This is a genomic window from Micromonospora sp. Llam0 (assembly GCF_003751085.1).
In the GTDB taxonomy this organism is placed as follows: Bacteria; Actinomycetota; Actinomycetes; order Mycobacteriales; family Micromonosporaceae; genus Micromonospora_E.
The window spans coordinates 4,832,792-4,948,134 of record NZ_RJJY01000001.1; the positions used below are offsets into that span (position 1 = coordinate 4,832,792).

101 protein-coding genes (2 of these 101 running past the window's edge) are annotated in these 115,343 nt (G+C 70.8%); 46 read left to right on the forward strand and 55 right to left on the reverse strand.

The genetic code is table 11. The annotated features are described in order from the left end of the window. The 8 genes from EDC02_RS21030 to EDC02_RS21065 form a co-directional block, all read right to left on the reverse strand. Positions 1-84: the 5' portion of a choice-of-anchor M domain-containing protein gene (locus tag EDC02_RS21030; RefSeq protein WP_123603442.1), read on the reverse strand. It extends 1,386 nt beyond the left edge of the window; 84 of the gene's 1,470 nt are visible here — the first part of the coding sequence; the start codon lies at positions 82-84; its stop codon lies beyond the left edge, outside the window. Between the two features lie 95 nt (positions 85-179). Then, the gene (locus tag EDC02_RS21035; protein WP_123603443.1) at positions 180-1,097 is read right to left on the reverse strand and encodes an anchored repeat-type ABC transporter permease subunit; all 918 of its coding nucleotides are present in this window, start codon (positions 1,095-1,097) and stop codon (positions 180-182) included. After that, complete coding sequence (locus EDC02_RS21040; RefSeq protein WP_123603444.1) at positions 1,097-1,873, reverse strand: anchored repeat-type ABC transporter ATP-binding subunit; 777 nt, start codon at positions 1,871-1,873, stop codon at positions 1,097-1,099. Before EDC02_RS21040 ends, EDC02_RS21035 begins: the two co-directional genes overlap by 1 nt. Continuing rightward, complete coding sequence (locus EDC02_RS21045; protein ID WP_123605000.1) at positions 1,870-2,784, reverse strand: choice-of-anchor M domain-containing protein; 915 nt, start codon at positions 2,782-2,784, stop codon at positions 1,870-1,872. Before EDC02_RS21045 ends, EDC02_RS21040 begins: the two co-directional genes overlap by 4 nt. Before the next feature lie 55 nt (positions 2,785-2,839). Continuing rightward, complete coding sequence (locus EDC02_RS21050) at positions 2,840-4,423, reverse strand: anchored repeat ABC transporter, substrate-binding protein (protein ID WP_123603445.1); 1,584 nt, start codon at positions 4,421-4,423, stop codon at positions 2,840-2,842. Between the two features lie 185 nt (positions 4,424-4,608). Further along, a complete protein-coding gene (locus tag EDC02_RS21055) occupies positions 4,609-5,262 on the reverse strand; it encodes a choice-of-anchor M domain-containing protein (protein WP_123603446.1) in 654 nt (217 codons plus the stop codon). 31 nt (positions 5,263-5,293) lie between these two features. Next, on the reverse strand, positions 5,294-5,980 hold the full coding sequence (locus tag EDC02_RS21060; RefSeq protein WP_370461473.1) for a choice-of-anchor M domain-containing protein: 687 nt from the start codon (positions 5,978-5,980) through the stop codon (positions 5,294-5,296). Between the two features lie 297 nt (positions 5,981-6,277). Beyond that, positions 6,278-6,646 (reverse strand): metalloregulator ArsR/SmtB family transcription factor, encoded by a 369-nt coding sequence (locus EDC02_RS21065; protein WP_123603447.1) that lies wholly within the window; start codon positions 6,644-6,646, stop codon positions 6,278-6,280. A gap of 66 nt (positions 6,647-6,712) precedes the next feature. On the opposite strand from EDC02_RS21065, the gene EDC02_RS21070 reads away from it, so the two are divergent. Next, positions 6,713-8,668: a heavy metal translocating P-type ATPase gene (locus EDC02_RS21070; RefSeq protein WP_370461475.1), complete on the forward strand. Its 1,956-nt coding sequence runs from the start codon at positions 6,713-6,715 to the stop codon at positions 8,666-8,668. Positions 8,669-8,690: 22 nt separating this feature from the next. On the opposite strand, the gene EDC02_RS21075 is transcribed toward EDC02_RS21070, so the two are convergent. Next, positions 8,691-9,599 carry an AraC family transcriptional regulator gene (locus tag EDC02_RS21075; protein ID WP_123603448.1) on the reverse strand — a complete coding sequence of 303 codons (909 nt, stop codon included), beginning with the start codon at positions 9,597-9,599 and terminating at the stop codon, positions 8,691-8,693. An 89-nt stretch (positions 9,600-9,688) separates the two neighbouring features. On the opposite strand from EDC02_RS21075, the gene EDC02_RS21080 reads away from it, so the two are divergent. Beyond that, positions 9,689-10,705, forward strand: coding sequence for an aldo/keto reductase (locus EDC02_RS21080; RefSeq protein ID WP_123603449.1), 1,017 nt, complete (start codon positions 9,689-9,691; stop codon positions 10,703-10,705). 31 nt (positions 10,706-10,736) lie between these two features. On the opposite strand, the gene EDC02_RS21085 is transcribed toward EDC02_RS21080, so the two are convergent. Beyond that, positions 10,737-11,237, reverse strand: a complete 501-nt coding sequence (locus EDC02_RS21085; protein WP_123603450.1) for a DUF456 domain-containing protein — start codon at positions 11,235-11,237, stop codon at positions 10,737-10,739. A 106-nt stretch (positions 11,238-11,343) separates the two neighbouring features. Between EDC02_RS21085 and EDC02_RS21090 the strand changes: the two genes are divergently transcribed. Next, positions 11,344-13,410 carry an alpha-glucuronidase gene (locus EDC02_RS21090; RefSeq protein ID WP_123603451.1) on the forward strand — a complete coding sequence of 689 codons (2,067 nt, stop codon included), beginning with the start codon at positions 11,344-11,346 and terminating at the stop codon, positions 13,408-13,410. 133 nt (positions 13,411-13,543) lie between these two features. Next, positions 13,544-16,414, forward strand: a complete 2,871-nt coding sequence (locus EDC02_RS21095) for a hypothetical protein (protein ID WP_199757715.1) — start codon at positions 13,544-13,546, stop codon at positions 16,412-16,414. 42 nt (positions 16,415-16,456) lie between these two features. On the opposite strand, the gene EDC02_RS21100 is transcribed toward EDC02_RS21095, so the two are convergent. Genes EDC02_RS21100 through EDC02_RS21110 form a run of 3 tightly spaced genes read right to left on the reverse strand, consistent with a single transcriptional unit; the run spans position 16,457 to position 17,839 of the window. Beyond that, positions 16,457-17,020 carry a Uma2 family endonuclease gene (locus tag EDC02_RS21100; RefSeq protein ID WP_123605004.1) on the reverse strand — a complete coding sequence of 188 codons (564 nt, stop codon included), beginning with the start codon at positions 17,018-17,020 and terminating at the stop codon, positions 16,457-16,459. Further along, positions 17,001-17,234, reverse strand: coding sequence for a hypothetical protein (locus EDC02_RS21105; RefSeq protein ID WP_123603452.1), 234 nt, complete (start codon positions 17,232-17,234; stop codon positions 17,001-17,003). Before EDC02_RS21105 ends, EDC02_RS21100 begins: the two co-directional genes overlap by 20 nt. Next, entirely contained in the window at positions 17,231-17,839 is a 609-nt protein-coding gene (locus tag EDC02_RS21110) for a hypothetical protein (RefSeq protein WP_123605005.1), read from the reverse strand. Before EDC02_RS21110 ends, EDC02_RS21105 begins: the two co-directional genes overlap by 4 nt. A 159-nt stretch (positions 17,840-17,998) precedes the next feature. Here EDC02_RS21110 and EDC02_RS21115 point away from each other — a divergent pair, with 159 nt between their 5' ends. The 9 genes from EDC02_RS21115 (at position 17,999) to EDC02_RS21150 (ending at position 23,970) form a co-directional block, all read left to right on the forward strand. Beyond that, positions 17,999-18,847 (forward strand): helix-turn-helix transcriptional regulator, encoded by an 849-nt coding sequence (locus tag EDC02_RS21115; protein WP_123603453.1) that lies wholly within the window; start codon positions 17,999-18,001, stop codon positions 18,845-18,847. Further along, complete coding sequence (locus EDC02_RS21120) at positions 18,844-19,062, forward strand: DUF397 domain-containing protein (RefSeq protein WP_123603454.1); 219 nt, start codon at positions 18,844-18,846, stop codon at positions 19,060-19,062. The genes EDC02_RS21115 and EDC02_RS21120 overlap by 4 nt, the downstream gene beginning before the upstream one ends. A 258-nt stretch (positions 19,063-19,320) precedes the next feature. After that, positions 19,321-20,010 (forward strand): hypothetical protein, encoded by a 690-nt coding sequence (locus EDC02_RS39630; protein WP_148083535.1) that lies wholly within the window; start codon positions 19,321-19,323, stop codon positions 20,008-20,010. Then, a complete protein-coding gene (locus tag EDC02_RS21125) occupies positions 20,007-21,023 on the forward strand; it encodes a diguanylate cyclase domain-containing protein (RefSeq protein WP_158632256.1) in 1,017 nt (338 codons plus the stop codon). Before EDC02_RS39630 ends, EDC02_RS21125 begins: the two co-directional genes overlap by 4 nt. A gap of 176 nt (positions 21,024-21,199) precedes the next feature. Next, entirely contained in the window at positions 21,200-21,397 is a 198-nt protein-coding gene (locus EDC02_RS21130; protein WP_123603456.1) for a DUF397 domain-containing protein, read from the forward strand. Between the two features lie 29 nt (positions 21,398-21,426). Further along, positions 21,427-21,957, forward strand: coding sequence for an HAD domain-containing protein (locus EDC02_RS21135; RefSeq protein WP_123603457.1), 531 nt, complete (start codon positions 21,427-21,429; stop codon positions 21,955-21,957). Positions 21,958-22,314: 357 nt separating this feature from the next. Then, entirely contained in the window at positions 22,315-23,184 is an 870-nt protein-coding gene (locus EDC02_RS21140) for an ATP-grasp domain-containing protein (RefSeq protein ID WP_123603458.1), read from the forward strand. Further along, positions 23,181-23,393, forward strand: a complete 213-nt coding sequence (locus EDC02_RS21145; RefSeq protein ID WP_123603459.1) for a hypothetical protein — start codon at positions 23,181-23,183, stop codon at positions 23,391-23,393. Before EDC02_RS21140 ends, EDC02_RS21145 begins: the two co-directional genes overlap by 4 nt. 16 nt (positions 23,394-23,409) lie before the next feature. Continuing rightward, on the forward strand, positions 23,410-23,970 hold the full coding sequence (locus EDC02_RS21150) for a GNAT family N-acetyltransferase (RefSeq protein WP_158632257.1): 561 nt from the start codon (positions 23,410-23,412) through the stop codon (positions 23,968-23,970). Here EDC02_RS21150 and EDC02_RS21155 read toward each other — a convergent pair. Beyond that, positions 23,955-24,380, reverse strand: coding sequence for a hypothetical protein (locus EDC02_RS21155; RefSeq protein ID WP_123603461.1), 426 nt, complete (start codon positions 24,378-24,380; stop codon positions 23,955-23,957). The two genes, EDC02_RS21150 and EDC02_RS21155, sit on opposite strands and share 16 nt — an antisense overlap. A 72-nt stretch (positions 24,381-24,452) precedes the next feature. On the opposite strand from EDC02_RS21155, the gene EDC02_RS21160 reads away from it, so the two are divergent. Next, positions 24,453-25,127 carry a DNA polymerase beta superfamily protein gene (locus EDC02_RS21160; protein WP_123603462.1) on the forward strand — a complete coding sequence of 225 codons (675 nt, stop codon included), beginning with the start codon at positions 24,453-24,455 and terminating at the stop codon, positions 25,125-25,127. Between the two features lie 151 nt (positions 25,128-25,278). Here EDC02_RS21160 and EDC02_RS21165 read toward each other — a convergent pair whose 3' ends face one another. From EDC02_RS21165 to EDC02_RS21180, 4 genes are read right to left on the reverse strand one after another with little or no spacing between them, the layout of a single operon-like run. Then, positions 25,279-26,484 carry an ABC transporter permease gene (locus EDC02_RS21165; protein ID WP_370461476.1) on the reverse strand — a complete coding sequence of 402 codons (1,206 nt, stop codon included), beginning with the start codon at positions 26,482-26,484 and terminating at the stop codon, positions 25,279-25,281. Beyond that, positions 26,481-27,203 (reverse strand): ABC transporter ATP-binding protein, encoded by a 723-nt coding sequence (locus EDC02_RS21170; protein ID WP_233606140.1) that lies wholly within the window; start codon positions 27,201-27,203, stop codon positions 26,481-26,483. The genes EDC02_RS21165 and EDC02_RS21170 overlap by 4 nt, the downstream gene beginning before the upstream one ends. Then, positions 27,200-28,369: a peptidoglycan-binding protein gene (locus EDC02_RS21175; RefSeq protein WP_233606141.1), complete on the reverse strand. Its 1,170-nt coding sequence runs from the start codon at positions 28,367-28,369 to the stop codon at positions 27,200-27,202. The genes EDC02_RS21170 and EDC02_RS21175 overlap by 4 nt, the downstream gene beginning before the upstream one ends. Then, positions 28,366-28,932 (reverse strand): hypothetical protein, encoded by a 567-nt coding sequence (locus EDC02_RS21180; RefSeq protein ID WP_123603463.1) that lies wholly within the window; start codon positions 28,930-28,932, stop codon positions 28,366-28,368. Before EDC02_RS21180 ends, EDC02_RS21175 begins: the two co-directional genes overlap by 4 nt. A 131-nt stretch (positions 28,933-29,063) precedes the next feature. On the opposite strand from EDC02_RS21180, the gene EDC02_RS21185 reads away from it, so the two are divergent. The 5 genes from EDC02_RS21185 (at position 29,064) to EDC02_RS21205 (ending at position 33,705) form a co-directional block, all read left to right on the forward strand. Then, positions 29,064-29,717 carry a response regulator transcription factor gene (locus EDC02_RS21185; RefSeq protein ID WP_199757716.1) on the forward strand — a complete coding sequence of 218 codons (654 nt, stop codon included), beginning with the start codon at positions 29,064-29,066 and terminating at the stop codon, positions 29,715-29,717. After that, on the forward strand, positions 29,714-31,006 hold the full coding sequence (locus EDC02_RS21190; protein WP_233606143.1) for a HAMP domain-containing sensor histidine kinase: 1,293 nt from the start codon (positions 29,714-29,716) through the stop codon (positions 31,004-31,006). Before EDC02_RS21185 ends, EDC02_RS21190 begins: the two co-directional genes overlap by 4 nt. A 171-nt stretch (positions 31,007-31,177) precedes the next feature. Further along, the gene (locus tag EDC02_RS21195; protein WP_123605010.1) at positions 31,178-31,585 is read left to right on the forward strand and encodes a YciI family protein; all 408 of its coding nucleotides are present in this window, start codon (positions 31,178-31,180) and stop codon (positions 31,583-31,585) included. After that, positions 31,582-32,754 carry an RNA polymerase sigma factor gene (locus EDC02_RS21200; protein ID WP_123603465.1) on the forward strand — a complete coding sequence of 391 codons (1,173 nt, stop codon included), beginning with the start codon at positions 31,582-31,584 and terminating at the stop codon, positions 32,752-32,754. Before EDC02_RS21195 ends, EDC02_RS21200 begins: the two co-directional genes overlap by 4 nt. A gap of 48 nt (positions 32,755-32,802) precedes the next feature. Beyond that, the gene (locus tag EDC02_RS21205) at positions 32,803-33,705 is read left to right on the forward strand and encodes an ADP-ribosylglycohydrolase family protein (RefSeq protein ID WP_123603466.1); all 903 of its coding nucleotides are present in this window, start codon (positions 32,803-32,805) and stop codon (positions 33,703-33,705) included. Positions 33,706-33,762: 57 nt separating this feature from the next. Here EDC02_RS21205 and EDC02_RS21210 read toward each other — a convergent pair whose 3' ends face one another. Next, positions 33,763-34,626, reverse strand: a complete 864-nt coding sequence (locus EDC02_RS21210) for a bifunctional 5,10-methylenetetrahydrofolate dehydrogenase/5,10-methenyltetrahydrofolate cyclohydrolase (protein ID WP_123603467.1) — start codon at positions 34,624-34,626, stop codon at positions 33,763-33,765. Between the two features lie 594 nt (positions 34,627-35,220). Between EDC02_RS21210 and EDC02_RS42835 the strand changes: the two genes are divergently transcribed. The 3 genes from EDC02_RS42835 to katG all read left to right on the forward strand — a co-directional run bounded on the left by EDC02_RS42835 (position 35,221) and on the right by katG (position 40,395). After that, a complete protein-coding gene (locus tag EDC02_RS42835; RefSeq protein ID WP_370461478.1) occupies positions 35,221-37,443 on the forward strand; it encodes an endo-1,4-beta-xylanase in 2,223 nt (740 codons plus the stop codon). A gap of 223 nt (positions 37,444-37,666) precedes the next feature. Next, positions 37,667-38,119 (forward strand): Fur family transcriptional regulator, encoded by a 453-nt coding sequence (locus EDC02_RS21225; RefSeq protein WP_123603468.1) that lies wholly within the window; start codon positions 37,667-37,669, stop codon positions 38,117-38,119. Continuing rightward, positions 38,119-40,395: a catalase/peroxidase HPI gene (gene katG, locus EDC02_RS21230; RefSeq protein WP_123603469.1), complete on the forward strand. Its 2,277-nt coding sequence runs from the start codon at positions 38,119-38,121 to the stop codon at positions 40,393-40,395. Before EDC02_RS21225 ends, katG begins: the two co-directional genes overlap by 1 nt. Before the next feature lie 64 nt (positions 40,396-40,459). Here katG and EDC02_RS21235 read toward each other — a convergent pair whose 3' ends face one another. The 7 genes from EDC02_RS21235 to EDC02_RS21265 form a co-directional block, all read right to left on the reverse strand. After that, on the reverse strand, positions 40,460-42,172 hold the full coding sequence (locus EDC02_RS21235; RefSeq protein WP_123603470.1) for an FAD-binding oxidoreductase: 1,713 nt from the start codon (positions 42,170-42,172) through the stop codon (positions 40,460-40,462). A 343-nt stretch (positions 42,173-42,515) separates the two neighbouring features. Continuing rightward, positions 42,516-44,552, reverse strand: coding sequence for a beta-galactosidase (locus EDC02_RS21240; RefSeq protein WP_123603471.1), 2,037 nt, complete (start codon positions 44,550-44,552; stop codon positions 42,516-42,518). After that, positions 44,549-45,238, reverse strand: coding sequence for a YesL family protein (locus EDC02_RS21245; protein WP_123603472.1), 690 nt, complete (start codon positions 45,236-45,238; stop codon positions 44,549-44,551). The genes EDC02_RS21240 and EDC02_RS21245 overlap by 4 nt, the downstream gene beginning before the upstream one ends. Then, entirely contained in the window at positions 45,231-46,760 is a 1,530-nt protein-coding gene (locus EDC02_RS21250) for a xylan 1,4-beta-xylosidase (protein WP_233606151.1), read from the reverse strand. The genes EDC02_RS21245 and EDC02_RS21250 overlap by 8 nt, the downstream gene beginning before the upstream one ends. An 80-nt stretch (positions 46,761-46,840) precedes the next feature. Beyond that, on the reverse strand, positions 46,841-48,490 hold the full coding sequence (locus EDC02_RS21255) for an extracellular solute-binding protein (protein WP_123603474.1): 1,650 nt from the start codon (positions 48,488-48,490) through the stop codon (positions 46,841-46,843). A 59-nt stretch (positions 48,491-48,549) separates the two neighbouring features. Beyond that, a complete protein-coding gene (locus EDC02_RS21260; RefSeq protein WP_233606153.1) occupies positions 48,550-49,476 on the reverse strand; it encodes a carbohydrate ABC transporter permease in 927 nt (308 codons plus the stop codon). Further along, positions 49,473-50,471: a sugar ABC transporter permease gene (locus EDC02_RS21265; protein ID WP_123603475.1), complete on the reverse strand. Its 999-nt coding sequence runs from the start codon at positions 50,469-50,471 to the stop codon at positions 49,473-49,475. The genes EDC02_RS21260 and EDC02_RS21265 overlap by 4 nt, the downstream gene beginning before the upstream one ends. Positions 50,472-50,769: 298 nt before the next feature. Here EDC02_RS21265 and EDC02_RS21270 point away from each other — a divergent pair, with 298 nt between their 5' ends. The 4 genes from EDC02_RS21270 (at position 50,770) to EDC02_RS21285 (ending at position 56,094) form a co-directional block, all read left to right on the forward strand. Next, positions 50,770-51,855: a LacI family DNA-binding transcriptional regulator gene (locus EDC02_RS21270; RefSeq protein WP_123603476.1), complete on the forward strand. Its 1,086-nt coding sequence runs from the start codon at positions 50,770-50,772 to the stop codon at positions 51,853-51,855. Between the two features lie 38 nt (positions 51,856-51,893). Continuing rightward, positions 51,894-52,886: an acetylxylan esterase gene (locus tag EDC02_RS21275; RefSeq protein ID WP_123603477.1), complete on the forward strand. Its 993-nt coding sequence runs from the start codon at positions 51,894-51,896 to the stop codon at positions 52,884-52,886. A 192-nt stretch (positions 52,887-53,078) separates the two neighbouring features. Next, the gene (locus tag EDC02_RS21280) at positions 53,079-54,656 is read left to right on the forward strand and encodes a S8 family peptidase (RefSeq protein ID WP_123603478.1); all 1,578 of its coding nucleotides are present in this window, start codon (positions 53,079-53,081) and stop codon (positions 54,654-54,656) included. A 151-nt stretch (positions 54,657-54,807) separates the two neighbouring features. Next, positions 54,808-56,094, forward strand: a complete 1,287-nt coding sequence (locus EDC02_RS21285; protein WP_123603479.1) for a fibronectin type III domain-containing protein — start codon at positions 54,808-54,810, stop codon at positions 56,092-56,094. Positions 56,095-56,172: 78 nt separating this feature from the next. On the opposite strand, the gene EDC02_RS21290 is transcribed toward EDC02_RS21285, so the two are convergent. The 4 genes from EDC02_RS21290 to EDC02_RS21300 form a co-directional block, all read right to left on the reverse strand. Then, on the reverse strand, positions 56,173-57,237 hold the full coding sequence (locus EDC02_RS21290) for a GDSL-type esterase/lipase family protein (RefSeq protein ID WP_123603480.1): 1,065 nt from the start codon (positions 57,235-57,237) through the stop codon (positions 56,173-56,175). Positions 57,238-57,381: 144 nt separating this feature from the next. Further along, the gene (locus EDC02_RS21295) at positions 57,382-58,545 is read right to left on the reverse strand and encodes a DNA glycosylase AlkZ-like family protein (RefSeq protein WP_199757718.1); all 1,164 of its coding nucleotides are present in this window, start codon (positions 58,543-58,545) and stop codon (positions 57,382-57,384) included. A gap of 11 nt (positions 58,546-58,556) precedes the next feature. Next, positions 58,557-59,018: a helix-turn-helix domain-containing protein gene (locus EDC02_RS40925; protein WP_199757719.1), complete on the reverse strand. Its 462-nt coding sequence runs from the start codon at positions 59,016-59,018 to the stop codon at positions 58,557-58,559. Continuing rightward, the gene (locus tag EDC02_RS21300; RefSeq protein WP_123603481.1) at positions 59,015-59,707 is read right to left on the reverse strand and encodes a vancomycin high temperature exclusion protein; all 693 of its coding nucleotides are present in this window, start codon (positions 59,705-59,707) and stop codon (positions 59,015-59,017) included. Before EDC02_RS21300 ends, EDC02_RS40925 begins: the two co-directional genes overlap by 4 nt. 75 nt (positions 59,708-59,782) lie before the next feature. On the opposite strand from EDC02_RS21300, the gene EDC02_RS21305 reads away from it, so the two are divergent. Continuing rightward, positions 59,783-61,165 carry a PQQ-binding-like beta-propeller repeat protein gene (locus tag EDC02_RS21305; protein ID WP_123603482.1) on the forward strand — a complete coding sequence of 461 codons (1,383 nt, stop codon included), beginning with the start codon at positions 59,783-59,785 and terminating at the stop codon, positions 61,163-61,165. Positions 61,166-61,237: 72 nt separating this feature from the next. Here EDC02_RS21305 and EDC02_RS21310 read toward each other — a convergent pair whose 3' ends face one another. From EDC02_RS21310 to EDC02_RS21325, 4 genes are all read right to left on the reverse strand, one after another. Next, the gene (locus EDC02_RS21310) at positions 61,238-62,272 is read right to left on the reverse strand and encodes an iron-siderophore ABC transporter substrate-binding protein (protein WP_123603483.1); all 1,035 of its coding nucleotides are present in this window, start codon (positions 62,270-62,272) and stop codon (positions 61,238-61,240) included. 74 nt (positions 62,273-62,346) lie between these two features. Then, a complete protein-coding gene (locus EDC02_RS21315) occupies positions 62,347-63,426 on the reverse strand; it encodes an iron chelate uptake ABC transporter family permease subunit (RefSeq protein ID WP_233606155.1) in 1,080 nt (359 codons plus the stop codon). Beyond that, the gene (locus EDC02_RS21320) at positions 63,423-64,493 is read right to left on the reverse strand and encodes an iron ABC transporter permease (RefSeq protein WP_233606157.1); all 1,071 of its coding nucleotides are present in this window, start codon (positions 64,491-64,493) and stop codon (positions 63,423-63,425) included. Before EDC02_RS21320 ends, EDC02_RS21315 begins: the two co-directional genes overlap by 4 nt. Positions 64,494-64,496: 3 nt before the next feature. Then, complete coding sequence (locus tag EDC02_RS21325) at positions 64,497-66,716, reverse strand: glycoside hydrolase N-terminal domain-containing protein (RefSeq protein ID WP_123603485.1); 2,220 nt, start codon at positions 66,714-66,716, stop codon at positions 64,497-64,499. Positions 66,717-66,879: 163 nt separating this feature from the next. Here EDC02_RS21325 and EDC02_RS21330 point away from each other — a divergent pair, with 163 nt between their 5' ends. After that, the gene (locus EDC02_RS21330) at positions 66,880-67,767 is read left to right on the forward strand and encodes a DUF3152 domain-containing protein (protein ID WP_158632258.1); all 888 of its coding nucleotides are present in this window, start codon (positions 66,880-66,882) and stop codon (positions 67,765-67,767) included. Positions 67,768-67,805: 38 nt separating this feature from the next. Here the strand turns inward: EDC02_RS21330 and EDC02_RS21335 are convergent, their stop codons facing one another. The 3 genes from EDC02_RS21335 to EDC02_RS21345 form a co-directional block, all read right to left on the reverse strand. Next, positions 67,806-68,786, reverse strand: a complete 981-nt coding sequence (locus EDC02_RS21335) for a sulfite exporter TauE/SafE family protein (RefSeq protein WP_123605013.1) — start codon at positions 68,784-68,786, stop codon at positions 67,806-67,808. Positions 68,787-68,938: 152 nt separating this feature from the next. Then, positions 68,939-70,357 carry a GH1 family beta-glucosidase gene (locus tag EDC02_RS21340; protein ID WP_123603487.1) on the reverse strand — a complete coding sequence of 473 codons (1,419 nt, stop codon included), beginning with the start codon at positions 70,355-70,357 and terminating at the stop codon, positions 68,939-68,941. 13 nt (positions 70,358-70,370) lie between these two features. Beyond that, on the reverse strand, positions 70,371-71,210 hold the full coding sequence (locus EDC02_RS21345) for a LacI family DNA-binding transcriptional regulator (RefSeq protein ID WP_123603488.1): 840 nt from the start codon (positions 71,208-71,210) through the stop codon (positions 70,371-70,373). Between the two features lie 298 nt (positions 71,211-71,508). Between EDC02_RS21345 and EDC02_RS21350 the strand changes: the two genes are divergently transcribed. Beyond that, the gene (locus tag EDC02_RS21350) at positions 71,509-72,195 is read left to right on the forward strand and encodes a phosphodiesterase (RefSeq protein ID WP_233606158.1); all 687 of its coding nucleotides are present in this window, start codon (positions 71,509-71,511) and stop codon (positions 72,193-72,195) included. A 218-nt stretch (positions 72,196-72,413) separates the two neighbouring features. Beyond that, on the forward strand, positions 72,414-73,613 hold the full coding sequence (locus EDC02_RS21355; protein ID WP_123603490.1) for an RtcB family protein: 1,200 nt from the start codon (positions 72,414-72,416) through the stop codon (positions 73,611-73,613). 112 nt (positions 73,614-73,725) lie between these two features. Here EDC02_RS21355 and EDC02_RS21360 read toward each other — a convergent pair whose 3' ends face one another. Continuing rightward, the gene (locus EDC02_RS21360; protein WP_123603491.1) at positions 73,726-74,760 is read right to left on the reverse strand and encodes a glycoside hydrolase family 11 protein; all 1,035 of its coding nucleotides are present in this window, start codon (positions 74,758-74,760) and stop codon (positions 73,726-73,728) included. Positions 74,761-75,213: 453 nt separating this feature from the next. Here EDC02_RS21360 and EDC02_RS21365 point away from each other — a divergent pair, with 453 nt between their 5' ends. Continuing rightward, positions 75,214-76,053 carry a bifunctional 2-polyprenyl-6-hydroxyphenol methylase/3-demethylubiquinol 3-O-methyltransferase UbiG gene (locus EDC02_RS21365; protein ID WP_123603492.1) on the forward strand — a complete coding sequence of 280 codons (840 nt, stop codon included), beginning with the start codon at positions 75,214-75,216 and terminating at the stop codon, positions 76,051-76,053. Positions 76,054-76,086: 33 nt separating this feature from the next. Further along, on the forward strand, positions 76,087-77,109 hold the full coding sequence (locus tag EDC02_RS21370; RefSeq protein ID WP_123603493.1) for an ADP-ribosylglycohydrolase family protein: 1,023 nt from the start codon (positions 76,087-76,089) through the stop codon (positions 77,107-77,109). A gap of 36 nt (positions 77,110-77,145) precedes the next feature. On the opposite strand, the gene EDC02_RS21375 is transcribed toward EDC02_RS21370, so the two are convergent. Then, a complete protein-coding gene (locus tag EDC02_RS21375; protein ID WP_148083537.1) occupies positions 77,146-77,688 on the reverse strand; it encodes a hypothetical protein in 543 nt (180 codons plus the stop codon). Positions 77,689-77,948: 260 nt separating this feature from the next. Between EDC02_RS21375 and EDC02_RS21380 the strand changes: the two genes are divergently transcribed. Continuing rightward, entirely contained in the window at positions 77,949-78,836 is an 888-nt protein-coding gene (locus EDC02_RS21380; RefSeq protein ID WP_123603495.1) for a helix-turn-helix transcriptional regulator, read from the forward strand. A gap of 374 nt (positions 78,837-79,210) precedes the next feature. Here the strand turns inward: EDC02_RS21380 and EDC02_RS21385 are convergent, their stop codons facing one another. Beyond that, on the reverse strand, positions 79,211-79,519 hold the full coding sequence (locus tag EDC02_RS21385) for a hypothetical protein (RefSeq protein ID WP_148083538.1): 309 nt from the start codon (positions 79,517-79,519) through the stop codon (positions 79,211-79,213). 279 nt (positions 79,520-79,798) lie between these two features. On the opposite strand from EDC02_RS21385, the gene EDC02_RS21390 reads away from it, so the two are divergent. Continuing rightward, positions 79,799-79,972, forward strand: coding sequence for a DUF397 domain-containing protein (locus tag EDC02_RS21390; protein ID WP_123603497.1), 174 nt, complete (start codon positions 79,799-79,801; stop codon positions 79,970-79,972). 542 nt (positions 79,973-80,514) lie between these two features. After that, the gene (locus EDC02_RS21395; protein WP_123603498.1) at positions 80,515-82,311 is read left to right on the forward strand and encodes a family 43 glycosylhydrolase; all 1,797 of its coding nucleotides are present in this window, start codon (positions 80,515-80,517) and stop codon (positions 82,309-82,311) included. Positions 82,312-82,434: 123 nt separating this feature from the next. Here the strand turns inward: EDC02_RS21395 and EDC02_RS21400 are convergent, their stop codons facing one another. The 4 genes from EDC02_RS21400 to EDC02_RS42840 all read right to left on the reverse strand — a co-directional run bounded on the left by EDC02_RS21400 (position 82,435) and on the right by EDC02_RS42840 (position 92,588). Next, entirely contained in the window at positions 82,435-86,091 is a 3,657-nt protein-coding gene (locus EDC02_RS21400) for a hypothetical protein (RefSeq protein WP_123603499.1), read from the reverse strand. A 28-nt stretch (positions 86,092-86,119) separates the two neighbouring features. Next, the gene (locus tag EDC02_RS21405) at positions 86,120-90,781 is read right to left on the reverse strand and encodes a hypothetical protein (RefSeq protein WP_148083539.1); all 4,662 of its coding nucleotides are present in this window, start codon (positions 90,779-90,781) and stop codon (positions 86,120-86,122) included. A 146-nt stretch (positions 90,782-90,927) separates the two neighbouring features. Then, a complete protein-coding gene (locus tag EDC02_RS21410) occupies positions 90,928-91,773 on the reverse strand; it encodes a ThuA domain-containing protein (protein WP_370461479.1) in 846 nt (281 codons plus the stop codon). Continuing rightward, entirely contained in the window at positions 91,770-92,588 is an 819-nt protein-coding gene (locus EDC02_RS42840; RefSeq protein WP_370461480.1) for a helix-turn-helix domain-containing protein, read from the reverse strand. The genes EDC02_RS21410 and EDC02_RS42840 overlap by 4 nt, the downstream gene beginning before the upstream one ends. A 172-nt stretch (positions 92,589-92,760) precedes the next feature. On the opposite strand from EDC02_RS42840, the gene EDC02_RS21420 reads away from it, so the two are divergent. Beyond that, positions 92,761-93,681 carry an ABC transporter ATP-binding protein gene (locus tag EDC02_RS21420; RefSeq protein WP_123603501.1) on the forward strand — a complete coding sequence of 307 codons (921 nt, stop codon included), beginning with the start codon at positions 92,761-92,763 and terminating at the stop codon, positions 93,679-93,681. After that, positions 93,678-95,285 carry an ABC transporter permease gene (locus EDC02_RS21425; protein WP_123603502.1) on the forward strand — a complete coding sequence of 536 codons (1,608 nt, stop codon included), beginning with the start codon at positions 93,678-93,680 and terminating at the stop codon, positions 95,283-95,285. The genes EDC02_RS21420 and EDC02_RS21425 overlap by 4 nt, the downstream gene beginning before the upstream one ends. Positions 95,286-95,335: 50 nt before the next feature. Here EDC02_RS21425 and EDC02_RS21430 read toward each other — a convergent pair whose 3' ends face one another. The 4 genes from EDC02_RS21430 to EDC02_RS21445 form a co-directional block, all read right to left on the reverse strand. After that, entirely contained in the window at positions 95,336-96,442 is a 1,107-nt protein-coding gene (locus EDC02_RS21430) for a cell wall metabolism sensor histidine kinase WalK (RefSeq protein ID WP_123603503.1), read from the reverse strand. Next, positions 96,435-97,166: a response regulator transcription factor gene (locus tag EDC02_RS21435; protein ID WP_123603504.1), complete on the reverse strand. Its 732-nt coding sequence runs from the start codon at positions 97,164-97,166 to the stop codon at positions 96,435-96,437. Before EDC02_RS21435 ends, EDC02_RS21430 begins: the two co-directional genes overlap by 8 nt. Before the next feature lie 5 nt (positions 97,167-97,171). Next, positions 97,172-97,771 (reverse strand): DM13 domain-containing protein, encoded by a 600-nt coding sequence (locus tag EDC02_RS21440; protein WP_123603505.1) that lies wholly within the window; start codon positions 97,769-97,771, stop codon positions 97,172-97,174. A gap of 80 nt (positions 97,772-97,851) precedes the next feature. Further along, complete coding sequence (locus tag EDC02_RS21445; protein ID WP_123603506.1) at positions 97,852-98,250, reverse strand: hypothetical protein; 399 nt, start codon at positions 98,248-98,250, stop codon at positions 97,852-97,854. Between the two features lie 106 nt (positions 98,251-98,356). Here EDC02_RS21445 and EDC02_RS21450 point away from each other — a divergent pair, with 106 nt between their 5' ends. From EDC02_RS21450 to EDC02_RS21480, 7 genes are all read left to right on the forward strand, one after another. After that, positions 98,357-98,938: a TetR/AcrR family transcriptional regulator gene (locus tag EDC02_RS21450; RefSeq protein WP_123603507.1), complete on the forward strand. Its 582-nt coding sequence runs from the start codon at positions 98,357-98,359 to the stop codon at positions 98,936-98,938. A 60-nt stretch (positions 98,939-98,998) separates the two neighbouring features. Then, positions 98,999-99,943, forward strand: a complete 945-nt coding sequence (locus EDC02_RS21455; RefSeq protein ID WP_123603508.1) for an oxidoreductase — start codon at positions 98,999-99,001, stop codon at positions 99,941-99,943. Beyond that, positions 99,940-100,527 (forward strand): TetR/AcrR family transcriptional regulator, encoded by a 588-nt coding sequence (locus tag EDC02_RS21460; protein ID WP_158632260.1) that lies wholly within the window; start codon positions 99,940-99,942, stop codon positions 100,525-100,527. Before EDC02_RS21455 ends, EDC02_RS21460 begins: the two co-directional genes overlap by 4 nt. A 2-nt stretch (positions 100,528-100,529) precedes the next feature. Continuing rightward, positions 100,530-101,450, forward strand: a complete 921-nt coding sequence (locus EDC02_RS21465; protein ID WP_123605015.1) for an oxidoreductase — start codon at positions 100,530-100,532, stop codon at positions 101,448-101,450. 85 nt (positions 101,451-101,535) lie between these two features. After that, positions 101,536-104,235 carry a LuxR C-terminal-related transcriptional regulator gene (locus EDC02_RS21470; protein WP_123603510.1) on the forward strand — a complete coding sequence of 900 codons (2,700 nt, stop codon included), beginning with the start codon at positions 101,536-101,538 and terminating at the stop codon, positions 104,233-104,235. Positions 104,236-104,425: 190 nt separating this feature from the next. Next, a complete protein-coding gene (locus tag EDC02_RS21475) occupies positions 104,426-105,274 on the forward strand; it encodes an LPXTG cell wall anchor domain-containing protein (RefSeq protein ID WP_123603511.1) in 849 nt (282 codons plus the stop codon). Next, positions 105,271-105,873 (forward strand): hypothetical protein, encoded by a 603-nt coding sequence (locus EDC02_RS21480; RefSeq protein WP_148083540.1) that lies wholly within the window; start codon positions 105,271-105,273, stop codon positions 105,871-105,873. The genes EDC02_RS21475 and EDC02_RS21480 overlap by 4 nt, the downstream gene beginning before the upstream one ends. Here EDC02_RS21480 and EDC02_RS21485 read toward each other — a convergent pair. Next, the gene (locus tag EDC02_RS21485; protein WP_123603513.1) at positions 105,838-106,743 is read right to left on the reverse strand and encodes an SDR family NAD(P)-dependent oxidoreductase; all 906 of its coding nucleotides are present in this window, start codon (positions 106,741-106,743) and stop codon (positions 105,838-105,840) included. The genes EDC02_RS21480 and EDC02_RS21485 overlap by 36 nt on opposite strands. 62 nt (positions 106,744-106,805) lie before the next feature. On the opposite strand from EDC02_RS21485, the gene EDC02_RS40330 reads away from it, so the two are divergent. After that, complete coding sequence (locus tag EDC02_RS40330; RefSeq protein WP_158632261.1) at positions 106,806-107,435, forward strand: helix-turn-helix domain-containing protein; 630 nt, start codon at positions 106,806-106,808, stop codon at positions 107,433-107,435. A 158-nt stretch (positions 107,436-107,593) separates the two neighbouring features. Here EDC02_RS40330 and EDC02_RS21500 read toward each other — a convergent pair whose 3' ends face one another. From EDC02_RS21500 to EDC02_RS21510, 3 genes are all read right to left on the reverse strand, one after another. Next, on the reverse strand, positions 107,594-108,442 hold the full coding sequence (locus EDC02_RS21500; protein ID WP_123603515.1) for a carbohydrate ABC transporter permease: 849 nt from the start codon (positions 108,440-108,442) through the stop codon (positions 107,594-107,596). Further along, the gene (locus EDC02_RS21505) at positions 108,439-109,392 is read right to left on the reverse strand and encodes a carbohydrate ABC transporter permease (RefSeq protein WP_123605016.1); all 954 of its coding nucleotides are present in this window, start codon (positions 109,390-109,392) and stop codon (positions 108,439-108,441) included. Before EDC02_RS21505 ends, EDC02_RS21500 begins: the two co-directional genes overlap by 4 nt. 76 nt (positions 109,393-109,468) lie before the next feature. Further along, positions 109,469-110,743: an ABC transporter substrate-binding protein gene (locus tag EDC02_RS21510; protein ID WP_199757720.1), complete on the reverse strand. Its 1,275-nt coding sequence runs from the start codon at positions 110,741-110,743 to the stop codon at positions 109,469-109,471. A gap of 194 nt (positions 110,744-110,937) precedes the next feature. Here EDC02_RS21510 and EDC02_RS21515 point away from each other — a divergent pair, with 194 nt between their 5' ends. Then, positions 110,938-111,582: a LysE family transporter gene (locus tag EDC02_RS21515; protein WP_123603516.1), complete on the forward strand. Its 645-nt coding sequence runs from the start codon at positions 110,938-110,940 to the stop codon at positions 111,580-111,582. Between the two features lie 7 nt (positions 111,583-111,589). On the opposite strand, the gene EDC02_RS21520 is transcribed toward EDC02_RS21515, so the two are convergent. The 3 genes from EDC02_RS21520 to EDC02_RS21530 form a co-directional block, all read right to left on the reverse strand. Then, positions 111,590-112,771, reverse strand: coding sequence for a hypothetical protein (locus EDC02_RS21520; protein WP_123603517.1), 1,182 nt, complete (start codon positions 112,769-112,771; stop codon positions 111,590-111,592). Between the two features lie 231 nt (positions 112,772-113,002). Next, positions 113,003-115,213, reverse strand: coding sequence for a hypothetical protein (locus tag EDC02_RS21525; protein ID WP_123603518.1), 2,211 nt, complete (start codon positions 115,211-115,213; stop codon positions 113,003-113,005). Further along, positions 115,210-115,343 carry the 3' end of a DivIVA domain-containing protein gene (locus tag EDC02_RS21530; RefSeq protein ID WP_233606425.1) on the reverse strand. Its footprint extends 145 nt past the window's final position, so only the last 134 of its 279 coding nucleotides appear in the window; the start codon falls outside the window, past its right edge; the stop codon is at positions 115,210-115,212. The genes EDC02_RS21525 and EDC02_RS21530 overlap by 4 nt, the downstream gene beginning before the upstream one ends.

Consider the following 115,343-nt stretch of genomic DNA (forward strand, 5'->3'; position numbering starts at 1 on the left):
GGCGGTCGGCGCCAGCAGCACACCGCCGGCGATCACCGCCGCACCGGCCAGGGCCGCGAGCGTGCGGGCACCTGTCGTTCTCATCGTTGTTTCCTCCCCTCGCCCGCACCGCGGACCGGTGCGGGACGTGGTCGTGACGGGGCGGAAGCCCCACCGCAACGTAACGACAACCATTTTCATTAACCTATCGGCCGTTCGGCCACCTCTGTCAGCACCGGTGTGACCTGCGCCTCGTCCGACCCTGCCGGCTGCCGCCGCCAGCGGGCGACCAGACCGTGCCGAGGGGCGAAGACCCAGGCCAGCAGGAACACCGCCGTCGCGACCAGCACGATGGTGCCGCCCACCGGCAGGTCGTAGCTCCAGGACAGGTACAACCCCACCAGCGCCGAGCCGCCGCCGATCAGCGGGGCGAGCAGCATCATCACGGCGAGCCGGTCGGTGAGCAGCCGCGCCGCCGCCGCCGGCGTGATCAGCAACGCCAGGACCAGAATGTTGCCGATCGTCTGCAGCGAGATCACCACAGCCAGGGTGACCAGCACGTACAGCCCGATGTCCAACCAGAACACCGGCAACCCGACCGACCGGGCGGACTCCCGGTCCAGGCTGACCGCGACCAGCTCCTTGTGCAGCAGGAACAACGCGGTCAGGATGGCCAGCCCGGTGAAACCGACCGTGTAGAGGTCCCGGTCCGGGATGCCGGTGATCGAACCGAACAGGAACTGCTGCAGCGAACCGGCGTACCCCGGCGCCTGCGAGATGATCACGATGCCCAGCGCGAAGGCGGCCACGAAGAACACCCCGATCAGCGAGTCCTCCTTGACCCGGCGCCGCTGAGCGAACACCGCGATCAGCAGCGCGGTCACGATCCCGGCGACCGCACCGCCCAGCACCAGGCTGCCCTGCAGCACGAAGGCGACCGCCAGCCCCGGAAACACCGCGTGCGCCACCGCGTCACCGATGAACGCCATCCCCCGCAGCACCACGTGACAACCGACCACCCCGCAGACCACGCTGGACATGACGGCGATCAGCAGCGCCTTCGGCAGGAAGGCCAGATCCGGATTGAACAGGTCTGCGATGAACTCGGTGACCGGCATCAGCCGCTCCCCTCGGCGACCCCGACGGGCATGGTGTCGGCACCGACGATCCGCAGCAACGGCGACCGTTCGCTCACCCCGAACGTGCGCATCCACAGCTGCGGATCCCGTAGGTCAGCCGGTCTGCCCTCGGCGATCACCCGCTGGTTGAGCAGCACCAGCCGGGTGCAGGAGTCCACGGCACCGATCAGGTCATGGGTGGTCATCAGCAGCGGCGTGCCCTCGGCCGCCAGGCCGGTGAACAGCCCGCCGAGCAGTTCCTGAGTGGGCATGTCCAGCCCCGTGTACGGCTCGTCGAGCAGCAGCAACGCCGGCTGCAACGCCAACGCGCGGGCCACCAGCACCCGCTGGCGCTGGCCGCCGGACAACTCGGCGACCGGCCGACGGCGCAGGTCGCCCAGGCGTACCCGGTCGATCGCCTCGGCGGTGGCCCGCCAGTCGGCCCGCCCCGGCCGGCGCAGCAGCCCGATCCGGCCGGTCCGGCCGCTGAGCACCGCCTGCTCCACCGAGATCGGGAACTCCCAGGCGAACTCGTGCCGCTGCGGCACGTACCCGATCGCACACCGCCCCGGTCGACTCGGCACCCCGTCGACCAGGATCCGCCCGGACCGGGTCCGGACCAGCCCGAGTACCGACCGCAGCAGCGTGGTCTTGCCGGCCCCGTTCGGCCCGATCAGCCCGACCAGCTCCCCCGGATCGACGTGCAACCGCACACCGCGCAGCACCGGACGGCCGCCGAGGTCGACGTCGAGATCGTGTACGGCGAGCGCGGTCACGGGGCGGCACGCTCCTGCTCGACCCGTCGGCGTACCGCCCGACCGCGCAGCACCACGACGACCAGCGCGACCGCCAGCACGGCCGTGGCCAGCACGAGGCCGCCGACCAGCCAGGTGCCGGTGCCGTCTCCGTCGGACGCGGCCGCCTGGTCCTCGGCGCCGTCGGAGGCGACCGGCGCGGCCGCGACATCGTCGGGTTGCGCGGCGAGCGCGTCGTCGGTGCTGGTGGCGTCGCCGACCGCGAACCGCAGGTGCCGTACCGCGCTCACCTGCTCGCCGCCGACCAGGTCGGCGCTGACCCGGACGGCGACCAGGTACACGCCGGGGGCGGTGAACACCCAGTTGGCGTGGGTGTGGGTGTTGACCTCCACCCACATCGGCTGGCCGGGCGGCTCGGTGGAGCGCCACAGCACCTGCGGCTCGCTGAACGTGCCGGCCTGCAGGTACATCGTGACCTCGCCAGGTCCTTCGACCCCGGCGAGCTCCAGCGTCACGCCCCGGTCGATCGTCTGCATCACCCGGGGGTCCTGGGTGTTCCAACCGACCCACACCACGTCGGGGTGCTGCACCTGCGGCACCACGTGCACCTCGGTGCCGGCCGGCACGTCGAGGAAGCCGTACACCGAATCGTCCGGCACGGTCTGCAGCGCGGCGTCGGTGACCCGCAGTACGGTCCGGTCCGGATCCCGCCACACCGGCTGCGCCGCGTCGTCGTGGAGCAGCAGGGTCCACTCGTCGTCGACGTAGCGTGGTCCGATGTCGACATGGCCGGCCGCGAGCACGGCCGGGTCCGCGGCGACCGGCTGGTCCGGGGCGATCGACTGGTCCGGGGCGATCGACTGGTCCAACGCCGGATCGGGTGACTGGTCCAGTGCCGGGTCGGGCGATGCGGGCTGAGCGGCCAGCGTCATCGCCAGCAGCGCGGAGACGGCCGTCGACAGGCCGATCGACTTCACTGATGCCTCCTCATGGCGCCAGGCAGTCGAGCAGCGACTCGGCGTTGAACCGCATCAGCTCGACGTAGCTGGTCACCCGGTCGTCAAAGGTGTCGCCGTAGATCTCGCACACGCGTACGTCGAGGTCGTCGGCGAGCTCGGTCAGCGTCGAGGACCTCGACCGCAGGTTGGGCTCCAGGAAGACCGCCGGCACCTGCAGGTTGCGGATCGTCTCGGTGAGCCGACGCCGGTCAGCCAGGCTCGGTTCGGCCGCCGGGTGCGGGCTGACGAACCCGGAGATCTGCACGTCGTACGCGGCCCCGAGGTAGCCGAACGCGTCATGGGTGGTGATCAGGTGCCGCCGGGCCGGCGGAATCCGCGCGATCGTGTCGCGGACGTAGTCGTCCAGCGCGGTCAACTCGGCGATGTACGCCGCCGCGCGCCGCCGGTAGTCGGCGGCGCCGGCCGGGTCGACGCCGATCAGGGTGTCGCGGATCAGTTCGGTGTACGCGATGACGTTGCGGACGTTCTGCCACAGGTGCGGGTCGATCTCGCCGTGCACGTGCTTGCCGAGCACCGCCTGCGGCAGTTGGAAGATCTCGGTGCCCGGCCGGCCGAGGAAGCGGAAGTCCCGCCCGGCCGGCACCTGGGCGAGGGCCTTGTTCGGCACCTCGATGACGGTGTCGGCCGGATCGTGTACGTGCTGGTGGGCGTCGCCGGCGCCGTGCGGGTCGGCGAACAGGTAGAGCGACGACTCGCCGCGCGCCGCCGCGTCGAGGTCGACGGTGATGTCGGCGTGCCCGCCGCGCAGTACGTCGGCCCCGGCCATCCCGGGCACGCTGTGCGGGTCGACGCCGACGGCGAAGGTGAAGGTCTGTTCCCCGAGGGCGACGGGGCGGCTGTCGGCAGTGACCGCCAGCCGCGCCGACATGGTGAGCCGGTAGACGCCCGGCTCGGTGAACGCCCAGCTCATGTGGGTGTGCGCGTCGGGTGGCAGGGTGGCGGTGTCGTCCCGGAATCCGGAGGCGGCGTCGAACCCGTCGGCCGAGTCGAGGTAGACGGCCGGGTTGCCGAACGACTCGGTGAGGTAGGCGGCCATGGTGCCGGGGCCGGTCACGGTGGTGCTCTGCAGCAGGATGTCGGAGGCCCGGTCGGCGCCGTAGGTCCCGCCGGTGCCGCGTACCCGCATGCCGAGCCAGATGGTGTCGAGCGCGACGTCCTCGACCAGCGGGATGATCTCGGCGGCGTACTTGATGGCCCCCTCGGCGAGCGAGATGTTCGGTACGCCGTCCGGCAGGTTGGCGTCGAGCGCCTTGATGATGGCGTGCTCCTCCAGCAGCAGGTAGTTGCTGAAGGCGACGTCGGCGTAGACGACGTTGCGCACGTCGCGCAACGACGGCTCGTACGAATGGGGGTCGGCACCGTCGGGGACGAGGGAGGCGACCGCGACGCGGTCCCCGCCGACGTTGTCGACCAGGTCGCGCAGGATGCCGGTGGTGGTGACGACCTGCACCCGACCGTCGCCGGCGCTGAGCGTCTCGGGGACGACACAGGCCGCCAGGTTACCAAGACTGACGGCGAGCAGCGCCGGCCCGATGAGCCACCGTGCGCGCATGTTCCACCCACCTTCCGTACGCCCTGCGCCCGCGCACCGCACGCTAGCACGCAAACGATAACCGTTGTCATGCTCGGTCCGGCGTTCTGCCGGTGCCGAACGGGCGACGTTCGGCACCGGCAGGACTGATCGGCGGGCGGATCAACCGACCCGTCGACGGATCAGCCAGCTCGAGTCGGGCCTGGTCAGCCGACCTCGAAGGTGAACTCCTCAGTGGTGCTCACGGTCTGCCCGTTCGACGCACGCACGCCGCTGACCTCAAACGTCGCCACGTACGTGCCGGCCGCGTCGAAGCCCCAGTTGACGTGGGCGTGGGTGTTGCGGTTGACGTTGAGACTGTCCGGCAGGCCGTTGCCGCTGTCGAACAGCACCGTCGGGGTGCCGCCGGAGGCGGTGAAGATGCTGAACCCGCCCGGCCCCTGCACGTCGGTCAGCTTGACCACGACCCGGTTGAACTGCAACGCCCCGCTGGCCACCCCGGTGGTGTCCCAGCCGGCCCAGAGCAGCCCGGCGGTGTTGGTCTGCGGCAACACGTAGGCGTACCCGCCGCTGCCGAGGAACGACCAGGCGGAACCGGACGGCACCGCCGTGTGCGCGGCGGGCGGCACCACGAAGACCACGGTGGATGGATCACGCTCGACGAAGGTCGAGCCGGTGTCATCACCGACGGTGACCTCGATCGGCCCCCCGGCAACATGATCGACATCGATGACGTCGACGTGGCCGCTGGTCAGTTCGACGATCGTGGCCTGCGCCGAGGTGGGTACGGCGACCGCGAGCACTGCGGCTAACGCACTCGACGCGATACCGGCCAGCAGTCGGCGGCTAGGAGTCTTCATCACGCTGCTCCCTCCAGGTTCCCGACCCACATCAGGGCAGGACGACGAATCGCAGGTAGACCGAGTCGGACTCGACCACGGTCGTGGTGCCGGCCAGGGTGGCGCTGGCCTTGACCTTGAGCAGGTAGACGCCCGCCTTGCTGAACGCCCAGTTGACGTGCAGGTGCTCACCGACCGCCAGGTCGACGACGTCCGGCAGCCCGTCGCGGCTGTTGGCCAGCACGGTCGGCTGTCCGAACAGGTCCTCGGTGTAGATCGCCAGCTGGCCGGAGCTGGGTGCGCTGATCAGCTGCTGCACGGTCAGGTCGACCGAGTCGCCGGCGAAGACGCCCGCTTCGAGCTCCTCGGTGGCCAGGCCGGCGAAGAGCAGTTCCTCGTTCTCGATCTGCGGCAGGATCCACACCGGCGAGCCGGCCGTGCCGAGGAAGGCGAAGGCGGGATCGCCGGGGACGGTGGTCTTGGCCTGGGGCTTGACGACGAAGATCACGTCGTCGTGGTGGCGGTGCTCGCCCGGCTCGACGGTGTCGTCGTGCACGCCGAGCTCCAGCTCGCCGTCCTCGTACTCCACCTCGATGACGTCGACGTGTCCTTGATGCAGGACAACGGGCAGGCCGGCGCCGTGCGCCTGCGCCGGGGGCGCCGAAACGACTAGTGCGGCGATCAGCGCCGCACCGGTGACGAGCGCTCCGGCCGCCCGGCGGCGGGTTGCGGTCAACACAGGACAGACTCCCTCCCGGTGGTCCCTGGTGGACCACCGAGAGCTAACGGTAATCGTTTTCAACTAGAAGCGATAGGGGTCCGACCTGTCTGGCTCGACACATGTCCATGCCCGTCCAGCTCACCGAGGTCCCACTCGGGGAACGGATCCGGCAGCTCACGTCATGCCGCGAGCCCGGCAGCCAGCCCGGCGGTGTGGCCCGGGGTGGGCACGATCAGCCCCCGCTCGTTTCATCAAGTGGGTCGACCGACGCGGCAGAGTCCGGCTCGGCCCGGGTGACCGACCGGGCCGGGCGGGTCACCCGTGGTGGTCGGAGACCTGCTCCGCCGGCCCGTGGTCGGGCAGCTCGCGGTCGGCATGATCGGCGTGGAACAGCGCCTCGGCCAGCAACTGCCGGACGTGCACGTCGGCGGCCGAGTAGTAGACGAAAGTGCCCTCCCGGCGGCCCCGGACCAGCCCGGCCAGCCGGAGCTTGGCCAGATGCTGACTGACCGCCGTCGGGGCGGCGTTCACCAACTCGGCAAGGCAGGCGACCGACGACTCACCCTGCAGCAGCGCCCAAAGGATCTTGATCCGGGTGGGGTCGGCGAGCAGGCGGAACGTCTCCGCGGCCAGGTGCACCTGCTCCTCGACCGGCATCCGGAAATCCGGAATCGAGGTGTGCATGCCGGCAAGACTAGCCGAGGCCGCCTACTTGCGTACCTGCGTAGCTGCGCAGCTATTGTGCTCGTTGTGCTCACCGAGACCGCGCCGTACGCACCCCCGTCGCGAGCCGAACGCCTGGCCGACGCCGCCCGCCGTACCCCGATCTGGGCGCTGCCCGAGGTCCGCTGGGCGACCGCCGCGACCATGCTGTTCGCCCTCGGCGGCGCGCTGCACCTGGCCGGTGCACCGGCCTGGAGCTGGTGGGCCGCCTACCTGGCCTGCTACGTCGCCGGCGGGTGGGAACCGGGCTGGTCCGGGCTGCGCGCGCTGCGCGAACGCACCCTCGACGTCGACCTGCTGATGGTGGTCGCCGCGATCGGCGCCGCCGCCGTCGGCCAGGTCTTCGACGGCGCCCTGCTGATCGTCATCTTCGCCACCTCCGGCGCGCTGGAGGCGCTCGCCACCCGACGCACCGCCGACGCCGTCCACAGCCTGCTCGACCTGGCCCCGCCCCAGGCGACCCGGATCGTCGACGGCACCGAACAGCGGGTCGACACCGTCTCGCTGTGCGTCGGCGACGTCATCCTGGTCCGCCCCGGCGAGCGGATCGGCGCCGACGGACAGGTCGTCGACGGCGCCAGCGAGGTGGACCAGGCCACCGTCACCGGCGAGCCACTACCGGTGGACCGCGGCCCCGGCGACGACGTGTACGCCGGCACCCTCAACGGCACCGGCACCCTCCGCGTGCGGGTGACCACACCCGCCGAAGAGACCGTCGTCGCCCGCATCGCGGCCATGGTCGAAGAGGCCGCCGCCAGCAAGGCACCCACCCAGTTGTTCATCGAACGGATCGAGCAGCGCTACTCGGTGGGGGTCGTGGTGGCGACCCTGGCCCTGTTCGGCATCCCGCTCGCCGTCGGCGACAGCCTCACCGACGCCCTGCTGCGGGCGATGACCTTCATGATCGTGGCCTCGCCGTGCGCCGTGGTGCTGGCTACCATGCCACCGCTACTCGCCGCGATCGCCACCGCCGGCCGACACGGCGTACTGGTCAAATCCGCCGGGGTGATCGAACGCCTCGGCCGCGCCGATCTGGTCGCCTTCGACAAGACCGGCACCCTCACCGAAGGGCGGCCCCGAGTCACCGCCGTCCACCCCGTACCCGGAAATCCGACCACCGACGACGCCGACCAACTACTCGCCCTGGCCGCCGCCGCCGAACTACCCAGCGAGCACCCGATCGGCACCGCCGTGGTCGCCGCCGCCCGCGACCGCCAGCTCGCGATCGACGCCACCGAGGCGTTCGCCGCACTACCTGGTCGTGGCGTCACCGCCCGCGTCGGTGCCCGGCAGGTAGCCGTGGCCAGCCCGGCCCAACTGCTGACCGCCACCGACGACGAGGCCCACCGGCTGGTCGCCGACGTGGAGTCCGCCGGGCAGACCGCCGTCGTGGTCGCCGTCGACGGCACGCCGGCAGCCGTACTCGCGCTCACCGACCGGTTGCGCCCCGGCGCGGCCTCGGTCACCGCCGCGCTGCGCGCCCTGACCGGGCGGTCGCCGGTGCTGCTCACCGGCGACAACCCGCAGGCAGCCGGCAGACTCGCCGGTGATGTCGGCATCGACGAGGTACGGGCCGGCCTGCTACCGCAGGACAAGGTCGCGGCGGTACGGCAACTGCAGTCCGCCGGCCGGCGGGTGCTGGTGGTCGGCGACGGGGTCAACGACGCACCCGCACTGGCCACCGCGCACACCAGTGTCGCGATGGGTGGCGTCGGCGCCGACCTCGCTTTGGAGACCGCGGACACCGTCATCGTCCGCGACGACCTGACCACCATCCCGGCGGTCGTCGCCCTCGCCCGGCGGGCCCGGCGCTGCGTCGTCGCCAACCTGGCCATCGCCGGCACCGTCATCGTCGTCCTGGCGACCTGGGACGTCGTCGGCCACCTGCCGCTGCCGCTCGGCGTCGCCGGGCACGAGGGCTCCACCATCCTGGTCGCGCTCAACGGCATGCGGCTGCTGCGCCGCTCGGCCTGGCAGCAGTGACGGCCCCAGCGCGCGGCGACGCTCAGGCTGTCGGCGACGGCCCCGACGCCGCCGACACGAGGTCGCCGGCCCGCCGCCGGGCCGCGTCGCGACCCGGCGGTACGCCGTACGCCCGCCGGTACTCGCGGTTGAACTGTGTCGCGCTGACGTACCCGACGGTCCTGGCCACCGCGGCGGCGGTGTCCGCGCCGGCGAGCAGCAGTCGCCGGGCCTGCTGCAGCCGCAGAGACTTCTGGAAGCGCAGCGGGCTCATCCCGGTCACCGCCTTGAAGTGCCGGTGCAGGGTCGCCACGCTCAGGTGGGCCGCCGCCGCGATCTGCTCGACCGTCAACGGCTCGGCGTACCGGGTCCGGATCAACCCGGCCGCCGCCCGGACCTGCGACAACCGGGACTCGGCGACGGTGAGCTGACGCAGCGCCGGCCCGAGCGGGCTGCCCAGCAGCCGGTACAGGATCTCGCCTTCCATCCGGGCGGCGAGCGGCCGGATGTCGGCCGGGTCGTCGAGCAGTCGCACCCACCGGGTGACCGCCTCGACGATCCCCGGGGTCATCGCGGCGGTGGTCAACGCGACCGGCTCCGCCGACCTGGCTGGCGGCGACGGTGGCTCGTCCAGCTCCAGCAGCAGGTCGGCGAGCATCCGACTGTCCAGACGCAGCACCGCCGACCGGTACGGCACCTGCTCGAACACGGCGGTCACCGGCAGCTCCACCGAGCTGAGGAACATCGCCCCCCGGCCGACCAGCCAGCTGCGCTCACCGGCCGTGCTGCGTTTCGCGCCCCGGGCCACGAAGCAGATCATCGGCTCGTACAACAGATCGGTCGGCCCGGCCTGCGCGTCGTCGAAGCGGACCAGCCGCAGCCGGGGCACGGCGGTCTCGACCGCCTGCGCCGGGCAGTGCCGGGCGACGACCCGCGCCAGCTCGTCGATCATCGGCTGCTCCGTCGTCGGTGAGAGGATCAGGCAAGAGTACGCGGAGCACGCCCCATGCCGGCACGTCGGGCGCGGCATAGCGTCCAGGCATGACACAGACAGCGAACGGCGGCCGGCAGCTGCCCCGGCGCAAACTCGGCTCGCAGGGGCTCGAAGTCGGCGCGATCGGCCTCGGCACCATGGGCATGACCATGGCGTACGGTCCGGCCGACCCGACCGACGGCGTCGCGACCATCAGGCGCGCGTACGAACTCGGCGTCACCATGTTCGACACCGCCGAGGTGTACGGCATGGGCAGCGGCAGCAACGAACAACTGCTCGGCGAGGCGGTCCGCGGCTTCCGCGACGAGGTGGTGATCGCCACCAAGTTCGGCTACGACCTGACCGACCCGAGCCGGTTCGGCATGGCCTTCGACAGCCGGCCGGACCACATCCGCGAGGTCACCGACAACAGTCTGCGCCACCTCGGCACCGACCACATCGACCTGCTCTACCAGCACCGGGTCGACCCGAACGTACCGATCGAGGACGTCGCCGGCACCGTCGGTGAGCTGATCACCGAAGGCAAGGTGCGCTTCTTCGGGCTCAGTGAGGCCGGCCCGGACATCATCCGGCGGGCGCACGCCGTCCACCCGGTGTCGGTGCTGCAGACCGAATACTCGGTGTTCGAGCGGGCGGTGGAGCCGCAGGTGCTGCCGACGGTCCGTGAGCTGGGCATCGGGTTCGTGGCGTACTCGCCGCTCGGCCGCGGGTTCCTGACCGGCGCGGTCCGGCCCGCCGCCGAATACCCGGACGGTGACATGCGCACCTGGGACGAACGCTGGCAGCCGGGCAACTACGAACAGAACCTGGCGGCGGTACGCGAACTGACGGCGATGGCCGCCGCCAAGGGCATCGCCGTCACCCAGCTCGCCCTGGCCTGGCTGCTCGCCCAGGGCGACGGCATCGTGCCGATCCCGGGCACCCGCAACCCGCAACGGCTCGCCGAGAACGTGGCGGCGGCCGCCGTACCGCTCAGCGCGGCCGAGGTCGACCGGATCCGCCAGATCCTGCCGCACGGCGCGGCCGGATCCCGCTACCCGGCCGCCCGGATGCCGGTCTGGTAGCAGCCGGCGCGCCGGCCGGCCTGCTCGTGGTTCAGGCCACGAGCAGGCCGAGCAGCCACAGTCCGGCGATGGCGAGCGCGGCACCCAGCTCGATCAGTATCGCCAGACCGACCGCCAACACCGCCCGCTTCGTCGCCGGCCAGGCGGCGGCGAAGTCACCGAGCCGCTGCCGCTCGGCCAGCCAGACGCCGAGCACGAAGCCGATCACCAGGCCGAGCACCGGGATGACGAAGAAGCCGACCAGGCCCAGCACGCCGCCGACCAGCAGCGACCGGTTGGGTACCCCGGCCCGTTTCAGGTCCCGCCCCGGCCACAGGTATTTGATCACCGTGCCGCCGACGGCGATCAGGGTCGCCGCGGCGACGATCAGCCACCGGCCGCCACCGGCGTCGCTGAAGACCGCCCAGCCGAGCACCCCGGCCCAGCAGAGCAGCAGACCGGGCAGGATCGGCACGATCACGCCGATCAGCCCGATCAGGATGGCCAGGCCGCTGAGCAGGGTGACCAGCGTCTGTGTGTCGTCGAGATCCACACCGACAGGGTGACCGACGGCCGCCAGCAGGTCGAACCCGGCGTCATCCGAGGGCTGCGATTCGGGTACGGATCCGAAACAATGTCGGAAACCTCGGGAGGATCGCGTGGCCGTTGCTGCACGGGCAAACGACATTCATCCGGCCTGGCTACCGGCGCAGGCGTGGCGCGCCATCGGGTCGCGGCACACCCTGGTCTCCGGCGCCGAGGAGTCCGTCGCCACCGTGTACGCCGAGGTGCGGGCCGCCTGCGCCCGGTTCGGCGGATCGGTGACCCGGCTGTCGGTCGACGGCGAGGCCGACCTGATGCTGGCGCTCACCGGTACCGCCCATCCCGGTGCTACTGCGGGTGCTCCCGGCGGCCTCGGCGACGAGGGCTACACGATCGGCCGGGCCGGCGGCCTCACCACGGTCACCGCTGACGCCCCCGCCGGGCTGCTGTACGGGTTGTTCCACGTGGTCCGGCTCGGCGAGTCGGCGTTCGGCGGCGACCTGGCCACCCGGACGCACCGGCCGGCGATCCGGCGGCGGATGCTCGACCACTGGGACAACGTCGACGTGCACCCGGTGATGGGGCAGGTGGAGCGGGGCTACTCCGGCGGGTCGATCTTCTGGCGGGACGGCGCGATCACCGACGACCCCGACCGGGTCCGGGCGTACGCCAGGTTGCTCGCCGCCAGCGGCGTCAACGCGCTCACCATCAACAACGTCAACGTGGGGCGTACCGAGGCGCGGCTGCTCACCGACCGGCTCGACGACGTCGCCACGTTCGCCGGCATCTTCCGCCCGTACGGCATCCGGCTGCACCTGTCGGTGACGTTCGCCGCGCCGATGGTGCTCGGCGGGTTGGACACCGCCGACCCGCACGATCAGACGGTACGCGACTGGTGGGCGGCCACCACCGCCCAGGTCTACGCCAGGGTGCCCGACTTCGGCGGGTACGTGGTGAAGGCCGACTCGGAGGGCCAGCCCGGCCCGTTCGCGTACGGGCGCAGCCACGCCGACGGTGCCAACCTGCTCGCCGACGCCCTCGCCCCGCACGGCGGGGTGGTGCACTGGCGGGCGTTCGTCTACAACCACCGGCGGGACTGGCGGGACCGCTCCACCGACCGGGCGCGGGCCGCGTACGACCACTTCGCCCCGCTCGACGGCCAGTTCCGCGACAACGCGATCGTGCAGGTCAAGTACGGTCCCGTCGACTTCCAGCCCCGGGAGCCGGTGTCCCCGGTGATCGCCGCGATGCCGGCGACCCGGCTGGCCGTCGAGCTGCAGGTGACCCAGGAGTACACCGGGCAGCAGCGGCACGTCTGCTACCTGGCTCCGCTGTGGAGTGAGATGCTCGGCTTCCGGTTCGACGGCGACAGCCTGGAAGCCGACGGCGACGCCGACGGCGACCTGGGTGCGTCGGTCGCCGCGATCACCGCCCGCGGCGGCACCCTGGCGGCGGTGTCGAACGTCGGCGACGACCCGTTCTGGTGCGGTCATCCGCTCGCCCAGGCCAACCTGTACGCGTTCGGCCGGCTCGGCTGGGACCCGACCGCCGACCCGGCCGCACTGCTCGACGAGTGGATCGACCTGACCTTCCCGGCCGACGCGGTCGCCGATCCTGCGCAGTTGCGGCAGACGTTGCACGCGATGATGGACGACTCGTGGCGCACCTACGAGCGGTACACCGCACCACTCGGCGTCGGCTTCATGGTCAACCCGGCCGGCCACTACGGCCCGTCCGTCGACGGCTACGAGTACTCCCAGTGGGGCACGTACCACTTCGCCGACCGCGACGGCGTCGGCGTGGACCGGACCCGGGCCACCGGCACCGGCTACGCCGGCCAGTACCCGAAGCCCTGGTCGGACGTGTACGAGTCGCTCGCCGACTGCCCCGACGAGCTGCTGCTCTTCTTCCACCATGTGCCGTACGGCCACGTGCTGCACAGCGGGTCGACGGTGATCCAGCACATCTACGACACCCACTTCGCCGGGGCCGACGAGGCGATCGCCATGCGGGACCGGTGGCGCGACGTCGCCGACGCCGGCCTCGACCCCGCCCTGTACGCCCGGGTCGCCGACCGCCTCGACGAGCAGGTCCGCTCCGCGCGGGAATGGCGCGACCAGGTCAACACGTACTTCTTCCGTAAGTCCGGTGTCCCCGACGCGCGGGGCCGCCGCATCCACTGACCCGGACCCACCTGTCCGACCCGACCCGAGTCGAGTAACGGACAGCCGGAGCAGCCGTACGGGCGACCTCTGCAGTGGACATCGGTGCCTAGCATCGGTACCACTCGGAAGTGAGGAGACGGCGATTCCAGCGATGACGGCACCACCCCGATTCGCGGGCGTACACCGTCTGTTGTCGCTGATCCGCCAGCTCGCCACCCGGCCGCCGTTCACCCACCGCGCACCCGACCTGCAGGTACGCGGCGACGAGCCGCTGCCGCTGGTGTGTCTGGTCGGCGGCGAGGCCCCGGACCGGTTCCTCGCCGCTCTGGAATCGGCTCTGGGCGACGCCTCACCCCGGATCCCGCACGCCCTGGTCGACGCGGACACCGCAGGCGCCCGCAGCGCCGCACGGTGGGGACTGCCCGGCGAGGATCCGGCCGCTGCTGCCGCCGCCCGGGAACCGCCGCTGCTGCCGCTGCTCGACGAGCTCAGCTTCCGGCTGGCCGCGGACTCGTTCGGTGCCGGCCGACTGACCCGGTTCGACCACTACCGGCTGGCCGACTGGCTGTCCGGTCACCGGCTGCCGCCGGCCCGGGGCCGTGACGACCGGTCCGCGGTGCTGGCGTTGCTGCGCACGTGGAGCGGCCGCGCCCCCCAGCCGGTCGGCGCCTCCGGCACCGACCCGTCGGTGTCGGTGGCGGAGGTGGCATCCGGGGTGTGGACCCGCCTCGGGCTGTGGCTGCTGATGTGGGTCGGTCAGGGCGCGTTCCGGCGCTGGCTGAGCCAGCGGCCGGCCGGGCTGGGCCGCGAGGCGCGGTGGTTCATGCGCCGCCAGCCGTACATGGTGCCCCGGCACTCCACCGATTTCCTCGGCTTCGCCGAACGGCTGACCCTGGACCGGCGCAGCTTCGAAAACGCCGAGCAGGTCAAGAAGCTGCTGGTGCACGCGTTCCTGGAGGATCTACGCGCCGCGTACCGGCGGCGTCGGTGGCGGTGGTTCCCCCGCCGGTCCGGCTGGCGGCGCACCGGGTACGTGACCGTCCTGATCACCCACGCCACTGGCGACAACGGCGGCTGGGAACTGCTACGCCTGATCAACGCGGTCCGCAACGAGACCGGTGAACTCGATCCGCTGCTGGTCGTGGCCGCCTGCGACCGCCCACCGGACCGGTCGGGAGGCACCGACGGCCGGCCGATGTCGGCGCACGACGCCGACCGCGCGCTGCAGTTGTGGCGGCGCGGGCTGCCCCATCGCCGTCAGCTACTGGCGACCGACGCGCGTTACCTGGTGCTCGACCTGCCCGAGCCGGTCCCACCGGGCCGTGTCGGTGCACTCGCCGCCGACGACGCGGCTGCCTGGGATCCGTCCGAGACCGCTTGGCGGCTGCCGCCGCCGCCCCGGCTGGCCCGACGGGGGGCCGTGGAAGGGCTGCTCGCCGTCGTCCTGGTCGCGGTGCTCGCCGCCCCGCTGCTCACCGTCCGGCAGTACTGGCACGAACACTGCTCGGTGCTACGGTCCCAGGTGGACGCTGCGGTGAGTGTCGAGCTGCTGAGGTTCGGTCCCGACGACGCGCAGTGCGTCGGCCACAGCGACAGCGCGGCGCAGGTCTTCGGCACCAACGCCCGCCTGCAGGCGGCGCAGCTCCGGGTGTTCGCCGAGAACGGGACCGCGGCGCGCAAGCGGGCCGAGATCCCGGACCGGCCGATGATCAGCCTGGTGTACTTCGCCGGGCTGACCCACGCCGGCAGCGACCTCGACACCGATCACGCGGTCGCCGAGGAACTCGAAGGCATCGCACTGGCCCAGCAGCAACAGCACGCCGCGTCGTCGCTGTCCGAGCCGCTGGTACGGGTGGTGATCGCCAACGCCGGCCGGGGCATGCGGCAGGCCCACCATGTCGCGGAGCAGCACCTGATCCCGCTGATCGACGCCGACGACAGCATCAAGGGCGTGATCGGCATGGACCGCACCGTCCCGGAGACCGAAGAGGCGATCCGGATCCTCGGTGAAGCCGGCATCCCGGTCTTCGGTACCACCCTCACCGGCACCGGGCTGGCCGAACTGTCCCAGTTGTACTTCCAGCTGGTGCCGGACAACACTCGGCAGGCGGAGCTGGTGGCCCGCTACGCCGCACACATTGGACGGGACAAGGTGACGGTGTATCACCCGCCGATCGACCCGGACCACCCCGACGAGTACGTGAAGACACTGCGCGACGCCATCGCCGACCGGATGGGCGATGCCGTCGAGCTGGTCGACTGGCGCGACGACGTCAACGAGCTGCCGCCGCCGTGCCGCCGGCTGGACTGGGCGCAGGCGTACCAACGGGAGTTGTTCTTCTACGCCGGCCGGGAGAACCACTACCGGGACTTTCTGCGGACGATGAACGACGGCTGCGTCGATTCGGACCGTACGCCGCACATCGTCGCCGACGACGCGGTCACCCGGGCGGTCGCCCAGGCCAGCTTCCGGACCGACGACACGTTCGCCGGCTCCCGTGTGCGCTACGTCGGCCTGGGCAGCCTGGTGGTGCTCGGCGGCCGGGACTGCGTGACGTACGGCAGGCCCGCCCCCGCGTTGTCCGACATGCAGCCGATGCAGTCGTTCTGCTCCGGCTACCAGCGGCTGCGGGCGCGGCTCGCCGCCGACCTGCCGGCGACGGAGCTGCCCGCCACCTCGTACCCGGGTGAGCGGGTCGGCGTCGCCTACGACACCGTACGGATGCTGGTGGACCTGGTCCGGCTCGGCGGCCGGCACCGGTGGCACCGCGCCGCGCTGGTCCAGCTGCTCCGGGAGCCGGGGTACGAGTTCCTCGGCGCCAGCGGGGTGATCAGTTTCAGCGCCTCCCGGATCGGCGACTCGCGCAACATCGCGATCCTGGAGTTGGCGATCCCGCCATCGGGCGATCCACAGTCGCGCGAGCCCGAGCCTAGCTGTGTGTTCCTGATCGGCGACCTGTACCGGGTCGGCGAGCCGGGCAGCGACACCGGCAACGGCTGCCCCGTGGCACCGGACGACTGAACCGCCCTCGGTCCCCCACATCCGGGGTGCCCGTGGTTTGCGCTACCCGTCGAGCAGTGCGCCGGAGTCGATGCGGAACGGGAACGGCCGCTCGGCGGCCAACACCTCGCTTTTCGTCGCGGTCGCGTGCTCGACGTAGTGCTCACCGTCGAGCCGGAACAGCCGCAGGGTGACAGCGGAGAAGGCAGGCAGCTCCGGCTCCACCAGCAGGTACCACCCGATCCGCGCGGCGGCGTAGAACTGCATCTTGAGCAGCCGGTCGGTGGCGGCGTTGCTCGGCGAGGTGATCTCGCAGATCAGCACCACCTCAGCCGCGTCGGTCACCGATCCGTCCCGGCTGGTGTCCGCCACGACGAGGTCCGGAATGACGATCCGGTCGGGGCGCAACCGGACGTTGATCGCCTCGTACGCGGCCAGGCCGACCGCTCGGGCGGCCGGGTACAGCGTCGACATCAGCAGGAACGACAGTTGCTGATGCGGCTTGCTCGGGGCCGGATTGACCCACAGACCTCCGTCGATCAGCTCGATACGGTTGGGAGTCTCACCGAGGGCGAGGTACTCCTCCTCGCTCCACGGCCCCACGTGATCAAGGACGGCCACGCTCACCGGCAGACTCACCTCCAGGCTGATGTCCCCGCCACTCTGCCAGCTGCCCCTCCGGGGCGGCGGTGGTGGCGGTGATCCCGCCCCAACGGTCGCGGCAGGCGTACGCCAGGTCGGCGTGAATCCACCTGCCGTCGTTGTCGCGCAGCACCGGCCGTCCGCAGTGCCGGCACGGCGCGACCCTCGGGTACGGCGGCGTGGCGGGTGTGCCGGTCACGGCAGTGTGCCGTCGGCGTCGCCGATGCCGACGCTGTCTGCGTCGCCGTCACCGTCGCCCCAGCCCAGTCCGCCGAGCCCGGCCGCCCGGTGGAAACCCGGGTGGTGACGGACCTCCGCGCACACCTCGCCGTCCGGACCGCGTACCCCGCAGAACAGCGGCTCATTGAAGTTCCATGCCTCCGCCCGCGACAGCAACGGGGCATGCTCCCCAAGCTCCGGGCACAGGATGGTGAGCCCTTCGGCATACGCGACGGCCTGCTCGCGGGCGGTGTCGAAGTCGACGGCGGCGAAGGTCAGGTGCAGCGTGTACCGACCACGCCGGTCGTACCGCAACCAGTCCGGCAGGTTGCCGATCCCGCCCGGACCGTCGCCGCTGCCGTTGACCTGCGCCACCGGGCGGCGACGCTCACGCTCGTTGAGGTAGCGGTTGACCAGCGCTTCGGCGTGCCCGGCCGGGCCGACCCCGGGTCCGAGGGCGTGCGTCACGGCGGCCCGCGCCGGTTCGGACAGGTCAGCCCGATCGAGTACGGCGAACAGGTCCCGGTTGCGCTCGGTCGGATCGAGGGTTGGGTCGGTCCAGCGTGCTGAACGGTTGTCGGTCACGGACAACACCTCCCGGTCGTAGCGGCTAACGCCGACATCGATACGATGCCATCGCACTGACCAAACTGCAATGTGCAGTTTCGCAGTTGAAGATCCATCTGTGCTTGCCGAGACCGGCAGACCTCAGGTTGGATGACTCAGGACCCGCAGGGAGACCGCATGACGAAACGGTTCAGCCCGACCGTGCGACGACGCAGACTCGCCAGCGAGATGCGCCGCTACCGCGAAGCCGCCGGCCTCACCCTCGAACAGGCAGCACGACACCTCGACAGCTCACACTCCCGACTGTCGCGCATCGAGACCTCCCAGGTCGGCATCCGACCACCCGACCTACGCGTCCTGCTCGAACTCTACGAAGTACCACCAGACGCCCGCGAAGTCATGATCACGCTCTGCCGCGAGTCCCGACAACGCGGCTGGTGGCACGGGTACGGCAACGCCGTGCCCGAGTGGTTCCAGTTCTACGTCGGACTCGAGTCCGAAGCCGCCGGCCTCGCCATCTACGAGTCCCAGTTCATCCACGGGCTACTCCAGACAGAGCAGTACGCCCGAGCCGTACTCCACGCAGCCGTGAACCCACTCCCACCCAACGAGCTGGAACGCAAGGTACAGCTCCGCATGGACCGCCAGACCCTGCTCACCGAGAACGGGCTACGGATGCGCGTCGTGCTCGACGAAGCCGTCCTGCGACGCCCCATCGGCGGACCTGCCACCCTGCGCAACCAGCTACAGCATCTGCTGGAGGTCACCGACCTGCCGAACGTCTCACTCCAGGTGCTGCCGCTGGCAGCCGGCGCGTCGGTGCTCAACTCGTTCACGATCATCGACTTCCCGGACCCCGCCGACCAGGCTGTCATCTTCGTCGAGAGCCTGACCGGCGCCCTGTACCTGGAGAAGCCGGAGGAGATCCGGGACTATACGCTGAAGTTCGACTACCTACGGGCGGAAGCACGAGACCCGGCGCAGTCGACACAGACGATCGCCGAGCTGGTGAGGGAGCTGACATGAGCTACGCCGAGCACGCCACGGACCTGCCTCACGCCTGGTGGCGCAAGAGCAGCTACAGCGGCGACAACGGCGGCTCCTGCGTCGAGGTGGCTACGCTGGCCGGGGGCACGATCGGCGTACGCGACTCCAAGGACGCCACCGGTCCAGCATTGATCTTCCCCGTCTCCACCTGGACCGCCTTCCTCACCTTCCTGCCAAGCCATGGCGTGCGCTAGGCGATCGGCTAGTTCGGCAACTCGTGCCACTTGCAACTACGTGTCGATCTTGAAACCAGAACATCCCCTCGCCGCAACAACCCGCACCAACTCAGTACTTCCCGTTAATCAGCAACTACCCTAAGTCAAGAGAGCCATCGCAACCCCACCGCACCGCACATACGACGCCCTGCTTTCACCTCGCCGCTTGCGTCCGGGCACTAGACTAGCCCGCGTACCTCAAATTGAGGAATCGGATACGGCGCAACACGGAGTGGAATGTTCGATCAGTCAATAAGAGCAGCAGAACTTGCCAGCGGCGCAGGTCAATCCGCAATCGTCACCGTGGTCATTGCAGCTATCAGCTCCGGCATTGTAGCCACTCTGATCAACACGATAACAGGTAACCTCAAAGCGAGTGCCGACTATCGAAGGGATCGCTATGCGGAAGCCATTCGATACCTCGTGGCATGGAGCGAGTATCCGTACCGAATCCGTCGGCGCACTGACGACGAACCGGCAACCCTATCCGCGCTTGCAGAACGAGGACACGCTCTCCAAGAACAACGAGCAGCGATCGCCGCATGGATGGCAAGTGAAAGCCGGGTTGCGAAGTTGGTCTTCGACGACTGCACAAGGGAGATTTCCACCTTTGTGGGACCCGCTTGCGCGATGGCTTGGCGATCTGCACCCATAACCGCAGCGTCTGACATGGTTCTCGGAAAATCCGCCCAACCCGAAAGCCAGATCGCTATTCAGCGGATGGAACACATGATTAGACACCGCTTCGGACTCTATCGCCTCATGTGGAGAACATGGGTATTAAAACGGATAGAAAAGGGCATCAAAACAGAAGATGACGATCTGCATACTTCTGCCGAGAGTCTGTTCAGCCGGAGTGGACCAGCTTCCACAAAAAGGGATGGCAAGCGTCATCAGAAAGACGGCAGACAGGAAGTGCGCCCGTGATCCCCACTGGGCGTGACAGAATTCACGCTCTAGCCGAACTCTCTCAGCACGACGAGCCTTACCGAATTCTGGTGGCGGACCCAACCAACTCGCACCAAGTCCTCGAATCAACTTTGGATGAGTTCGAGATGTCGTCGAAACGATTCGTAGACGCAAAGGCAATTACACATCACCTGTCACGCAACCGAGTTGATGTTCTTGTATTTGCTGGACCAGCAAAATCTATTCAACCAGCTGCAATCGCTGCGCGCGACACCCTTGGATCAAAGAGAGTCGCGACCGTTGCGATAGGCGACGAGTGCTTGCCGGAGCTGATCGAGCAGTCCGGACTACCAGTCGACCTTCAAATAGAAACGCAAACAGAGATAGAAGAATGTGCCGCACGAGTGGCGGCTTTGGCTCGCAGATCGAGGCTCCTTTTTGAGATATCCCCGGATACAGGTCTCCCTGGCCACACTTGGATGATCAAGAGAATCGCATCGAACATAGAGTCATCCACGGATTTTGCGCTGATCTATATAGATATTGACCGACTCAAGTCGGTCGTTGACACGTATGGGTTTGCGCGCGGTGGAGAATTCATTAAGTGCCTTGCGTCTTCCCTCCAGGAATCGGCCGCAAGGATCGGATCTCCGACACCAATCGTTAGCCACATCGGAGGGGACGACTTCTTAGTACTCTGCACACCCAGCCAGGTCCGAACCCTACTCGAGACAGCAATTATCGCCTTCGAATTTGCCGCCGACGCACTCTATGACCCAGTCGCACAGAAACGCGGCTACGTTGAGGTAAACCATCGCCACCAAGGATGGCGAGACAACATTAGCAAGGCCGCCCTAGTAACTGTATCAGCAGGAGTTGCAGTATCGGACCAACGACGCAGATTTACCTCAGTTCGAGACGTCATAAAGAAGGCATCAGAGATGGAGCAGATAGCCAAATCTCAACCCGGGTCCTTCATCGCCGTATCGAGCACGATCACGGAAATCTCATCACCGGCACTTTCAGCTTAGTTTACCGAGCTCAACCAAGGGTACAATTTTGTTTGGGTTCAGATCGTCACGCTTTTGTTGTGCGAACACTCATCCTCTTCCCAGGATGCAGCTAGACAGCGCATCTATTGCTTGACTCACCAAACTCTCGTACCATTAAAAGTCTATCCGGTAACTACAGTCGACCAGAGGCACGGATGACCGCACCAGACCTCTCCCGTGCCCACTGGCGCAAGAGCAGCCGCAGCAGCGCCAGTGGGTCAGACTGCGTCGAGGTGGCCATGCTGCCTGCCGGCACGATCGGCGTACGTGATTCCAAGGAACCGCACGGCCCGGCGCTCCTCTTCCCGGCCGGAGCCTGGACGGCGTTCCTCACCGCGGTGTCCAGCCGCTGACGCGACCGGTCAACCGTCCGACGACGCCCGTGCCCGCCGACCGCCCGTACGTCTTCCTCGACGTCGACGGCGTACTGATTCCTTTCGCCGCCCGTGCCACTGGGAGCTCACCTTCGCCCCACGTCGCAGCTGACGGTGAGTCCATCGGTAATCCGCTACTGGATCGGCTCGATCCGGAGGACGGACGCCGGCTGCTGGCGCTCGATTGTCAGCTGGTCTGGGCGACCACGTGGCAGGCCGAGGCGAACGACGTCGTCGCGCCGCTGCTCGGCCTGCCGAAACTGCCGGTCGTCCCGTGGCCGGACTCCGACGACGAGCCCCCGCGCGGCGTGCACTGGAAGACGCCGTTCCTCACCAGCTGGGCAGCCGGACGCGCCTTCGTCTGGCTCGACGACGAGATCACCGACCGGGACCGGCAGTGGGTCTCTACGCACCACCCGGGCGAGGCCCTGCTGCACCGCGTCGACCCACGCCTCGGCCTCACCGACGCTGACTTCTCCGCCGTCGGCCAGTGGCTCGCAGTCGACGGCGGCAATGCCGCCTCTCCCCCAGTGCCATGATCAGTTGATGTCCTGCCAGTAGATTGCCGGCGTGTCGCCCAGCAGGACATCAACTGATCATGATGAGTCGCGGCCGGTAGCCACCCTGCCAGATCCCGCGAGTGCCGCGTCGAGGGCACCGCGTCGACCCACATCTCGGCCTCACCGACGCTGACTTCGCCACCATTCGCCAGTGGCTCACGGCCTGACGGCGGCAATGCCGCGTCGATGTGAGGCGGAGATACGCTACAACCGCGTTGTAAGGTATCTGAGCCTCACATCGATGAGCGCTCCAGCCGCCCGAGACGCTCATGCCGACGGCGCGCGGTGGCCGATAACCGCTGGAGGCGACGCAGTCGAGTCGGGCAGCATCGGCGCATGATGCTCCTCGTACCCGGCGACCCGCTGCGGCCGACCCGCCCAGACGAGCACTTCGCGCCGGAGGCCCGAGCCGCCCGGGAAGCCGGCTACGCCGTCGCGGTGGTCGACCACGACCGGCTGGCCAGGGGCGATGACGCGGTACGGGCAGTAGCGTCGGTCCCCAGTGGCGGCATGGCCATCTACCGGGGCTGGATGCTGGACGCTCACCGGTACGCACTGTTCGTTGACGCACTCGCCGTACGGGGCGTGACGCTACGTACCACCGCCGAGCAGTACCGGCGGGCCCACGAGTTCCCCGGTTGGTACCCCACGCTGGCGACGGTGACTCCGCGCTCGGCTTGGACCGTCGGCGCGGGCCGAGTGGACTTCGACCAGGCCCGACTCGCTCTCGGCAACGGCTCTGCCGTCATCCGCGACTACGTGAAGTCGATGAAGCACCACTGGAGCGAGGCAGCCCTCATCCCGAGCGTCGAGGACAGCGACGCCGCGTGGAGGGTAGCGAGCCGCTTGCGGCAGCTACGCGACGACGACTTCGCCGGTGGATTCGTGCTGCGCGAGTTCGAACAGTTCACCGCAGCGGAGGTACGTACCTGGTGGGTGCACGGTCGATGCGCCCTCGTCGGGCCGCACCCGGACACGCCAGGAGATCAACCGCCGGACGGAATCGACCTCGACTGGCTCGCCCCACTGATCGATGCGTTGGGCCTGCCGTTCGTGACCGCCGATCTTGCGCTGCGCGCCGACGGCCAATGGCGGGTCGTCGAAGTGGGCGACGGGCAGGTCAGTGACCGACCCGCCAGCGTCGATCCGGCCGTACTCATCGCGGCAGCAGTCGGCGAGGTCGGCCGGACTACGGTGGGCGAATGAGTACCCGCCATCTGCCCGCCCAGATCGGTGACCTGCCGCCGATCGGGCGGCCCGCGAACAGTGCCCTGCTCGCAGCCGGCGTCACCACCCTCGCCCAGGTCGCCACGTACCGTCGCGACGACCTGCTGGCCATGCACGGCGTCGGCCCGAAGGCCGTCGGCATCCTTGCCACCGCGCTGGCCGAACGCGGCCTCACCTTCGCCGACTGACCAGAGGGGACACCGGTTGACCTCGCCTGACGGTGTCCGCCTCCCGCGCCGCCAGCCCGCATCGGCCCTCGTACGCGAGGCCACGCTCGCCGATGTCGACCAGCTGACCGAGGTGCACACGCTGGCCCGCACCGCCTACTACACGGCGGCAGGTGGGCTCGACCCGGCCGACCCGTCTCTGTCGTCCCCCGAGGCGTACGCCGAACGCCGTGCCGCCTGGGCCAACGCGGTGACCTCGCCGGAACGGTTCACCGTCGCCGCTGTCCTCGACAGCCGGGTCGTCGGCTGCGCAACGATGGGACCCGCCGCCTCCGGTCACGTCGACCCGGCCCACGTCGGTCAGCTGTACCAGATCCACGTGCTCCCCGACTGCTGGGGTCGAGGAATCGGTGGGCTGCTGCACGACGCCTTCATCGCGTACCTGCAGCGGACCGGTCGGTCCGGCGGGGTGCTGGAGTCGTGGGAACGCAACATTCGGGCCCAGCGCTTCTACGCCGCTCGCGGCTGGCAGGCCGACGGCCACAGCCGCCCCGGCCCGGGCGACACCCGCTACCGCTACTTTCAGCTCACGCTGTGACGGTTGACGATGAACCCGGCCCAGTACTCCGGCGTCTCGTGGTAGACGATGTCGGATCCGACGATCCACACCCGTGGTGTACGCCCGCCGGGTTCGGCCTCGGACCACTGCTGGTTGACCACCGCCACCGCCGCGTCCCGCGTCGACCCGTACCGGGAGACGATCAGATCCGCGATCTCCTCGCAGAAGGCGAGGGCCTGCGCGTCACCGGCGCACGGAGACGCGCCGTGCGAACGCAGCACCGAATCGTGCACCAGATATTCGTCGTCGAAGGTCTCGCCGTCGACCCAGGACCGCACTGGGCGGGTACCGAGCCGCTCGCCCAGGCCGGCCTCGGTCAGCCCGTACTCGCGCAGGAAATGGTCCAGATACGGCCGAGGGCCGACCGCCGCCCAGGATGAATCCACCATCGCCCCATCCTCGCCCGGTCGAGCAACAGTGTCCGCCCGGGGCACCACCTGGCCAGGAGTAACGTGCCGGGCGTGAGCGAGCTTGTCGAGCGGCACACCGTCCTCGCCGTCGTCGTCGGATCCCGGGCGTACGGGCTGCACGGGCCGGACTCCGACTACGACCGGCGCGGCGTGTACGTGGCCCCGACCCGAGCGTTCTGGCAGCTGGACAAGCCGCCCACCCACCTCGACGGGCCGGCGCCGGAGCAGTTCTCCTGGGAGATCGAACGCTTCTGCACCCTGGCACTGCAAGGTAATCCGACCGTCTTGGAGGTGCTCTGGTCACCGCTGATCGAGACGCTGCGCGAGGACGGCGAGCAGTTGCTGGCGGCCCGGCAGGCGTTCCTGTCGACGCGACTCGCCCAGACGTACGGCGGTTACGCCCGCGACCAGCTCGACCGGGTGGCGGCCCGCCGGAAACGCACCGGCGAAACGAACCACAAGCAGGCCATGCACATGATCCGGCTGCTGACCGCCGGTGCGCACGTGCTGCGGACCGGGGAGGTCCTGGTCGACGTGGGACCGTTGCGAGACCGGCTGCTCGCCCTCCGGCGCGGCGAGCTGCCCTGGCCGGCGGTCACCGCCTGGGCGGCGGACCTGCTGGCCGAGCTCGACGACGCGGCGGCCGGCACCGTACTGCCGGAGCAACCCGATCGGGCCGCCGTCGACCGGCTGCTCATCGGCGTACGGGAAAGGAACCTGGGGTGACCGTCGACGTGCCGCCGTGGTGGCCGACGGCGCCCACGCGCTACCCCGCCCGCAGTACGCGCCGGGCGCCGGGTCCCCCGATGAGATACCCGGGCCCGGCGCGCAACCGGAGACCCCAGGACGCGTCAGCGACCAGAGACACCAGGACCCGTCAGGTGGCGGCCAGCGCCTCGGTGGGGGCGAGTCGGGCGGCCCGTACCGCCGGGTAGAGCCCGGCGACCGCCCCGATCAGCAGTGTCGCCGCGATCCCGCCGCCGCTTACCCAGGCCGGCACCACCGCCGGCCAGGCCTGGGTGAGGGCGTACCCGGTGGTGACCACGATGCCCAGCAGCACCCCGGCGGTGCCGCCGAGCGCCGACAACAGCAGCGACTCGGCGAGAAACTGGGTACGCACCTGGCCCCGGGTGGCGCCGAGCGAGCGGCGTAACCCGATCTCGGCGCGCCGCTCCAGCACCGAGATCACCATGGTGTTGGCGACCCCGACCCCGCCGACCAGCAGCGCCACCGCGCCGATACCGAGCAGCAGCCCGGTGAAGGCCGCGTCGGCGGCCTGCTGCGCGGCGAGCGCGTCGGACGGGCGGGAGACCTTCACCTCGTGCGGTGCTGCCGGGTTGGCGGTGGCCGCCAGCACCGACCGGACCGACTCCACGGCCGACTCGACGCTGCGGGTGTAGACCGTGGTCGGGTGGCCGTCGAAACCGAGGTACGTCTGTGCGGCCGGCCAGCCCACCAGCGCCGAGGAGTCGATCTCCGGGGCGAGCTGCACCGGGTCCAGAACGCCGATCACGGTGAACCATCTGCCGCCGAGAAGGACCTGCACGTCTACTCCGGCCGAGCCGATCCCGAGGCGCTTGGCGGCGTCGGCACCGAGCACCACCGCCGGGTACTGCTCGGTGGCGGCGTTCAGCCAGGTCCCTGCGGCCACCGTCGCACCGACCGTGTCGAGCAGGTCCAGCTCGGCCGCGCGTACGCCGATCCCACCGGTCTCGGCGCTGGGGATCCGGTCATTGCGGTAGACCGACGTGTCGGGGACGAGACCGGTGGCGGCGACCTGCCGGACCGGTCCGACCCGGCCGATCATGGCCACCGAATCGGCCGGCAGTTTCGCGTCAGCACCGAACAAGGTGTTGCCGGGAGCCACCGTGAGCAGGTTGGTGCCGAGCGCCGCAAGGGTACGGTCGATCTCGGCCCGGGACGAGGCGGAGATGCCGACGACGGAGACCATCGCGGCGATGCCGATCGCGATGCCCAGCGCGGAGAGGAACGCCCGCATCGGGCGGGTACGCAGTCCGACGCCGCCTACCCGCAGGATGTCGCCGGGGCGCATCCGGGCCGGGGTGGGGCGGGGCCGGGTCACCGGGAGACTCCGGCGACCGCGACCGGCGTACGGCTGTCCTCGACGATCCGGCCGTCGCGCATCCGCACCCGGCGGGGCATCCGCTCGGCCAGCTCCCGATCATGGGTGATGATCACGACGGTGGTCCCGGCGGTGTGCAGTTCGTGCAGGAGGTTCAGTACCGACTCACCGGAGGCGGTGTCGAGGTTCCCCGTCGGCTCGTCGGCGAGCAGCAGTGCCGGCTCGCCGAGGACGGCTCGGGCGATGGCGACCCGTTGCCGTTCCCCACCGGAGAGTTCGTGTGGCCGGTGGTCCAGCCGATGTCCGAGCCCGACGCGCCGCAGGGCGGCCGCCGCCCGCCGCCGTCGGGTGGCCAGCGGTACGCCGGAGTAGAGCAGCCCGTCGGCGACCGCGTCCGCGACGGGCGCACCAGCCGGCAGGTGGAACTGCTGGAAGACGAAGCCGACCCGGCTGGCCCGCAGAGCGGAGAGCTCCCGGTCGGTCAGCGTGGCCACGTCGTACCCGTCGATGCTGACCCGGCCGCTGCTCGGCCGGTCCAGGGTGCCGATCAGGTTCAGCATGGTCGACTTGCCGGAGCCCGACGGGCCGACGATGGTGAGCAGCTCGCCGGCGGTGATGGTGAGGCTGACATCGTCGAGCGCCCGGACACCGCCGCCGTACTCCTTGGTGACGGCGTCGAGGCAGACGACCGGCACGTCGGCGGCGGCTGGTGCGATCACGACGGCACCCCCACGGTCAGGCCGGCGGTCAGGCCGTCACCGGAGATCTCGACCTGGCCGTCGGCGAACAGGCCGGTCTCCACGGCCACGATCCGGGTGTCCGGCCCGTCCACGACCTCGACGCCGTACCCGCCCTCGGCGAGGGCGAGCAGCGCGGCGACCGGCACGGTGAGCACGTCCTCGCGTCGGTCGGTGGTGAACGACACCTCGACGGACGCCCGGTCGTACTCCTCGATGGCGGCGGGGTCGTCCACCGCGACCGTCACCTCGACGATGGTTTCCGGATCGTCCTGCTGCCCGTCGCCACCGCTGATCACCAACTCGCTGGCGATGATCGTGCCCGGTACGGTGGTGCGGTCCGGCAGAGCGACGGCGACCTCACTGTCCACCTCCGCCAGGCGCAGGTCGGTGATGTCCAGTTCGACGGTGACCAGCCGGTCGGTGCCGGTGGTGGTCAGCACCGGTCCGCCGGACTGCAGCAGGTCGCCGATCTCGGCCCGGTGGCTGTCGACCCGTACCTTCCCGGGGGCGTAGCTGATCTGCTCCGGCTCGACCCGGCCGGTCTTCGGCAGGCCGAGGTCGGCCTGCCACTTCCGGACCGCCTCGGCGGTCGGCCAGGTGTACTCGTCGTCGACCGTGAAGCCGGTGTAGCCGAGCTTGCTCAGGTTCTGTTCGAACTGTTCGACGTCCGCGCCGGTCAGGCCCGGTTCCAGAGTCCGGTACGCGGGCAGGTTGCCGTAGAGCAGGACGATCTTCTCGTTATCCACCGCGTAGAGCGCCTGGCCTTGGCTGACGGTGGTGCCGACCGGCGTGAGCGCGGTAAGAGTGCCCGCCGCCCGGGCCACGACGGTGCGGCTCGGCCCGTACCCCAGTTCCCCGCTGACGGCCTTGCTGTCGGTGAGGGTCTGCCGGGCAACGGTGGCGGTCGCGGGAGGAAGGGTGCTCGCGGTGGCTGTATCTGTCTGGCCGCTGCCGAAGCCGACGGCCGCCGCCACGGCCACGCCGGCCGCGAGGACCGTGGCGGCGGCCAGGCCGACGGCGGGCAGGGCCACCCGTCGGCGCCAGCGAGGCCGGTCGGTCCGCCGCTCCGGTGAGATCCGCTCCTGGTCCGATCGGATCCGCTCCTGGTCCGATGGGACCGGAGCGGGCTGCTCCTGGCTGGTCACCGGCTACCTCCGGCGGGCGGTGCCATGCCCTGGCCGCATTTCTCCATGGCGGCCTGGAAGGTGGGATCGTCCGGGCTCATGCTCAGGTCGAGGTTCATCCGCCCGTCGACGTCCGGGTCGGGGAAGTCGGTCACCCCGTTCTCCCGCATGCACTTGGCTATCTCGCGTACCCGTTCGATCTGTTCGGGGTCCGACTGCCCCGTCTCGCCGCCGCCCGGCAGGAATTCGCGGCACTGCTCCATCGCCGCCTCGACCTTCTCCATGTCGCTGTCCGTCCCAAAGCCCTGCATCGCGCCGCGTTCGCCCGGTTCGGGGTCCGGCATGTCCACGCCGTTCTCCCGCATGCACCGGGCGAACCGCAGCTGTCGCTCCTCGTCGGTGAGCCCGTCGACGCTGTCCCCGTCCCCGTCCCCGGCACCGGCACCGGCGGAGGCCGTCGGTCCCGCGCCGTCGGCGGTGGCCACCTGGTCGCCGTCGGCGGCACCGGCGCAGCCGGATACCGCCAGGGCCAGGGCGAGACTGATCGGTACGGCCAGTAGCAGCCCGGTCCGGCGTCGTCGCATTGTCGTCGCTCCCTTCGTCCGCCGGCGCGGGTCGCCGGCTAACGGGGACGAGTGCACCGTCCGGGGCGTATCCCGGGCGTAACCGAAGCCGTTTACGCGTTCGTTACGCGACCGTGCGGCACCATGGACCGGTGCGAGTGCTGGTGGCCGAGGACGAGACCCTGCTGGCGGACGCGATCGCCGAGTGGCTGCGGCGGGAGGCGTTGGCCGTCGACGTGGCCTACGACGGGGACGCGGCGCTGGAACGGCTCGGCGTCAACGCCTATGACGTTCTGGTGCTGGACCGGGACCTGCCGGTGGTGCACGGCGACGACGTGTGCCGGGCGGTGGTGGACAGCGGCAGCGGGACGCGGGTGCTGATGCTGACTGCGGCGTCGGCGGTGCGGGACCGGGTCGCCGGGCTCCAGCTCGGTGCCGACGACTACCTGGTCAAACCGTTCGCGATGGTGGAGCTGTCCGCGCGGGTCCAGGCGCTGGTACGGCGACCGCACCCGCTGCCGCCGAAGCTCGCCCGGGCAGGAATCGTGCTGGATCCGGCCCGGCGCGAGGTGTACCGCGACGACCGGTACGTGCCGCTGTCCCGCAAGGAGTTCGCCGTGCTGGCCGAGCTGTTGCGGGCGGACGGGGCGGTGCTCTCCGCCGAGGATCTGCTGGAGCGGGCCTGGGACGAGCACATCGACCCGTTCACCAACGTGGTGCGGGTGACGATGATGAAGCTGCGGCGCAAGCTCGGCGATCCGCCGTTGATCCTGACGGTGCCCGGCGTGGGATACCAGATCCCGTGAACGGCAGGGTGAACCGGACGCGGCCGCCGGGGCGAGGCTGGCCGCCCCTTCGTAACCGGCTGACGCTGCGAGCCCGGCTGACCGTGGTCTACGGCGGTTTGTTGCTGCTTGCCGGGATGATCCTGCTGGGCGTCACCTATGTGCTGGTAGACCAGCGGATGCCGCGACCCGTGGAGGCGACCCAGTCCGGGTCGTTCTCCGGCGCGACCGGCGCGTCCGGCGCGGATCGGGTCGTCCCAGCGGACTCGGTCCAGCTGCAGGCCCTCGTTCTGGACGTGCAACAGGAGGTCCGGGCAAGTGCGATGGAGTCGCTGCTCACCCAGGGTGGGGTGGCGCTGCTGCTGGTGTCGGTGGTGGCGGTGACGGCCGGTTGGCTGATCGCCGGGCGGGCGCTCCAGCCGCTGCACCGGATCACCGCGACCGCCAGCCGGATCGCCGGGGCGGACGGAGCCGGCCGTGGCCTGCACGAGCGAATCGCCCTGCAGGGGCCGGCCGACGAGGTCCGGGAGCTGGCCGACACCTTCGACCTGATGCTGGAGCGGTTGGACCGCTCGTTCGACGGGCAGCGCCGGTTCGTGGCGAACGCCTCGCACGAGCTGCGCACTCCGCTGGCGGTGAACCGTGCCCTGCTGGAGCTGGCGGTGACCCGGTCGGACGCTACGCCCGAGCTGCGGCAGCTGGGCGAAAGCCTGCTGGTCGTGAACGGGCGGCATGAACGGTTGATCGACGGGCTGCTCACCCTCGCCGATTCGGAGAACGCGGTCACCGAACGCGTCCCGGTAGACCTGGCGAAGATCGCCGCGCACGTGCTGGACCTGTCGACCGAGGGCCCCTCGGTCGCGGTGCACCGGGAGTTGGCCACGGCGCCGACCGCTGGCGATCCGGTGCTGCTGGAACGGCTGACGCAGAACCTGGTGGAGAACGCGGTGCGGCACAACCTACCGGCGGGCGGCTGGTTGTCGGTGCGCACCGGGCAGGCAGGGGGTCGGGTGGAGCTGGAGGTGACGAACACCGGACCGGTGGTGGCGCCGTACGAGACGGAAACGATCTTTCAGCCGTTCCGGCGGCTGCGCCGCGACCGGGTCGACGGGCGCGGGTTCGGCCTCGGGTTGTCGATCGTACGGGCGGTTGCCGGGGCACACGACGGGGCCGTCTCGGCCCAGCCGCGCGACGGGGGCGGTCTGGTGGTGACGGTGACCCTGCCGGTCGATGACGCCCTTGCCAGGCCGCAGCTGCGATCTGCAGCAACGCCAGCGGGGCGCCGACTGCCCGACGCGAAACCGCACTAGCGTGACGTGCCGGATCTGCTCGCCGTCAAAGGAACCTGGGGTGACCGGCGCGCGGAGTCGTCGACGTTCTCTTTGAGAAATCTCGCGACGGCATGTCGAGAACCTACGAGCGGCTCCGTCCCAGGTGCGAACACGGCCACAATGGGGCCGTACCTCACCAAGGAGACCAACATGGCCAAGTACCTGCTGCTCAAGCACTACCGGGGCGCGCCGGCGGCGGTCAACGACGCGCCGATGGATCAATGGACGCCGGAGGAGGTCACGGCCCACATCCAGTACATGCGTGACTTCGCCACCCGGCTGCAGAGCACCGGCGAGTACGTCGGCGAGCAGGCGCTCTCCCCGGAGGGCACGTTCGTCCGGTACGACGGTGAGGAGCGGCCACCTGTCACCGACGGCCCGTTCGCCGAGACCAAGGACCTGGTCGCTGGATGGATGGTGATCGACGTCGAGACCTACGAGCGCGCGATCGAGCTCGCCGGTGAACTGTCCGCGGCTCCCGGCGCGGGTGGCAAGCCGATCCACGAGTGGCTCGAGGTGCGACCGGCCTACGGCGAGCAGCCCACGGCCACCGAGTGAACGAGTCCCTGCTGCGGGAGCTGGTCCCTGCGGTGATCGGTGTCCTCGTCCGCCGCGGAGCCGACTTCGCGGCGGCCGAGGACGCCGTGCAGGACGCCCTGGTCGAGGCGGTACGCGCGTGGCCCGACAGCCCACCCCGCGACCCCAAGGGCTGGCTGGTCACGGTGGCCTGGCGCAAGTTCCTCGACGCCGTGCGCGCCGACACCTCCCGACAGCGGCGGGAGGAGCTGGTCGAAGCCGAACCGGTGCCCGGGCAGGGCGGGGCAGCGGACGACACGCTGGCGCTGTACTTCCTGTGCGCGCACCCGACCCTGACCCCGGCCTCGGCGGTCGCGCTCACGCTACGGGCAGTCGGCGGCCTGACCACACGGCAGATCGCGCAGGCATATCTGGTGCCGGAAGCGACCATGGCCCAGCGGATCAGCAGGGCCAAGCGGACCGTCGCCGGCGTCCGGTTCGACCAGCCCGGTGACGTCGCCACCGTGCTGCGTGTGCTCTACCTGGTCTTCAACGAGGGCTACTCCGGTGACGTCGACCTCGCCGCCGAGGCGATCCGGCTCGCCCGCCAGCTGGCGGACATGATCGACCATCCGGAGGTCGCCGGCCTGCTGGCTCTCATGCTGCTGCACCACGCCCGGCGTCCGGCACGGACCGGCCTCGACGGCCGGCTCGTGCCACTCGCCGAGCAGGACCGCAGCCGGTGGGACACTTCACTGATCGCCGAGGGCGTCGACGTGCTCCAGACCGCGCTCGCCCGCGACCGGCTGGGCGAGTTCCAGGCCCAAGCGGCCATTGCCGCGCTGCACGCCGACGCGCGGAGCGCCGAGGAGACCGACTGGGTGCAGATCGTCGAGTGGTACGACGAACTGGGGCGCCGCACCGACAGCCCGGTGGTGCGACTCAACCGGGCTGTCGCGGTCGGCGAGGCCGACGGTGCGCGAGCCGGTCTGGCTGCCCTGGCAGAACTCGACCCGTCCCTGCCCCGGTACGCCGCCGTCGCGGCACATCTGCACGAGCGGGACGGTGATCCGGTGACCGCGGCGCGGCTCTACGCCCAGGCTGCCGGGTCAGCGCCCAACCTGCCCGAGCGCGACCATCTCCTGCGGCGGGCCGCCCGGCTCAACACGCAGCTGCGAGTTGAGCAGTCGAGCGGCGGCGGACCGGAATGAACCGTGGGCTTCCGAACCGCCGACGCAGCTGGCAGAGTCTGCCGCAACATGACGTCGCTCGACCTCTGCTCCGACAGTCTGGACGGGCTTCCCGTCGGGGATGCCCTCGGCGCCCAGTCGTTCGTCCCCGGCACCAGCCTTGCCGCGTTGCTCGACGGAGACCCGCCGGCCGGGCCGTGGCCGTGGACCGACGACACCGAGATGGCCTGCTCGATCGTCGCCGAGTTGCGCGAGCACGACCGCATCGACCAGGACCGCCTGGCGGCCCGGTTCGCCGAGCACTTCGAGCCGTACCGTGGCTATGGTGCCGGCGCGGTGGTGCTGCTACGCCAGATCAGGCAGGGCATTCCCTGGCGGGACGCCGCCGGTGCGGCGTTCGACGGCCAGGGGTCGATGGGCAACGGCGCGGCGATGCGGGTGGCCCCGCTCGGCGCTTTTCACGCGGGCGACAACCGTACGGCCGCTCTGCAGGCCTGGCGGTCGGCGGAGGTCACCCACGCCCATCCGGAAGCCGTACTGGGCGCGGTCGCGGTCGCCGTCGCGGCGGCGGAAGCCGGCTGGTCGCGGCTGACCCGGTCCCGGCCCGAGCCGGCCGAACTACTTGACGTGGTGCTGGCCCACCTGATCGACGGCCGACTGATGTCCGGCATCGTCCGGGCCAGGCGGTTGCTGGGGGTCAGCGTCGCCGAGGCGGCGTACGAGTTGGGCAACGGCTCGCAGGTGCTGGCCTTCGACACGGTTCCGTTCGCGCTGTGGGTCGCCGCCACCTGGCTCGACGACTACCCGGCGGCGATCCACGCCTGTGTCGAGGCCGACGGTGACGTCGACACGACCGCGGCGATCGTCGGGGGGATCGTGGCCGCGCACACCGGTTCCGGACCGGGCGGGATACCCACAGAGTGGCTGACCCGCCGCGAGCCGCTCCCCGACCAGGTACGCCCGACCCGGTAGCACACCGCGAAGGGTCGACGACCACGGTGGACGCTGGCCGGCGGGCCGGGTCGGCTGCTACCGGGTTACCCTTTCGGCGCTGTGCACGGCGTTGCGGAACAACATGGCGACAGTGGTCGGTCCGACGCCGCCGACCCGTGGGGTGATTGCGGAGGCCACCTCGGCGCAGGCCTCGTCCACGTCCGGCAGGAGGCGGCGGCCTGCGTAGCGGACACCGGCGCCGATCACCACCGCGCCAGGCCGCACATGCTCCGGCCGGATGATGCCGGGCACGCCGGCCGCCGCGATCAGGATGTCCGCGCGGCGGGTGTAGCGCGGCCAGTCCGCTACTGCGGTGTGGACCACGGTGACAGCAGCGTTGGCGGTCGGGCGTTTCTGGGCCAGCAGCATGGCCAGCGGCCGGCCGAGGGTGGCACCCCGGCCGAGGATGACCACCTCCCGGCCGGAGACCGGGATCCGGTGGTGGGCCAGCAGCGCTTCGATCCCGGCCGGGGTGCACGGCACGGGTCCGGGCATGCCGACGGCGAGGCGACCCATGTTCAGCGGGTGCATGCCGTCGACGTCCTTGTCCGGGTCGAGGCTCTGCAACGCGGCGTCGTAGTCGAGGTGACCTGGGACGGGGTACTGGATCAGGGCGGCGTGCACCCGATCGTCGGCGTTGAACTCGGCGATCACGTCAAGCAGGTCGTCCTGGGTGGCGTCGGCGGACAGGTGCCGGTGCGGTGAGTCGAAGCCCAACTCGGCGGCCTGTCGCTGCTTGAGGCGGATGTAGCCGGCGCTGGCGTCGTCGTCGCCGACCAGAATGGTGGCCAGGCTGGGCGTGACACCGCGTTCGCGCAGGACGGCCACCCGCCGGGTGACATCGGCGAGTACGGCCTCGGCCACCGGCGCGCCGGGCAGCAGTCGAGCGGTCGTGGGCATGGGAGTCCTTTCGGACGGGAGCCCAGGCGGTCGACTCCCGTGGCCGGCTCCCCGATGGTCCACCATCCCGTGCCGCCAGTCGCACTGACTGCCGAGAATACCGCGCCGGGGCGCCCGACTCCCCTCTTCGGACCTGGTACCGAAACTCTTCCGGAAATGCTTTCGTAGTCCACATCGGTTGACTAGGTTCATGACCGTCGCCCGCCCAGGAAGCGGCGACCTTGCCGGCTCGGACGACGCAGCCATACTGCGCTCCAGCTCGTGGATGACATCGAGACACGGCGCTGAACTTCTTCCGGAACTTTGCCGGAACTTGTTGACGCCGGGGCTGTTATCGCTCACAGTCTATGGATGCAGGGAGGGCAGGCACCCCTGCAACCTGGTCGTCCGCCAGGAGCCGGGCACGCACCGCCGTATCACCCACCCGTGTACTGACGCTCACATGCATGGAAGACGATGCAACATCCGTCCGTCCAGGGCCACGGCTCGGTTCGACGCTGCCTGTTCAACGACGACCGGAGCACGCACACGGCCCCGAACCGCGCCTCTGCGGGCGTCTCCTAGCTTCTGCCAGAAGGGAAGGTCATGTATCCCGTGACAAGACCCGTCGGACGCCGCTTGGCGTTCGGGCTGTCGGCCGCTGCGGCTGTGCTCGTCGCAGCCGTGGCCGCATTGACAGCGACCACGCCGGCACACGCCGACGAGGCCACCCTGGGGGCGGCCGCGGCCCAGTCCGGCCGCTACTTCGGCACCGCCGTCGCCGCCAACAAACTCGGCGACTCGACGTACGTGAACATCCTCAACCGGGAGTTCAACAGCGTCACCGCCGAAAACGAGATGAAACTCGACGCCACCGAACCACAACAGAACCAGTTCAACTTCACCAACGGCGACCGGATCGTCAACCACGCCCTCTCCCGCGGCATGGCCGTCCGCGGCCACACCCTCGCCTGGCACTCCCAGCAACCCGGCTGGATGCAGAGCATGGAAGGCAACGCCCTCCGCCAGGCCATGCTCAACCACGTCACCCGCGTCGCCTCCTACTACCGAGGCAAGATCCACTCCTGGGACGTCGTCAACGAAGCCTTCGAAGACGGCAACTCCGGCGCCCGCCGCAACTCCAACCTCCAACGCACCGGCAACGACTGGATCGAAGCCGCCTTCCGCGCCGCCCGCGCCGCCGACCCCGACGCCAAACTCTGCTACAACGACTACAACATCGACAACTGGTCCTGGGCCAAGACCCAGGCCGCCTACAACCTCGTCCGCGACTTCAAACAACGCGGCGTACCCATCGACTGCGTCGGCCTGCAGTCACACTTCAACTCCCAGTCCCCCTACCCGTCCAACTACCGCACCACCCTGTCCAGCTTCGCCGCCCTCGGCGTCGACGTACAGATCACCGAACTCGACATCGAAGGCTCCGGCAGCAGCCAGGCCAACGCCTTCCGCGGCGTCGTCAACGACTGCCTCGCCATCGCCCGCTGCACCGGCATCACCGTCTGGGGCATCCGCGACAGCGACTCCTGGCGCAGCTACGGCACCCCACTACTGTTCGACAACAACGGCAACAAGAAGCAGGCGTACGACGCCACCCTCGCCGCACTGAACAGCGCCACCCCGGTACCGACCACCGCACCGCCGACCACCGCACCGCCGACGAGCGCCCCGCCGACTTCGCCGCCACCGGTCGGCAACCCGTACCAGCGCGGTCCGGACCCCACCCGCGACAGCGTGGCGGCCAACCGAGGCACCTTCGCCACTGCGGAGATGAGCGTGTCCCCGGGCAACGGATTCAACGGCGGATCGATCTACTATCCCACCGACACCAGCCAGGGCACCTTCGGTGCGGTCGCGATCGTGCCCGGCTACACCGCACGGTTCGCCGACGAGGAAGCCTGGATGGGCCACTGGCTGGCGTCCTTCGGCTTCGTCGTCATCGGTGTCGAGACCAACAGCACCGACGACTTCGACACCGCCCGGGGCACCCAGTTGCTCGCCGCTCTGGACTGGCTCACCAGCAGTAGTCCGGTCCGTGACCGGATCGACGCCAGCCGTCAATCGGTGATCGGTCACTCGATGGGCGGCGGTGGGGCACTCCACGCAGCCGGTACGCGGTCCTCCCTCAAGGCCGCCATCGGGCTCACCCCGTTCATGCCGTCGGGAACCCCGGCCAACAACCAGGTGCCGACGTTGCTCATCGCCGGCACCAACGACACCGTGGTCGCCCCGTCGTACGTAACCGACCTGTACAACGCTCTGCCGTCCTCGACGGAGCGCGCCTACATGGAGTTCGTCGGTGCCGATCATCTCTTCCCGACCCGGCCCAACAACCTCGAAATGCGGATCCTGATCCCCTGGCTCAAGACCTTCGTCGACAGCGACTCCCGTTACACCCAGTTCCTGTGCCCGTTGATGGACTCCAGCGGCATCGCCGGGTACCGCAACAGTTGCCCGCTGCTGCCGGATCAGCCGCCGCCCACGCCCACGCCGACCCCCGACCCGACGACGCCCACCCCCGACCCGACGACACCGGGCCCGGGGACCTGCACCGCGACGATGTCGACCGGTCAGGTCTGGGGCGACCGCTACAACACCTCCGTGACGGTCACCGGGACCAGCAACTGGACCGTCGTGGTGGCGATCACCCCGCCACAGCGCATCTCGGCCACCTGGAACGGCAACCCCACCTGGGACTCCAGTGGAAACGTGATGACCATCCGCGCCAACGGCAACGGCAACACTTTCGGCTTCACCACCATGTTCAACGGCAACTCCTGGGCCCGGCCCCAGATCAGATCCTGTACGGCCGGATAGTAGGCAAGCGCTAGCCGCGGCGGGCCGCGGATCGCCATCGAGCGATCCACGGTCCGCCGCGTCGCAGTACCGCTTGTGCCGATAGCGCCGGCTGGTCCGTCATCCCCAGCCTGACAGGTCCGCCACCCTCGGCCTGACCTGCAGGTTTCCGCTCTTCGTGGCACCCGCACGGCCCGCAGCGCTGAAACTTGAATGATTCCAGAAAACGGCCTATCGTGGCCCGGTGACATCCGACCTCGAGGCGCAGTTGAGGGCGGCCTCGTTGCGGGTGACCCGGCCGAGGCTGGCAGTCCTCGCGGCGCTACGCGACCGCCCGCACGTCGACACCGACACGGTGCTCGACCTGGTGCGTGCCGACCACCCGACGGTGTCCCACCAGGCGGTCTACGATGTGCTGCGGGTCCTCACCGACGCCGGGCTGGTACGGCGCATCCAGCCAGCCGGCGCGACCGCCCGTTACGAGCGGCGGGTCGGGGACAACCACCACCACGTCGTCTGCCGCTCCTGCGGTGTGATCGCCGACGTCGACTGCGCCACCGGATCCGCCCCCTGTCTCACCGCCTCCGACGACCACGGTTTCACGGTCGACGAGGCGGAGGTCGTCTACTGGGGCACCTGCCCCGGCTGCGCGACCGAAAACGCCACTTCGTTATCGGCCAATCCGGAAGGGAACTGATGAGCGACACTCAGAACAACGGTCCCACCAGCGCACAGGGTGTGGACAAGATGGCGGCGTCCGGCTGCCCGGTCGCCCACGACTCGGTGACCGCGCACGGCAGCGAGAGCGAGAACCCGGCGATCGACTCACCGACCCCCAAGACGGGCGGTCGGCCGCGTACCAACCGGGACTGGTGGCCCAACCAGCTCGACCTGTCGGTGCTGCACGCCCACTCGCCCAAGGGCAACCCGTTGGGCGCGGATTTCAGCTACGCCAAGGAGCTTGCCAAGCTCGACGTCGAGGCGCTCAAGCAGGACATCACCCAGGTGCTCACCACCTCGCAGGACTGGTGGCCGGCCGACTTCGGCCACTACGGCGGGCTGATGATCCGGCTGAGCTGGCACGCCGCCGGCACGTACCGGATCGAGGACGGCCGGGGCGGCGCCGGCGACGGCGGGCAGCGGTTCGCCCCGCTGAACAGCTGGCCGGACAACGCCAACCTGGACAAGGCCCGGCGGCTGCTCTGGCCGGTCAAGGCCAAGTACGGCCAGAAGATCTCCTGGGCCGACCTGCTGGTGCTGGCCGGCAACGTCGCCTTGGAGTCGATGGGCTTCAAGACGTTCGGCTTCGCCTTCGGCCGGGAGGACGTCTGGGAGCCGGAGGAGATCTTCTGGGGCCCGGAGGACACCTGGCTCGGTGACGCGCGGTACCTCTCCGAGAAGGAGATGGCCAGCGGGGTCGGTGCGACCGAGATGGGCCTGATCTACGTCAACCCGGAGGGCCCGCGCGGCAACGCGGACCCCCTCGCGGCGGCCCACTTCATCCGGGAGACGTTCGCCCGGATGGCGATGAACGACGAGGAGACCGTCGCGCTCATCGCCGGTGGCCACACCTTCGGCAAGACCCACGGTGCCGGCGACGCCGACGCCCACGTCGGTGCGGAGCCGGAGGGCGCGCCGATCGAGGCGCAGGGCCTGGGCTGGCTGAGCACGTACGGCAGCGGCAAGGGCGGCGACACCATCACCAGCGGCCTGGAGGTCACCTGGACCGACAAGCCGACGCAGTGGAGCAACCGCTTCTTCGAGATCCTGTTCGGGTACGAGTGGGAGCTGACCACCAGCCCCGGTGGGGCCAAGCAGTGGGTGGCCAAGGACGCCGAGGCGATCATCCCGGACGCGCACGACCCGGCGAAGAAGCACAAGCCGACGATGCTCACCACCGACCTGTCGCTGCGCTTCGACCCGACGTACGAGCAGATCTCCCGCCGGTTCCTGGCTAACCCGGACGAGTTCGCGCTGGCCTTCGCCAAGGCCTGGTACAAGCTGCTGCACCGCGACATGGGCCCGGTCAGCCGGTTCCTCGGGCCGTGGGTGCCCGAGGCCCAGCTGTGGCAGGACCCGGTGCCCGCCGTCGACCACGAGCTGGTCAGCGACGCCGACGTGGCTGCGCTCAAGGCGAAGGTCCTCGACTCCGGGCTGAGCACCGCGCAGCTGGTCAGCACCGCCTGGGCGTCGGCGGCGAGCTTCCGCTCCACCGACAAGCGCGGCGGCGCCAACGGGGCCCGGGTGCGGCTCGAGCCGCAGCGCAGCTGGGAGGTCAACCAGCCGGAGCAGCTGGCCACGGTGCTGAGCACCCTGGAAGGCATCCAGCAGGAGTTCAACGCGACCGGCGGCGCGAAGATCTCGCTCGCCGACCTGATCGTGCTGGCCGGCTCGGCCGCCGTCGAAAAGGCGGCGCACGACGCCGGGGTCAAGGTGACCGTGCCGTTCCACCCGGGCCGCACCGACGCCAGCCAGGAGCAGACCGACGTCGAGTCGTTCGCGGTGATGGAGCCGCGGGCCGACGGGTTCCGCAACTACCTGCGGCCGGGCGAGAAGACCCAGCCGGAGGTCCTGCTGGTCGACCGGGCCTACATGCTCGACCTGTCCACCCCGGAGATGACCGTGCTCGTCGGCGGTCTGCGGGCGCTCGGAGCGAACATCGGCGGTGCGCGGCACGGCGTGCTCACCGACCGGCCCGGCGTGCTCACCAACGACTTCTTCACCAACCTGCTCTCCCCCGGCACCCGGTGGAAGGCGGCGGAGTCCGGCGAGCACGTGTACGAGATCCGTGACCTGGCCACCGACGAGGTCAAGTGGACCGCGACCGCGGTCGACCTGATCTTCGGCTCGAACTCGCAGCTGCGCGCCCTCTCCGAGGTGTACGCCAGCAGCGACGCCGGCGAGAAGTTCGTCACCGACTTCGTCGCGGCCTGGGTCAAGGTCATGGAACTGGACCGGTTCGACCTGTCCTGATCGAAACGTTCGACGGCTTCCGACAGGTTCGACGGCTGTTGCCCCGCTGACCCGGGTACCCGGGTCAGCGGGGACACCACCGGTTGGCGTAGCCGTCAACGGAGCCGCAGGAGCCGATGCCCTGCGGGTACGTGAAGAAGTCCGTCGGGTCGTACTTGCGTTTCACCTCGACCAGCCGCTGGTAGTTGTCGCCGTAGTAGGCCCGCCGCCAGTCGGCCAGGTGCGGGTCCGGGAAGTTCTGGTACGCCCCGACCGGCGGCCGTCCGCCGAGTAGTTCGTCGTACAGGCCGGTCAACCAGGTGCCGTTCGCCAGGCCCACCTCGGGTGGGTCGTCGTCGGCCCAGCTCGCCTCGGCGGCCAGCACGAACAGGGCGTCGCGGTGCACGAAGGCGGTGGCGTCCGGCGGTACGTCGTTGATCTGCCCGCCCATGCAGAACAGCGCCACCCCGGCACCGTCCGGGTTACGGCTGCCCGGCCACCGTCGCAGCCCGGCTGCCACCGTCTGCAGCTGCGCCTCGTCCAGCGGGGACCGCAGCACCGCCGACTTGACCGCGAACTGCTGTGCCGGGGTGGTCGAGGACAGCAGCTGCGCCGCCTCGGCCGGGGTCACCTGCCGGATGCTGTCCCGGTTGGCCTGCCGCTCGGCGCGGGTGCCGACCGCCAGCGCCGGCCCGAGGACGCCGACGAGTTCGTCGGCGTACCCGTAGAACTGGCCGAGCGCGTCGGCGTACACCTGATGCTGTCCGCCCTCACCGACGGTGGTGCCGGCGCCGATCCGGCAGTCGAAGCGCCGGTCGGCCTGCTGTGCGGCGGCGACCTGCTGCATCGCGGACAGCGCCGGCATCACGCTGTCGGCACCCCAGCGGAGCTGGAAGTAGGTCACCTCGCCGCGCAACCGTGCGTACCGGAAGGTGAACGAGGTGTTGACGCCGAAGTTGTTGCCGGCCCCGCCCCGGCAGGCCCAGAACAGGTCCGGGTCGGTGGTCTCGTCGCAGCCGGTCGTCGTGCCGTCGGCCAGGACCACCTCGGTCGCGGTCAGCCGGTCGCAGGTCAGCCCGAACATCTTGTCGTTGAACCCGATGCCGCCGCCGAGCACCAGCCCGGCCACCCCGACCGTCGGGCAGCGGCCGGCCGGCACCACGATTCCCTGCCGCCGCAGCAGTGGCCGCAGGTCGGCGTTGACCACGCCGGCTGCCACGGTGAGCAGGCCGGCGTCCGGGGTGACCTCGACCGGGCCGTACCGCTGCGGCGGCCGGGACACCGGGGCCGGTGCGACGGTGCTGCCGCGCAGCCGGCTCATCACCACCAACAGTCCGTGGGTGGTCGAGTAGCCGGCGTAGTTGTGGCCGAGGCTGGAGCGGGGCACCAGCGGCATGCCGACGTCCCGCGCCCAGCTGACCGCCGCCGCGACGTCGTCGGGTGTCCCGGCGGCCAGGATCGCCGCCGGTTGCACGTTGGCGTACCGGTGGTTGAACGGGATGCTGAGTGCCTGGTAGCTCGCGGCGCCGCGCCGGTAGAGGGTGGCCTGCGCGGACAGCCGCCGCTGCAGCTCCGCCCACTGTCGGTCCGGCAGGTCCCGCCACGGACCGTCGTCCCGGCCGGTGCCCGATCCGATGTCCGGGTCCTGCGGCCTGACCTGGGCCGGCTGCTCCGCCGGGGTCCGGGTCGGCTCGTCGGCCGGCGTCGGTACGGCCGTGGCCGGTCGCCCGATCAGTCCGACCGCCGGGACCAGCCCGGCGACCGCGCCTGCCCGCAACGCCGTACGTCTGCTCACCATCGTCCGTGCTCCCCCGCTGGCACCCTCCGGATCAGCCGGTCGGTTCCGCCCCGGCCACCGCACCGACCCTGCCACCGGTCAGGCGCCACTCGGGTCCCTCGAGCACACGTCACCCGTCCGGCGTACACCGGTCACAGCCGCTCTCATGATCCACAGCGCTTCAGCCGACCGGCCCCGAGCGTGTCGGTCCGACAGAGCGTTGTGGATCATCGAGTCGGGGTGCCGGCGCGGCGGGCGGAGGGTGGTGCACCCTAGCTGGCGCGATAGGGTGCACCACCTTCGACCCGCCGCGTGACACGACGTCCCGACGGACGCGACGCCCCGACGCGACGGCGGCGCGGCGTCAGGTGTCCTCGCGGAGCACGAGTACGCCGTACCGGTCCAGGCGCACCGGCGCCCCGGCGGTGACCCGTACTCCGGTCAGCAGGTCGACCCCGGCGGCGCAGGCCGGCAGCTCGACCGGCTCCGCACCGTGGTTGAGCAGGAACCGGATCCGGGTGCCGTCCGGCGCGACCCGTACCGCCGACTCCAGGTCCGGCACGTGCGCGTACGGGCCGAGTAGTCCGTGCCGGTCCAGGATTCGACGTACCACCCAGGAAACCCCGGCCTGGTCGAGCCCGGCGGCGACGTACCACCCCTCACCGGCGCCGAACCGGTTGCGGGTGACCGCCGGGGTGCCGGCGTAGAAGTCGGCCTGGTAGGTTCCGACCACCTCGGCACCCTGCGGGATGACCAGCTCGAACAGCAGCGTTGCGGCGGAGACGACCGACCGGGCACCGTCCGCCGCCAGGGTGACCGGGTTGACCACGTCGGCTTCCCGGGCGTCCCATTCGTCGATCCTGATCCCCATCAGTGCGGCCAGCGGCCCCGGTACATCGGCCAGGAACGCCTGGTCGTTCTCGTCGACCCGCCCGGAGAGGTACGTTCCCAGCACGGTGCCACCCCGCTGGGCGACCCCCTCCAGGCGGGCCGCGAGATCCTCTTTGACCATGTGCAGGGCCGGGGCCACCACGACGTCGTAGCCGGTCAGGTCGGCGGTGACCGGCACCACGTCGACGTCCACCCCCGCGTCCCACAGTGCCCGGTGGTAGGCGAGCACCACCTGCTGGTAGCGGACCAGCCGGGACGGGCCGTCGGAGATCTCCAACGCCCACCAGCTGTCCCAGTCGAAGAGCACCGCCACCCGGGCCGGGGTGCGGGCACCGAGCGTCACGCCGCCGAGCCGGTCCAGCTCCCCGCCCAGCTCGGCGACCTCGGTGAAGACCCGGGTGTCGGATCGGCCGGCGTGGCCGATGACCGCCCCGTGGTACTTCTCGCTGGCTCCCCGGCCGGCCCGCATCTGGAAGAACAGCACCGCGTCGGCGCCGTGCGCCACCGCCTGCCAGCTCCACAGCCGCATGACGCCGGGCCGTTTCAGCGGGTTGACGTCGCGGCAGGCGGTGACGCTCGGCGTCTGCTCCATCAGCCAGAACGGCTGGCCGCCTTTCAACCCGCGGATCAGGTCGTGGGTGAGCGCCATCCGGGCCGCCGACCGGTCGTCGGGCGGGTAGTTGTCCCAGGAGGCGAAGTCGAGATGCTCGGCCCACCGGTGGTAGTCGATCGGCCGGTACATGCCCATGAAGTTGGTGGTGACCGGGATGTCCGGGCTGGACTCGCGGATCGCCGCCTTCTCGTCGACGAAGTTGGCCAGCATCGCGTCCGACATGAACCGCAGGTAGTCAAGGGTGATGCCCTGGAACGCGGTGTGGTCGGGCCCGCGCCAGTGTTCGGTCAACGCCGACGGCGGCTCGATCTGCCCCCACTCGGTGAAGGTGTGCGACCAGAAGGTGGTGTACCAGGCGGCGTTGAGCGCGTCGAGGCTGCCGTACCGCTGACGCAGCCAGAGCCGGAAGTTCGCCGCGCACAGCTCGCAGTAGCAGGCGCCGCCGTACTCGTTGTTGACGTGCCAGGCGACCAGGCCGGGGGTCCGCGCGTAGCGTTGCGCGACGCGCCGGGCCAGCTCGGTGGCGAGTCGGCGGTACGTCGGCGAGTTGGGGCACGAGTTCTGCCATTGGCCGAACCGGTGCCGGCGGCCGGAGAAGTCGACGCGGGTCACATCGGGGTGGGCGCGCGCCATCCAGGCCGGATGCGCGCCGGTGCCGGTGGCCAGGCAGATCTGCCGGCCCTCGGCGGCTGCCCGCTCGACGATGCGGTCCAGCGTGGAGAAGTCGTAGAGGCCGGGACCGGGCTGGGTCAGGCCCCAGGTGAAGACGCCGACGGTGACGGTGTCGATCCGGGCCGCCTCGAACAGCCGGTAGTCGTCCTTCCAGACGTCCTCGGGCCACTGCTCCGGGTTGTAGTCCCCGCCGTACGGGATCTTCGCGACGTCGGGCAGCGTCACCGGACGAACTCCTTCTCGATTGCCGTGATCATCGGTCGGCTGGTGCGCAGCAGCAGCAACGCCAGCACCGAGCCGACCAGCGCCAGCACCGCCTCGGAGGCGTACACGGTGACTCCGGCCGCCACCACCAGCAGGGCGAGGACACCGAGGGTGGCGCCCGGGGTACGGGTCAGGAAGTGCGCGGCGAGCCGGGCCACGTCGCGGGCTCGGAACGCGAACAGCGAGGTAATCACCAGCGCTGTGCCGCCCCAGACAGCCGCCGCGACCGCGACGAGGACCAGCAGCGCCGCCCACCAGCGCGGCACCCCGGCCGCGCCGAAGTAGGCCAGGTTGACCGCGACGATGGTCAGCCCGGCCAGCAGCGGTAGCCAGATCCGCAGCGCCCCGCCGAGGTTCGCCCGGTAGCCACGCCAGAAGTCGACGGCCGGGTTCAGGTCGGTGATGTCGGGGCGGTGCCGGGCGATGGCGTACAGGGCGGCGGACAGCGCCGGGCCGACCGGGATGGCGCAGGCGGCGTAGAGCGGGAGGTTGCTGGGGTCGCGGGCCAGCAGGACCGCCGGCGCCAGGCCGGGCAGTACGCAGGCCAGCAGCAGCAGCTCGACGACGGTCAGCCGGTACACGATCGCCGCGACCCGGGACAGTGGACCGGTGCCGAACTGCCGCTGCGCGGCGGCCAGGTCACTCATCACGGCCGCCCTGCCCGAGCAGCCGCCGGTCGTCGGACCACGGCGGCGCCTCATCGACCACCGGGGTGATCTCGACCAGGGTGACCTCGTGCCGGGTCAGGGTCAGGTCGACGTCGGCCCGGCCGTCGACGACCGGCAGCGCACGGTGGCTGCGGGCCGGTTCGGCGGCGGTACGCAACGCGTCGAGCTGCGCCGGCCGAGGTGAGCGGGGGCGGCCGAGTTCGCACCAGGCCCGCCAGGCGTTGCCGGCGTCGTCGCTGACCGACCTGCGCAGCAGGAACGCCGAGCCGGCCGGGGCGTTGACCGGGACCGACAGGTCGACGGTGTGCCGGTCCGGGGATGCCGTGACGTCGGTGACGTCGACCGGCGCCCAGGCCAGCACGGTGACCCGACCGGTGTCGTCGTCGCGGGTGACCAGGTGGTCGGTGCCCCGGGCGAGCACCTGACGGCCCATCCGGGCCATGAACGCGTACAGATGGTAGGTGGGTTTTCTGATCTGCCGGTGGGTGAGCAGGCCGAAGCCGCCGTGGAAGATCGCGGCCGGGATACCGACCTCCTCGAAGACGTCGCTGAACGTCCAGTAGGAAAACGAGTCGACCAGGTCGCCGCCGGCCGCGACGACCGGGGCCAGGTACGCGGCGTGGAACGCGGTGTCGTGGATCGGATTGTCCGGCCGGTAGGAGGAGTTGAATTCGGTGATGTGCACCGGCAGTTCGGCCAGGGCGGTGCCGGCCAGGTGTTTGCGCGGGCTGGCGAACTGTTCCAGCAGGTGGTCAGCGGGCATCAGGGTCTGGTGGGTGCCGAACGGCACGTGCTGGGCCGGCCCGGAGGTGTATGCGTGCCGGCTGACGAAGTCGACCGGTGCGCCGCGTTCGGTGACGTACTCGGCGAACGGCACCAGCCACTCGTCGGCGCCGGGCGAGATCGCCGGCCCACCGACCTGCAGGTCGGCGTCGACCTCCTTGACGGCGTGCGCGGTCACCTCGTACAGCCGGTGGTAGGCGGCCTGGTCGGCGCCTTGCCAGAAGATGTCCAGGTTGGGTTCGTTCCATACTTCGATCGGCCAGCTGCGGACCTGGTCCAGCCCGTACCGGTCGACGAGGTTGCCGATGGTGGCGCGGACCAGGTCGGCCCACTCGGTTTCGGAGCGGGGCGGGGTGACGTTGCCGCGCCACCAGAAGACGGTCTGGTCGCCGGCGGCGAGTGCTTCGGGCATGAAGCCGAGCTCGATGAAGGGGGCGATGCCGAGGTCGAGGTAGGCGTCGACGATCTGGTCGGCGTAGGTGAACGAGTGGTGCACGCCGCGCCGGCCGCCGTGTTCGTACGGGCGGTGGATGCCGACGCCGTCGCTGAGCAGCCCGTGCCCCCGGATGTAGCGGAAGCCGATCTCCCGTTGGACCAGCGCCAGGGACTCCTGGTAGTCGCTGCGCAGCGCGAGGTCGAGCCGGCCGGTGCCGACGCAGGCCCGCCAGGCGTCCGGCAGGGCGCCGGTGCCCTGCGGCGGTACGACGATCCGGGTCAACTCTGCTCCGCTCCTCATGATGGTGCCGGCCGTGCCGGTCGCGTCCCTGCCACGGACGCGACCGGCACCCCCTCCGGTGGTCAGCCGTGCTCTTCCTGGTAACGCTGGTACGCCCCGTTGACCAGGTCGATGTACTGCTGGGCGTTCTTGCCCTCGACCTCGGCGACGTAGGCGTCCCATTCGGACAGGTCACGCTGGCCGAGGATGAACTGCAGGGTCTGCTGCTGGACGTAGTCCTTCAGCGGGGTCTCCCAGAGCGTGGCCTGCTCCCGTTCCTCCTCGGTGAACGGCCTCGGCGGCGACACCGGCAGGGTCTCCTTTTGCCCCATCGCCTCCTGGAACCTCAGCTCCTCTTCGGAGAACGTCGACTGCAGCAGCTCGGTGGTGCCGCCGTAGGCGAACACTCCGTTGCTGAAGCCGAAGTCCTTCTGCAGGTGCTTGCTGGCGTCGGGGTTGATTCCGACGAAGTCGATGTCGGCGTCGAGGATCCACTTGCCGTCGGCGTCCTTGGTGTAGGTGACGCCTTCGACGCCCCACTTGGCGAACTCCTGGCCCTCGTCGGAGTACCAGAGCCAGTCGATGAACTGCATCATCGCGACGAAGTTCTCGCTCTCCCGCGCCCTGCTGGAGATCATGATGCCGTTTTCCAGACGGGAGCCGGCATTGACCGAGCCGACCGGGCTGTCCGGCCGGGTGATCTTGGCGATGGTGGCGTTCGGGTTGTTCTGCGCCAACGCCGGCCGGTAGTCGTTGACCAGGGTCTGCTGGTTGGTGCTGATGACGAACGACTTGCCGGTGGCGAGCTTCTGGATCGCGGTGTCGTCGTCCTGGGTCACGCTCTCCGGGTCGAACAGACCTTCGGCGACCAGCGAGTGCAGGAACTCCACCATCTCCTTGTACTCCGGCATGGTGCCGGTGAAGACGAACTCCTGGGCCTCCCGGTTGAACGAGGCGTTCTGGTAGCCCCAGCCGCCCATCGTGTCGTAGCCGTACGACGGGCCGATGATGTTCTGCAGCGCGCCCAGCGGGGTGGGGATGCTCCACCGGTCCGACATCGGGTAGACGTCCGGGTACGCGGCCTTCATCGCCCGCAGCATCTCCCGGAACTCGTCCCAGGTGGCCGGCTCCTCGAGGCCGAGTTCGGCGAGGATGTCGGTGCGCACGGCGATGGAGTATTCGGTCCAGACGTCCTCGTGCAGACCGGGTAGCAGGTAGTACTTGCCGTCCTGCTGGCGCAGCGAGTCGATGTCACCCTGCAGGTTCCACTTGGCGACCTTGTCCTGGAAGTGCGGCATCAGGTCGACGTAGTCGCTGATCGGCAGGATCGCGCCGCTGGAGACGTAAGCCGACTCCTGACCGGGGTAGGTCTTCGGGATGATGAACGGCGCGTCGCCGGCGCCGATCAGCAGGCCACGCTTCTGCTCGTAGTCGCTCAGCGGCACCTCGACCGTTTCGAGCGACACGTTGGTGCGCTCGGCCAGCTCGTCCCAGAACATCCACTCCTTGTCGATCTGATAGTTGGGGTGGTTGTTGTAGAGCAGGGAGAAGCTCAGCGCCTCGGTGGCGGTGAACTGGTCACCGACGCCGTAGCTCTCCATTGCACCGACCCTGTTGCCGTCCAGGTCCGCCGCCTCGGTTTCGCCGTCGCTGCCACAGGCGGCGATACCGAGGGAGAGGGCGAGGACGCCGACGGCGACCGCTGCGTGGCGGTGCCGGGATCGTTGGAACATCGGACTTCCTTTCGTGTGCGGAAGGCATTCAGTTGAATGGGGCGGACCTTTCCGCAGCGCTACCCCTTGACCGCGCCGAGCATGATGCCCGACACGAAGTAGCGCTGAATGAATGGATAGACCATGATGATCGGTAGTACGGTCAGGATGATGGTGACGGCCTGGATGTTCGCGGCCGCCTGGGCGAGGCTGTCGCTGCTGCTTCCGGTGGAGGTCGCGGTGGTTGCCCCGGCGATCAGGTTGCGCAGGTAGACGGTCACCGGAAAGAGTTCGGAGCGGTCCATGTAGAGGAACGCGGTGAACCACGAGTTCCAGAACGAGACCGCGTAGAAGAGCACCATCGTTGCGATGATCGCCTTTGACAGCGGGATCACGATACGCCAGAGGATGCCGTACGTGTTGAGCCCGTCGACGGCAGCGGCCTCCTCCAGCTCGGTCGGCAGGCTTTCGAAGAACGCCTTCATGACCAGCAGGTTGAACACGTTGATCGCGTTGGGCAGCACGATCGCCCAGATGCTGTTCTTCAGCCCGAGGCTGGTGATCAGCACGTAGTTGGGGATCAGGCCACCGGAGAAGAACATGGTGAAGACGGCGATGCCGACCAGCATGCCGCGACCCTTGAGGTCCTTCTTCGACAGGACGTAGGCGTAGCAGGTGGTGAGCACGATCGAGATGACGGTAGCGGTGACCGTGTAGACGATGGTGTTGCGGTAGTTGGTCCAGAACATCGAGTCGGACATCACGAGGCGGTAGGTTTCCAGGTTGAACCCGCGCGGGATGATGTTGACCTGGCCGGACCGGATGTAGCCCTCGTCGCTGAGCGAGCGGGCGACGATGTTGGCGAACGGGTAGAGCGTGACGATCACGACGCCGGTCAGGATGATCCCGTTTACCGCCCGGAAGATCCGGTAGCCGCGGGTGTCGTCGGGCCGGCGGGGCCGGCGTCGGGTCGGCTGGAACAGCTTGCGGGAGGCGTCGACGGTCACCACAGGCTCGTCCCCACTGTGCGACGGGCGATCAGGTTGGCGGACAGCACCAGGGTCAGCCCGATCAGCGCCTCGAACAGGCCGATGGCGGCGGCGTAGCTGAAGTTGCTGGAGACGACACCCATCCGGTAGAGGTACGTCGATATCACGTCGGCGGTCGGGTAGGTCAGCGGGTTGTACAGCAGCAGGATCTTCTCGAAGCCGACCGCCATGAAGGTGCCGATGTTGAGGATCAGCAGGGTGATCATGGTGGGCCGGATGCCGGGCAGCGTCACGTGCCAGGTCTGCCGCCACCGGTTCGCCCCGTCGATCCGGGCCGCCTCGTAGAGGTCCTCGTCGATCGTGGTGAGGGCGGCGAGGTAGAGGATCGTCCCCCAGCCGACGGTCTGCCACACCTCGGAGGAGACGTAGATGGTGCGGAACCAGCCCGGCTGCTGCAGGAACGGGATCGCGTCACCGCCGAACGCCCGGATGATCGAGTTGACCGTGCCGTCGACCGAGAGGATCTGCATCACCATCGCCGCGACGATCACGATCGACAGGAAGTGCGGCAGATAGGACACCGACTGGACGAACCGCTTCATCCGGCGGGCGCGGACCTCGTTGAGCAGCAGGGCGAGCACGATCGGCAGCGGGAACACCACGACCAGGGTGAGCGTGCCGAGGATCAGGGTGTTGGTGAAGACCTGCCAGAACGTCGGGTCGGCGAGGAACATCCGGACGTAGCGCAGACCGACCCAGTACTCGCCGAAGACGCTGCCACCGGGCTGGAACCGCCGGAACGCGATGACGTTTCCCAGCATCGGCAGGTAGCGAAAGATCAGGAAGAAGACCAACGGCAGGATGACCAGCGAGTAGAGCTGCCAGTCGCGGCGCAGCGCCCGCCGCCAGGTACGTGAGCGGGGCCGGCTCCGGCCGCGTCGCGGTAGATCGTCGACCGGCGGCAAGGGCACCTGCGCCTGCGGCGACGCATCGACCGTGCTGGGTGTGCTCATCCCAGTTGCCGCCCCTCACGTCCGGCCCGCCACCGGCCCCCTGCCGGCAGCAGAGAACGCCTCGCGGGACACATCCCTCGAAACTTTCGGAAATATGTGCGTTACCTTGCGGGGAACCTAAACTCCCCGGCATGGTGTGTCAAGGGTCACCGAACCGGACCTTCAACTGCATAGAGTGCGCTTGAGGTCGCTCGAATGCCACCGAAGCCCTACTCACCGCCACCCCTGACACACGCCGACCCCGGGCTTACCAGCAGGTTCAGCTCCGGAAGTTTCGGTTACCTTACGTGAGGCACACATGACAGAAGCGCCGCCACTGCCCCCAGCACGTCCCGCCGCACCGTCGACTCCCACCTCCGTCCCGACCACCGACCCACCGTCTCCGACGACCATCGCCACCATCGCCGACGAGGTCGGCGTCTCGGTCACCACCGTATCCAAGGTTCTCAATGGTAAGGCAGACGTGGCGCCGCAGACCCGAGCCCGGGTGGAGGCCAGCCTGGCCCGGCACCAGTACCGCCGGCGGGCCCGGCGCCCGCCGATCCGCCACGACCAGATCGATCTCGTCTTCCACGAGTTCGACTCACTCTGGGCGATGGAGATCATCCACGGGGTGGAAACCATCGCCAGCGCCGCCGGCATCGGTCTCAACCTGACCCAGCTCGGCGGCCGGCACAGCCCGCCGAAGGACTGGCTCGACGGCACGGTGGCCCGTCGTCCGCTCGGCGTGCTCTTCGTCCTGTGCCACCTCACCGAACGGCAACAGGAGCTACTCGCCCGCCAGCTCATCCCGTTCGTAGTGATCGACACCGACAGCGCCACGTCGGCGTCGGTGCCGACCGTCGGATCCAACAACTGGAACGGCGGGCTGATCGCCACCCGGCACCTGCTGCAGCTCGGGCATCGGCGGATCGCCATCATCTCCGGACCACGGGACGTGCTGTGCGCTCAGGCCCGTACCGCCGGATTCCGGTCGGCCCACGACGAGGCCGGCCTGTCGGTCACGGCCGACCTCGTCCGGCACGGCGACTTCTACGTCGACGCCGGCTTCGCACACGGAATGGCGCTGCTGGACCGCCCGGACCGGCCGACCGCGATCTTCGCCGGATCCGACATGCAGGCACTGGGCGTGCTACGGGCCGCCCGCCAGCTCGGCCTGGACGTCCCGCACGACCTTTCGGTGATCGGGTACGACAACGTGCCGGTCGCCGCCTGGACGGTGCCCGCGCTGACCACCGTCAACCAGCCGCTGCGCGACATGGCCGGCACCGCCGCGCAGATGTTGCTGGACCTGGCCCGCGGTGCCGAGTTGTCGACCAGCCGCATCGACCTGGTCACCGAGTTGGTGATCCGGGAGAGCACCGCCCCGCCCCCGACCGCCTGAGCGACTGTCCACCGTGCGTTCGTCACCTGGGAGATTCAGTGCCCTCGTTTGATCTGCCGTTGCCGCAACTTGCGACGTACAACCCATCTGTCGTCGAACCGGCCGACTTCACGACGTTCTGGAAGTCGACCCTGGACGATGCCGCCAGCCGTGACGTGCTGCTCGACGTCCGTCCGGAGCCGACCGACCTGCGCCTGCTGGACACCTGGCAGGTGACGTTCCGCGGGTTCGGCGGGGACCCGGTCAACGCCTGGTACACCCGACCGGCCGGGGTCGACACGCCGCTGCCGGCGGTCGTCGAGTATCTCGGCTACGGGCGGGGCCGGGGCCTGCCGCACGAGCGGCTGACCTGGCCGGTCGCCGGCTACGCGCACCTGCTGATGGACGCCCGTGGTCAGGGCGACCAGTACGGCAACGGCGGGGACACCCCGGATCCGCACCCTGCCGCCGCCGGTGGCCCGGGGCCGGTGACCCGGGGGATCCTCGACCCCACCGGCTACTACTACCGGCGGCTGATCACCGACGCGGTCCGCGCGGTGACGGCGGTGCGCACGCTGCCCGGCGTCGACCCGGCCCGGGTGGTCGCGGCCGGCAACAGTCAGGGCGGCGGGCTCGCCCTGGCCGTCGCTGGTCTGGTCGACGATCTGGCCGCGCTGATCTGCACCGCGCCGTTCGGCTGCCACTGGCGGCGGGCGATCGAGATCACCGACAACGAGCCGTACGGCGACGTCGCCCGGTACCTCGCCGTGCACCGCGACGCCGAGCCAGCGGTACGCCGTACCCTGTCCTACTTCGACGGGGTGTCGTTCGCCCGCACCGCGGTGGCGCCGGCGCACTTCGGCATCGGGCTGCGCGACACCGTCTGCCCGCCGAGCACGGTATTCGCCGCGTACAACCAGTACGGTGCCGGAAATGGGCGCCCGGACCGACCGGATCGGGAAATTCACCCGTATCCGTTCAACGGCCACGAAGGCGGCGAGGCGGAGCAGGTCCGCCGACAGTTGCGCTGGCTACACGAACTATTCCCCTGAAACGCCACCGGCCCGAACCAACAACTCATCTCCGGACCTCTGCCATCATGTCGACACTGGACAGCAGTCATTAACGTAGGTTAATGTCCTGCTGTCCAGTGCGCGAAACCGAGCAGCGGTCGCTGCCGCCTGCCCGCGTTTTCTCCGCCGGCAGGCGACCCAGAAGGGCAGGCGACCCAGAAGGGATCGAAGATGAGTGGACCCGGATCGTCCTGGCTCCGCAGGACGGCCACCAGCGGCGTAGTGGCCGCGGCAGCGGCCCTGCTGCTGTCGGCAACCGCCTCCCCCGCCTCCGCCGCCCCCGGCGAGATTCTCGGGGCCGACAGCCCGGACGCCATCGCCGGCAGCTACATCGTCGTCTTCTCTGACGGCGCGACCGCGAGCAGCCAGGCCCGCACCACGGACCTGGCGGCGCGGTACGGCGCGAAGGTACGGCACGTCTACTCGCACGCGCTGCGCGGCTTCGCCGCGACGATGAGCGAGTCGGCGGCCCGGCGGATCGCCGCCCGACCCGACGTGGCCTACGTCGAGCAGGACGGCGTGGTCAGCACCGCCGCCACCCAGACCAACCCGCCGTCGTGGGGTCTCGACCGGATCGACCAGCGCGACCTGCCGCTGGACAACCGTTACACCTACCCGACCACCGCGCCCACCGTCCGCGCGTACGTCATCGACACCGGGATCCGCACCAGCCACAGCACGTTCGGCGGCCGCGCCAGCTGGGGCACCAACACCACCGGGGACGGCAACAACACCGACTGCAACGGCCACGGTACGCACGTCGCCGGCACCATCGGCGGATCGCAGTACGGAGTTGCCAAGGGCGTCGCGCTGGTCGCCGTCAAGGTACTCAACTGCGCCGGATCGGGTTCGTTCTCCGGGGTCGCCGCCGGAGTGGACTGGGTCACCGCCCACCACGCCCCCGGTGTGCCCGCCGTGGCGAACATGAGTCTCGGCGGTCCCGGAAGCAACACCACAGTCGAGAACGCGGTCCGCAACTCGATCGCCGACGGGGTCGTCTACGCGATCGCCTCCGGCAACAGCAACGCCAACGCCTGCAACTACACGCCGGCCCGGGTCGCCGAGGCGATCACCGTCAACGCCAGCACCCGCACGGACGCCCGGGCGTCGTTCTCCAACTACGGCACCTGCACCGACATCTTCGCCCCCGGCGAGGGCATCACCTCGGCCTGGCACACCAGCGACACCGCCACCAACACGATCAGCGGCACTTCGATGGCCGCACCGCACGTGGCCGGCGCGGCGGCGCTGATCCTCGCCACCACCCCCAACATGTCCCCGGCACAGGTGGCCAGCACGATGTTCGCCAACTCGACGCCGAACAAGATCACCAACCCGGGCAGCGGCTCGCCGAACCGGCTGCTGTTCGTCGCCCAGGGCGCGCCGTCACCGACCGCGGTCCTCTACCGCTTCTGGAACGGCCGTGACCACGTCAGCTCCACCGACACGTCGTTCTCCGGTTACCAGCGGGAGGGTGCGCTGGGCACGGTACGGACCAGCCAGGTCTCCGGCACCCGGGCGCTCTACCAGTGCCGGGTCGGCGGCTGGGACTACATGACCTCCATCGACGCCAACTGTGAAGGGCAGCAGGTGATCGGGCGGATCGGCTACGCCTACACCTCACCGCCGTCCGGGTCGTACCGGACGCTCTACCGGTGCCGGATGTCCAGCGGCGACCATTTCGACTCCATCGCCAGCAATTGCGAGGGACAGATCGTCGAAGGCCGCCTCGGCTACCTGACCAGCTGACCGGTTGGTCCGTTCGGCGGTCGGTCCAGCGGATCGACCGCCGAACGGACCGCCTGAGACCAATCAAACATTCCCAGGACGGTCGACATTTCATTTACATCGATTGAGTTCGAGGCGTTGACAACGACATGGATTCACCAAACATAGACACATGACGATTGTGTTCGCCCGCTCAGTCAACCGTCCATTAAAGAGACTCGCCGCTGGAGCGATTTCCACACTTCTCGCAGCGACACTGGTCGTCGCCGGACCGGCACAGCAGGCACAAGCCCAGGGAACGGACGCTCAGGGCTTGCAGTTCGGGCAGGTCGTCAACCTGGACACCTGTCAATTGACCACACCGATCAACCTGTTTCTCGGCGACCCCTGGTTGCTGGCGCGGACCGCCTGGATCCGTATCGACCCGCGCGCTGCCGGCGACGCCTCGCAAGCCGGCTGCGACCCCACCGCCGCCTATCACGGCCTGCTTGGCACGATCGCGAGCCAGGCACCCCACATCAAGGTCATCGGCCTGCTGAGCAACGACTTCGTGTACGGCGAAGGACTCGACATCGACCCGCAGCTGTTCGCCAGCCGAGCGGGCCAAGTCGCCTGCGACACCGGCTACAGCCAGATCGACGTCTGGGAGGTGTGGAACGAGCCGTCACTCGACGGAACCCTGGTGCCGGCCGCCGACTACGCCGAGTTGCTCGGTCTCGCCGCCCGGGCCGTACGCGACTGCGGAGACCAGGTCATCAGCGGTGGCGTCACCCCCAACCAGCCCATCGAGTACCTGAACGCGGTCAGCGCCGCCATCGGCGCCAACGGCTACGGCGGCTACCAGAACCTGCCGGGGGCGGTCGACGGCATCGGGATCCACCCGTACGTGGAGCATGTGACGATGGGTACGCCTGGTCAGCAGCACCTGAACGCCTTCGTCTGGGCTTTGGACGACGCGTTCGGCGAGCCCTTGTACCTCACCGAGTTCGGCTGGCCGGTGAACCCCTCGATAGACGAAGCGACCCAGTGCCACAACCTGGTCAACGCGTTCCAGATGCTGCACCAGAACTGGCGGCCGGAGGTTGTCGCCGCCACCTGGTTCACCATGCAGGACTTCAACGACCCAGACCGGAACTTCGGCCTGTACGACGGCAACGCGGAGAAGCGGATCGCGTACTACGGCTATCGAGACGGGGCGTGCCCGCCGGCGGCGGTCACCGACGTGACCGCCACCGCCCTGGACAGCAACCGCATCTTGGTCACCTGGACCGACAACTCCAGCATCGAGACCAGCTTCAACCTCTACAACGGAGTGACGCACCGTACGATCCCGGCGAACACCACCTCGTACATCTGGACCGGCCTGACACCCGGCACCTGGATGTGCTTCGCGTTGCAGGCGGTGAACGCCGCCGGGCCGTCGGCCTGGAGCGACTACGGCTGCACCTTCACGCCGTGAGTTGACGCGGGGCGACCGTCAGGTGCCACGGCCGTGGCACCTGACGGTCGCCCGCAAAGAGGGACCGCTACGGGTGGGTCAGCTGGCGGTGCAGGACGGGGTCATGCCGGAGCCGCTGCCGGTGCCCTGGAAGCCGAACTCGGTCGACTGCCCGGCACCGACCCGGCCGTTGTAGCTGACGTTGCGGAACTGCACCGGGCCGCTGTTGCCGCTGCGGTCGGCGTTCCACGCGTTGGTGACGGTGGCACCGCCGGGCAGAGTCATCCCGACGGTCCAGCCGGTGAGTCCGGCCGAGCCTGCGGTGACCCGGACGGTTGCCACGAACCCGCCGGGCCACTGGTTGAGCGAGACGGTGGCGGTGCAGCCACCACCCGGCGGCGGGGTGGTCGGCGGCGCGGTCGTAGGCGGTGGCGGGGTGGTCGGGCTCGGGCTCGGTCCGCCGCCCGGGTTCAGACTTCCGGGTACGGAGAGCAGGGCGTCGTACCACCTGGTGGCCATCTTGCTGTACCCGGTGGCGTTCGGGTGCACGCCGTCGGCCAGGTCGGCGGTGGTGAGCGCCGAGTACATGTCGACGAGGTGCACCCGGCGGCCGGCGTTCGCCCGGCTCTGCACGATCTGCGGGATCGCCGAGTTGTACGCGCGGAACTGGGCGTCGCTGAAGCTGGCCGGGATGATCGTGGCGACGAACAGGTGGGCGTCCGGCGCGGTGTTGGTGATCTTGTCAATCAGGGCGGCGAGCCGGTTCGGCGCGTTCGGCAGGTCCCGGTTCTGGGTGATGTCGTTGGTGCCGATGTGCAGCAGGATCGTCTGCGGGTCGGAGGCGTTCAGCCAGTTGACGATGTTGGCGTCGATCTGGTCGATCCGCCAGCCCGAGTGGCCCTGGTGGTTCCGGTCGGGCAGGCTGGCCGGCCCGTTGGACTGGGATCCGACGAAGTCCACGGTGTACCCACCGGCCTGGAACTTCTGCCACAGGTCGATGCGGTAGCCGCCGGGGACGTTGAAGCCGTCGGTGATCGAGTCACCGAGCGGCATGATCCGCACGGCGGACGGCTGGGCGTTGGCGCCGTTGCCGATCGCGAGCGCGACGGCGACCAGCAGCGCGGCCGCCAGCGCCGCCGTACATCGACGGACGGTCGAGGTCATGGGAAAACTCCCTCCGATGAACATCTACATCTATCAATCTAGATGTTCATCGGCCGACCGGTCCGACGCGCGCCGTGGCCCCAGCGACGAACGGCCAGCACGCTGCGCCGAACGGCAGGCATGACCACAGGGAGACAAGACGGGTCAGCCGTTCGGCCGAGCGTAGCTGGCCCACCGCCTTTCCCCCTGCTGCAGGAGCTTGCCTTCCCTCGCAAGCCTCCGCAACAAACGACTTGCCTGATCGGGTGCGAGAGAACAGAGATCTGCTGCTTGTGCCCGGGTAATCCGGCCATGAGCTGACACGTACTGCAAAACCATCTGCTCCTGCTGGAGCGACTCAAATCCTTTTATTCGGACATAGCCTGACGGAACATCCAAAACGCGATAGACTGCGGCAGATAGGTGCCAGGTACGTCCCTTTCCGCTGCCACGCGCCTCGACCCAGCCTCGCTCGACCATCCGAGCCAGCAGATTCCGTGCCTCGCTCTCCGTACGCTGGACGAGATCGGCGAGGTCACGTGTTGAAGCCTGTCGCTCCCGCACCAACTCGGTAAGCACCTGAAGTTCGCCGAGCCCAAGCGGCGCACCTAGCCGCCGCTCCTGCTCCAACACCCACCTCGTCATCGAAATATTCGCCGGCCCACCAGGCAGGATTGCCACAACGTGTGTATCGGTCGTCCTTCCGTAATCCGGTGCCGGCTTCCCGAGACGCAGCTGCTCGGCATACATCCGATTGATGCCTCGACCGGTTCGCTCTACCAGTCCGGTCCGCTTGAAAGCGTCCGCAAGGAGTGGACTACGAGGGTGCGGCGGTGCGACGAGGAGATTGTCGATCCTCACGCCAGTCGACAGCCCTCCGGGACTAGAAATCTCGAGCTGATCCTCCGCCCACTGAACATGCACCGCCCCTCGACGAGTGTAGTCGCGATGAATCAACGCGTTCGCCAGCGCCTCTCGGAACGCAACCTCCGAGTATGAAGCTACGGCTACCCGAAGCAACCCGAATTCGAGCTCGTCTTCTCGGACACGAGCGCGAAACCGCAGCGAGAATTCCTCGGCCAGCCGGAGAAGCGGATAGGCGAAGAACTCGTTGACCTCAACTTGCATCCCGTTAACCACCTGAAATGCCGCTTCATGAGTCGGAAGATACCTACGCAGCGCAGGAACCTTACCGAACAGCAGCAGAGCCCCCGTCGAGATATCGCCGCTACGCCCGGCGAGCCCAAGAGCGTTCACTATCTCTCGATCGGACAAGGATGCCAGTATCCGATCAGACCCATTGCCAGCAGCCGCTGTCAATCGCCGCATCCGCTCGAACTCTAGCGGATCCAGGTCTTCCCACCCGGCACCACCGACTCGGAGGCCAGCCCAGTAAATGGCGCCACGGTCCACCTCGTGAGCGAGCATCTCGTGAGCATGATACGGGACACATGTCGGACTACCGTCACCAGCAATCGCCCGCCGAACATAGGTCCCACTACAGCCGAGAGTGGAGGCTGCGTCATGTTCGCGATCAGAGCCTGAACCCGCAGCGGATCCGTGCCGCCAGCCTCGTGCCGAGCACGCGCTCCGCTGACGACCCCGTCGTCCTCGACGCCGACGAGCAACACCCCGCCATTTCCGTTGGCGAGGCACACGACCGCCTCCACCAAGTCACGGTCATTGAGTCGCTCCCGCCGTTCACCCTTGAACTCGACCTCGTACGTCTCGCCGTCTTCGATCAACCGGGCGATCCAATCAGCCAGATACCGGACAAAATGTCCCTGATGCCGCAGACTCACTCGCGCAGGGCGTCGTCGAGGCTGGTCTCGGGTGGGCCGGGCAGCGCCGGATCCCGGCCCACCAGCACGTCGTACGCGGCCTTGACCGCAGCGAACCGCTCCCGGAACGCGCCCCAGCGCCAGGCCCGCTCGAATCGGCGTACCGAATCGTCGCCGACGCCGACCGCGTCCACGCCGACCCGCCGGCAGACCGTGACCGCCCGCTCGATGTGGAAGCTCTGCGTCACCACGATCGCCTGCTCCACACCGAAGACGCGGCGCGCCCGCAGGCACGAGTCGTAGGTGTCCAGACCGGCGTGGTCCTGCACGATCCGGTCCGCCGGCACGCCCCGGTCGATCAGCCAACGCCGCATCGCGCCCGGCTCGTCGTAGTCCCACTCCCGGTGGTCACCGGAGACCAGCACCGCCCGGACCCGGTCGGCTTCGACCAGCCGCCGGGCCACCTCCAGCCGACCGGCCAGGAACTCCGACGGCGTACCGTCCGGCCGGACCTGCGCCCCGAGGACCAGGGCGACCGGCGCGGCCGGCACGCTGGCCAGCTCGTAGACGTGCTCGGCCGCCGACGCCCGCACCCAGTACCCGCTGCCGGTCACCAGCAGCGCGACCGCGACCGCCGCCGCCGCGCAGAGGGTCAGTTTGCGGCGCAGCCAACGGGTTCGACGGGACGGATGAGCCAGGGCGTCGTCCATGCCGTAATTATGGTCGACGGGCACATCGCGCCCGGCCACTGGACACCGGCCGCGACAGGAAAGAGTGTGGAGCGCATGGTCATCGAGCTGGGCCTGGCCCGCCACCCCGAGGCACCGCCGTCACCACCGGCCGGACGGTGGTGGCGATCGCCGCGGCGGGTACGGCTGGCCGCCGGCCGGGTTCGTCCGCTCGCCGCCGTCGTCGGCCTGGTGCTGCTCGTCGGCCTGGCCGGCGCGGCCCCGCCCAGCGGCCCGCTGCTCGTCCAGGTCGCCAGTCATCAGGTGAAGGCCCGGGACATCGTGCTCGCCGGGGACCGGCTGCTGGTCACCTCGGCCGCCGCGCAGGGCACGGCGACCACCTGGCAGCTGTCCGCGTACGGCGTACCCGACGGCGCGCTGCGCTGGACCGTGCCGTTCGACGCGGCGAGTTGGCGGCTGCGGCAGGTGCGCCGGACCGGTGACGTGGTGCTGGTCGACCCGAGGTCCGGCCCCGGCACCGGCTCGACGGTGATCCTGGACGCGCAGACCGGGCAGACCCGGTGGGTGGCACCGGACGGGCTGGTGCTGACCGACGACGGGCGTACCGCCCTGATCGACGAACCGGACGACGCCGGCGCCACCTCGTCGACGCTGCGCGCGGTTGACCTGGCGACCGGTGACGAGCTGTGGCGAACCGACCTGGCCGTGCCGACCGAGGTGCTGGCCGGGTCCGCCGGGCAGGCGCTGCTGGTCGGCACCGACGGCCGAGCGGAGGTACGCGACGGGCGCGACGGCACGGTACTGCGTACCGCCGAGCTGGGTGAGGTGTCCCGGCCGGACAGCATGGCCGGCACGCTGCTGCTGCGCCAGTGGCGCGGCGGTGAGCTGGGGGTGACCGGCCACGACCCGGCGACGTTGCGGCAGCTGTGGCACCGACCGGTGCGGTACGGACCGGGCCGGATCACCGGCTGCGGCGAGCTGATCTGCTTCCCGGACGACTCCCGGATCGAGGCGGTCGACCCGGTGACCGGCCGGACCGTCTGGCGGGTGCCGGCCGACCTGGTGGTCGACTTCGACAGCTACCTGGTGGCGTACAGCGTGTCGGCCGACGGCGGGTCCGGTGCCGCGGCGGACGGCGACGGTCGCGGGTATCCCGCGTCGGTGGCGGTGGCGGATGCCAGCGCCGAGGCGGGTTCGGGCAGCGGGCGGATCATCGACCCGGGGACCGGGCGGACCCTGCTGCCGTTGAGCGCCTGGGAGACCGAGTTGGAGGGGCGCGGCGACGCGACGTTCGTCGGCTACCGGCAGCCGGCCGAGACCGGACCGGCCTGGCTCGCGGTGCTGTCGCCGGCGGGTCCGGAGACGGTACGCATGGTCGGTAGCGTCCCCGGACCGGTCGGCGGCTGCGTCGGCGACCGCAGCACGATCGTCTGCCGGCTGGGTGCCGACGCGATCAGCATCTGGCACTACGAACTCTGACCTGACCTGACCTGACCTGACCGGGCCCGGCCTGGGCCGGCTGGGCAGGGCTGGGCCGGGCCGGGTGGTCGCTCAGGAAGCGGCGTCGACCTTGTCGGCGGCTTCGGCGAGCGCGGCGACGTACTCGTCGAGGCCCCAGGTGACCGACAACGCGGTGGGCGGCGATACCGAGGCGATGAACTCGGCACCGACCAGTGAGGCGACCGCCCCGGACTGGATCTGCGGCATGGTCTGCGCGGCCTGCGAGGAGAGGAACGCGTCCTGTTCCTCCTGAGTGGTGGCGAACGACACCAGCACGTCCGAGGTGAGCTGATCGAGCTGCTCGTAACTCATGGTGAAGTAGAACGTCGACTCGTCGGTGCCGAGGTCGTTGACGCTGGGCGCGCCGGTCATCCCGAGGTCGAGGGCGAACTCGACCCGCGGGTCGGCCTCCTTGTAGACGTAGAAGGTGCCGGCGGAGTCCCAGACCATGGCGACGCTCTTGCCGGCCAGCTGCGGGTTCTCCTCGGCCTTGGTGGCGATCCGCGCGTCGATGTCGTCCAGCAGCGCCTGCGCCTCGTCGCTCTTGCCGAGCGCGGTGCCGACGGTGGTGATCAGGTCCCGCCACGGGGTGGCCCACGCCTCACCCGGGTAGGCGACCGTCGGCGCGATCTGGCTGAGCAGGTCGTACTGTTCCTGGTCGATGCCGGAGTAGACGGCGAGGATCAGGTCCGGGTCGGCGGCGGCGATCTCGTCGAACGGCGGTTCCTGGGCGTCCGGCAGGACGGTGGGCACCTCGGCGCCGGTCTCGTCGAGCTTCTCGGCGATCCACGGCAGTACGCCGTTGGCGTCGCCGCCGTAGCTCTGGAACGGGATGGCCACCGGCACCACGTCGAGCGCGATGGCGGCGTCGGCGCTGCCCCAGCCCCAGGCGACCACCCGGGTCGGGGTGTCTTCGATGGTGGTCTCGCCGAGGGCGTGCTCGATGGTCACCGGGAAGCCGGCCGAGCTGCCACCGGTCGCGGCGTCGTCGGTGCTGGAATCGTCACCGGAACCGCACGCGGTCAGGCCGATGGTGAGGGCGAGTGGGGCGGCGAAAAGGACGCGGCTGAGTTTTCTGCTGATCACTGTCTCTCCTACGAGCGCGGGGTCGTCCGCGAAGGTCAGCACATGCAACCACGGCCAAGTTAGGTTTGGCTAGCCTATGTAATTCTGGTTACCGAGCCGTGATTCCGGCCAGCGGTGGCCAGCAACCACAGCAGATACGGCCCGCCGATCACCGCGGTGACAATGCCGACCGGGGTCTTCACGTTGCCGGGCAGCAGGTGCTGGGCGACCAGGTCCGCCCCGGTCACCACCAGCACACCGACCAGGGCTGCCGGCAGCAGCACCGGGGCCCCGGAGCGCATCATCCGCCGGGCGATCGGCATCGCGACGAACGCCACGAACGCAATCGGCCCGGTCACCGCGGTCGCCACTGCCGCGAGGGCCACCGCGATCGCCAGCAGACTGATCCGGCTGCGTTCCAGCCGCACCCCCAGGCCGGTCGCGGTGTCGTCGCCGAACTGCAGCAGCCCGAGCGCCGGACGCAACGCCAGCAGCACCGGGGTGAGCACGCCGAGCAGCGTCGCCAGGACGGCGATTTCCGGCCAGCGGGCGCTGCCCAGACTGCCGACCATCCAGGACAACGCCGTCTGCGCCTCGCGTACCTCCCCCCGGGTCAGCAGGTAGCCGAGGACAGCGTGCGCCATGAACGCGGCGGCGATGCCGACCAGCACGAACCGGTACCCGGTCAGCCCGCCCCGCCAGGAGAGCAGGTACACGGCGGTCGCCGTACCGGCCGCGCCGACGAACGCGGCGACCGACACGCCGAGGCTACCGGCGCCGAGCGTGACCAGCGCGAACACCGCGGCGGCGCTGGCCCCGCCGGTGACGCCGATGATGTCCGGGCTGGCCAGCGGGTTGCGCAACAGGGTCTGGAAGATGCCGCCGGCCAGGCCGAACGCGGCGCCGGCCAGAATTCCGGCGACCAGTCGGGGCAGCCGCAGGCTGAGGATGATGAAGTCGTCCCGGCCGCTGCCCTGCCCGATCAGGGTACGCAGCACCCCGTCCACCGAGATCCGGTAGGCACCGAGACTGAGGCTGAGCAGGGCGAAGATCGCGACGACCCCGACCAACCCGGCCAGCACGACGGTGGCCCGGCGGCGGCGACGACGCCGCAGCCGGCCCAGCGCGGGAAGCTCGAGACCGACGGTACGGTCGCGGGTGTCGGTGCCGGTCACACGCTGGCCAATCGGGAGCGGCGGACCAGGGCGATCAGCACCGGTGCGCCGAGGAACGCGACGACCAGGCCGGCCTCGACCTCACCGGGCGGGGCGACCAGTCGGCCGAGCACGTCGGCCGCGACCAGCAGGGCGGCACCGAGCACCGCGCCGTAGGCGAGGATCCACCGGTAGTCCGGCCCGGTCACCCAGCGGGCGGCGTGCGGCACGACCAGCCCGACGAAGACGATCGGTCCGGTGAGCGCCGTCGCCGACCCGCAGAGCAGCACGGTCGCGGTCATGATGACCGCCCGGTCCCGGACCACGTGCTGGCCGAGCCCGTGGGCGACGTCGTCGCCGAGGCTGAGCGCGTTGAGCACCCGGCCGGAGACCAGCGCCATTACGGTGCCCACGACGATGAACAGCAGCACCGTACGGGCGGTGTCGAGGTCCCGCCCGACCAGCGAGCCGACCTGCCAGAACCGGTAGCGTTCCAGGGTCTGCAGGTTGGTCAGCAGCACCAGGGTGATCAGCGAGGTGAGCACGGCGGTGAGCGCCGAGCCGGCGATGGCGAGTTTCACCGGGGTCGCGCCGTCGCCGCCCATCGACCCGATGCCGTAGACGAGCAGCGCGGCGAGGGTCGCGCCGCCGAACGCGAACCAGATGTACCCGGCGGTGGTGCCGATGCCGAGCCAGGTGATCGCGGCGACGACGGCGAGCGAGGCTCCGGCGTTGATGCCGAGCAGGCCGGGGTCGGCGATCGGGTTACGGGTCAGTCCCTGCATGAGCCCGCCGGAAAGGCCGAGGGCGAGACCGGCGAGCAGCCCGATCACGGTCCGGGGCAGCCGCAGCTCCCAGATGACGACGTGGTCGTTGACCGCTGGGTCGCGGTCGACCAGCGCCTCGACCACCACCGGCAGCGCGATGTCGCGGGATCCGAGGGCGAGGCTGGCGAATACGGTCAGGGCCAGCAGCAGTACGGCGACCAGCAGCCCGAAAAGTCGCCGACCCATCGTGAAGGCCCGGCCACTTTGGGTCACATCTTGTCCGACATGCTCACCCCGACCGGCCCGGAGTGAGGTAAGCATCGCCTAAGTATGCAGGGAAAGCTCCACCGGTTCATCGGCGGGCAGGTCCACCGCCCTCGCACCGTACGGGCTGCGTACCGTCACCTGTTGGGTGAGCGCCGAGCGGAGCCGGACCCGCAGCGTCGTGGCGTCCCAGGTCAGCTCCTCGACGGTGATCCGGCCCCGGCAGGTCACCCCGCGCAGGATGCCGCCGGGCAGCTCGACCGGCCAGGCCGGCAGCAGGTGCAGCGACCCGGGACGCGAATCGACCAGCAGCTCGATCAGGACGCCGGGCAGCGTGTGCACGGCGTCGGCGTTATAGGTCTGCAGCCCCGGGTTGTGGGCACTCATCAACGACCGGAAGAACATGTCCGCGCAGAAGATCTTCCGCAGGTTGTCGGCGGCCAGGCCGGCGTCGCGCAGCCGGGCGGCGACCAGCGCCCGGTGCAGGCTGCCGTGCGCGGACAGGTTCTCGTCGCCGCGTACCGCCAGTGCCCGGTGGGCCGCGCGGGCCAGCTCCGGGGTCCCGTCCGGGGTGATCTCGTGCAGCGGCCACACCGGGTAGAGGTGGCTGACGTGCCGGTGGTCGTCGTCGGCGCGGTAGCCGGGCCAGGCCCACTCGGCCAGCGCGCCCCGCTCGTCCACCAGGTACCCGGGCAGCCGCGCGGCCAGGTCGGCCCACCGGGGCGCACCGGTCAACCCGCCCGCGACCCGCATCGCGTGCCGGGCGGCGGCGATGTCCATGGTGGCGTTCACCGCCGGATAGACCGGCTCGCCGTGCTCGTCGGGCGGCCCGGTCTCGGCGGAGAACGACGGCACGATCACGTATCGACCGTCGTCGCCGACCCGGGTGAGGAAGTCCTCGAAGAACTCGGCCGCCTCGACCAGCCAACCGGCCACCTCCCCCAGCGGCTCCCCGGTGACCAGATGGTGCTCCCACAGCGGGTACAGCAGCCAGTGCGCGCCGGGCAGCCAGGCCGGCCAGGGCCACTCGTCGCAGAGGTGGAACAGGTGCCCGTGCTCGCCGTCGGTGCGCCCCGGCGCCAGCAGGCCACGGCCGCCGTACACCGCCCGCGCGTTGCGTCGCCAGTCGTCGACCTGGCCGGCGATCAACCGTCGGTGCGCCGCGGTCACCTCCGGCAGCGCGCCGATGTTCGCCCCGGCCAACTGCAGGTTCAGGTTGGCGTCGGTGGTGAAGTCGCCGGCCCAGGCGGCGTCCCAGGAGGCCAGCCAGAGCCCGGTCAGTCGGGGCGGCAGCACCCCGCTGGAGCTGATCAGCAGGTACCGGCCGGCGTGGAACAGCCGCTCCAGCAGCGCCGGTGACAGTCGCTGGTCGTCGGCGCGCTGGGCGTCGAGCAGCTCACCGACCGGACGGCGCCGGTCGGCCTCGTCGACCCGCAACCGCAGCTCGACCCGCTGGTACATCGGCCGGTGCAGGGCCACGTGCCGGGCCAGCAGTTGCCCGTAGTCGGCGTCGGCCAGCCCGGCGAGCCGGGCGTGCAACGCATCGGTGCCCCAGCCCGGCACGTCGTAACGGTCGAGCACGGTCAGCGCCAACGCGTCCCCGCCGATCAGGATCCGGTCGCCGACGATCTCGGTGTCGCCGGTCACCAGGGTCAGCCCTTCGAAGCCGTACGCCCCGAGGCCGGCCGGATAGCTGCCCCGGACCCGCAGGAACGCATATCCGTCCCGCCGGTAGGCGGTGATGTCGTAGCTGACGTCGGGCGGTCGGCCGGGCAGGTCGCCGGTGGCGCCGAGCAGGCATTCGCCGGCGGCGAGCCGGATCACGGCGACCCGGTCCGCGCGGGAGACGAAGGCTCGCCGGGTGCGGTCGCCGGCCCACCGCACGGTGATCTCGCCGGTGGTGAAATCCGTGGTACGCAGGTAGTCGGCGGGCAGCGGTGCCGGCTCGGCGGACCGGCCGGCGATGGTCGGCTCGTCGACGGTCAGCGCGTAGCCGGGGTGGAACGACTGGGTCCACTCCAGCTGCCGGCCGTCGGCGAGCAGCCGGCCGGCCTCGGCCCGTCGGCCGGCCAGGATCAAGTCCCGGACCTGTTCGATGACCCCGGCCAGCTCCGGTGGCCGCCGGTCGCGGGTGCCGTTGGGCAGCACGAACCGGTGGTGGTCGAGCACGATCCGCTCGGCGGTCGGGTCGCCCTGCACCATCAGCCCGTACTCGCCGTTGCCGGTGAGGAAGGCGTCTTCCCAGCGCGTCGCGGGCGCCGTGTCGTCGATCCGGTGCATCGGATCGACCTTAGCCAACCTCCTCGGCGGACGGCGGTCACGCCGTGACCCGTAGCGGCTGTCCGGCCGCGTGCGACCCGGATCACCACAGGTCACCTGGGGTGGGACGGACGCCGTCGCTGTGGTTGGGTGGCTTGACGTCGCCGAGGGGAGTTGGCTGAAGGTGCGTATCGGGCGATATCCGGTCCCGGCGGCGCTGCTGACAGCGGTGCTGGCTGCCGGCGTACTGGTCGGTTGTGGCACCGCCCCGGCGCAACCGCAGTGGCTGCCGGCACCGGGTGCGGCCGGCGGACAGCCGGCGACGGCCGATCCGACCGGTCCGAGCGCGACGGCGGACGCCGCCGGGTCCAGCCCGACGCCGAGCGCCAGCCCGAGCCCGACACCGAGCCCCACACCGACCGTGCCGCCGGATTCGGCGATTCCCCGCTCGGCCAGTGGCAGCTTCGCCGCCGCCGACGGGGCGGCGGGCCGGATCGGTATCGGTGCCCGGATCGTCACCTACCGCGTCGAGGTCGAACAGGGCATCGACTGGGGCAGCCTGGAGCCGTGGGCGGTACGGCGGTTCGCCGACCGGGTGGACGGCGTCCTGGCCGCCTCCCGTGGCTGGACCGAGTCGGGGTTCCACCCGGTGACCGAGCGCAGTGTCGGGTTGAACCGGGCGTCGTGGTCGTTCCGGCGGGTCGGCGGGAACAGCTACGACGTGCGGATCCGGCTGGCCACCCCGCAGACCGTCGACCGGCTGTGCGGTCAGGTCGGGCTGACCACGGCCGGGGTCTTCTCCTGCCGGTTCGGCACCACCATCATGATCAACCTGCGCCGCTGGCTGCAGGGCGCGGACGGCTACCCGGTCACCATCGACGACTACCAGACCAGCGTGATCAACCACGAGATCGGCCACTACCTGGGCTTCGACCACATGGGCTGCGCCGGCCAGGGCCAGTTGGCCCCGGTGATGGGCCTGCAGACCACCGACCTGGGCGGCTGCCTGCCGAACCCGTACCCGTTCGACGAGGACGGCCGGTTCGTCAGCGGCCCGTGGCAGCCGTCCTGACCGTCACCGGTGTCCCAACCAGCATGGTGTCCCGACCGTCACCGGCCGCCGACCCGCAGCGGTTCGGCCCGGTCGGCCGGCCGGTCCGGCTCGCGCAGCTCGGTACGGGCCAGCGCGGGCAGGCCGTGCCGGCGGCGGGCGGCCATCCAGCCGAACGACCCGGCGACCACGACGGCGGCGAGGGCCACCAGCAGCGGGATGTCCGGCACGCCGAGCAGCTTCATGGCGCTGGCCAGCAGCACCAGGGTCAACGCTCGGCGGACCAGGCCGCCGGGTGCCCGCGACGACAGCTGTGCGCCGAGCCACGCCCCGGGCACCGCGCCGAGCAGCAGCGAGGTGGTCAGGTCGAGGCGGAAGTCGCCGAACAGCAGGTGCCCGACGGCGGCGGCGATCACCAGCGGCACCGCCTGCACCAGGTCGGTGCCGACCAGGAAGGCGGGCCGCAGCAGCGGGTAGAGCATCAGCAACGCGATGATGATCAGCGAGCCGGAGCCGACGCTGGTCATCCCGACGATCAGACCGCCGACGGCACCGATCAGCACGGTCGGCAGCGGCCGGGCCCGCAGCGGCGGCTCGGCCGGTGCGGAGTCGCTGCCGGACAGGCCGGCGGTGCCGGCCCGGCGGCGGGCGGCGTGCTCGGCCATCCGGGTGTAGGTGCGGAACACCAGGCCGGCGGCGGCCAGCACCAGCGCCGCCCCGAGCGCCACCTTGATGCCCTGCTGCAGTCGCTCGCCGTCGCCGAGCGAGCGCAGCAGCAGGACGCCGACGAACGCGCTCGGCACGCTGCCCAGGCAGAGCCAGCCGACCAGCGACCAGTGCACGGTACGCCGCCGGATGTGCACCAGCCCGCCGACCGGTTTCATCACCGCGCTGACCACCAGGTCGCTGGAGACGGCGGCGAGCGGCGGTACGCCGAAGAAGATCACCAGCATCGGGGTCATCAGCGCCCCGCCGCCCATGCCGGTCAGCCCGACGATGATTCCGATGCCGCAACCGGCCAGCACCAATACCCAGTCCACCCTGTCGAGGGTGCCGGACCGGACCGGCAATGTCTAGCATGTCGATCGGAATTATCAGGTCGATAGGTGAACCGGATCCGGGCAGTTCGCGGTCAGCGGCCACCACCCGGCGGCGGCGGGGCCGACCGGCCGCGCCGGGCCGACCGGCCCGGTCAGCGGGCGGCCGGCAGCGCGTTCGCGGCCACCACCCGCCGGTACCAGTGCGCGCTCTCCTTCCAGGTACGCCGCATCGTCTGCCGGTCGACGTGCACGATGCCGAACGTCTTGCCGTACCCGTGCGCCCACTCGAAGTTGTCCATCAGCGACCACACGAAGTACCCGCGTACGTCGGCCCCGCCGTCGATCGCCTCGGCCACCGCGGTCAGGTGCCGGTGCAGGTAGTCGACCCGTCGCGGGTCACGGACCCGGCCGTCGTCGTCGAGCACGTCGTCGAACGCCGCCCCGTTCTCGGTGATCATCATTGGCAGCCCCGGGTAGTCACGGTGCAGCCGCAGCAGCAGTTCGGTCAGCCCGGTCTCGTCGATGTTCCAGCCCATCTGGGTGTACGGGCCGGGCTGGGTGACGAACTCGACGTCGGTGACACCGATCCACGGCGAGGCCGCCCCGTCGGCGTGCCCGTCGGCGGTCGACCGCGCCGACACCCCGTCCCACTGGCGGACCAGCACCGGGTTGTAGTAGTTCACCCCGAGCAGGTCCAGCGGGGCGTGCGCGGCCGCCTCGTCGCCGTCGCGCACGAACGACCAGTCGGTCACCGCCGCGGTGTCGTCGATCAGGTCCCGTGGGTACGCCCCGTCCAGCATCGGCCCGAGGAAAGCCCGGTTGGCCAGCGCGTCGATCCGGCGCACCGCCTCGGCGTCGCCGGGCGACTCGCCCCGCACCTGGTGCAGGTTCAACGTCACGCTGACCCGGGCCGCCGGGTCGATGCTCGCCCGCAGCGCGCGTACCGCCAGACCGTGACCGAGGTTGAGGTGGTGCACGGCGGCCAACGCGGCGGCCGGCTCGGTGCGCGCCGGGGCGTGCACCCCGGAGCCGTAGCCCAGGTACGCCGAGCACCACGGCTCGTTGAGGGTGATCCAGGTGTGCACCCGGTCGCCGAGCACCTCGCCCATCCGGCCGGCGTACTCGGCGAACCGCTCGGCGGTGTCCCGGTGCGGCCAGCCGCCGGCGTCCTCCAGCTCCTGCGGCAGGTCCCAGTGGTAGAGGGTGGCGACCGGCGCGATCCCCCGGGCCCGCAGCCCGTCGACCAGCGCCGAGTAGAAGTCCACGCCCCGCTGGTTGAGCTGGCTGCCGGCCCCGGGCAGCACCCGGGACCAGGAGATCGAGAACCGGTACGCGCCGACGCCGAGCTCGGCGAGGATGTCCAGGTCCTCCTCCAGCCGGTGGTAGTGGTCGCAGGCCACGTCACCGGTGTCGCCGTTGGTGACCAGACCGGGGGTGTGCGCGAAGGTGTCCCAGATGGAGGGCGTCCGGCCGTCCACTGCGGCGGCCCCCTCGACCTGGTACGACGCGGTCGCCGTACCCCAGAGGAAGTTGCCGGGGAAGACGCGGCCAGATAGCGGCGATACGGACATGTCGGGATTCTCCTTACGCGCTGAGCACGATCTCGATCTGGTCGGTGCCCGGGTCGGCGGTGACCCGGACGCCCGCCTCGGTGACGTCGAGCGGGCCTGGGCTGGACGTATCGGCGGCCGACTCCCCGACGATCAACAGGCTCCAGGATGCCTGCCGTCCGCTGATGCGGCGGCCCTGCTCGGCGGTCTCGGCCGGGAAGGCGTCGAGGTAGGTCAGGCCGGCGTCGGCGGCGGCCATGGCGAACTCGGCACCGGTGCGTACGGTAGGTCCGTAGTGGGCGGCGTAGGCCTCTGCCGGGTGGTTGACGAAGGCGAACCCGCGATGACCGAGCCCGGCCAGATGCGCCACCGCGTCGCGGGCGGCGGCTTGGAAGTCGATGTCGGCGTGGTCGATCCCGGCCGGGTCCCGGGTCCGGCCGATCATGCTGAACGGCACCCCGGCATCGGTGAGGAAGTCGACCCGTTCGTCGTCCAGGCGGACCTCCATCAGCAGTACGCCGTCGATGAGTCCGAGGCCGGTCAGGTAGCGCAGCTCCTCGACCGGGTCGGCGTTCTCGGGCGAGAGCAGCAGGTGGTAGCCGGCGGCACTGGCCGCCTCGGCGGCACTGGTGGCGAACTGCATCTCGGTCAGCCCGAAGCCACGCTCCGGGGCCGGGTAGAGCAGGGCGAGAATCCGGGTGCGTTTGCTGACCAGCCCGCGGGCGAGCAGGTTGGGCCGGTATCCGAGTTCGGCGGCGGCCGCCTCGATGCGCGTTCGTGTGTCGGCGGCCACCGGACGGGTGCCGTTGAGCGCGGCCGACACCGTACTGACGGCGACGTTCGCCCGCTTGGCTACGTCGCGTAACGAACTCATTCTCACTCCGCTCGGTTGAGCGCTGGCGCACCTTGCGTGGCCGAGGCGCTGGTCGAAACGTTTCGACGAAGCTAGAGCTGGGAAAGTGCAGATGTCAATGGTGTTACGTGAAGAAGTTTTCAGGCACCTCCCCTGTTACAGCACCCCACGGTCGAACACGCATAGTGAGTCATCGACTCGTACGTCGGTCGGCGACAACGGACCCGCCACCGTGCGCACCGCCGGCACCCGACAGCGGTACGCCGTGGACGTAGGCCGTCGGCGGTAGATCGCCCCGAACCTGGGTATGCCTTGCGCCGTGACCCTCGGAGCCCGGCTGGCGCGGGTGCGAGGCGGCCGGCTGCTGCACCCTCGCGGCTGCTCGTTCACCGGCGAGGTCCAGCTCTGGGGGCCGCTCGCCGACTGGTTCCTGCCCGCGGGACGGTGGCCGGCCGTCATCCGCTTCTCCCGGGGCACCCCGACCCCGCCCGGCTGGCCGGACATCCTCGGCCTGGCGGTCCGGATCCAGGTCCCGGACCGCCCGGTCGACCTGCTGGTGTCCAGTGCCGGCCGGGCGCCGGTACTGCGCCACCTTCCGCTGCCCCGACGCGACTTCGCCACCACGTACGGCAGCATCCTGTCGTTGCGGCACGGCCGGCACCGGATCTATCTGGCCGCGTCTCCGGCCACCCCGGGCCGCCTCGGCGGCGCGGTCGAGCGGCTCGCTGAGGTCGCCGCCCGTCGCCCGATCGTGTTGCGGCTGGCGGCGGCCACCGCCACCAGCCACTGGCGGACGTTCGGTCGGATCGACGTCGGCGAACCGCTGCCGTCCGCCGTCGACGCCGCGCTCGCCTTCGACCCGACCGGACACCCTCCGCTGCGGCTGCGAACGGGTGGGCTGATCCAACGGCTCCGTACCGTCACCTACGCCGCCTCCCGGCGAGCCCGGGGCGCCAGCACCGACGACAATCCGATTGCCGCCGCCGGCCGGCGACCGCTAGCGTGAACGGCACCGTGACACCCGAGGAGCCACCGATGCGACCGCTGGCGAAACCCGCCGCCGCCCGACGCGGCTGAGCCGCGCCCACCAGCAGTCCCGCTGATCCTCGCCGCTGTCCCGCTGATCCTCACCGATCCTTCCGGCGATCCACGCCGACCTTTCCCGGTGCCGCAGCCGGCACCGGGTCGCCGTCGCGCTCCCCGTACCGAACCCAGGAGTTTTCCATGAGTCATACGCTGCTGCCCGGCACCCGGGCCCCGGTCAAGGTCTGGACCGATCCGGCGACCATCGAGCCGCAGGCCAGCCAGCAGTTGCGCAACATCGGCACGCTGCCGTGGGTGCACGGCGTCGCGGTGATGCCCGACGTGCACTACGGCAAGGGTGCCACCGTCGGCTCGGTGATCGCGATGCGCCAGGCGCTGGCACCGGCCGCGGTCGGCGTCGACATCGGCTGCGGCATGTCGGCGGTGCGGGCCAGCCTGACCGACGCGCAGCTGCCGGACGATCTGGGCGCGCTGCGTACCGCGATCGAGGCCGCGGTCCCGGTCGGCTTCCAGGCCCGCGACACCCCGGTCGACCCGCGTCGGGTGCACGGCCTGCCCACCGCCGGCTGGGACCGGTTCTGGTCCGGCTTCGCCGACCTGCACCCCGGGGTCGCCGCGCTGGAGTCCCGGGCGCAGCGTCAACTCGGCACGCTCGGCGGCGGCAACCACTTCATCGAAGTCTGCGTCGAGCAGGGCGGTCCGGATGCCGGACGGGTCTGGCTCATGCTGCACTCCGGCTCCCGCAACATCGGCAAGGAGCTGGCCGAGCGGCACATCGCGGCGGCCCGGAAGCTGCCGCACAACGCGGACCTGCCCGACCGCGACCTGGCGGTCTTCCTCGCCGACACCCCGGAGATGGCGGCGTACCGGCGGGACCTGGCCTGGGCGCAGGAGTACGCGGCCCGCAACCGCTCGGTCATGCTGGCGCTGCTCTGCCGGGTGCTGCGCACGGCGGTGCCGGCGGTCCGCTTCGACGAGCCGATCTCCTGCCACCACAACTACGTGGCCGAGGAGGTCTACGACGGGGTGCCGCTGCTGGTGACCCGCAAGGGGGCGATCCGGGCCGGGCGGGGCGAGCTGGGCATCATCCCCGGGTCGATGGGGACCGGGTCCTACATCGTGCGGGGTCGGGGCAGCGAGGCGGCGTACTGCTCGGCGTCGCACGGCGCGGGTCGACGGATGTCACGGTCGAAGGCGAAGAAGACCTACACCGTCGACGACCTGGCCGAGCAGACCGCCGGGGTGGAGTGCCGCAAGGACGCCGGTGTGGTCGACGAGATCCCGGCGGCGTACAAGGACCTGGACCAGGTGCTCGCCGAGCAGGCCGACCTGGTCGAGGTGGTGGCGCACCTGCGGCAGGTGGTCTGCGTCAAGGGTTGACCACCGGATAGGCGACCGGGGTGCGCACCGGGGCGGGTCGACCCTCCCAGCAGGGTCGACCCGCCCACGATGTGCCCTGTCGACAGTGGTTGCTATCGACGGTCGGTCGGGGTCATGTTCGACAGGTGACTGTCGGCCAGGTCCAGTTGCCGCCGTGCATGATCGTCACTCCGAAGTTGTTACCGCTGCCGTTCGGCCTGGCGGTGATGTTCCCGGTCGTGCCGCTGACCGAGGCGTTCCAGCTGTTCTGCAGGCTCTGTCCGCCGTGCAGGCTGAGGGTGACGGTCCAGTTGCTGACGTTCTGCACCGAGACGTTGAGGTTGAACCGGTCGCCGAACTGCTGGCCGGCCGACAGCACCGCGGTGCAGTTGCTCTGGCCCGGGTCGCCCGGTCCAGGGTCGCCCGGTCCAGGGTCGCCCGGTCCAGGGTCGCCGCCGCCGCCTTCCCAGACGGTGATGTCGGAGCTGCCGTTGCTCTGGTAGCCCTCGGTCGCCATCACCTGGTAGCTGTGGTTGGAGCCGAGCTGCATGCCGGCACGCGCCCAGGCGTCGAAGTGGTTCGCCGTGGTGATGGTGCCGCCGGTGCGCTTCTGCTGCCGGACGCTCCAGTACTGGTAGAACGTCTGGGTGCCGTCGATCGACGGCGCGTTGACCCGCTGGCTGCGCAGGATGTCGTAGACGCCGCCGTCGGTGGTGACCGAGCCCATCCGCTGCGCGCCGCTGCTCGGGTTGTAGCTGCCGAAGTTCTCGACCACGTAGTACTCGATGAGCTGGTTGCGCGTCCACCCGTACAGGGCGAGGTAGGTGTTGTTGTTGCCCGGGTTGTAGCTGCCCGAGTAGCTGACCGTCCGGCGGGTACCGGTGGCCCAGCCCTTGCCACCGACCCAGTTGTTGGTGTTGTTGCTCCACTGGCTGGAGTAGCGGCCGTTCTCGCGCAGCGTCATGCTGGCGCTGCCGCCGTCCTTCCAGAACGAGAAGAAGTAGCCGTTGTGCGTGCCGGTCTGGTTCGAGGTGAGGGTCCGGTCGGCCTCGGCGTACGCGCTGGGGGCGATCACCATGCCGCTGACGACCAGCGCGGCGGCGCACGCGGTGCCGATCAGCAGCCGCATGCGACCGCGCCTTCTCGGCTTGACGAGAGTGTCCTTCATGTAGGTGTTTCCTCCTTTTGAAGGCTGGCGGGAGCCAGCGGTGCGGTACGACCCGACAGCCTGTCGTGGACGGTGACCGCCGCCGGGGATCGGCGCCGTACCGCGCGGTGGTGGGGATCGACGATCATAGAGATAAGTCGATGGGACGACGGTATGAGGCAGTCGGCCGCTTGTCAACAACTTTCGGAAACATTACGGAAACACCGTGCCGGCCGGCCCGCCTGCGGCTGGGCAGGCGTTCGAGCTGGCCAGCGGTCCTGCCTGGCCAATCAGCAGGTCGGCACGGTCATCGCGTACTCCCGCTGCGGGGCGCATCCGGCGACCCGGCTTCCGGGCTGAGCTTCCGGAAGTATTTCGGGGTACGGCCGGAGCAGCCGAGGACTGCCGGCGGCCGACCCGGGCCGCGCAGAAAACCCCTGGCCGGGCCGGTCGGCGGTCGCCGATGATGACGGCATGGCCGACCCGTCGTCCGCGATCATCGTCGACTACTACACCTCCCGCCACCGGGAGGCGGACCGGCTGCGGGCCCGTCCGTCCGGCCGGCTGGAGTGGCTGCGTACTCTCGAACTGCTCGACGACCTGCTGCCGGTACCCCCGGCCCGAATCCTCGACGTCGGCGGGGCCGACGGCGCGTACGCCCGGCACCTCGCCGCCGCCGGCCACCGGATCCGGCTGCTGGACCTGGTCCCGGCGCACGTCACGCAGGCCCGGTCCGGTCGGCCGACGATCGACGCCGACGTCGCCGACGCCCGCGCGTTGCCAGAGACCGACGACAGGTACGACGCGACACTGCTGCTCGGGCCGCTCTACCACCTGGTGCACCGCGACGACCGGGTCACCGCGCTGACCGAGGCGGTCCGGGTGACCCGACCGGGCGGTCTCGTCGTCGCCGCCGCGATCTCCCGCTTCGCCGGCCCGCTCCACTTCGCCGCGACCCGCCGGTGGGCCGAGTCGATCGCGCGGGAGGCGCGCACGCTGCTCACCGATGGGCGCAACAACCCCGGGATCGGCTTCACCGTGGCCTACTTCCATCGCGTCGACGAGCTGACGGACGAGTTCGAGGCGGCGGGCCTGACGCGGGTCGCCGTACAGGGAATCGAAGGTCCGGGATGGACGGCGGCCGAGGCGGCGGCCGACGCACCGGACGCGGACGTCGTGCTCGACCACGCGCTCGGGATCGCCCGGGTCTACGGCCGGGAGCCGGCGCTGCTCGCCGCGAGCGCGCACCTGCTGGCGTCCGGTGTCGTACCGGTGCCGAAGGTGGGACGCGCGCCGGTTGACCGGCCCGACTAGCCTGCCGACCGGGACGAGACGGGGGAGGTCGCGGTGGATGGTACGGCGGCGGGTGATACGGCGGCAGGTGGCCGGGCGTCCGGGTGCCTGTTCGGGCTGGCGTACGGTGACGCCCTCGGCAAGCCGACCGAGTTCCTGACGGTCGCCGAGATCCACCACCGGTACGGCCTGGCCGGGCCGCGTGAGCTGGTCGGCGAGCCGGCACTGGTCACCGACGACACCCAGATGACCCTCGCGGTCGGCTGGGCGCTGCACGACGCCCCGGCCGCCACCCCGGACGGGCTGGAGCCGCTGCTCCGGGCCCGGTTCCTGGCCTGGGCGGCCAGCCCGGACAACAACCGGGCCCCGGGAATGACCTGCCTGCGGGCCTGCGGCGAACTGGCTACCGGAGTCGCCTGGCAGCAGGCCACCGTCGCCGGGTCGAAGGGCTGCGGGGCGAACATGCGGGTCGCCCCGGTCGGTCTGGTCGACGCCTACGACGACGACACCGTGGCCGGCGTCGCGCAGTTGCAGGCCGGGCTGACCCACGGCCACCCGACCGCGCTGGCCGCGAGCGAGTTGACCGCCGTCGCGGTCCGGCTGCTGCGCGCGGGTACGCCCCTGCCGGCGCTGCCCGGCCTGCTGCGTGAGCACTGTCGCGGGCAGCGGGAGGTGTACCGCGACGACTGGCTCGGCCCGCTGTGGCAGCGGCCGGGAATGGACAGTCCGGCGGGGTTCATCTCGCGAGGCTGGGACGAGTGTCTCGACGTGCTGGACCGGCTCGACGCGGCGTTGGCCGCCGGGGACGACGGCGGCGACGCCTGCCGGGTCACCGGGGAGGGCTGGATCGCGGAGGAGTCCCTGGCCACCGGGCTGCTCTGCGCACTGTGGCACGCCGACGACCCGGTGGGCGGGCTGGCCCGCGGGGCGGCCACCTCCGGTGACTCGGACTCGATCGCGTGTCTGGCCGGGGCGTTCCTCGGCGCGGCGTACGCAACGGCGGCCTGGCCGACGACGTGGCCGGACCGGATCGAGTACGCCGACCAACTGCACGCCCTCGGTCGGGCCTGGGATTGACCGGGCCGACGGCCCTGAACCGACCGAGCCCGCCGGTCAGCCCAGCGTGACCTGGGTGACCAGGCCGACCAGCGCGCCGAGGAAGAACGTCGCCCACGCGGTTCGGTTGGCGCTCGCCAGCTTCGACTCGACACTGGTCACGTTGCGCATGAGCGATTCGAACTCGGTGTTGAGGGCGTCGAGTTTGTCGCTCAACGCGTCGGCCTGGGCCTGGGCCGTCGGCGAGTCGGTAACAGCCCGCGACGCCTCTGCGTGCCGCAGCGCGGTGTCCAACTCGGTCGACACCGCTTCGAGGCGGGCGGCAGCAAGATGGTTGACCTGGCCGGGCCCGGTGATGGTGCGATGGACCAACGCCCCGACGCCGGCGGCCAACGCGACGGCGGCCAGCAGTAGCACCGTCCGCCCCCAGGACTGGACGGTGAACGGTGCGTCACCGCCGAGCGCAGCCGTGATCGCCAGGCCGACCAGCGCCCCACCGACGGCCAGAAGGACCAGTTTCCGGGTGAATCCCGCTTCGGGTGCCGGCGCAAGCGGCTCGGCGGAGTCGACCACGGTCGTCACGACATCCTCCTGGTTCATACACACACGGTAGACATCCCGGGCGACCACTTCAACCTGCACCACCACCAGGTCAGATTCTGCTACCTGTCAATCCGGAGCACGCACGAGCGATGCTCTCATCCTGAGGGAAGGCGGAGATGATTTGCCCCGGTTTGACACTGTAACGCTGACCAAGAGCGGACACGAAGCCCGCAAAATCCGAGGCGGCACTCTGGAATAATCGATCCAGTCACGTAGCATGGTGCTACATCGCAGATTGACTGATCCTAGGAGTGCCGATGAGCACGAACAACGATCCAGAGGTGCAACGGCGGCGCCTGCGGATCACCCTGCGCGACTTCCGGCAGACCCGGCAGCTCACTCAGAAGGATGTGGCCCGTGAACTGGACTGGTCGACGTCCAAGCTGATCCGCATCGAAACAGGCGAGTCCAGCATCTCGGTCAGCGACCTGCGCGCACTACTGGCGCACTACGAAATCAACGACGTCACGCAGATCAACGAGCTCATCGAGACGGCAAAGATCGCCAAGCGGCAGACCTGGGCGTCGTACCGGGACGTGATGAGCCCGGCGCTGCTGCAGTACCTGGGCTACGAGAGCTCCGCATCCCGCATCCGGGGGTTCCAGCCGCTGCTCGTGCCCGGATTGCTGCAGACCGAGGAGTATGCCCGGGCGATCATTCGTAGCTACGCCTCGGCGTCGTTCTCCGACGACGACGTCGAGCGCCTGGTGCGCGCCCGGATGGAGCGGCAGGAACTACTCTCCCGAGACGAGCCGCCGGCCTTGTCGTTCATCATGGACGAAGCCGCCGTCCGTCGCGCGGTCGGGCGGCCAGGGGTGATGGTTCGGCAGCTCGAGTGGCTCAAGGTGCTGAACGAACGACCGAACATCCACGTCCAGGTGATCAGGTTCGACGCGGGCGAGTACCGCGGAATGATCAAGCCTTTCACCATCCTGGACTTTCCCAATCCGGCCGACGACGATCTGGTACACACCGAAGGCGGCCGGGACGAGACGGTCAGCGCCCAGGACGAGGTTGCCAACTATATCGATCTGTTCTTCCAACTTGAGGACCTCGCCACTCCGAAGGCCCGCCTGAACGGCGTCATAGACGAGCTGATCGCACATCTCGGTGGGCCCTCGAGGTCCAAAGTGACAACAGGCTAGCTGAGCGGCGCCTGTGCTGTGGTTCGCGAAGGGGACGTGGCATGACATCCTCGCAGACATCAGACGGGCAGCTGGACCGCCAGTTGCTCTCCGACGCCACCGGACTTGTCGGGACCGGGCACCACGCCGACCCGCCAGCGCGCCGCTGGGGTTCAGTCACAGCTGCTCCCTGGCGGCGCGTTGCCGTCGTTTCGGTGCCGACGGTGAGTCTGCTGACCGTGGTGGGATACCTGCGTCTCGACCCGCTGCGCTGGCTCGCAGCCTGCGCTGCCACGGTCGCCGTCTTGCTAATCGCATGGGCTCAACGACGGCTCGCGACACGGCTACGGCTACTTGACACGCTGGTACGCAAGGGCTGGGCCGCCCGGCGCGGATCAGCGCGTCGCGCCCGCCGAGGCCAGCCAGGCGATCACCCGACTGGCCGCCAGTCCGGCGATGGCGACCAGCACGAGGAAGGCGAACAGTCTCGCCGGCCAGATCAACGCATCGTCGATCGCCCCGGCGACTGCACCGACGACCGCTGACAGTCCCACGACGATCGGCCCGGCCACGACCGCGTACAGCAGCGTCTGCATCGGACGCGCCGACGATGCCTTCCGGCCTGAACCTGGGGCCTGCGACACCATGACCTGCGAGCCCTTCCCCATCATCGAGCCGCCCCCTCCATTGGATGCGCCGCTCACCGATGAACCGGATGCCCCCTGGCTGATTAGGGGAGTCCGGCGGAGCCATCTGCCGATGCCCTGAGTCTAGCACTTCGGCGACGACAAATCGGACATGCCGTGCAGATCCGCCAGCTGTCCGCCCAGGGCGCGCACCCCGCGTGGGTTTGATACGCATATGCGTCCGCCTATACTTTGGATGCTCGATGTCGAGCGGTTTTCAGATCGGCGAGGCGACTCCCGCTGACCAACGGATCCGCACGGCGGCGGGTGTGTCTTCGCAGAGCGAGGGGAGGACCCGTGCCGCAGTCACCACCACCGCCCAGTTGGCACAAGAGCAGTCGCAGCGCTGGCGGAGAGTGTGTCGAGGTAGCCCGAACCGAAACCCGCGTTCACGTCCGGGACTCGAAGACCCGTGATCACAGTCTCCAATTCGATCACGAACGATGGAGAGCCTTCCTCTCCTCATTGTGATCATTCGCACCAGCGCGGTTCGAGGGCCGCGTTGGCGATGCTGATGTGTCGGTGACAAGACAGTCAGCGAGCAACAGACACTATCGACGGTCTGTACGCCCGCCGCGGCCCATGCACGGTCCGGCTGCCAGTCGGGTGAGGCCGGTGGCCAGCGCCCGCCCGTCCCCGTGGTGGGCATCTTCGGGCGCGCCCGAACCGCAGCTGGCGGCGACCAGCAGAAGGCCTGTTAGCGAAAACATCTGCCTCACCCAGGTCAGCCCGTCCACCGCCCGGCCACCCTCTATGGACGCCGGCGAGCACCCGCGCCACTCGGCGACCATCGATGGATTGCTGATGTTATCGATAACAGCTATCCTCGGTCGCGGGAGCGAAGGGCACGCTTCGACGCACCGTAGCAGGTGGCACGGACGCGTCGACAGCATCGCTCCATGGCGTCCGGGCACCCTCGCATCTTGACCAGGTGATTGTCCCGACTAGCCGGCATCGTCCGCCGGCGGTCGGCCTGGCCGATCTCCGCGCACCCGGTACGACGAGGAGTCACCTTGACCAGAACGAGACGCAACCGCGCCATCGGTTTCGTCGCGAGCCTGCTGTGCGTGGCGACGTTCCTCGTCGCCGCCCCAGCCCGGGCCGACAATCCGATCGTGCAACACATCTACACCGCCGATCCGGCACCGATGGTCCACGACGGACGGGTGTACCTGTACACCAGCCACGACGAGGACGGCTCCACGTACTTCACAATGAACGACTGGCACCTGTTCTCCTCCGCCGACATGGTCAACTGGACACACCACGGCTCACCATTGAGCCTGACCACGTTCAGCTGGGCCAGCGCCGACGCCTGGGCCGGCCACGTCATCGAACGCAACGGCAAGTTCTACTGGTACGTACCGGTGAAGGCCACGGCGACCAACTCGATGGCGATCGGAGTCGCGGTGGCCGACAGCCCGACCGGCCCGTTCCGCGACGCGCTCGGCCACCCGCTGGTGGCCAACGGCGAGATCGACCCGCACGCGTTCATCGACGACGACGGACAGGCCTACCTGTACTGGGGCAACCCCAACCTGTGGTACATCCGGCTCAACCCCGACATGGTCTCGTACTCGGGGAGCCCGACCCGGATCCCACTCACCACCGCCGGGTTCGGCACCCGCACCGGCGATCCGGACCGGCCCACGCTGTACGAAGAGGGGCCCTGGGTCTACCAGCGCAACGGGATCTACTACAACGTCTTCGCCGCCGAATGCTGCTCCGAGTTCATCGGCTACTCGACGGCTCCCGGACCGACCGGCCCGTGGACCTACCGGGGTACGGTGATGCCGCGACAGGGCGGCAGCTTCACCAACCACCCCGGCGTCATCGACTTCGCCGGTGGCTCGTACTTCTTCTACCACAACGGCGCGCTGCCCGACGGCGGTGGATTCACCCGGTCCGTCGCGGTGGAGAAGTTCAGCTACCGCGCCGACGGCACGATCCCGACGATGAACATGACCACGGCGGGCGCGCCGCAGATCGGCACCCTGAACCCGTACGTCCGTCAGGAGGCCGAGACGGTCGCCTGGTCGGTCGGGATCGAAACAGAGCCGTCCAGCGAGGGCACCATGAACGTCGGCTGGATCGAGAACGGCGACTACATCAAGGTGAAGGGCGTTGCCTTCGGCGCCGGGGCGGCCTCGTTCACGGCGCGGGTGGCCGCTGACTCCAGTGGCGGAAACATCGAGCTGCGACTCGGTGGCCCGACCGGCACCCGGGTCGGCACCTGCGCCGTGCCCGGCACCGGCGGCTGGCAGAGCTGGACCGGTGTCTCCTGCCCGGTCACCGGCGCCTCCGGCACCCATGACCTGTACCTGGTGTTCACCGGTGGCAGCGGCTACCTGCTCAACGTCGACTGGTGGCAGTTCTCCACCGGCACCACCCCGCCACCGACCAGCCCGCCGCCCACGACGCCACCACCCACGACGGCGCCGCCGACCACCGCGCCGCCCACCACCGCACCGCCGACCACGACGCCACCGCCGACCACACCCGGGTCGTCCTGCACGGCCACCGTTTCGGCACCAGCGTCCTGGCCGGGCGGCTACGAGGGGCGGCTGACGGTCACCAACAGCACCTCCACCGCCATCGACGGCTGGCGGGTGACCTTCACCCTGCCCGCCGGGCAGACCGTGGCACAGGGCTGGAGCGGCACGTTCAGCCAGCAGGGCAGCCAGGTGACGGTGACCAACGCCAGCTACAACGGCCGACTTTCCGCCGGATCGTCGACCACCGCCGGCTTCATCGCGTCGACAAGCGGGAGTAGTCAGCCACCCGGCAGCATCACCTGCACGGCGAGCTGACCGCGAGCCAGCGGAGTTCCCGGGCCCGGGCAGTCGACGCCGACGGCTGTCCGGGCCCGGGGACTCCGCTCCTACCGCCAGCACCGGCCCAACACCGGCCCAACACCGCCCCGGCGGCCGGCGTCACGGTACGCAGCAGTCGCGGTCGACGGCGGACAGTGGCGACGTCCGCAGGATCCGGACCTGACCCAGGTCGCCGCCGAGCGGGTCGGCGAAGCCTCCGTTCGGCTCCGGCAGCACCTCGACGACGAGCACGCTGACCGGTAGTCCGGGCGGCAACCCGGCCGCCTCCAACGCCGCCCGCACCTCCGCCCCCGACCAGGTCGTCTCCCCCTCCAGCGGCAACGGCACCGAACGCGGACCGGGCTGTCGTCGAGGTATCCACAACGGACGCAGGCCGACCTGCACGTTGCGCCGGGTGCTCGCGTCTGCCTGCATCACCCGGGCGTAGAGCACCGCCCACAGCTGGGTGTTCGGCGGGTCCGACAACACCCGGCGCAGCCCGAGGTACGGGATGGCGTACGGAGCCCGGACCCGCACCGCACCGTCCGGTTCGGCGAGCACCGAGGCGGCCAGCTCCGGAGCCGGATGCGCCACCCCGTCCAACGTCAGCGGCTCGCCGTACCGGCCCTGGGCAGTGGACCATAGTGGATCGTCGGCCGGCCCACGGTCGTGGCCGACCCGGATCTCGTAGGTGTAGAACGAGAACAGCTCCGGCGAGCCGGGGTCGGTGTTGGGCGGCAGCGGCACCAGGAAGTGCCGGTCGCTGTCGGCTGCCGGTTCGAGGCGCTGCATGGTGGCGTACCCGGCCAGGTCCTGCGCCTGGCCCGGGGTGATCACCCGGACCGGTTCCGGGTCCAACGGCAGGGTCGGCACGGTGGCCGGGTCGGCGACCGGTTCGGTGCCGGGCAGCAGCATCGGGTCCGGGGTGACGGTCAACGGCCGGACGAAGTACGCGTCACGCGGGTCGGCCAACGGCTCGGCGAACTCCAGCCACAGCCGCCGGATCCGGGGCGTGGTCGCCGCGTACGACGCGTCGGTGCCGTACGGGGTGAGCGCGATGCCGGCGGCGACCACCCGGGGCACCTGCCTCGGCGGCGTGACGATCGGCAGCGTCGACGAGATCACCTGCCGCACCACGTCGCCGGTTTCGAGGCGGAACTCCAGGTCGTAGTCGACCTGTGGCTCGTACGGCAGCCCGTCGGGACCCAGCGGTGCCGCCACCACGTCGAGGAAGATCATCCGGACGAAGCCGCGCTCGGTGTCGCCGGTGCCGGCCTGCACGTTGACCGAGTCGACCAGTTCGATCACGCCGACGTCGGTGACGGTCTGCGGGGCACCGGGGGCGTCCGGCAGCCGTACGGTGCGCCGCAGCGTCAGCGTCGGCGAGCCGGCGCCGCGCCACGTCCAGTCCCGATCCACCACCGCCTGTACGGCGTGCAGCCACCGCCCGGCGAGTTCGGTCGGATCGGTGAACTCGACACTGCCGCCGTCCGGGGCGAGGTGGTGGCCGAGCCCGGCGCAGCCGAACACCACCCGCTCCCCCGGTACGCCGAGCAGGGTCGGGCCGTCGGCGACCAGGTCGAGCGCGCCGGCCAGCCGGCCGAGCAGCGCCGGGGTGGGTGCGGTCTGGGCGGCGACCGCCGCCACGGCCGGCGGCGCGCCGGCCGGGTCCGGCCGCAGGAACACCGACCGCAGGCTGTCGGCCGGCGGCAACGGGCGCAGCAGGTCGGCTTCGCTCGCCGGATCGGCCGTCCCGTGCAGGTCGATGATCTCGGCCGGGCCACGCCGGGCGGCGTCGCTGCCGAAGTAGCCAAGATCGTCGCGGCCCATCGCCCGGACCTCCAGCCGCAGGTCCCGCCCGGTGACCATGGTGACCGGGCCGCTGACCAGCCCGTCCGGGCCGAGCTGATCGGCGACGTCGACCGACCGGTAGTCACCGGCGTCGACCCAGGTCAGGTCGAGGTCGAGCACGCCGGTGGCGGCGTCGGGGAACAGCCGGGTGGTGGTGTACCACTCGACGTACCCGTCGGCGTCGGCGGCCGGATCGAACGCCGGGGCCTTCAGCAGCACCCGGACCTGCAGCAGTACGGCGTCCGGGTCGGCGACGCCCGGCGCGGTCGCCGCTTCCGGCGGCCCGGCGTCGTTGGCGGCGATCTGGGCGAGCAGGTCGGTGCGGGCGGCCGGGCCGGCGGCGTACACCGCTTCCGGGTAGCCCAGGCGCGGCCGGTGCAGCCGCAACGCCGCCACGGTGCCGTCCGGTTCCGGGGTGAACGGGTCCAGCCCGACCCGGGCCGGCGGCCGGTGTCGACGCAGGTGCAGCAGCGCGACCGGCGCCTCGCCGACTTGGCCCGGTGCGGCGTCGACCGGCGCGGCGTCAACCGGTGGGCCGCCGCCGGTGGGGTCGGCGAGCCGGACCCGGAACTCGTACGACTGGCCGTAGCGGGGCAGCACCGTGTCGGCGTCGACCGGCACCGCCTGCTCCGGTGGGCCGGGCGGCACCTCCATCAGCCGTTGCTCGTCGTCGGTGTCGACGACGAGTGACCCGCCGCGCCAGCGGACGAACCAGGCGGGTAGCCAGAGCTGGCCGCTGTGTTCGGCCGGGGCGACCTCGGTCCACCGTTCCTCGCGGGCCGTACCCAGGTCGACGCCGACCGCCAGCGGGGCGTCCACCAGGGACAGCGAGGTCCACTCGGTGCCGCCGGCCGGGCGCACGTCGACCCGGTAGCCGAGCACGCCGCGCGGGGCGAGCACCGGATCCGCACCGTCGGGTGGGGCGCCGAGCGCCCGGTTCTGCCCTTCGAGGATGTCCTCGTCGTCCCAGCCGAGCTGGACACCTTCGTCGCGGGCGATCGGCGCGCCGTCGCCGGTCTCGTCGAGCAGGTCGGCACTGACCGGCTGCCGGGCGTGCACGATCTTGGCGAAGCCGTCGTCGAAGCGCAGCGTCTCGGCGAAGACCTTGTCGTAGTTGCCGAGGGTGCCGGCTTCGGCGGCGTCGGCGCTGACCGGGAACGCCACCGGCGTGAAGACCGGCCGGGTGTCGGCGGCGGGCAGCGGCGGCACCCGGGTGGCGAAGGCACGGACCAGCCCGGGGTCGGCGCCGACGACGTCGGCGTAGTCGCTGTGGGCGGCCAGGTCGACCCAGAGCCAGCCGCCGGCGGCCAGCCGCGGGTCGGCGTCGACCGGCACGTCGAGGGTGACGACCAGGCCGAGGGCTTCGGCGAGGCGGGGACGGCGCAGCGCGTACGCGATCGCCTCGCCCCAGCCGATCACCGTCGGCGGCACCGGCGGCGCCGGGTCCGGCGGGCAGGTCATCAGGCAGTGGTAGCTGGCGTCGGTGACGGCCAGCGAGGTACGCGGGCGGACGAACCCGAACGACCGGCGGTAGCTGCCCGGCAGGTACTTGCGCAGCTGCCGGGTGGTGTCGCGGTCCTGCGGGGCGAATGTGTCGCCGGCCGGGCCGGGCGGGATCTCCAGTGCCTCGCCGATCGCGGTGAAGATGCTCCGGGTGTGTGGGGCGTGCAGTGTCGCCGGAGCGGCGGGCAACGCGATGGTCTGGTCGACCCGGTCGCGCCGCGGCAGCGCCGCGACGGCGTCCGAGATGGACACCGCGAACGCGAGGTGGGCGTCGGCGAAGGCCGGCACGCCGGCCGGGGCGGCGAGCAGTGGTGCGAGCGGGTCGGTGGCCGGGGCGACCAGCAGCCGTACGGTCAGCGTCCGCCCGGTGTGGTCCCACCGCTGCAGGTACGGCACCAGGGTGAGTTTGTGCGAGGTTGCCATCTGTCCGCCTTCTTCGCCGCCCTGGTCGTCACAGGGCGGCGGTCTCGGTGACCTGGTAGGACGCGCTGATCGAAAGGATCAAGAAGAGATCGACCTGGATCTTGACCGATCCGGAGTAGTCGCACTTGGTGGTGCCGGCGTCGTCGTACACCAGGCCTCTCAGCTCGGCCCGGATCTTGACCTTGACGACCTTGAGGTCCACCCCGGCTTCCAGCGCGACCAGTCCGCCGTACTTGGTCTTGCCGGCGATCGCGTCGTAGACCAGCACGAAGCCGATGCCCAGGAACGCGTACGCCTTGAACGGGCCGATCTGGCCCTGCACCCCGACGCCGGCGAACGCGACCAGTTCCAGCTTTTCGCTGGTGACCGTGCCGGAGATGAGGGCGATGGAGAAGGTGACGCTGCCGGAGACGATGACGAAGACCTTCGCGACGCCGACCGACAGCACCGGGATCTTGCCTTCGAGGGCGATCCCGAGGCTGGCCGACCCCTTGGCCTTGCCGTCGGTGAGGCTCACCCCGGCGCTGACCGCCACCGCCAGGCTCAGCTTGAAGTAGTCGCCGAGCGGCACGATGGTGTCCGGCAGGTCGAACTTCAGCTTCGTCTCGAACTTCAGCTCGTGCTTGGCGTTGGCCGCCGCCAGGTCGATCGGGCCCTGCACGCCCCGGTCGCCGACGAACGGCAGGTACTGCAGGATCTGCTCGATCTCGGCGAGCAGCAACGACCGCAGCTGGGCCACCTGCGGCCGCTGGTCGGTGCCGCCGACGATGTGCAGCTCGGACCCGGTCAGCTCGGCCAGGCCGGCCACGTCGGTCCAGACCCGCAGTCCGGCGAAGTCGGCCGACCAGCGGTCCTCGGTGACCTCCAGGCGCAGCGTCGCGGTGTCGTAGCGCAGCGCCGACCCGTGCCCGGGGGTGCCGCCCAGCTGCAGCGCGGTCGGCGGGTTGGTGAACGTCACCGGGGCGCTGAACGCCAACGCCCCTCCCGCCCCGACGTCCAGGTGCAGCGCGCCGGGCGCGGTCTCCAGGGTGTTCGGCGGCGGCGGGAACGCCCCTTTGGACATCGACCGGGCCAGGACGTCGGCCAGCGCGGGCCGGTGCCGCGACTCGATACGCGCAACGCCGGGTGCCGGCACCACCGGCCGGGGGAACAGGAACGCGTGGGTCGCGGTGGTCTGCACGAAGGCGTACTCGGTCGCCGGGTCGGTCGGGCGCAGCAGGTCGGCGGGGTCGGCGAACCGGTACTCCCCCGGTGTGCCGGCCAGCGGCGGCTCGCCGATCGGCAGCTCGTTGGCCGGGTAGCCGACCGGGTAGCGGCGGATCAGCGGCGTACCACGGGTGTCGGCGACGGCGGTCGCCTCGCCGCCGCCGGCCGGGGCGCCGACCGGGCGCACCACCATGGACCAGGAGCCGGTGCGGGGCAGCTGCGGGGTGCCGCGCACGGTCGCCACGAACACCGGGGTGCCGGCATCGTCGGCGAGGCCGACCTCGATCCGTTGGGCACGCATCGGCAGGCCGCTGCCGCCGACGTCGACGACGGTGTCGATCGGCCCGCCGACCGGCCCCTGCGCCTCGATCAGTGCCCGCAGCGCGGCTGGGGCGGCCGGTACACCGCTCGGCTCGACCTGCAGCCAGCCGAGCACCCCGGCCGCCGGTGTCGTCCCGGCGGCGCCGTCGAGGGCGAGGTCGGCGTCGAAGTGGTACGGCACCAGCCGCGCGCCACCGTGGCCGAACTCCGCGCCCGGCGCCGGCCGGATGTTGCGCACGTCGAACAGGCCCCGGAAGATCCCGGCGTCGAAGATGTACGGAGCGACGGTGATCGCCCCCGCGTCGCGGTAGCGGTAGTCGAACAGGCCGGGGGTGAACGGCTGCCAGCCGCTGTCGCGGCGGATCACCCCGCCGCCGGGGCGGCGTTCCACGGTGACCGAGCGGGTCACCCGGATGCCCCACGGGTGCAGCACGCTGTTGACCTTGACGACCTCCAGCGCGGTCCGGCCGATCATCACCCGGAACTGCACCTTGGCCGCCTCGGCGAACGCGGCGAACGGGTTGTTCCAGTCGCTGAAGTTGGAGCCGCCGTAGCCGGACAGGTCGATCCGGGTGACCGGCACCCGGGGGTCGGTGGCCATGTCGGTGTTGAAGACGGTCTCCACACTGCCGCTCGGGTCGGCGGTGGAGCCGAGCACCGACAGCCCGAGCGGGGCCCCGCTGGCCAGGTCCACCCCGTTGATCAGTTGCCGCATCCGGCCGGCGAAGGTGGCCGACACGCCGCCGTCGTCGGGCCGGCCGCCTTCGGCCTGCGCGGTGATCTGGATGCCGCCCCGGGTGTCACCGAACTCGGGGCGGGTCAGCCCGAGCAGGTCCGCCGGGCGCGGCCCGTCGTCGTACGGCTGGACCAGCACCGCCGCGATCAGGCCGAACGGGAACGTGGTGCGCACCCCGACCGGGGTGCCGTCGCCGAACGCGTCGAGGGTGCCGGCCACGGCGTCGGCGGGCGCCACCGGGACGAGCCGCTGGGACCGGGCACCGAGTGAGGTGGCGCCGCCGTCGGTGGCCGAGGCGAGCGGGGTGGGAAACCAGCCGAGGGTGATGATGTCCTGGTCGGTGTCGAGGGTGCGCACCGGTTCCCACTGCACCTGCGGCAGCGCCGTCACCCGCAGCGCGCCGACCTCGGCCCGGGTGGCCAGCCCGGCAACGGCGTACTCGGTGTCCGGGTGGTTCGGGCCGATGCCGAGCCCGACGCCGAGCAGGTCCTGGTTGGTGGAGACGTCCAGCAGCAGCAGGTTCGGCGGCCGGCCGACCACCTCGGACAGGTAGCCGTCGACCATCGAGGTGGACGTGGCGTCGGACCGGGCGGCGGCCTGGATCCGCTGGCCGCGCAGTTCCAGCTCCAGCCGACGGGCGGAGTCCCACTGCGCGTCGGTTTTCTTGTCCAGCCCGAGGCGGCCCTGTTCGACCTGGCTGAACCCGATGTCGGGTCCGGACGACTTCGGCGGCGGCTGCGGCGTGCCCGGTGACGCCGGACGGCCGGTGACCGCCACCGCCGGCCCGAGCTGGCCGTCGAACTCGACCCGCACGTCGGCCGGCGCGGTCCAGACGATCCGGCAGACCAGCGCCGCCGGTGGCGGTTCCCGGCCGATTCGGGGCCGGTCGAGGGCGCCGTTGGACACGTACGGGTCGGGCAGTGTCGGCGCCCAGGCGTGCAGTCCGAACGCCAGTTGGGCGGTGCCGTTGTCGACCAGTAGCGGGCCGTCGGCGGTCGGCCCGGCCGGCCCGGCGAGGGTGCCCTGGACGTAGACGAACGCCGGGACGGTGGTCCACAGCAGCGCATTGCGTAGCGCGAACTGGTGGTGACTGCGGGCGTCGGCCGGGACCGCCGCGCCGAGCAGCACGGTGATCTCGCCGTCGCGGCGGTGCAGCAGCAGGGTGCCGGCACCACCCGGGGTGGGCACCGGCTGCCCGGCGGTGGTCACCGGCCGGTCGACGGCCACCTCGCTGCGGCCGGTGACCATCAGGTGCTCACCCTCGACGGCGTGGCACCGGTGCAACACCCGCAACGGTACGTCGTAAATCTGCCGCCAGGGCAGCCGGTGCCCGCCGCCGCCGGCGATCGCCCATAACTGGATGTCATGGGCGACCGGCGGCGCCAGCGGGGTGACCGGGTCGGCGAGTACCGTCGCGGCGGACGCGCCGATCACCATCCACGCGCTGTCCAGCGGGTGTTCCCGCGGGTCCGGGGCGTACCAGCGGGCGGCCAGGCCGGTGACCCGCAGCAGCCAGGTCGCTGCGGTGGACGCCTCGCCGAGGAACGCCGGGTCGGTGACGACGACCACCGGCAGGCCGAGCCCGGCGTCGCGGACGGTGCCGGTGCCGCTGAAGCCGACCAACGGGTTGCCGGCCGGGTCGGCGCCGACCGGGGTGGCGTCCACCGTGGCCGGCTCGATGGTGTAGCCGAGCACCAGCGTCCAGAGCTGTTCGACGAACGTCCGGTCCCCGGTGGCCGGGCCGAACCGGAACTGCTGCCCCCAGGCCGTGGCCGCGCCGGGGTCGCCGACGATCTCGACCGCGCCGGACTTGAACCGGAAGGTCACCGACGCGGGCAGGGTGGTGGCGGTCCCGGCGCTGTGGCAGCCGCCGACACCGCCGGCCGGCGGCGGGTCGGGTGCCGGGTCGAGTCGCAGTACGGCGCTCAGCGGCGCGGGCACCTCGACGACGTCGCCGTGCACCGTCGTCGCGCTGCCCAGCGTCAGCGTCCCGCCGGTGACCAGTAGGCCGGCGTACGCGTCGGCGGGCAGACCGCCGAACAGGTCGCCGCGGATCCAGACGGTGCCGGCTTCGATGTCGACGACGGTGCCGGTACGTTGCACGGCCGGCGGCCGGGCCTGGGTGACCACGAACGCGGGTGCGGCGGCACCGGCCTCGCGGACCTGGAGCCGGCGGGCGGCGACGAACGTCTCGTACCAGACGTCGACCCCGCCGGGGGTGCGGAACGGGCCGACTCGGCGGTCCGGCGTCAGCCCGGTGCGGCTGTCGACGAACCGGCCGGCGAGGAGTTCCTCGCGTTCGTCACGGCGGTGCACCAGCCGAGCGTCGCGGGGCAGTTCGGCAGCGACACGCGCCGCGGCCGACGCGGCGAGACTGGTCAGTACGGTACGGACGGCGGGGAGATCTCCACGGACTGGCTCTGACACGCGCTCCTCCTCGGAGGCTGCTGCAGCCGGACTCGGACCGGTCTGCAGCGTGCGCCACGTCACACTCCGTGTTCAATCAGATCTTGGATAGTTACCGACCTTCGGAGGTCAGCGCTGACCGTCCGGATGAGCCCGGGGCCCGGCCGTCACCCTGTGGCGTCCCGGTCAGCGTCGTCGGCCGACCGGCCCTCGTCGACGTCGGCGGCGGGCGACCGACCTGCGGCCCAGCGGATCGCGCCGAGCAGGTGGGTGCGGAACGCCGGTTCGGCGTACGCCTCGACGGTGTGGCCGCCGCCGGTGTAGAAGGTGCGGCCGCCGGCGTACGTCCGGCACCAGGCGTGCGGGTGCGGCTGCCCCATCTGCCCGCCGGTGTAGCTGGTCTCGTCGAGCACCGCGAGGATCCGGGCGTCGGTCGGCCGGGTCTGGTAGTCGTACCACTCGTCGGTACGCGCCCAGCGGGTCGGCAGATGCGCGGTGGCCGGGTGGGTCCGGTCGACGACCTCGACGGTGGCCGGCTGCACCGGCGGGTGCTGGGCGAAGTACGCGCCGACAAGTTCGCCGTAGAACGGCCAGTTGTGCTCGGTGTCGGCGGCCGCGTGCACGCCGACGAATCCGCCGCCGTCGTTGATGTAGCCCTCGAACGCGGCCCGGCCGGCGTCGTCGAGCACGTCGCCGGTGGTGTTGAGGAAGACGACGGCGGCGTACCGGCTCAGGTCCTCCGGGGTGAAGACGGCCGGGTCCTCGGTGGCGTCGACGGCGAAGCCGTGCTCCGCGCCGAGTTCACCGACGGCCGCGACGCCGGCCGGGATGGAATCGTGCCGGAACCCGGTGGTGCGGCTGTAGACCAGCACCCGGTACCCGATCTCGGCGCTCGACTCGGTACTCGACTCGGTACAGCCGGTGGTCGCCAGCGTCACGATGCCGCCGAGCAGGCCGGCGCCGACCGCCCGTCGGGTGAGGCCGGCACCGGGCCGGACCGGCACGCCGGTCACCGGACCGGCTCCGCGACGGTGGTGGGCGGGTCAGCGGCGACCGGCCCGTCGACGTCGATGGGCCCACCGACATCGGCGGCGGCACCGGGGTCCGGTTGCGGCGGTAGACCACGGGTGGACAGGAACGCCTGCCACTCGGCGGTGATCCGCTCGACGTCCCGGCAGACCAGCCCGAAGAACTCGCCCATCAGCTGCAGCCGGTCCCCGGCGGGTGTGTCCGGCCCGAGTACGGCGGCGCCGTGGGTCGCCGCGTCCGCCCAGGTCCGGAAGACGTGCACCCGCAGCGACCAGGCCCGGTACCACAGGCCGTCGTCGACGGCGTACCGGTCGCGCCGCTGCCCCGGCTCGCGTCGCCGGCTGACGAAGCCGATCCGCTCCAGGAAGGCGATCGACTTCGAAATCGACGCCGGACTGACCCGCAGCCGGTCGACCAACTCGGCGGCGGTGAGTGAACCGCCGTCGCTGACGAAGAGGCTGACCAGCACCCGGGCGGTCATCCGGGGAAAGCCGGACTGGATCATCAGAGCGGCGAACTGCTGCTCGAAGGCCTGCACGGCGGCCGCGTCCCGGCCGTACCCGGTGCTCTGGTTGGCCGCTGGCCGGGTGACCGGTCCGGTACGGCGGGCCCGGTGCGCGGTGGCCCGGTGCGCGGCGGCGGCCCGGTAGCCGCCCGGCCCACCGTTGCGCCCCACCTCCCGGCTGATCGTGGAGGTCGGGCGGTCGAGCCGGCGGGCGATCTCGGCGTAGCCGGCACCGTCGGCGAGCGCCTGCTCGATGCGCTGCCGGTCCTGATAGGTCAACCGTCCGCCGGGCATCCGCCCTTCACCCTCCGCTGCATTCAGCCTCAATTCATTGCAACACATCCTGGCCGATCGTTGCGTTAACCGCAAGTGCCATTGCAACGCTGAACCCTTCTGTACGGGATCACGCCCGCTGGTGGCGGGCTTTTCATTGACCGTCGTGCGAACGCAACGTAGCTTTCTAGATATGGAAACAACGATCCAGGTCCGGGGCCTAACCAAGCGGTACGGCCGCAGCACCGCGCTGGACGGGCTCGACCTGACCGTGGCGGCCGGCGAGGTGCACGGCTTCCTCGGCCCCAACGGTGCCGGCAAGACCAGCACCATCCGGGTACTGCTCGGCCTGCTGCGGCCCGACGGCGGACAGGTGTCGCTGCTCGGTGGTGACCCGTGGCGGGACGCGGTCGCCCTGCACCGGCGCCTCGCGTACGTGCCGGGCGACGTCAGCCTCTGGCCGAACCTGACCGGCGGCGAGGTGATCGACCTGCTCGGTCGACTGCGCGGCGGCCTCGACCGGCGTCGCCGCGCCGACCTGCTGGAGCGCTTCGCGCTGGACCCGACGAAGAAGTGCCGCAGCTACTCCAAGGGCAACCGGCAGAAGGTGGCGCTGATCGCCGCCCTCGCCGCCGACGTGGAGCTGCTGCTGCTCGACGAGCCCACCTCCGGGCTGGACCCGCTGATGGAGGCGGTGTTCCACGACCGGGTCGCCGACGCCGCCCGGCAGGGCCGGACCGTCCTGCTGTCCAGCCACATCCTCGCCGAGGTCGAGGCGCTGTGCGAGCGGGTCACCATCGTCCGCGACGGACGGACCGTGGAAAGCGGCACCCTGGCCGAGCTTCGGCAGCTGACCCGTACCACCATCGTCGCCGACCTGCCCGAGGTGGCCGACCTGGCCGATTTGCCCGAGGTGGCCGACCTGGCCGACCTGGCCGGGGTGCACGGGCTCAGCGTCGACGGGACCCGGCTGCGCTGCGAGGTCGAGCCGGCCGCGCTGCCCGAGGTGCTGCGCCGGCTGGCCGAGGCCGGCGTACGCGGGCTGGTCAGCCAGCCGCCGACGCTGGAGGAACTGTTCCTGCGGCACTACCGCGGCACCGGAGCACGGCGGTGAACCCGCTGGCCGGCACCGGGCACCTGGTCCGGTTGATCCTGCGCCGCGACCGGCTGGTCATGCCGCTGTGGATCATCTGGCTGTCGGTGATGCCGGCGAACTTCGCGGCCGCCTTCCCCGCCCTCTACCCCACCGCCGCCGAACGGTCGGCGTTCGCGCAGACCAGCAACGCCAACGCCGCGCTGGTCGCGTTGTACGGCCCGGTGCACACCGCCGACCTCGGCGGCCTGGTCGCCTGGCGGATCAGCATCGTCACGGTCATCGTGGCGCTGATCAGCCTGCTCACCGTCGTCCGGCACACCCGTACCGAGGAGGAGGCCGGCCGGCGGGAGCTGCTCGGCGCCGCCCCGATCGGCCGGTACGCCGGCCCGACCGCCGTCCTCGTCGTCGTCTTCGCCGCCAACCTGCTGCTCGCCACGGCGGTCGCCGCCGGGCTGGCCGGCCAGGGGCTGCCGGTCGCCGGGTCGGTCGCGCTGGGCGCGCAGTTCACCGCGGCCGGCTGGCTGTTCGCCGCCGTCGGGGCGGTCGCCGCCCAGCTCGCCACCACCGCCGCAGCGGCCCGGGGAATCGCCGCCGTCGTGCTCGGCGCCGCCGTGACCGGCCGGGTCGTCGGCGACCTCAGCGCCCACACCGGCGGGCCGCTGGGCTGGCTGAGCGGGGGGTCGCCGTTCGGCTGGGTGATGCGGCTGCGTCCGTACGCCGACGACGCCTGGTGGGTGCTCGGACCGCTCGCCGCCGTGACCGCCGGGCTGGTCGCCGTCGCGGCCGGGCTGCACGGCCGCCGGGACCTGGGGTCCGGGCTGCTGGCGGCCGGCACCGGGCCGGCTACCGGCGGACCCCGGCTGGCCGGCCCGGTCGCGTTGTCCTGGCGGCTGCACCGGGGGTCGCTGGCCGGTTGGACGGCCGGGTTCGCCCTCACCGGTGCGCTGCTGGGCGGGGTGGCCGGCGGTGTCGGCGACATGCTGACCGACAATCCCACGCTGCGCGACCTGTTCGCCCGGCTCGGCGGGGCCGCCGGCCTGGTTGATCTGTTCCTGGCCGCGATGCTCGGCCTGTTCGCTGTCGGGGCCGCCGGGTACGCGATCGCCGCCGTGGGCCGGCTACGGGTCGAGGAGACCAGCGGTCGGGTCGAGCCGGTGCTCGCCGCACCGGTGTCCCGGTCCCGTTGGGCGGCAAGTCACCTGCTGTTCGCCCTGGTCGGCCCGGTCGTGCTGATGGCCGGTGCCGGGTCGACGATGGGCGCGGCGTACGGGTTGTCCGGCGGTGACGTCGGCCCGACGACGGTCCGGGTGCTGGTCGGTGCACTCGCGACGCTGCCGGCGGTGTGGCTGCTCGCGGCGGTCGCGCTCGCCCTGGTCGGGCTGGCGCCCCGGCTGGCGATGGCCGGGTGGGCGGTGCTGGCGGCGGCGGTGGGGCTCGACCTGTTCGGTGCGCTGCTGCAACTGCCGCAGCCGCTGCGCGATCTCTCCCCGTTCACGCATCTGCCGAGCCTGCCGGGCGGGCAGGTGTCGGCCGTACCGCTGGTCGTCCTGGCGCTGCTGGCCGCCGGCTCCGCCACCGCCGGAATGATCGGGCTGCGGCGGCGGGACCTGCCGGTCGGCTGACCGGCCGGAAAGGGCGCACCGGAGGTTGACCAGCGGCCCGGCGTGCCGGGTCAACCGGCGGCGGGCAGGTGGACGAGGAACCGGCAGCCGGGGCCGGCGTTGGCCACCTCGACCCGACCGCCGTGCGCTTCGACCAGGCCGCGCACGATCGCCAGGCCGAGCCCGCCGCCGGCCGGCGGCGGCTCGGGACGGCCCGGTCCGGCCCAGGCGGGCAGGTACGCCGGCCCGACCCGCGCCTGCGCTCGGGGCGGGCCGGCGGGAGCGGGGCTGCGCGCCGTTTCGCCCCGGAACGCCACGTCGAACACCCTCGGCAGGTCCGCCTCGGGGATGCCGCCGCAGGTGTCGTGCACCGCCAGCCAGGCGGCGGCGCCGTCGCGGCCCGCGCTGACCTGCACCACCCCGTCGTACGGGGTGAACCGGATCGCGTTGCGTAGCAGGTTGCCGATGATCCGGGCCAGTTCCGGCTCGCTGGCGGTGACCAACGGCCAGCCGCGTTCGGCGGCGACCAACCGGATGCCCCGCGCCCGGGCCAGTGGCTCGGCCGACGCAAGGGCGTCGGAGACCACCTCGGCGAGGGGCACCCGGCGCAGCGACAGCCGCAACGCGCCGGCGTTGATCCGGGACAGTTCGAACAGGTCGTCGACGAGTTGGGTCATCCGGTCGGTCTCGGCCCGGATCCGCCGATGGTAGTCGGCGACGGTGGCCCGGTCGGCGACGACGCCGTCCTCCAGCGCCTCGGCCATGGCCCGCAGCCCCGCCAACGGCGTCCGCAGGTCGTGCGACACCCAGGCGACCAGTTCCCGCCGGTTCGCCTCGGCCTGACGTTCCCGCTGACGCAGCTGGTCGGCCCAGACCGCCTGCCGGGCCAGCCGGGCACCCAGCCACCAGCCGACGGCCAAACTGACCGCTCCGGACGCGGCGAGCACCAGCAGCACCACGTCCCGGTCGTGGACGGACAGGAACATCGCCTGGGCCGCGCCGACGACGCCGGCGAGGACCGCCAGTACGGTGACGGTGAGCAGGACGGTCAGGTGCACGACGATGCTGTGCCGGCGCAGCATCCGCAGCGCGACCGCGCCCGGCACACCGATCAGCAGCGACGCGCCCAGCCCGATGGCGAGCACGGCGAGGACGTCGCCGGTGGGCAGGTCAGGCATTGCCGGCCGCCGGTTCGTAGCGGTAGCCGACGCCCCAGACGGTGACGATCCGCCGGGGTCGGGCCGGATCTCGCTCGACCTTCTCCCGTAGTCGTCGCACGTGAACGGTTACGGTGGACTGGTCACCGAAGTTCCAGCCCCACACCTGGGCGAGCAGTTCCTCCCGGCGGAACGCCTTCGCCGGGTGGCGGACCAGGTGCAGCAGCAGGTCGAACTCACGGGTGGTGAGCGCGAGCTCGGTGTCGCCGAGCCGGGCCGACCGCCGGCCGGTGTCCAGGGCGAGCTCGCCGTCGCGGACCACCGGAGGTTCACCGCCGACCGGTCCGGGGGGCGGCCCGGAGCGGCGGAGCACCGACTGCACCCGCAGCACCAGCTCCCGGGGCGAGAACGGCTTGGTGACGTAGTCGTCGGCACCGAGCTGCAGGCCGATCACCCGGTCGGCCTCCTCACCGAGTGCGGTCAGCATGATCACGGGTACGCCGCTGGCCTGCCGCTGCAGCCGGCGGCACACCTCCAGCCCGTCCAACCCGGGCAGCATCAGGTCCAGAACCACCAGGTCGGGCCGGCACTGGTCGACCGCAGCCAGCGCGGCGACCCCGTCGGCGGCCCGGGTGACCTGGTAGCCGGCCCGTTCCAGGTAACGGCGGACCACATCGGACACCGTGGGGTCGTCGTCGACGACGAGCACCCGTAGGGACGGTCCGCCGGTGGTGGGCGCGGCCATGGCTGTCAGGCGGCCAACTCGGCTGCCCCGAACGACACCGAGAAGCGTTTGCACCAGATGGACACGCTGGTCAGGCTGGTCAGGTCGACGTCGGCAGGAATCTCGTACACCTGGTCACCCCGGTTGCCCTTGAGCCGGTCCAGCTCGGCCCACTGCCCGTCGTCGAAGACGAACCAGCCGTCGCGGCCGTCCAGCACCGGCTGGTCGGAAAGCCAGACCCGCAGGTCCGGGCCGTTGGAGGTGGCGAAGTCGCGGAACACGAGCTGACGGCGGCCGTCGGCCAACTGGACGACCTCGGCGGTGCCGCTGGTCTCGTGCTCGTGGGTGACGAACTCGCCGGAGGCCAGCAGTTGGTTGCCGGCCGGTGACGGGCTGGCCGGTGCGGACCCGGAGGCGGTGGACCCGGGTGAGTCGGTCCCGGGCGCGGCGGGGTCCGGTGCCGGGGTGCCGGTCGCCGCGGTCTGCACCTGCGGCAGCGCCTCGTCGACCACGTCGTCGGTGAACAGTTTCCACGGCTGGAACCAGTAGCCGCCGAACGCGAGTCCGGCGGCTACGACGACGGCGAGCAGCCAGCTCAACGGGTTGGCAAGGAGTCGTTTCCACACGCGGATCAGCCTACGGCGGTAGCGCCCGGCCGACCGTAGTTGATCTCTTGCAAAAGTCTTACGGTCGGCGTACCGGCAGGTCAGCTGGTTGCGACGGCGTACGCGAGGAGCAGCAGCGCGACGGTGAGCTGCCCCGCGCCGAGCACGGTCAGGGTGTTGCCGACCGACCACTGTCCGGGGCGGCCGATCCCGGCGTGCAGGAAGAAGCCGCCGGACTGGCTGATCGTGCCGGCGGCCAGCAGCGCGCCGACCACCCAGGTGTACGGGTCGGACAGTCCGGCCCGGGCGGCGATGCTCAGCGCGGTCAGGGTCAGCACCAGCAGCACGCCGGCGTGGGCGTGGCCGGCCCGGAACAGCGACAGCTGGAAGTCGGTCAGTTTGCGGGCGGCGGCCAGCCGCATCAACGAGTAGCCGCCGAACATCACCGTCGGGACGCTGACCAGCGCGATCACGGTCAGCCATCGGTCCGCCGTACTCATCAGGGGTGCTCCTCGGGCTCGGCGCTGCACGCGGCCGTCATCTTGGCAATGACAAGATAACCGCTCCGGGTAACATCTTGTCAACGCCAAGATGATGGGAGACGCGATGCGGCAACAGCCGTACCACCACGGCGACCTGCGGCGAGCCCTGCTGACCGCCGCCACCGAGGCGATCGCCGAATCCGGGGCGGCGGCACTGAGCCTGCGCGACCTGGCCCGACGGGTGGGGGTCTCGCACGCCGCCCCGACACACCACTTCGGCGACAAGACCGGCCTGCTCACCGCGATCGCCACCGAGGGTCTCGACCTGCTGGCGACCCGACTGGAGGCCGCCGGCGACGACATCCTCGCCGCGGGCCGGGCGTACGTGCGGTTCGCCGCGACCCACCGGGCGCACTTCGAGGTGATGTTCCAACCGAGCCTGCTGCACTTCGACGCGCCAGAGCTGGCCGCCGCCCGACAACGAGCCGGCGGGGCGCTGCGGGCCAGCCTGGGCGACGCCCGGGTGCCGGCCGGCGACCGGGACAACGCCCGCCTGGCGGCCTGGTCGATCGTGCACGGCTTCGCGACCTTGTGGCTGTCCGGGGCGCTGCCGCACGAGCCGGACGACGACCCGGCGGCGCTCGCCGGCCCAGTGATCCGCCTACTCTTCGAGCCCGCGTCCGGACCCGCGAACTTGACAGACTGAGCACTTACCGTAAAGTTTGTCGCGACTGTCAAGTAGGCGACGGAGAAACGAGGGTTCAGCGTGGCTGAATGGTCGTTCGATGACATTCCCGACCAGACCGGCCGGGTCGCGGTGGTGACCGGGGCGAACACCGGCATCGGCTTCGATACCGCCCGGATGCTCGCCGCCAAGGGCGCGCACGTGGTGCTGACGTACCGGGACAAGGGCAAGGGCGAAGCGGCGCTGGACCGGATCCGGGCCGGCCAGCCGCCCGGTACGGTGACCGGGGCCGAGCTGGACCTGGCCGACCTCGACTCGGTCACCGCGTTCGCCGACGCCTACCGCGCCGCACACGACCGGCTCGACCTGCTGATCAACAACGCCGGCGTGATGGCACCGCCGCTGGAACGCACCCGGCAGGGCTTCGAACTGCAGATCGGCACCAACCATCTGGGACACTTCGCGCTCACCGGCGAGCTGCTGCCGCTGCTCGACGCGGCACCGGCGGCCCGGGTGGTGACCGTCTCCAGCCTGGCCCACTGGACCGGCGGCATCGACCTCGACGACCTCAACTGGCGGCAGCGTCGCTACCGGCCGTGGGCCGCGTACGGGCAGAGCAAACTCGCCAACCTGCTGTTCACCCTGGAACTGCAACGCCGGCTGACCGAGGCCGGGTCGACCGTGCGGGCCGTAGCCGCCCATCCCGGCCTGACCTCGACCGAGATCGGCCGCCACCAGGGCCGGTCCACCGGCGAGAACCGGTCGCGGATCGACCGGATGATCCGGATGCAGCCATCGGCCGGAGCGCTGCCCAGCTTGCGCGCCGCCACCGATCCGCAGGCCGTCGCCGGCAGCTACTGGGGGCCGGCCCGCCGGATCGGCACCTCCGGGCCACCCGCGTCGGCCCGCAGCTCTGCGCGGGCCAAGGACACCGTCATGGCCAGCCGACTGTGGTCCGAGAGCGAGCAGTTGACCGGGGTCAGCTACCCGTTCGCGACTCTGAGACGCGCGGAGGGCCCGGCGTGACCCCGGGCAGCGCGCGCCGCGACGCGATCGCCGACGCCGCCGTCGACGTATTCATCCGTTACGGGTTCAAAAAAACCTCGATGGACGACCTGGCCAAGGCGGCGAACATCTCACGTCAAGGGCTCTACCTGCACTTCAGGACCAAGGAGGCGCTGTTCGTCGCCGCCGTGGAGCGGCTGGTGGCCGCAGTGTGCACGGCCACCCAGGCCGCCTTCGACCGCACCGACCTCGACGCGCGGCAACGGCTCCTCGGCGCCTTTGAAGCCTGCCAGACGCCGGGGGTGGGGGCCGCCGTGCACGGCAACTTCGAAGAGTTGCTGAGCGCCGCCGCGACCTTGAACTGCCCGCTGGCCGGCCGGATCGAGAAAGGGCTGGTCGACGGGATCGAGCGGGTGCTGGTCGACAGCGGGGCGGCCGACCGGTGGCGCCCGGCCGGGCTCTCCGCCCGGGACCTGGCCGAGCATCTGCACGCGGCGTCGTTCGGCCTCAAACACAAGGTGTCGTCGATCGACGAATACCGCAACGGAATGCACACCGCCGTGACCATCGTCCTCGATGGTGACTCGACGCTGGAAGGGCAGTGACCGTGGCAGGGTGGACCTTTGACGACATCCCGGACCAGCGCGGCCGGACCGCGGTCGTCACCGGGGCGAACTCCGGCATCGGCTTCGAGACCGCCCGGATGCTCGCCGCCAGAGGTGCCCACGTGGTGCTCGCCTGCCGGGACGCCGGACGGGCCGACACCGCAGCCGACCGGATCCGCGCCGAACGGCCGGCCGGCACGGTGAGCTGCGCCCGGCTCGACCTGGCCGACCTCGACTCGGTGACCGAGTTCGCCGAGGCGTACCGCGCCGACCACGACCGGCTCGACCTGCTGATCAACAACGCCGGGGTGATGCTGACCCCGTTGCGGCGCACCCGGCAGGGCTTCGAGCTGCAGATCGGCACCAACCACCTGGGGCACTTCGCGCTCACCGGCCGGCTGCTGCCGCTGCTGCTGTCCGCTGGCACCGGTGCCCGGGTGGTCGCCGTCGCCAGCAATGCGCACCGCGCCGGCCGGATCGACCTCGCCGACCTGAACTGGCAACGGCGTCGTTACCGGCGGTGGGCCGCGTACGGGCAGAGCAAACTCGCCAACCTGCTGTTCACCCTGGAACTGCAACGCCGGCTGGCCGGGGCCGGGTCACCCGTACTGGCGACCGCCGCCCATCCCGGGTGGACCGCCACCGACCTGGCCCGGCACACCGGCGGTTTCGTCCCCGCCGTCAGCCGGCTGATCGCGATGACGCCGCACGACGGCGCGTTGCCGACGCTGCGCGCCGCCACCGACCCGGCAGTCGACGGTGGCAGCTACTGGGGTCCGGGCCGGCTGTTCGACATGGTCGGCCCGCCGGTCGCCGCGCGACGCAGCCCGGCGGCCGACGACGCCGCCACCGCTGGCCGGCTGTGGGCGGAGAGCGAAAAGCTGACCGGGGTCGAGTTCGTCGGGTTCCCAGCCGCCGGATAGGCATACCCGCTTTGCGGCCGGACGGTCGGGCAGCGCACGGCTGGTCCACTGGTCGGCGGTGGACGCCGCCTGCGAACCTGACCCCATGAGTCGTGAGGCGGTGGAGCAGCCGCCAATGGTCAGCAAGCCGCCAATGGTGGGCCGGCAGGCCGAGTTGCGGGCGGTCCGGGCCGCGCTGAGCGGCCCGCCGGCCCGCCGGCGCGGCGTACTGATCGCCGGATCGGCCGGTGTCGGCAAGACCCGGCTCTCCCAGGAGGTCGCAGCCGGTCTGGCCGTCGCCGGCTGGCGGCTGTTGCGGGCCCACACCTCGGGTTCAGGCACCGGCCTGCCCCTGGCCGCGCTCGCCGGCCTGATCCCACCGTTGACGTCGGCCACCCCGCTGTCGCCCGCCACACCGCCGCCGGCCGCGCCGCTGCAGGGTGCACTGGCCGGGCTCCGGGCAGCGGTCGGCGGAACCCGCAGTGTCCTGGTCATCGACGACGCGCACCTGCTCGACGAGGTCTCCGCCGCGGTCGTGCATCAACTGGTGGCCGACGGTACGGTGCCGGTGCTGGTCGCGGTACGCACCGACGAGCCCGTGCCGGAGGCGGTGACAGCACTGTGGAAGGACGCGGGCGTACACCGAATCGATCTCGCGCCGCTGAGCCCGCCGCAGACCGAGGCTCTGGTGGTGGCCTTGCTGGGCGGGCCGGTGGAAGGCCGGACGCTGCGCAGGCTCAGGGACGCGGCCGCCGGCAATCCACTGCTGTTGCGTGAGTTGATCGCCTCGGCCCGGGAGGCCGGGCTGATCGACCGTCCGGCCGGCATCTGGCGGCTGGCCGGGCCCCTGGACGCCGCCCCACGCCTCACCGAGCTGCTGGGCAACCGGCTGACGGCCGCCGACCCGGCCGAACGTGACGCCCTGGAACTACTCGCCCTCGGTCAGCACCTGCCGCTGCCGGCTGCTGTCGCCGCAGCCGGGTCGGCGACGCTGGAAGCGCTGGAGCGGCGTGGCCTGGTCACCGTCGTCACCGTAGATGGGCAACAGGCCATCCAGCTCAGCCACCCGCTGTACGCCGAGATGCTGCGGGCGGGCACGCCGGAGCTGGCCCGGCTGCGGCACAGCCGCCGACTCGCCGACACGCTCGAAGCTGCCGGGCAATTGCGTGGCGCAGACGTCATGCGGGTGGCGTTGTGGCGTCTCGACGGCGGCGGTGACATCGACGTCGGCTTGATGTTGGCCGCCGCGCGGGAGGCGGCGTACCTGCGGGAGTACGAGCTGGCCGCGCGACTCGGGCAACGGGCGTACGAGGTCGGCGGTGCGGTGGCCGCCGGGCTGGCGGCGGTACGCGCGTTGTTTCAGCTGGGCCGGCTCGACGAGGCGGTACGCCGCTGCGCCGAACTGAGCAGGTCGGCGGCCACCGGGCCGGGGCACGGCGACGCCGAACGAACTCAGATCGCCATCCAACTGGCGGTGATCCTGGTGCACGGTGCCGACGACGTGGCGGCCGGGCGCGCCGCTCTGGAAGCCGTCGCGGCGACGGAACCGGGCTGTCGGGAGCAGCTCGACGCGGTCCGGCTGTACCTGCGGGCGTACCAGCTCGACTGCTCCGTCGTAGCGCCGGCGCTGGCGTTGTTCCACACCGCCGGGTCGGTCGATCTGCGGTTGGCCGCGGCCGGCGCGGCCAGCTGCGGGCTGCTGCTCGCCGGGCGGTTCGCCGAAGCCGAGAAGCTGCTGGCGGATGTGGTCCCGGTGGCGCACCGGCACATCGGACCCGGCCAGGTGCAGTCGGACGGCTTCCCGGCGGCCGTGGCGTCGCTGCTGGTCGATCTGCCGGACGTGGCGGGCGCGCTGGCCGCCGCCGAGTCGACGTACCAGGCCAGTCTGCAACCGCCGGACCGGGTCGGACAGGCGCTCGCCGCGTTCTTTCTCGCCAAGATCGCGCTGCTGCGGGGCCGGCCGACAATCGCGCTTCGCTGGGCCAACGAGGCGTACCTGATCGCCGACGACGTCCAGTTGCGCGGGGTACGCCGGTGGGCGGCCGGGCTGCGGCTGCAGTCCGCCGCCCAGCTCGGCGACCTGACCACCGCCGGGCAGGCGGCCGCCGACCTGGACCGGCATCCCGGCGGGCCGCACGCGGTACGACTGTTCGACATCGAGGTCGCCCGAGGTCGGGCCTGGCTGGCAACGCTGACCGGAGACACCGACCACGGGCTGCGCCTGCTGGAGCAGGAAGTGGTCCGGCACGGGACGACCGGGGCCGTCGGAGCCGGTACCCTCGGGGTCCTGGACCTGATCCGGCTGGGCGGCGCCACCGTCGCCGTCCGGCTCCTCACCGACCATTCGCCACCGGCCGGGTGGGCCCTGGGGCGGGTCGTGGTCGACTACGCCACCGCAGCCGCCGACCGGGACGCCGTGGGTCTGTTGCGGGTCGCGCGGGACTTTTCCGGGTACGGCATGCCACTGCACGCGGCGGAGGCGGCGACGCTCGCGACGGCCGCCACCACGTCCGGTGCCGGGGACGGGCGGGCGGCGGCCACGGCCCGCCTGCTCGCCGACCGGGAGCTGGCCCGGTGCGAACAGCCGACGACGCCGGCCCTACGGCGGGGTCGTCGACCGACCGCCGGGCTGACCGGCCGGGAGCGGGAGGTGGCGCTCGCGGCCGCCGAGGGCGAGTCCACCAGGGAGATCGCCGCCCGGCTGCACCTGTCGGCCAGGACCGTGGAGAACCACCTGCACCGTGCGTACACCAAGCTGGGCGTCACCGGTCGGGCCGAGTTGCGGGCGGCGTTGATCTCGCGCTGAACCGGCGCACCGGATGCCCGTGCCGGGTACCACGCTGAGTGTCCCGCGCGCCGAAATTGAGTAGGCCACCGCTCACGCCGGATCGGTCTGTGTCGTGCTGGACTATGCCCGCTCTGCTCGATCAACATCGCCGCCCTGGCTGCCGTCGTGGCCGCTGTCTCGGTGGCTCTCTGGAAGAGGTAGTCCTGCCATGCGTGTACGCCAGCTGATCCGCCGGCTGACCGGCGTCGCGGGTGCCATCTCAGTGGCCGCCGCCGGGCTCGTGCTCGGGGTCGGCGCACCGGCAGCGGCCGCCCCACCGACCCTGGCGGTGGAGATGCTCTGCGGCGCGCTGGACGTACGGTGGACCTCCGACTCGCTGGACGACAGCGTGGAGCCGGTCGGCACCGTGGTGCTGCGCAACGACGTCGTGGTGGAGGAGTTCACCATGGCCGGCAGCGGATTCCGCCGGTACGGTGCGGCCGACGGCGACCTGTTCGTGATCCGGCGCGCGGGCGAACGGGACACCCCGCCGGTGCCGTTCCGGGCACCGGACGGCTGCACCGGCACCCCGGTCCTCGAGGTGAGTGCCGACAACGGCTGCACCGGGCTGGAGTTGACGCTGACCAACCGGGGCACCGCGGCCGTCGACGGTCTGCTGCTGGTCACGGCCGACACGTTCCCGGCCGGGGAGACACTGGCGCCGGTCCCGCCCGGCACCACCGAGCTTGCTTTCGCGCTGCCCGACGGCACCGCGTACCAGTTGATCACCGGGCCGTTCGCCCTCGACGCCCCGACCTGGATGACCGGAACTTACGCCCCACCGGCGGATTGTGAAGCGCCGAGCCCGACCCCGACGCCCGGGGCGACCATGCCGGGCATGCCGACCGTGGCTGCGACGCCGGGCGGCGGCGGGAGCGCGGGCGGCGAACTGCCGGTGACCGGGGCGGCCGGTGTCGCGTACGCGGTCGGCGGCATCGTCTTGGTCGCCGCCGGCCTGGCCCTGCTCGCCGGGGTACGTCGGCGGCGCATCCGGTTCGTCAGTGGAGGTGACCGATGACTCCGACGGCTTTGAACCGCGTGTCCGGTGCCGGTCTGCTCGTGGCCATGCTCGCGGCGTGCGGCGGCGACCCGGCCGGCCCGGGAGCCGGTGGGGCGGGCGGGCCGGCCGGCCGTGACGCACCGCCGGCGGCAACCAGCCCTGCCGGGGACGCGACGCCCGGCGCGGGCACCGCAGCCGACGGCCCCGACTTCAGCGAACCGTGTGCCCTGCTGACCCGCCCGGAGCTGGCCACCGTCTTCGACGAGGTCCCGGAGCCGACCGGCACCGGTTACGGGGTGGGCTTCGGCGAATGCGTGTGGCAGGACCCGGCCGGGCAGCTCGTCCGGTTGAGTGTGGTGCCGCCGGAGAACCTGCAGGCCGACTACATCGACCAGCTCACCGCCCGCGACGGCGTGACCGGGCTGGGTGCCGGCTCGGTGACCTTCTTGGGAACGGTCGGTATCGGTGTAGCCAAGCGCGGCGGCGTCACGGCCGCGTTCACCGCCGCCGACACCGGGCTGCTGCTCGCGGTGAAGACCGGCGACGGTACGGACGAGACCGCTGATCTGATCCATGTGACGCTACTCGGGCAGCGCATCCTGTCCCGCAGTCGCTGACCGGCTGTCGGTGCGGGTGGAGGCGCAGGTCGCCTGGCTGAGCGCGGTGACAGTCTGGATGACCGTCGGGTCGGTGGCCCGCGCCTCCGGGCGCGCCGGTGTGCCCTTCGGGCCGAGCACCGTACCGCTGGGCAAGCCGCCGGTGGCGGCGGCGATGGAGCTGCGGGCGGCGTCGGTCGCGCTGGTCCGGAACAGGTTGAGGTAGATCAGCGGGAAGGCCAGCCGGGCTGGCATCGGGAACAGGTCCGCACGCATCGACCGGCCCATCCCGGTGGCGCTGGCCCCCGGGTCGGCGGCGAGCACCGTGACGCCGGTGCCGGCGAGTCGGTCGGCCAGACCCATCGTGTACGCGAGGTTGGCCAGCTTGGCCCGCCCGTACGCGGGAAAGCCGTAGTAGCGCCCGGCCACCTCGACTCGGTCCAGCGGGGTGCGGTCGGCGAGCCGGATCGCGCCCGAGGTGAGGTTGACGATCCGCCCCCGGCCGGCGGCGACCATGTCGTCCACCAGCAGCTCGGTGAGCAGATAGCCGGAGAGGTGGCTCATGGCGAAGGTCGCCTCGATGCCGTCGACGGTGTGCGTGTGCCGCCGGTAGACCCCGCCGACGTTGTTGACCAGCAGGTCGAGCGGGCCGGCGGCACGGGTGTCGTCGGCCAGGGCACGGACGGCGGACAGTGCGGAGAGGTCGGCCCGGATGAACCGGGCGGGAGCCGGACCGGCGGCGCTCACCTGGTCGCGGGCGGCTTCGCCCCGCTGCTGGTCGCGCCCGACGATGGTGACGGCGTAGCCGTGGCCGGCCAGGGCACGGGCGGTGGCCAGGCCGATCCCGCCGGTGCCACCGGTGACCAGGGCCCGCTTCGTTGACTCAGTCATGACTAAAAAAATAGTACTAGCTACTGAGCTTTAACAAGTGTGCCGCTGGATACAGTGGCGACGTGCAGGTCGAGCAGGGCGTACTGCTGGCCGCCGTGGGTCGGCTGCGGGGGCGCTGGACGCTGCACATCGTGCACGCGCTGCTCGACGGACCGGCCGGCTTCAACGACCTGCGCCGGGCGGTCCCGGCGGTCGGGCCGAGCACTCTCGCCCGCCGGCTCGGCGAGCTGGAGGCGGCCGGCGTTGTCAGCCGTACGGTGATCGACACCACCCCACCGGGCACCCGCTACGCGTTGACGTCGGCCGGCACCGGACTGCGCCCGGTGCTCGCCGAAATGGCGGCCTGGGCCGGCGACACCGCCGATCCCGACACCCGCCACCACCAGCTCGACGACCTGCTGGCGTTGATGCAGGAACGCTGGATGCTGGAGCTGCACTGCGCACTGCTGGTCGGGCCGCGCCGCTTCACCGACCTGGCCCGCGACACCGGCGTCAACCAGGTCACCCTCACCCAGCGCCTCGCCGACCTGGAGCAGCGCGGGCTGATCCAGCGGCTCGCCGACGGCAGCTACGCCTTCAGCGCCGCGGGCGAGGGCTTCCACCGGGTCGGCGAAGCCCTCGCCCGCTGGGCGGCAGCCACCACGGGCACCGCCGCCGACCAGCGGGTCAGGGCGCCAGGCCCCGGAAGTTGACCATCAGCTGGGTGGGACCCTGCCGGGACCAGTCGAAGACGTACGGCCGCTCCGGCAGCAGCGAGGCATCCGGATGCCGACGGCGACCCCGGCGGTCGGGTCGATGCCGTGCACTGGCCGCCACGCGCCGTTGACATGGCCGCGACACGGGGAACTGGTCAGCCCTTGAACGCCCCTTCCATGATCCCCTGCACCAGGCGCCGGCCGACGAAGACGAACAACACCAGCACGGGCAAGGTGGCCAGGAACGAGCCGGACATGGCCAGGCCCAGGTCGATGTCCCGGTTGTTCTGCAGTGCCTTGATGGCGATCTGGACGGTGTACCGCTCCGGGGACTTCAGCACGATGAACGGCCACAGGAAGTCGTTCCAGGCGTTGACGAAGCCGAACAGGCCCAGGATCAACGCCGCCGGGCGGACCACCGGGAAGGCGATCCGCCAGAAGATCTGCCAGGTCGTCGCGCCGTCCACCCGGGCGGCGTTCATCAGCTCGTCGTTGACCACGTTGCCGATGTGCTGCCGCATCCAGAAGATGCCGAACGCGCTCACCAGCCCGGGGACGATCAACGCCTGGAGGGTGTCCACCCAGTTGAAGCGCGACATGATCAGGTACTGCGGCACGACGGCGAGCTGGGTCGGCACCGTCATCGTCAGCACGACGATGAGGAACAACGTGTTGCGGCCCCGGAAGGACAGCTTGGCGAAGGCGAACCCGGCCAGCGCGCAGAGGAACGCCTGGCCCACGCCGATCGAGGTGGCCACGACCAGGCTGTTCATCAGCGCCTGCACGAACGGCACGATCTCGAAGACCAGGCTGGCCAGGTGAAAGAAGTTGCCGCCGGGCAGCACGTGCGGCGGCAGGCTGTACGCGGTGGCCGAGTCGGTGGTGGCCACCACGAACATCCAGTAGAGCGGAAAAGCGCTGAAGAACACCATGCCGCCGAGCGCGAAGTACACGGCCGGGTGGATCCGGTTGGCGCTGCGTCGCCGGTGCGGTGCGGGATTCATGGGCGCTCCGAGCGGATCCGGGTGACCAGGAGGTAGTTGATCGCGGAGATGATCACGACCAGCACGAAGAGCGCGACGCCGATGGCCGCGCCGTAGCCGAAGTGGAACCGGCCGAAGGCCTGCTCGTAGAGGAACAGGGTGAGGGTCTGACACTGCCGCGCCGCGCCGCAGGTGAGTCCACCCACCGGGTTGGCCAGCAGCGGCTCGGTGAAGATCTGCAGTCCGCCGATCGTCGAGGTGATGACGGTGAACACGATGATCGGCCGCAGCGAGGGTACGGTGATGTGCCGGAACTGCTTCCAGCCGTTGGCGCCGTCCACGGCGGCGGCCTCGTACAGGTCGCGGGGAACCGCCTGAAGTGAGGCGAGGTACAGCAGGGTGTTGTAGCCGGTCCACCGCCAGGCGACCATCACCGCGATCATGAGGTGGCTGCCCCACAGCGACGCGGTGAAGTCGATGTGCTCGAATCCCAGCAGCCCGAGAAGCCAGTTGAGCATGCCGTAGTCGCGGTCGAACAGTTGGGCGAAGACGATCGTCGTCGCGGCCACGGAGGTGACGTAGGGAACCAGCATCGACATCCGAAACAGGGTGGCCGCCCGCAGCCGTACGTGGTTGAGCACGTGTGCCATGCCGAGCGCGATCAGCAGCTGCGGAACCGTCGACAGCACCCAGATGCTGAACGTGTTGCGCAGTGCACCCCAGAACCGGGGGTCGTCGACGAGATCGGAGAAGTTCTTCAGCCCCACGTAGCTGCGTTCACCGATCGGGTTCCAGTCGAAAAGGGCGATGTAGAACGTGAACAGCAGCGGGAAGAGCCCGAAGATGAAGAAAAGCAGAAAGAACGGCGCGATGTACGCGTACGGGGCCAGTCGTTCCCGTACGCCCTGCTGGATCTGATGGGACCGGGCCGGTCGGCCGGCGGTCCTGCGGTCCGTGGCCGGGCTGAGCATGGTGGTCACAGCGCTCACTTTCCGTGACACGCGGCGGCCGGCCGGAGGCTCCGGCCGCCGCAGGTCAGTCGTCTGCTCAGCCGCGCAGGGCGTTCCTGACGTTGGTCAATGCGGTGTCCCAGGCTTCGTCGGGCTCGACCTGGCCCTGCTCCACGCTGGTGAGCGTGTTGAGCAGCTCGCTGCCGATGGTGGCGTCGTCGGGGCCGATGTAGAACGGCTCGATGTTCACCACGGATTCGGTGTAGATCTGGCCGATCGGCGCGTCGGAGAAGAACGGGTCGGTCTTCGCGAGCAGCTGCGGGTCGGTGTAGACCGACGGCGTGGTCGGCAGCGCCCCGTGCTCCAGGAAGTGCGCGAGCTGGCCCTCGGGCGACTGCATCGTGGCGATGTAGTCCCAGGCCGCCGCCGGGTTCTCCGCCCGCGCCGGGATGGCGAGGTAGCTGCCGCCCCAGTTCCCGGAACCACCGGGAATGGTGGCGACGTCCCACTTGCCGGCGCTGTCCGGGGCATTGGTCTTGATCGCGTTGAGCATCCAGGACGGTGCCGACATCACCGCGAAGTCGCCCTTGCTCATGCCGGCGGTCCACCCCGGCGTCCAGGAGGCGATCCGGCCGGAGATGCCCGCCTCGTACATCCGCAACGTCAGGTCGAACGCCTCTTTGACCTGCGGATTCTTGTCGTACGACAGCTCACGGTTCTCGTCGTAGTAGCGTTCCGAGCCCTGGTTGACCGCCTGGAAGAAGATGCTCGTCGGGGTGTTGTCCAGGAACGGCTTGCCGGTCCCCGCGACGTACTGCTTGCCAACCTCCAGGAACGCGTCCCAGGTCGGCCACAGCTCGGAGACCTCGTCCCGGTCGGTGGGCAGCCCGGCGGCGGCGAACAGGTCGGTCCGGTACGCGATCGCCATGCCGCCGACATCCGTCGGTATTCCGATGACCCTGCCGTCCTCGGTGGTCGACTGCGAGATCACCCAGTCGAGGTAGTCACCGGTCATCTGGTCGGCGCCGAGCGTGGTCAGGTCGACGAAATTCTCCGGGGCCTGCATGAACTTCGGCATGTCGTCGCCCTGGATCAGCACCAGGTCGGGCACCTTGCCGCCGGCCAGTGCCGCCGTGAGCGCCTGGGCCGTCTCGCTGGTGTCGCCCACCTCGGTGAGCTTGACCTCGATGTCCGGTCGGTCCCTGGTGTACGCATCGACGGACGCCTGCTGGTTGATCCCGGTGAACGACCAGAACTCGAAGGTGTTCGGGTCGGACGATCCGGACCCGCCCGAACCTGGCGTACAGCCGGCGGTCAGGATCATGGCCGCCGCCGCAGCGACGGCGGTGGCGGTGGTGACGACGCGCTTCAAGCGGCCCTCCATACGGTGGTCGTCGACTGCCGCGGCTTCAGCGATTGTCAGGATCACCCCTACGCGCAAGACATTGACGAATGTTAACATCTGTGGACTGGGAGTGACGGTAGTCAATGCAATGGGTGCCGTCAACCGGATGAGGGCGCCAAAACTGGTTGTCACCGGATCCGGCGGGTCGGCATAGTCCTGCCGTGACCGATGCGCTGACCTCCGGACTGCTCGCCGGCTACGGCATCGCGATCCCGGTCGGCGCGATCGGCGTCCTGATAGTCACCCTTGCCGCACAGGTGTCGCTGCGCCACGGCGCGGCGGCCGGGCTCGGCGTCGCCACCGCCGACGGGCTGTACGCGCTCGCCGCGGTCGTCGGCGGCGTGACCATCGCCAGGCTGGTCAGCCCGGCCATCGCCGTCCTGCAGGCGGCCGCCGCCGTGGTGCTCGCCGCGATCGCCGTACGCGGGATCGTCGTCGCGGTCCGGGCCCGCCGCGCGCCGGCCGACGCGACCCGGTCGGCACCGGCCGGGTCCCTGATCCGGACGTACGCCACCTTCGTCGGGCTGGCCCTGCTCAACCCGACGACGATCGTCTACTTCGCCGCGCTCGTGGTCGGCCACCAGGATGGTTCGACGGAGTCCGCCAGCGGTGCGCTGCTCGTCGGCACGGTGTTCGTCGGGGCAGCGTTTCTCGCCTCGGCCAGCTGGCAGCAGCTGCTCGCGGCCGGCGGCGCGATCGTCGGCCGCGGGCTGGCCAGCCCGCGCGGCCGGCTGATCACCGCGCTTGTCGGCAACGGCATCATCGGCCTGCTCGCCATCCGCCTCGCCTGGCAGGCAGTCAGCTGACCGACGGTCAGGGCTCGACGAGATCGGTCAGAACCTGGAATGCGGTCGGATTCCTCAGGTGGAGCCGGGTGGCACGTCGGACCAGATCGCCCCGCACCGAGACCGACAACATCTCACGATGCGCGCGGACAGCTTGGTCATAGTCGGCCTGCGGCAGGTTCACCCAGAATCGCCGCAGCCGGTCCTCACCCTCGATCACGCCGGCGATACTGACCTCCCCTGAGCCGGTCTCCTCACGGTGCAGGCGAACGACGTTGCCGACGATGAGGACACCCTCCTCGGGGATCCGCTCCCGAAGCCCTTGGGCAGCGGCGACGAGAACTGGCAGGTGGTCGTGGCGGAACCTGATCGGTGGCAGCTGCCGGGTCCGCAGCGGCCGCCCCGGCGCCAGCCGCAATGCCAGCTCGAAGGGGTGGCCGGATTCGCCCCCGAGCCCAGCGAGGGCCTCACACAGGTTCGCGCTGACTCCGTCACGCACAGCGGTGGTGAAAGCGTCCAGCCCTGCCGGGCCGACGAGAGCCTCGTTCGCAGCGTCGTACGCGGCGCGGACCGCGTCGTAGATCTTCAGCGAGACCTGCCGCTCGAACGGTTCCGCCGGCTCCATCGCCTGAGGTAGGTCCTCGTCGAACAGCGAGGCTTGACCGGATGCGAGACGGGGCGGGACGGGGGTGAAGACCGAGAGCACGAAGCTTCCCTCCGAGCCGGGGCCAAAGCGGACCTCCCGGAGAAACTTGAGCACCTCGGCTGGCTTGCGGGCAGGCTGCACCGCTCGTGCTTGATCTGGCCTGACCGAGTACGCCGCTGCGGCAACCACGTTGCGTAGGCTCTCGAAGGCTTGAACACCGTCGTCAAGACCAATAGTTCCGGGCACATTGCCTGCCGGGAAGGCCCGAACGGTGTGCACATCCATGGAGACGTTGGAGATGTCAGCAAGGATGTCGAGCTGCGACCGGCCCTCCACGACGGCGAGCACCTGAAGGATGTCTCGTACGCGAGCCGGGTAGTCACGTAGCGTCGACTCCAGCGGCTGCAGCGCTTCAAACTCAGCGCCATCTACGACCTTGATCCACTGGGCGCTGGTTCCCGACTTGCTCTGCCTGGTCCAGTCCTGCGAGCGGAGGTACATCGCGAGCTCCAACGGTGACCGCGCGGCCAGCGCGGCGTGATCGGTGACCTCTGCCTGGATCATTTGGCCTCCCCGACACCCGCTCAAAGAAACTCGCTGCACCCGCAGTCACCGTCTTCGGTCTTCACCGAGCAGGTGCGGGTGATGATCGAGACATCGTGCACGCATGCGGTACGGCGGGCTGCAGTACCTGGGAAATCACATGCGGCGATGTGAGGCTGAGATACCGAATGATTGCGGCGTAGGGTATCTCAGCCTCACATCGACGCGGGCTGCTGCCGGCGGTGTGGATCGTCAGTTGGAGGGCGGGTGCAGGCGCAGGGCGACGACGGCGGCGGGCAGGTCAGCGGCGGTGGCGACCCGCCGGGTGGTCTCGGGACCTTCGCGTACGTGCACCTCGCAGCGGGACGCGGCGAGCGAGACGATCACCGTCTCGCCGGCGTAGTACCCCGCGAGCAACGACAGCAACGGCACCAGGTTGGCAGGCGCCGCCCAGTCGCCGGGGTCGCCGTCGGCTGCCGGCGTCGGCACATCCTGCGGTACGGATTGCGGCACGTTCTGCGGTACGGCGATCGCGGTCGACGGATCGGCCGGCACCGCCGAGCGGGTGGCGCCGCACACGTACTCGACGGCTTGGGCAAGCGCGTGCCCGAGGGTGGGCCGGTGCGGGTAGGCCCGCAGGCCGATCGCGGTGCCGGGCGCGGCGAGGTACGCGCCCCACGACACCCCCTGCATGCGGTACGGCGTACCGGCGTTGTTGCGATGGTCGGCGACGGTGACGATCAGGGCCAGCCCCAGCCCGTACGCCAACGCGAGCACCCGCGCCAGCGGTGGCGCGTCCGGCTCGGCGGCGTGCAGCAGCACCCGGCCGCCGGGGTGCCCGTTGGCGACGTTCGCCAGGTACGCGGTCAGCGGGTCCTGCCCAGGGTGGTCGAGGGTGACATAGCCGTACCAAAGTTCCTGCACCAGCAGGATCTCGTACTCGTCGAGCGGCGCGAGCTGGTCCGGGCCGATCGGCTGGCCGCGTACCGTCAGGTCGCCGAGGTGGAACGGGAGCCGGAACTGCTGCGGCACCTGGTGGATGGGTTTGCCGCCCGGCTGGCTGCCGATCCGCGGCACCACGGCGGTGGCTTCGTCGGGAAGTGCCCAGTTGAGGTGGCGGGCCCAGTGCTGTCCGTCGGTGACGGTGACGACGGCACCGTGCCGGATGCGCAGCGTGTCGCCGCAGCTGAAGCAGCGGCTGAGGCCGGCGGCGTACCGGCCGCTGCGCCCGGCACCGCCGCAGTAGCGGCACTCCGGGTCGGCGGCGGGCGCGCCGACGGTGCAGACGCAGCGGCGCAACCCCTGCTCCGGTACGCAGTACGGGCAGGGGTCGGACGGGATCGCCGGCCCCTGCCAGCTGGGCGGCGGCGGTTGCCACGCTCGGGCGAGCTTGTCGACCGTACGCCGGGAGATCTGTCCGGTGGTGCGTTCGGTGAGTTCCTCGACGACGGCGACCACCCGCAGGCTGGTGTGCCACCAGCGGCCGTCGCGCCAGATGGCCTGGGCGCCGGGGGTGGCCTCGCCGGTGCCGAGTGAGGTGCAGTCGGCGATCATGCGGCGTTCGAGCTGGTCCAGGTCGAGTTTCGGCGGCCCGATCGGCGGGCCGGGTCGGCCGGGGCGCAGGTAGTGGGCGGGTACGTCGACACCACGGTCGCCGATCCCGGTGGCGAGGCGGGTGGCGTCAGCGGCGACGATCGCCGCGTCGAGGCTGTCGTAGCTGCCGACGCCGCTGGCGAACGCGTCGCCGACTCCGGTGTCGGGCAGTTCGAGGCGCAGCTGCCAGCCGTAGCGGTCGTCGCCGTACGGATCGGGCCGGGTTTCGACGACCAGGTCGAGGCAGAGCAGTTCGGCGAGGGCGCAGAGTTGGCCGAGGTGACGGGCCGGGTCGGGGCGGTCCGGCGGGGCAGTGCGGCCGAGCCAGAGCTGCCACGGGTGGTACGTGTAGTTGGCGATCGCCGCCGCTTCCAGGGCGTGCCGCCGTGCCTGCGGCAGGTCGGGTCGCCAGTCGCGGGGCAGCACCAGCCCGCCGACGAGAAGATTCCGCTCGGGGGTGTCCGGGTCGTACAGGTGGTCGGCGCCGACCCAGCCGGCCAGTTCGGTGACGACGGCGTCGAGGTCGAGCCACCAGCGGCCGGCGCGGTGCACCGGGTCGAGCGCGCCGGGCACGATGTTGACGGAGGCGACGGCGGCGGTGTCGGCGTTGGCGACGGTGTAGACGAGCTGGGCGCGGCGGCGGCCGAGCCCGGCGCAGCGGTCGCAGGTCGCGCAGTTCGTGCCGGTGCCGAGACAGATTTGACAGTCGCGGTACGCCGTACCGCCCGGGTTGCCGGCGGTCAACTGGTCGTCGTCGACGATGAGCTGGTCGCCGTACCAGGTGCAGCTGCACCGGTGGGAGGTGACGCCACCGCCGTCGCAGGTGGTGCAGTCGACGACGGTGACGCCGGGGTTGTCGGGCTCGGTCACCGGACGGCGGCCTGGTTGATCGCGGCCTGGTTGATCGCGGACTGGTTGATCGCGGACTGGGTGGACTGCCAGCGGCGCAGCGCGTCCTTGATCCGGTTGTTCTGCTCCCAGGTGCGGTCGAGTTCGGCGT

Excerpts from the sequence above, each read along its gene's own strand:
- EDC02_RS21080 (WP_123603449.1), top strand. The coding sequence starts at position 9,689 with ATGACACAGACAGCGAACGGCGGCCGGCAGCTGCCCCGGCGCAAACTC.
- EDC02_RS21325 (WP_123603485.1), bottom strand. The coding sequence starts at position 66,716 with ATGCACCGGATCGACGACACGGCGCCCGCGACGCGCTGGGAAGACGCC.
- EDC02_RS21130 (WP_123603456.1), top strand. The coding sequence starts at position 21,200 with ATGACCGCACCAGACCTCTCCCGTGCCCACTGGCGCAAGAGCAGCCGC.
- EDC02_RS21290 (WP_123603480.1), bottom strand. The coding sequence starts at position 57,237 with ATGACCTCGACCGTCCGTCGATGTACGGCGGCGCTGGCGGCCGCGCTG.
- EDC02_RS21500 (WP_123603515.1), bottom strand. The coding sequence starts at position 108,442 with ATGAATCCCGCACCGCACCGGCGACGCAGCGCCAACCGGATCCACCCG.
- EDC02_RS21210 (WP_123603467.1), bottom strand. The coding sequence starts at position 34,626 with ATGCCCACGACCGCTCGACTGCTGCCCGGCGCGCCGGTGGCCGAGGCC.
- EDC02_RS21115 (WP_123603453.1), top strand. The coding sequence starts at position 17,999 with ATGACGAAACGGTTCAGCCCGACCGTGCGACGACGCAGACTCGCCAGC.
- EDC02_RS21045 (WP_123605000.1), bottom strand. The coding sequence starts at position 2,784 with ATGACGCTGGCCGCTCAGCCCGCATCGCCCGACCCGGCACTGGACCAG.
- EDC02_RS21470 (WP_123603510.1), top strand. The coding sequence starts at position 101,536 with ATGAGTCGTGAGGCGGTGGAGCAGCCGCCAATGGTCAGCAAGCCGCCA.
- EDC02_RS21155 (WP_123603461.1), bottom strand. The coding sequence starts at position 24,380 with ATGGTGGATTCATCCTGGGCGGCGGTCGGCCCTCGGCCGTATCTGGAC.
- EDC02_RS21345 (WP_123603488.1), bottom strand. The coding sequence starts at position 71,210 with ATGAGTTCGTTACGCGACGTAGCCAAGCGGGCGAACGTCGCCGTCAGT.
- EDC02_RS21505 (WP_123605016.1), bottom strand. The coding sequence starts at position 109,392 with ATGCTCAGCCCGGCCACGGACCGCAGGACCGCCGGCCGACCGGCCCGG.
- EDC02_RS21075 (WP_123603448.1), bottom strand. The coding sequence starts at position 9,599 with ATGATCGACGAGCTGGCGCGGGTCGTCGCCCGGCACTGCCCGGCGCAG.
- EDC02_RS21270 (WP_123603476.1), top strand. The coding sequence starts at position 50,770 with ATGACAGAAGCGCCGCCACTGCCCCCAGCACGTCCCGCCGCACCGTCG.
- EDC02_RS21445 (WP_123603506.1), bottom strand. The coding sequence starts at position 98,250 with ATGAGTACGGCGGACCGATGGCTGACCGTGATCGCGCTGGTCAGCGTC.
- EDC02_RS21055 (WP_123603446.1), bottom strand. The coding sequence starts at position 5,262 with ATGAAGACTCCTAGCCGCCGACTGCTGGCCGGTATCGCGTCGAGTGCG.
- EDC02_RS21365 (WP_123603492.1), top strand. The coding sequence starts at position 75,214 with ATGGCCGACCCGTCGTCCGCGATCATCGTCGACTACTACACCTCCCGC.
- EDC02_RS21180 (WP_123603463.1), bottom strand. The coding sequence starts at position 28,932 with ATGCGACGACGCCGGACCGGGCTGCTACTGGCCGTACCGATCAGTCTC.
- EDC02_RS21120 (WP_123603454.1), top strand. The coding sequence starts at position 18,844 with ATGAGCTACGCCGAGCACGCCACGGACCTGCCTCACGCCTGGTGGCGC.
- EDC02_RS39630 (WP_148083535.1), top strand. The coding sequence starts at position 19,321 with ATGTTCGATCAGTCAATAAGAGCAGCAGAACTTGCCAGCGGCGCAGGT.
- EDC02_RS21265 (WP_123603475.1), bottom strand. The coding sequence starts at position 50,471 with ATGAGCACACCCAGCACGGTCGATGCGTCGCCGCAGGCGCAGGTGCCC.
- EDC02_RS21035 (WP_123603443.1), bottom strand. The coding sequence starts at position 1,097 with ATGCCGGTCACCGAGTTCATCGCAGACCTGTTCAATCCGGATCTGGCC.
- EDC02_RS21400 (WP_123603499.1), bottom strand. The coding sequence starts at position 86,091 with ATGGCAACCTCGCACAAACTCACCCTGGTGCCGTACCTGCAGCGGTGG.
- EDC02_RS21420 (WP_123603501.1), top strand. The coding sequence starts at position 92,761 with ATGGAAACAACGATCCAGGTCCGGGGCCTAACCAAGCGGTACGGCCGC.
- EDC02_RS21280 (WP_123603478.1), top strand. The coding sequence starts at position 53,079 with ATGAGTGGACCCGGATCGTCCTGGCTCCGCAGGACGGCCACCAGCGGC.
- EDC02_RS21255 (WP_123603474.1), bottom strand. The coding sequence starts at position 48,490 with ATGTTCCAACGATCCCGGCACCGCCACGCAGCGGTCGCCGTCGGCGTC.
- EDC02_RS21480 (WP_148083540.1), top strand. The coding sequence starts at position 105,271 with ATGACTCCGACGGCTTTGAACCGCGTGTCCGGTGCCGGTCTGCTCGTG.
- EDC02_RS21285 (WP_123603479.1), top strand. The coding sequence starts at position 54,808 with ATGACGATTGTGTTCGCCCGCTCAGTCAACCGTCCATTAAAGAGACTC.
- EDC02_RS21205 (WP_123603466.1), top strand. The coding sequence starts at position 32,803 with ATGACGTCGCTCGACCTCTGCTCCGACAGTCTGGACGGGCTTCCCGTC.
- EDC02_RS21355 (WP_123603490.1), top strand. The coding sequence starts at position 72,414 with ATGAGTCATACGCTGCTGCCCGGCACCCGGGCCCCGGTCAAGGTCTGG.
- EDC02_RS21065 (WP_123603447.1), bottom strand. The coding sequence starts at position 6,646 with ATGCACACCTCGATTCCGGATTTCCGGATGCCGGTCGAGGAGCAGGTG.
- EDC02_RS21235 (WP_123603470.1), bottom strand. The coding sequence starts at position 42,172 with ATGGTGAGCAGACGTACGGCGTTGCGGGCAGGCGCGGTCGCCGGGCTG.
- EDC02_RS21295 (WP_199757718.1), bottom strand. The coding sequence starts at position 58,545 with ATGCGGCGATTGACAGCGGCTGCTGGCAATGGGTCTGATCGGATACTG.
- EDC02_RS21375 (WP_148083537.1), bottom strand. The coding sequence starts at position 77,688 with ATGAACCAGGAGGATGTCGTGACGACCGTGGTCGACTCCGCCGAGCCG.
- EDC02_RS21380 (WP_123603495.1), top strand. The coding sequence starts at position 77,949 with ATGAGCACGAACAACGATCCAGAGGTGCAACGGCGGCGCCTGCGGATC.
- EDC02_RS21435 (WP_123603504.1), bottom strand. The coding sequence starts at position 97,166 with ATGGCCGCGCCCACCACCGGCGGACCGTCCCTACGGGTGCTCGTCGTC.
- EDC02_RS21145 (WP_123603459.1), top strand. The coding sequence starts at position 23,181 with ATGAGTACCCGCCATCTGCCCGCCCAGATCGGTGACCTGCCGCCGATC.
- EDC02_RS21485 (WP_123603513.1), bottom strand. The coding sequence starts at position 106,743 with ATGACTGAGTCAACGAAGCGGGCCCTGGTCACCGGTGGCACCGGCGGG.
- EDC02_RS21520 (WP_123603517.1), bottom strand. The coding sequence starts at position 112,771 with ATGATCCAGGCAGAGGTCACCGATCACGCCGCGCTGGCCGCGCGGTCA.
- EDC02_RS21450 (WP_123603507.1), top strand. The coding sequence starts at position 98,357 with ATGCGGCAACAGCCGTACCACCACGGCGACCTGCGGCGAGCCCTGCTG.
- EDC02_RS21140 (WP_123603458.1), top strand. The coding sequence starts at position 22,315 with ATGATGCTCCTCGTACCCGGCGACCCGCTGCGGCCGACCCGCCCAGAC.
- EDC02_RS21475 (WP_123603511.1), top strand. The coding sequence starts at position 104,426 with ATGCGTGTACGCCAGCTGATCCGCCGGCTGACCGGCGTCGCGGGTGCC.
- EDC02_RS21360 (WP_123603491.1), bottom strand. The coding sequence starts at position 74,760 with ATGAAGGACACTCTCGTCAAGCCGAGAAGGCGCGGTCGCATGCGGCTG.
- EDC02_RS21300 (WP_123603481.1), bottom strand. The coding sequence starts at position 59,707 with ATGGACGACGCCCTGGCTCATCCGTCCCGTCGAACCCGTTGGCTGCGC.
- EDC02_RS42840 (WP_370461480.1), bottom strand. The coding sequence starts at position 92,588 with ATGCCCGGCGGACGGTTGACCTATCAGGACCGGCAGCGCATCGAGCAG.
- EDC02_RS21430 (WP_123603503.1), bottom strand. The coding sequence starts at position 96,442 with ATGCCTGACCTGCCCACCGGCGACGTCCTCGCCGTGCTCGCCATCGGG.
- EDC02_RS21245 (WP_123603472.1), bottom strand. The coding sequence starts at position 45,238 with ATGAGTGACCTGGCCGCCGCGCAGCGGCAGTTCGGCACCGGTCCACTG.
- katG (WP_123603469.1), top strand. The coding sequence starts at position 38,119 with ATGAGCGACACTCAGAACAACGGTCCCACCAGCGCACAGGGTGTGGAC.
- EDC02_RS21320 (WP_233606157.1), bottom strand. The coding sequence starts at position 64,493 with ATGCTTACCTCACTCCGGGCCGGTCGGGGTGAGCATGTCGGACAAGAT.
- EDC02_RS21305 (WP_123603482.1), top strand. The coding sequence starts at position 59,783 with ATGGTCATCGAGCTGGGCCTGGCCCGCCACCCCGAGGCACCGCCGTCA.
- EDC02_RS21050 (WP_123603445.1), bottom strand. The coding sequence starts at position 4,423 with ATGCGCGCACGGTGGCTCATCGGGCCGGCGCTGCTCGCCGTCAGTCTT.
- EDC02_RS21195 (WP_123605010.1), top strand. The coding sequence starts at position 31,178 with ATGGCCAAGTACCTGCTGCTCAAGCACTACCGGGGCGCGCCGGCGGCG.
- EDC02_RS21095 (WP_199757715.1), top strand. The coding sequence starts at position 13,544 with ATGACGGCACCACCCCGATTCGCGGGCGTACACCGTCTGTTGTCGCTG.
- EDC02_RS21340 (WP_123603487.1), bottom strand. The coding sequence starts at position 70,357 with ATGTCCGTATCGCCGCTATCTGGCCGCGTCTTCCCCGGCAACTTCCTC.